Raw genomic sequence first — 113,790 nt, forward strand, 5'->3', positions numbered from 1 at the left:
ATCTAGCCTTCCTGCGGCGCCGGCCGGGCCGATCCTTCGACCCTGCCGGTGATGACCTTGCGCTCCCAGTCGACGTAGCGGCCGCTCTCGCCGAGCAGCGACGCCATCAGCCAGAGGAACACACCGAAGTCGTCAGCGACCCCGATCACGAGGAAGAACTCGGGGATGACGTCGATCGGAGAGATCATGTAGACGACGCCGAGCGCCATCATGCCCAGCTTGCCCTTGCCCATACCCGCGTAGCGGCCGCGCATCACCGCGCCGATCATGCGCGGGATCGCCCGCACCCTGGTCATCAAGCCCGGCGTGCCAGGCTTGGTCACCTCTCGGTACGTGCGCCATGCCGCCGCCGCCCGTGCTGGTTTCGCCATCATGTGATCTCCCCTACCCGGCTATCACGACATAACGTGTTACCCAGGGAGATTGGTTCCTAACGATCACGCATGGCCGCGTGCTCGAACGGCGCGGCCGCCTCGATCTGTGCCGCAACTCGGATCAGCAGGTCCTCCCTTCCTGCCGCGGCCACGAGCTGCACTCCCACCGGCAGCCCGTCGGACGTCATGTGCAGCGGCAGTGAGACGGCCGGCTGGCCGGTGGCGTTGACCGGCGCGGTGTAGGCGACGGCCTGCGCCGTCCTGCCGAAGCCGAGGCTGAGGTCCTCGGGCGGGATCCAGCCCAGCGCGAAGGGCCGCACTCCGGCCGAGGGCATGAGCAGCAGGTCGTTGCCCGCGCTCCACCAGGCCGCCATCCGCCTGCGGAAGCCGTCGATCCACTGCGCGGCCAGGAGGTGGTCGGCGGCGCTGCGCATGCGCGCCGAGTTCACCATGGCGGCGTTGCGCGGCTCCAGCTCCTCCAGCTCGACGAGCCTGCCCCTGGTCGCGCCGAGGCTCTCGACCTGCGCGGCCAGGTTGTCGCTGACGATGGCGCCGAACCGCGCGGGGAAGTCCGGGTCGCCGAGCGCCTCGGGACCGCCGGGGGCCACGTGGTGGCCGAGCGTCTCCAGCAGCGTCGCCACCCTGGTCACGGCCTCGGTCAGCTCGGGGTCCTCGGGCACGTCACCTCGCGGGTGCTCGGTGACGAAGCCGACCCGCAACCGTCCAGGATCCGCGCCCACCTCCTCCGCGAGCGGGCGTGGCAGGGCGGGAGCGTCGTAGGGGTCGCCGAGCACGTAACCGGAGATCAGATCGAGGGCCGCCGCGGTGTCGCGCACGGTCCTGGTGACGAACCCCGGGCACGAGAAGCCGTTCCACCCCTCGCCCTGCGTCGGCGCGAAGCTGCTGCGCCCACGTGTCGGTTTCAGTCCCACCAGGCCGCAGAAGGATGCCGGGATGCGGATCGACCCGCCGCCGTCGCTGGCCGTGGCCAGCGCCACCATCCCGGCCGCGACCGCCGCCGCCGAGCCGCCGCTCGACCCGCCCGCGGAGTGCCCGGGCCGGTACGGGTTGCGGGTGGGTCCGAAGGCGACGGGCTCGGTGGTGATCGTGCTGCCGAACTCAGGGGTGTTGGTCCGGCCGAGGACCACGAACCCGGCCTGCCTGAGCCTGACCACGCCGTGCCCGTCCTCCTCGACCGGCAGGCCGTCGTAGACCCGCGAGCCCGCGTTGTAGGGCTCGCCTGCCTGCCGCCAGCCCAGGTCCTTCAGCAGGATCGGCACGCCACGGAAGGGCGCCTCCGAAGGGATCGCGTCGAGCTCGGCCAGCGCCCGCCCGAACCTGCGGTGCACCACGGCGTTCAGCTCGCCGTCGCACGCCTCGATCCTGGCGATGGCCGCCTCGACGAGCTCGCGCGGGGAGACCTGGCCCTCCCTGACGGTTCGGGCCCGCCCTGTCGCGTCCAGTGCCAGCACGTCGTCCATGCGCCCTCCTCTGGTGTCAGGCCTTCGGAGCCAGGTCACGCACGGCCTGGGTGATCGGCACTTCTCCGCCGGGGATGGGAGCGAGCACCGGCGTGTCGAGGCCGTTGTCGACGTACTCCTGGATCCTGGCCCGGCAGGTCGCCGCGTCGCCGTGCACCACCAGGGCGTCGACCACCTCGTCGGGGATGGCCTTGAGCGCCGCCTTGCGGTCGCCTGCCGCCCACGCCTCGTGCAGGGGCCGCAGGACCTCGGCACGGCCCAGCCAGTCGTGGAAGGCGGCGTAGGCGGGCACGGTGAGGTAGCTCGCCAGCATCCACCTGGCCAGCTCGCGGACCTTGTCCGCGTCCTCGCTCACGCAGACGAACAGCCGGGCGATCAGCTCGGTGTCCGGCCCGACCTCGGCTCGCACCTTGCGCACGTCGTCGGGCGAGAGCCAGTTGGTGATCGCGCCGTCGGCCTCCTCGGCGGCCAGGTGGAGCATGCGCGGCCGGAGCGCGGCCAGCACGATCTTGGGCGGGAGCTTCGGCGCGCGTTCCAGCTTGAAGCCCTTGATCTCGAAGGTCTCGTACTTCTCCGACACCTTCTCGCCCGCCAGCGCCTTCCTCAGGAAGCGGAGCGTGTCCCGGGTGCGCGCGTACGGCTTGACGAACTCGACGGCGTTCCAGCGCTCCACGATCGCCGGGGAGGACGAGCCGATGCCGAGCACGAACCTCTCGGGCGCGAGATCCGCCAGGGTCGCGGCGGACATCGCCAGCAGCCCCGGACCGCGTGTGGACACGGGCACGATGGCACTGCCGAGCCTGACGCCGGGGGCCCACTGCGAGGCCATGGCCAGCGGCACGAACCCGTCCACACCGTTGACCTCGGCTGACCACACGTCTGTGTAGCCGAGCCCGGGCAGCTCGGCGATCAACTCCTGCGATTGGGCGAGCGAACGGTCGTAGAAGGGGATCGTCATACCCCAGTTCTGGGTCATCGCGGCCTCCAGCTCGGTGTGATCCGACCATACCAACCGGTCTGTCGTACGGACTACGCCCTGAGCTCGTGTACCGCCGCGACGAAGTCCTTGGTGATCCCCCGCAGTCCCGGCAGGTGCGACAGGCTCACCAGCCGGTCCACCAGCGGCACCGTGACCTCGATCAGCCGGTACGTGCGCGCGCATCCCGGCGAGGTGTCGTGCACCCAGAACAGCACCATGCCCATGGACAGCAACCAGAGCAGCTCCGGCAGCTCCTCGCGCAACTCGGCGTTCATCCGGTCACGTGCCCCGTCGACCACCTGCCGGTAGATCGCGATGGAGGCCTCGCGGGCCGGCGAGGACTGCTCGCTGAAGGGGCTCAGCGGGTTCGTCGGCTCGGCCGCGTGCTTGTAGAACTTGACCGCGAACTCGTGGTACGGCTCGGAAACCCGTACCCACTCGCGCAGCACGCCACTCAGGCGGGCGGCCAGCGTGAACTCGGTGGCCAGCAACTCCTGGCAGGCCTGCTCGTGCTCGCTCTGAGCACGGTCGTAGTAGGCCTGGATCAACGCCTCCTTGCCCTCGAAGTAGTAGTAGGCGTTACCCACTGACACTCCGGCCTCGGCGGCGATGGCTCGCATCGTCGTCGCCTCGAAGCCGCGCTCCCGGAACAGTCGCAAGGCCGTCTCGACGATGACCTCTCGGGTGCTCTCCGATCCACGGTTTCGGGCTTCGGACACGTTCGTCACTTTACGTCTTAATGCCGGGTTAGGTCATGAAGGCGCACGATGATCGGCGTCACACGGCAAAGATCCTGGTGTGACAGGGGTCATCCGGTGTGAACGGTGGGATTGATGATTTCAGCGGGAGGGCTATTCCGCGAAAAGGCACCGACATGTGGATACGTAGGACAGTGCGGCTCCTCGTGGTCGCGATCTTTGCTCTCCAAATCTCCATAATCGCGCTGGCGTCAGCGGCCTCCGCCGCTACCTTCACGCCGGACGAGGAGCCACGCGAAGCGCCGGCCCCGATCGTCCGCGTCTATCACCTCGGCGCGTCGTACAAGGCTCCCCGCTTGTACGCCGCACTCACAGAGGCCGCGACAAGCCTGAAAGAGGCCTTTGGCGCCGAGACCCGCGAGCGGCCGGTCGAGATCCGCCACGCGCAGCTCCCCGAAGCGCGCGCAGGCGAGGGCGAACGGGCCAAGTCTCGCTGGAAACAGTCGGCGCGGCCACGAGCCGCCAGACAGGCCCGACAGCCGCTGGTGGACCTGCGCCGCGCCCTGCCCAGGCACGCGACAGTGCACCTGTCGCACACCCGTGCCGCCAACTGGATCAAAGGTGCGGGCCTGCGCTGGCAGTCGACAGGCAACTGCACCAACAGGCGGCTGCACAACTGCACGTCGCTGGACTCGGTCCGGACGTCGACCGTCGCCGGACTCGTCGACCTCAAGCACCGCAGCCAGTGCCCGGTCACGGTCACCGGCGGCACCGAAGCGGGCCACGCGCCAGGCCGGTTCAGCCACGGCGCGGGCTACAAGATCGACATCTCACACAACCAGTGCATCGACCGCTATATAACCAAGAACCATGACAGAACCGGGGTACGGAGCGACGGCGCCGCGTTGTACCGCTCCTCGGCAGGCACGGTCTTCGCCGACGAGAGCGACCACTGGGACATCCTGTTCAAGTGACAGGGCCCGCTCCGACCCCGGCTCAGGTCAGAACTCCGAGGCGACCAACTCGGCGATCTCGGCCGCGTTCAGGGCGGCCCCCTTGCGCAGGTTGTCGCCGCACACGAACAGGTCCAGCGTGTTGGGGAAGTCGACCGCCTGGCGCACGCGACCCACATAGGTCGGGTCGGTGCCCACCACGTCGGCAGGAGTCGGGAAGACCCCGTTGGCCGGGTCGTCCATCAGGACCACCGTCGGCGCCGCCTCCAGCACCCGGTGCGCCTCGGCCACCGTGACCTCACGCTCGAACCGCGCGTGCACCGCCAGCGAGTGCGTGGTGATCACCGGCACCCGGACACAGGTCGCCGAGACCTTGAGGTCGGGAATGCCGAGGATCTTACGGGACTCGTTGCGGAGCTTGAGCTCCTCGGAAGCCCAGCCGCCGTCCTTGTAGGAGCCCGCCCACGGCACCACGTTGAACGCGACGGGCGCCGGGAACGGCGACTCGGCCGGCAGCTTGTTGGCCAGCAACTTACGCACGTCGCCCGCCACCTGGCCGATCGAACGGTCGCCGGCCAGCGCCTCGACCTCGTCATACAGCCTGGCCGAGCCCGCCACACCCGCGCCCGACACCGCCTGGTAGGAGGCGACGACGAGCTCGGTGAGCACATACTCGGCGTGCAGCGCGCCCATGGCCGCCATCATCGACAGCGTGGTGCAGTTGGGCGTGGAGATGATGTTGCGGGGACGCTCGCGGGCGTCCAGCGGGTTGACCTCCGGCACCACCAGCGGGACGTCGGGCTCCATCCGGAACGTGCCGGACTTGTCGATCGCGATGGCGCCGCGCTCGGCCGCGATCGGCACCCACACGGCCGACACCTCGTCGGGCACGTCGAAGATGGCGATGTCGATGCCGTCGAAAACCTCCGGCGCCAGTGCCTGCACCACGACGTCCTCGCCGCGGACCTTCAGCACCTTGCCCGCCGAACGCGGCGAGGCGACCAGGCGCACCTCGCCCCAGATGTCCTCACGCGTCGAGACGATGTCCCGCATGACGGTGCCGACGGCACCGGTGGCCCCGATCAGGGCAAGATTCGGCCTGCTCATCGTCCAGAACCTCCATACACAACGGCTTCGACCTGGTCGGCTTCGAGATCGAAGGCGCGGTGAGCGGCGGCCACGGCCGCGTCGACACCGTCCTGCTCGACGATCACGGAGATGCGGATCTCCGACGTGGAGATCATCTCGATGTTGACCCCCACGTCGGCGAGGGCCGCGAAGAACGTCGCCGTGACGCCGGGGTGCGAGCGCATGCCCGCGCCGATCAGCGACACCTTCCCGATCTGGTCGTCGAAGAGCAGCGACTCGTAGGCGATGTCACCCTGGATCTTCTTCAGCGCCGTCAGCGCGGTCGAGCTGTCGGCCGTCGGCAGCGTGAAGGAGATGTCGGTGCGGCCCGTCGCCGCAGCCGAGACGTTCTGCACGATCATGTCGATGTTGACCCCGGCGTCGGCCAGAGTTTTGAAGATCGCGGCAGCCTCACCGACCTTGTCGGGCACGCCGACAACAGTGATCTTGGCCTCGCTCCGGTCGTGCGCGACGCCGGAGATGATCGGCTGCTCCATCTCGGTTCCTTCGGTGTAAGGGTCGGAGACGACCCACGTGCCTTCCCTGTTGCTGAAAGAGCTTCGTACGTGAATCGGCAGGTGGAAGCGGCGAGCATACTCGACGCACCGCAGGTGCAGAATCTTCGCGCCGCAGGCCGCCATCTCCATCATCTCGTCGTAGGAGATCTTGGGGATCTGGCGGGCGGCGGGCACGATGCGCGGGTCCGCGGTGAAGATGCCGTCCACGTCGGTGTAGATCTCGCAGACATCCGCCTCCAGCGCCGCCGCCAGCGCGACCGCGGTGGTGTCGGAGCCGCCACGGCCCAGCGTGGTGATGTCCTTGGTGTCCTGCGAGACGCCCTGGAAGCCGGCCACGATCGCGATGTGGCCCTGGTCGATCGCCTCCTGGATGCGGCTCGGCGTCACGTCGATGATGCGCGCCTTGCCGTGCGTCGAGTCGGTGATCACACCCGCCTGCGAGCCCGTGAACGAACGTGCCTCGTGCCCCAGGTTGGCGATCGCCATGGCCAGCAGCGCCATCGAGATGCGCTCCCCGGAGGTCAGCAGCATGTCGAGCTCGCGGCCCGGAGGCAGCGGCGACACCTGCTCGGCCAGGTCGAGCAGCTCGTCGGTGGTGTCACCCATGGCGGAGACGATGACGACCACGTTGTTGCCGGCTTTTTTCGTCGCGACGATGCGCTGCGCGACCCGCTTGATGCAGGACGCGTCGGCAACGGACGAACCACCGTACTTTTGCACAACGAGGGCCACGAGAGTCTCCCGGTCTGGACTGTGAAGTGCCAGTCTACTTGGGGCGTCTCATGCCACTGATGCCTCAACCACTATGTGGACACGCCTACGCGGTGGTGGCCTCCTCCGCCACGTCAAGACGCGAGTGCGCGGCGAGGGCCTGCAGCGCGCGCATGGCCGCGCCCGCGTGGTTGCCCCAGGTGTTGAAGTACGAGTACTGCCACCACCACAGCGCCTCGTGCGGCCGGCCCGCCTGATAGTGGCGCAGCCCGTGGATGAGGTCGGCGGCCACCGCGGTCAGGTCGTCGGAGAGCCGGTAGGGGGTGACGGAGGTGTCCTTGTACGGGTCGAACACCTCGGCGTAGTCGTCCACCGCCTCCAGCAGCTCTCCCAGCGCCGTGCGCACCCCGTCGATGTCGGGGTCCTCGCTCAGCGGGGGCTCGTAGTTGCCTGAAAGGATCACGTCCTGGTTGGCGCCGAGCTTGGCTCCCGCCAGGCTCACCTGGGCGACCTCGACCAGGAGCAGCGACCAGATGGCGTCGCCGCCCTCGCCGCCGGCGACCCTCGCCAGGCCGTCCACATAGTTCTGCGCGTGTCCGGCGATCTCTTCCGCCAGGGCGCTCCACTCGTCAGACATCCAGGAGCCTCCGTCCTTCGAACGCGCGGCCCAAGGTCACCTCGTCGGCGTACTCGAGATCACCGCCCACAGGCAGACCGCTGGCCAGTCGTGTCACTTTCATGCCCATCGGTTTGACCAGACGGGCAAGGTAGGTAGCCGTCGCCTCCCCCTCCAGGTTGGGGTCCGTGGCGAGGATGAGCTCCGTGATCCGGCCGTCGGCCAGCCTGGTCATGAGCTCACGGATGCGCAGGTCGTCGGGGCCGACGCCGTCGATCGGGCTGATCGCGCCGCCGAGCACGTGATAGGTGCCGCGGAACTCGCGCGTCTTCTCGATCGCGACGACGTCCTTGGGCTCCTCGACCACGCAGATCACGTGTGTGTCGCGGCGCGGGTCGCGGCAGATGCGGCACTCCTCCTCGGAGGCCACGTTTCCGCAGGTGCGGCAGAACCGGACCTTCTCCTTGACCTCCAGCAGCGCGTGCGCCAGCCGCTTGACGTCGGCGGGATCGGCCGCCAGCAGGTGGAACGCGATCCGCTGCGCGCTCTTGGGACCGACGCCGGGCAGCATGCCCAGCTCGTCGATCAGATTCTGGACGACCCCTTCGTACATCGTCTAGAACCCTGGCAACTGACCGAGACCGCCGCCACCCAGGCCCTGGGCCAGCGGGCCGAGCTTCTCCTGCTGCAGGTCGGCCGCCGCCCTGACGGCGTCGCGCACGGCGGCGATCACCAGATCGGCGATCGTGTCGGCCGTGTCCTGCGGGTCGTCGGCGTCGATGACGCTCGGGTTGATCTTCAGTTCGAGCAGCTCGCCTGAGCCGTTGACGACGGCCGTGACCAGGCCGCCGCCGGCCGAGCCCTCGATCTGCGCGTCGTTGAGCTCCTGCTGGGCGCTCACAAGCTGCTGCTGCATGAGCTGTGCCTGCTCCAGCAGCTGCTGCAGGTTGACATCCCCTGGGTTCACCGTCGTGCGCTCCTCGTGGCTCCGCGTTCTTGACTGCCACGAGCCTACGGTGTTTGAGCCTCGTCATGTACTGGGGGCATACAGGTGTTTCGCGTCGGCTCCCCTGTTTGGCCGGGTCCCGGCCCCCCTCCAGTGCCCGAGACCCGGCCATCACGTCGACCGGAGCGGCCGCACCACGCCGACGCGTTGCACAGGAACGCTAGTCCCGCGAACGTTGCACACAGGTTGCGTTCATTCAATCACCCTAAGCAATCCCCCGAACGGGTTGCGCTGGTGGCCCTGCAACACGGATGCTCGCCATAGGCGTTGATTACTTGGAGTGGCCGATGAGTTACGCTCACCTTGACGCATACTCCCGTCGCCTGCGCGCGGCACACGAGACGGTGACGCCCGACAAGCCGGTGTCCGCCGGGCCACGTCGCCTGATCAGCGCATCGTGGCTGCGCTCTCTGAACGCCGGCATCAATCCGGAGGCGACGGCCGCCCCCCTCGCCTACAGCTCCGCCCGTCTCGACCAGGCCCGCGCCTCTCACCCGCTCGCGCCCATGCTCCCGCTCTTCACCCAGACGCTCCAGCAGATGGCGGACGAGAGCGAGCACATCATGATCGTGACGGACGACGAGGGGAGGATCCTGTGGCGCGTCGGCCACTCCACCACCCTGCGCCGTGCGGACACCGTGGGCCTCGCCGACGGGCACCGCTGGGCCGAGGACTCCGTCGGCACCAACGGCATCGGCACCGCCCTCGCCATCCAGCGGCCGGTGCATGTCTACTCCGAGGAGCACCTGATGCGCGTCCTGCACGTCTGGTCGTGCAGCGCCGCCCCGATCACCGACCCCGAGACCGGCCGCATCCTCGGCTGCCTCGACGTCAGCGGCACCTCCCGAAGCCTCCACCCGGCCACGGTCGCTCTGGTGGGCGCCACCGCCAGGCTCGCCGAAACCCAGCTCACCCTGCGCATGCACGAGCGCGACCAGGTCCTCCGGCGTCGCTACGAGTCGCTGCGCTCCCGCTCCGCCGTCCTGCTCTCCGCCACCGGCCGCGTCATCGCGGGCGACCCCGTGGGCGAGCTGGGCGACCGGATCGAGCTCCCCCTCGCCGGCGAGCGCATGATCCTCCGCGACGGCCGCGTGGCGCTCCTGGAGCCTTTCTCGGACGGCTTCCTCCTGCGTGCCGCCCCCACCGCCACACCCCCCACGCTCACCCTCACCCTTCTCGGCGACGGCCCGCCGACCGCCTCCGTCAGCGGTCGCACACTCCCGCTCTCACTCCGCCACGCCGAGATCCTCGCCCTGCTCGCCCTCCACCCGCGCGGCCTGACGGCCGAGCAACTCTCCTTCCACCTGTACGGCGACGCCGGCAACCCGGTCACCATCAGAGCCGAGATCCATCGCCTGCGCGCCCAGCTCGGCGCCACCATCGACGCCAAGCCCTACCACCTGGCCTCCCCCGTCGAGGCGGACTTCCTGGACCTGCGCCGCCTCCTGTCGGCCAACGACCCAGCCTCCCTGGTCCGCGCCTACCCCGGTCCCCTCCTGCCGCGCTCCGAATCTCCCGAGATCCGCCGCGAACGGGACGAGCTCGAGGTCCAGATCCGCACCTGCCTCCTCCAGCGCGGCTCCCCGCAGGACCTCTGGGCCTACGTCCAGACAGCCAACGGCCGCGACGACTTCCAGGTTCTGGAACGCATCATCCGCGCCCTGCCAGCGGCCGACCCCCGAGCCGCCGCCGCCCACGCCCGCCTCCACGCGAGCTGACCCACCCGCTCCCGCCCACCCCACGCAAGCCCTCCCCGAGCCGCCACGACCCACGCCCGCCTCCACGCGAACCGCCCCTCCCGCTCCCGCCCACCCCACGCGAGCCGACACTTTGACGCGCCCGTCCACTCACGCGAGTTCGTCCCACGTCCGCGCAGGCTGACATCTCCGACCGTTCACACCTCGGGGGATATATCCGCTTGCGAGTCCACTCATGGCTTGTGGCCACCGGAGGAACGATCCGTTCGCGGCGGGCAGCGGGCAGTGTGCGTTCCCAGTCAAAGTCGTGTGACTGGATGGGCCCTGTGACCAGGCACGCCATAGAGACCAGCTGGGCACCTAACCAAAGGGGCCGCCTGACCAAGAGGGGTCGCCTAACCGGGGACCGCGTGGCCAGAGGGGCCGCGTGAGCGGAGAGGCCGCGTGAGCGGAGGGACCAGGTGCGCCGGTGGTGGAGGGTGTCAGGTGTGGTCGATTTCGCCGATGACCTGAGCGCCCAGTTCGCGTTGGAGGAGGGCCATGCCCGACAGCGCGTCGACGTCCGCGTCCGCGTCGTTGAGCGGGTCGACGTCGTCCGCGTCCGCGGGCTTGCCACGGCCGGGCACGGCGTCCGGCCAGGCCGGGGAGCCGCCGGCCCTGCGGGTGCCCTGGACTCGGGGGCCGGCCTGGGCTGCCGCCCTGGCGGCCGAACGGGCGGCGGCCAGTCCGGCGCCGGCCATACCTCCGGCAGGCCTGCCCGCACCGGGCGACGCCTGGGTCGGGTCGGGCGGGGGAGGCGAGCCGGGGCCGGGATCGTCGGGTGCGGACGGCCAGGATTCGTCCGTGGTCTGATGGCCGACCGGTGATGAAGGACCGGAGGCCGGATCGCCGGAGTCGCCCGGAGCGGTGCTGCTCCGCGCCGTACCACGTGCGTCTGTTGACGGCGCGTCACCGGTTCGGACGGCGACTGCCTGCGGGGCAGATTGCTGGTGCGTCTGCGGGGCGGCCGCGCCCTCTGGGCCGGAGTCCGGCCCGACTGAAGCACCCGCGTGCTCACCCGTTGGTGAGCCTGTGTCGGGGCCCGTCGGGGCTCCCCCTTGCACGGTCGCGCCCGAATCCGCGCCACCCGACACGCCGGACTGCGCGTCCGGCGGCGTGCCCGCGCCCCGGCCGGCCGAGCCGTCCGGGGATGAACGTACGGGACCTCCGGAATGGGGGCCGGAAGGGCCGCCGGGGTGCGTGCCGGACGGGCCGCCCGGATGCGGGCCCGCGGGCCCGCCTGATTGCGGGCCCGACAGGCCGCCCGAGGGACCGCCCGCATGGGGGCCTGACGGCGTGCCCGGGTGAGGGCCGGGCTGGGGGCCACGTGAGGCCTGCTGCGCGGGAGAGCCGCCGCCCACCACCGCCTCGACGCGCCAGGTGCCGCCGAGCACGTCGCCCAGCGCGCTGGCCACCACGGCGTCCTTGCCGCCGCCCGTGAAGTTCTTCATCGCGCCGACCTGGGTGAAGCCGAGCGTGACCAGATTGCCCTCGACGCCCACCACCTGGGCGTTGGTGCTCACGTTCGCCCAGACCACGATGCTGCGCTGCTTGAGCGCGGCCAGGACCGCGGGCCACTGCTGCTGGATCGTGGCCGTCCCGCCCGCCGCGGGGGCAGGCTGGGCAGGGCCCGCCGCCGGGGTCCGGGGGGCGGGCTGCGCCGGGGCGCCGGGGCGGGCGGCCTCTGGCCAGTCGTCAGCCGACGGGCGCCGTACCTGGGCGTCCGCCTGCCCGTCTCCCGAGGCGGAGTCGAGTGCCTGGCCGCTCGGCGTGCTGACCGTGCCCGGCGGAGATGTGTGGGACACCGGAGGGACCGCACCCGCCTGCGCGGCGGACACATCAGGACCGGCCGGCGCGGAAGGCGCGACGGGAGCGGCGGGGGCGGCAGGCGTACCGGAGGCTGAGCGGGCGGCCATGTGGGCTACGGCGCCGCCGCGTTCGAGGCGCTCCAGGCGGGTGAGCAGCGCGGCTTCGCCCTGCGAGGCCGCCGGGAGCAGGACACGGGCGCACATGAGCTCCAGCAGGAGGCGCGGCGAGGTGGCGCCGCGCATCTCGGTGAGGCCGGCGTTGAAGATCTCGGCGGCGCGGGTGAGCTCGGCGGGCCCCATGGACCCTGCCTGCTGGACCAGGCGCTCCAGCTCGTCGGCCGGGCGGTCGAGCAGGCCGCTGGAGGCCGCCTCCGGGACGTTGGCGAGGATGACCAGGTCGCGGAAGCGCTCCAGGAGGTCGGAGGCGAAGCGGCGCGGGTCGTGTCCGCCTTCGATGACCCGGTTGACGGTGCTGAAGACCTGGGCGCCGTCGCGGGCGGCGAAGGCGGCCACGACCTCGTCGAGCAGGTCGCCGTCGGTGTAGCCGAGCAGCGAGACGGCCTTGGCGTAGGTGATGCCCTCATCGTCGGCTCCGGCGAGGAGCTGGTCGAGGATGGACAGCGAGTCACGCGCGGAGCCGGCGCCGGCCCGGACGACGAGCGGCAGGGCGGGCGGCTCGAACGGGACGCTCTCGGAGGTGAGGATCTCCTCCATCAACGCGCGCAGCGTCGCGGGCGGCATCAGCCGGAACGGGTAGTGGTGGGTCCGCGACTTGATGGTGCCGATGACCTTCTCGGGCTCGGTCGTCGCGAAGATGAACTTCAGGTGCGGCGGGGGCTCCTCGACGAGCTTGAGCAGCGCGTTGAAGCCCTCCCGGGTCACCATGTGCGCCTCGTCGATGATGTAGATCTTGTAGCGCGCGGAGACGGGCGCGAAGAAGGCCCGCTCGCGAAGGTCGCGCGCGTCGTCGACGCCACCGTGGGAGGCGGCGTCGATCTCGATCACGTCGAGGTGGCCGGGCCCGGTCGGGGCGAGCGCCACGCAGGATTCGCACTCGCCGCACGGGTCGGGGGTGGGCCCCTGCTCACAGTTGAGGGAACGGGCCAGGATGCGGGCGCTGGAGGTCTTGCCACAGCCGCGGGGGCCGCTGAAGAGGTAGGCGTGGTTGATGCGGCCGGTGCGCAGTGCCTGCCGCAGCGGGTCTGTGACGTGCTCCTGACCCTTGACCTCCGCGAAGGTCCCGGGTCGGTACTTGCGGTAAAGCGCAAGGCTCATGCGACCATCCCGCCTGCGAGGGGCTCCCAACGAAGAGACCCCTCGCACACCCGCCAGAGCCCGCTTATCCTTGCTGCCTTCCGGCCCTGGGGAGGTTCACAGGATGACGCCGCGCGAGGGGTCCTTGCACAGTCTAGCGGGACGCGGCAGTGCTCGCTCCAGCGAAACCTCGCGGGAATCTTCGCGAAGTTCTCGGGCGAAATGATGGTCTCCGCACCCCCGCGAGTCCGGTAAGCTCGTCGACGGAGGATTCGCCTAGTGGCCGAGGGCGCACGCTTGGAAAGCGTGTAAGGGGCAACCCTTCAGGAGTTCAAATCTCCTATCCTCCGCCAGTTCAGATGGGGTGTGCCGTGATCACGGCACACCCCATCTGGCTTTCCGGTCTCAGTTGGCCTCCTCACCCGGCTCCCAGAGCAGGCCGTCAACCTGCTTGGCGACTGTGTTCCGGATGCTGTCGGTGACGTGCTGGTACCGGCGTGCCATGCCGCACGCGCCGGGGTGAGGGTCAGAGCATGTTCTTGATCGGCTGGGGTGTTTCCGGCACGGCCTGGGCGATGATCTCGGTCGCCTCCCGTGGCGTGAGCAGGCGGGCGTCGCGCAGGAGGCGGACGGAGTCCTCCCACTGTTTCCGTGCTTCGCCGTGCCGTTCGAGGTCGTGCAGCGTGGTGCCGAACCACCAGCGTGACACGGCTTCCTTCAGGCGGTATCCCGACTCGCGGAGCAGCCGCACGGCCGTCGTGTAGCTTTCCATCGCCTCGGGCAGCCGACCGGCATGACGGTAGGCGTCGCCCAGCGAACCGTGTGCGATGCCTGCATCGGCGAGCGGGCCCGCCTTCGGCCCCAGCTCCACCAACTGGCGTGCTTCCGCGATCGCCTCGTCGAAGCGCCCCTGACGGTAGTAGACATGCACCCGGTTGTTGCGGATCGTGGCGGTGGCCCCAGGGCGTTCGGCGTCGTCGTTGAGCTCCAACGCCGACTCCAAGTAGCCGAGTGCCTCGTCGAGACGGCCCACGATCGTGTTGATGACGCCGAGGTTGTTGAGCACCCCGACCTTCCGCCGAGGCAGACCGGCACGGTCCCAGCCGGTGAGAGCTGTCTTCAGTTGCGCGATCGCGGCGTCGTAGCGGCCCTGGTCCCGGTAAACCCAGCCGAGAAAGCTGCGGAGCTGGGCCTTGTCCTCCCATGCCCCGATGCGATCGGCCACCTCGATGGCGTGCGCGTAGATGTCGGCCAGTTGCGTGTGCCAGCCCTGGTAGCAGAAGGGCCAGTGCAGTCCGATGGCCAGGCCGACGGCGGTCGCCGGGTCGGGGCCGTCGAACGCCTGCTGCGCGGTGGCGAGCAGGTTGTCCCGCTCGTCCTGGACCCATCGTTCCGCCTCCGCCAGGTCCTTGAAGGTGATGTCGGGCAACTCGACGGGGCATCGCAGTACGGGATCGCTGTTGAGCATGGTGCTCGCCATCCAGAGGGTGGTCAGGTAGTGGTGGAGCGCGCGCCGTACGGCGGCGGTGCGCTCCTCCTCCGACAGGTCCTGGTGGGCACGTTCGCGGGCATAGAGACCGACCAGGTCGTGGAACTGGTAGCGGTCGGGTCCGGCGGCCTCGAGGAGACGAGCGTCCTGCAGGCGTTCCAGGGCGGCTTCGGCGCGGTGGTGAGGCCAGCCGGTCAGGGCGGCGGTGGCGGCGGGGGTGTGGGTGGGCAGGCCGAGCAGGCCGAGCAGGGGCAGCAGGTCGGCTGCGTCGCGGCCGGCGGGTTCTTCTCGGAGGCGGTGGTGGCTGACCGCGATGCTGGCGCGGATGGCCAGGTCGGCGTACTCCAGCATGTCCAGGCGGCGGGTGGCGTCGGCCAGCCGTACTTCCAGGTCGGACAGGGTCCAGTCGGGGCGGGCGGCCAGGCGGGCGCCGACGATCCGCAGGGCGAGGGGGAAACCGCCGCACAGGTGGACGATCCGCTCAGCCGCCTGCGGTTCGGCGCGTACCCGGTCGGGTCCGGCCAGGCGGGACAGTAGCGCGGCGGCGTCGGCGGCATTCAGGGTGCCCAGGTGGAGGTGGCGGGCGTTGTCCAGGGTGGCCAGCGGGTCCCGGCTGGTGATCAGGACCCGGCAGCCTGGGCCGGCGGGGATGAGCGGGCGGATCTGGCGCGCGTCGCGGGCGTTGTCCAGGATGACCAGCAGGTTGCAGGTCGCGGTCAGGGAGCGGTAGCGGGCGGCGGCCTCGCCCGGGTCGGCGGGGACGGCGGCGCCGTCCAGGCCGAGGGAGCGCAGCAGGTGGCGCAGGGCTTGGGCCGGGGGTAGTGGGTCGAGTCCGGGGGTGGATCCGTGCAGGTTGAGGTAGATGACACCGTCGGTGAATCGGGCGGCCATGGCGTGGGCGGCGTGGACGGTCAGGGCGGATTTGCCGATGCCGCCGGGTCCGTCGATCACGGTGATGGTGGGCCCGTGGGCGGGTCCGTCGGCGGGGCCGAGTGCGGTGCGTAGGCGCTGGATCTCGGTGGCGCGGGCGGTGAAGGCGTGGGTATCGGCGGGCAGTTCGGCCGGGATGTACGGCTCGCTGAGCGTGGCCTGTTGGGCCGGGGTGGTCAAGTCAAGGAGTGGGTCCTTGACCAGGACGGCCTGGTGCAGGCGGCGTAGTTCTGCGCCGGGTTCGATGCCGAGTTCAGAGACCATGATCCGGCGGGTGTCCTGGTAGACGGCGAGCGCTTCGGATGGGCGGCCGGCGCGGTGCAGGGCGAGCATGAGCTGGGCGGCGGGACGTTCGCGTAGTGGGTGGGCCCGCACGTGCACGGCCAGGTCGGCGGCCAGCGAATGGTGGTCGCCGGCGGCGAGGCGGAGATCGGCGTGGTCTTCCAGGACGGTGCGGTGTATTTCTTCCAGGCGGGTGGCTTCGATTCGTGCCCAGGGGGCGGTCAATCCGGCCAGTGGTTCGCCTCGCCACAACTGCAGGGCTTTGCGGAACAGGGCGTCCGCGGCGTCCCTGGCCCCCTGCGCCTGGGCGGTGCGGGCGCGTTTGGCCAGGCGGATGAACAGGTGGGCGTCGATGTGGTCGGGTTCGAGCGCGAGCCGGTAGCCGCCGGGCATGGTCTGGACGATCTCTTCGGTGGTGTGAGGTCCGAGGATTTCGCGGAGTTTGGAGATCACGATGTGAAGTTGTTTGGCCACGGTCGCCGCGGAGCTGTCTCCCCATATGTCGGTGAGGATCCGCTCGGTGGGTACGGCCTGCCCGGCGTCCAGGGCAAGTCTGGCCAGCACGCCGATTCGTCGATGCCCGGCGAACCGGACCGGTTCGTCAGCGGCCAGGACCTGCCACGGGCCGAGGAATCTGATCTCCAGCGCCATGAGGAGCGTACTTCCCTCCTTAACGGGGTCGACATTGTAACGAGATGGCCGACTTATCCGCGGCGATGACGCATGGAACACCGTCTTCATGCGGACTTCCGGCGTCTTGGTTCATGTGCATGTCTAGACGTGCAGGCTTACAGATGCCTTGCAAATGACGCGCCAGGCTACTGATCACCAGAGAGACCACGGCAGGACGTCCCCACGGCGTCCGCACCGGCTGGCCACACGGTGGGATCGGGCCGGCGCTGCGCTGAAGGCGGTCTGCAAGTCGTCAAGCAAGTTGTCCACCCGCAATCCCGCCATCACCGTCGTCGCCCCTGTTTACAGCGACCCAGCGGTGGCGGCGTGGAAGGCGCTTGACGGGGAGACGAAGCTTGTCGGGCGTTCGCCTGAGACCCCCACATTCCTGCCGTACATCGGCTCGTACCCCAGCCTTATATGGAGGATTGTGTCGTGATCTCTGTGGCCAATACCATCGCCCCTGCATCTTCGTATCGCACAGGAGGTCTCGTGACACACATCAGACTGCTCAAGAAGCTCGCCGTTGTGGCCGCAGCCGGGCTTCTCGCGCTCGGCCTTGGCGCTGCGACCGCCTCTTCCGCCTCCGCCGCCGGGCCCCCCGAGAAAATCTACGACGTCACCCCCTCCGGCGAAATCTCCTCCGCCCCCCTTCAGTAGTGATTCCACGGTGCCCCCGGTCGGCACGGTCAACGTCTCTCAACTGGCATGGCGCGACTAGATCTTGCTCCGGAGCAGTCTCAGTTGGCCACCTCGCGCGGCTCCCAGAGCAGGCCGTCAACCTGCTTGGCGACGGTGTCACGGATGCCGTCGGTGACGTGCTGGTATCGGCGCGCCATGCCGCTGCTGGACCACCCCATGATGGCCATCACCGTCCGCTCGGGAACTTCCGGGATCGCTGCAAGGGCTGACGGGGCGGCCGGTCGCTGTGGTGAAGACCCACTCCCCCTATTGCCGGAGTCGTCGCGCCTTGGCGTGCTCCGTCTTCTGTCCCTTGTCACCTGGAAATCCTGAGCGTCACACCGGCGGCCGGGCGAGTTTGGTGGCCACGGCGTCGAGGACAGCGCCGAACTCGCCGAGTCCGTCGCCGCCGCCCCCGGCCCCGGCCCCGGCGATCTGGATGAGGCCGTCCGCGCCTTCGAGGAACAGATGTGGGCACGGGCCGGCAGGTGGGCGAAGATCACGACGGCCGGTCTGGACCGCCTCGTGAGCCCGGACCCCACCGAAGCCCTCGCCCTCTTCGACGAAGTCCAGCCATCCTGACTGCCAGCCGCGAGAGCACCAGCGTGGGCGGGAGCGGGCGGGGAGGATGCGCAGCGCCACCTCGCCAAGCGTCCGGAGAGCTCTGCCGGCGACCCGACGCTGCGTAGCGTGACATGCGAGCGGCACGCCGCAGCAGAAGGGGTGTGCCGTGATCGCGGCACACCCGCATCACGTGGTGATCGAAACCGCGGCCAGGACGACGCCCATCGCCGCTGCGGTCTCCTCGTCCGTGCGCTTCGCGTTCGCGTGGGCGGCTCCGGCCGCCGCATCCGCCAGTGTCGGCCATCGCGATTCGCTCAGCTTGCGATCGGGCGTGAATCCCACGGGCGTGAACCGGTAGCACCCCAGCTCGGCGACGTATCCAGCCGTCGCGACGAGCTTCTTGCCGTTGAGAAGCACCTGGGCGCCCCGCTGGTCGTAGCGGATCGTGTAGGTGTGGGCCGAGCCGGGTGTGCTCGTGACCTTGACGCCCCGCGCCACGCCTTCCGCGTCCCACCAGATCTGCACGGTCTTCGGCATCCCGCCTCCTGATCTTCGTCCCACCATGCTACGTAACAGGACGGCTTGAGTGGAGGTGCTACAGGTCATCACGTTTCGGTCAGGAACCCAGGACCTCGACGTCCCCCGAGTCGCTCGACATGGTGATCGAGCGCGGCGCGGCCGGGTCATGGACGGTGTCGATCTTCTTGTTGCCCGAATCGGTGGTGAGGGCGACCTTGTAGGGGCCCTGCGGCACGCGTACGACGCTGGTGCCGGAGTCCGTCTTCGTCTCGACCTTGCCGGGCTGAGCGGTGAAGGTCAGGGTGATGTCGCCCGAGTCGGTCTTGGTGGCGACCTGCTTGCCCGTCAGCCCTTCGGCTTCGATGGTGCCCGAGTCGCTGTTCGCCTCCACGTCTCCGGAGAGGTCCTGCAGCGTCACCTTCCCCGAGTCGCTCACGGCCTTGACGCGCAGCCCTCTGGGGATCTCCACCTGATAGCCGACGTCGCAGCCCGCGTCGCCCATCCAGCCGCCGGGGCAGGTGAACGCGAGCGTCAGCGTGCCGCCTCGCGTCCCATGGCTGGTGACGGGCTTGTTCTTACGCCAGGTGATCCGCTCGGTCACGTGGATGCCCTGCCGGTCGGACTCGATCACCTCGATGTCGCCCGCGTCGGTCTCGACCTGGAGCGCGGTCACCTTCTCCGTGACGTCGTAGGACGCCGTGTCCTCCTGGAGGGGGCCGGCGATGCCGCACCCCGCCAACAGCGCAGCCAACGCGAGCGAGCCCGCGATCACGCCTGATGTCCTCATGCGCCGAGTCTCCTCCGGAAGGGGTGGGGCGTCGTCCGGGAGGACCCTGAAGCTCCCCCTGACTCCGCCCTGAGGCCGCTAGGCCGTCGTGAGGGCCTTGGAGCGGTCCGTGGCCAGATGGACGGCCATGCCGCCGAGCACGGTCCCCATGAGGTAGCGCTGTGCGCGCACCCACAGCGGGCGACGGGCGAGGAAGGCGGCCAGGCTGCCCGCCGAGATGACGATCAGGCCGTTGACCAGGGTGCCGACGGCGATCTGCGCCGAGCCGAGCGCGAGGCTCTGCAGCAGGACGTGTCCCATGGAGGGGTCGATGAACTGCGGGAGCAGCGACAGGTAGAGAATCGCGATCTTGGGGTTCAGCAGACAGGTGAACAGGCCCATGGCGAAGAGCGTGCGAGCCGGCTCGACGGGGAGATCACGGGTCTCGAACGCCGAGGTGCCGCCCGGCTTGACGGCGTTCCAGGCGAGCCAGAGCAGGTAGGCGGCTCCGGCGAGCTTGAGCGCCGTGTACGCGGCGGGGACGTAGGCGAAGATGGCCGTCAGCCCCAGGCAGGTGGCGGTCAGATACGTGGTGAACCCCAGGAAGACGCCCATGAGGGAGATGAGTCCGGCCCTGCGGCCCTGGGTTATCGACCTGGAGACCAGATAGATCATGTTCGGCCCAGGAGTGAGGACCATGCCCAGGGACACCAGGGCAATCCCTATTATTCCGCCCGTCATATAGGAATATTAGCGGACAAACCCGTGAAAATCTTGGCTCGTTCAGCATCGCACCCGGCTCGCCACAGCTGACGGGCGGCCCCCTGCACATCACACGCCCCTGCACATCACACGGAGGAATTGCGGCACCTCTTTGGGGAAGCTGACATCCGGCAGCCCAGAGAAAGGGACACCGTCCATGGACTTCAGAGACGATGCCAACCTCGACTCCTCGCAGGTCGAGGACGTCGGCGGGCGTGGAGGCGGAGGCCGAGGCGGTGGCGGGCTCCCCGGTGGCATGGTCATCGGCGGCGGAGGCATCGTCAGCCTGATCGCGCTCGTGCTGGTCTTCGTGCTCAACAACGTGGGCGGCGGCGGCGAGCCCGCCCAGAGCCAGCCCCCGTCGAACCTGGCCGCGCAGTGCCAGACGGGCAAGGACGCCGACCAATCGGAGAAGTGCCAGGTCGTGGGCGTGGTCAACAGCATCCAGGACTACTGGAAGACCGAGCTGCCGGAGTATCGCCTGGCCAAGACGGTCCTGTATTCAGGAGGCGTACGCACCGCGTGCGGCGCCGCCGACTCCTCCGTCGGCCCCTTCTACTGCCCGGGCGACCAGCGGGTCTACCTGGACCTGAGCTTCTTCGACCAGTTGCAGAGCCAGTTCGGCGCCAAGGGCGGCCCCTTCGCCCAGGCGTACGTGATCGCCCATGAGTACGGCCACCACGTGCAGAACCTGCTGGGCGCCCTGGAAGGGGGCAGTTCGGTGGCGACCGAGTTGCAGGCCGACTGCTTCGCGGGCGTGTGGGCCAAGAACGCCTACGAGGGCGGCTTCTACGAAAAGCCGTTCACCGACAACGAGATCGCCGAGGCGATCGACGCGGCCGCGGCCGTCGGCGACGACCGGATCCAGCAACGCAGCGGCGGCCGGGTCGATCCTGATTCGTTCACGCACGGCAGCTCGAAACAGCGTGTGGAGGCCTTCCAGCGCGGATACGGCACCGGAAATCCGGCCCAATGTGCGGCCACCGACCTTGTGTGATCACCGCCGAGAACACAAGTAATCGGATTCTCTCCTAAAATCAGGGGGGTGATCTTCAAGTTGGTCGGCGACGGACGCCCTTATCCCGAACACGGTACGACGAACCGCGAGTGGGCTCAGATACCCCCGCGGCAGGTCCGGCTCGACTCATTGATCACCACCAAGGCCATGCTGGACCTGCACTCGCTGCTCGCCGCCGACTCCACCTTCTACGGCGACCTGTTCCCGCACGTGGTGCAGTGGCAAGGCGAGCTCTACCTCGAGGACGGCCTGCACAGGGCGCTGCGCGCGGCCCTGCATCAACGATCGATCCTGCACGCCAGAGTTCTCGATCTACACAGCTAGGAAAGAGCCGCGATTCGCGGCTCTTTTCTTTTGGCCGGTACGTGAACCGCCGCCCAGTCACGCCGCCTCGCAAGAGCAACCTCGGCGTCATCCACCGCCTTCACTGGTCCGGCGCGGCTCGGTGGTGCGCTCACGCTGGTGGGCATCGAGGTGACGCTCGCCAATCGGGGTCAGGTGGTCTACGACGACTCCCCTGACAACGGGGCCAAGCTGATCGACGCCCAGGGCCGGCAGTACAACTCGCGGCTTCACCAGGTGAGCGAGGGGCAGTCGTTCGGCGGCTCGGCGACGATCAGCGTGGGTGACCGGAGGAAGGGCATGATCGTATTCGAGGTGCCGGAGGGCACGGAACTCGCCAAGTTCCAGTTCGCGCTCAACAGCGGGTTCGCCGACCAGAAGGGCGAGTGGCTGCTGCGCTGACGCTGTCAGCGGACGGCCACGACCTCCGATCCGGGAGAGGACACGGTGAAGATCACCATCGGCGCCTGCCTGTCCCTGACGGGCAGGCACGCCCGTTTCGGCAAGCAGGCGCACCTGGGCCTGCAGGTCTGGAGGTCCGCCACCAGCCAGGCGGACCTGGTGATAGAAGACGATCGCAGTGACGCGCAGGTTCTGGACACCTGCATGCGCCGCCTGCGGGATCGATGCGACCTCCTGCTCGGCCCCTACTCGACCCATCTGATGCGGCGGGCGGGCGCCGTCGCCGCCGAGCTCGGCTGCCTGGTCTGGAACCACGGTGGGGCCGGCGACGACGTCGAATCGGAACGGCCAGGCCATGTCGTCTCGGTGCTGACGCCCGCCGGCCGCTACGCCGAGCCCTTCCTGCGGCACCTGGCGGGCACCGGCAAGACGCCCCCTCTCTGGATCGTGCACGGCAGAGGCGGCTTCGGCAGGCAGGTCGCGGCCGGCGCCGAGGCGATCGCGCGATCACTCGGCATCGAGACCATCCGGCTCGGCCCCGGCGACGGCCTGCCGGTGACCGAGGACGGGGCGTGGAGTCTCTTCTGCGCCGGAGCCTTCGAGGAGGACGTCGACACCGTGGCGAGGGCCAGGGCGATGCCGTCACCCCCGGACACGGTGTGCGCGGTGGCCGCGGGGGTCCGCGAGTTCGGCCGGGCGATCGACGATCCCCACGGCGTCTACGGCGTGGGGCAGTGGTTTCCGGGCAGCGGGCGCGCGGCGGAGACGGGCATCTCCGAGACCGGTTTCCTGACCGCCTACCAGGAGCAAGCCGGTGAACTGCCCGACTATCCCGCCGTCCAGGCCGCGGCCACCGCGACCATCGCGACCCACTGCGCGACCCTGGCAGGGAGCACGGCGCGTGCTGCCCTGTGGTCGACGGCCGCCGGCCTGGAGACGACCACTCTGTTCGGCAGCTTCAAGATCGACCCTGCCACCGGCTCCCAGCTCGGCCACCGGGCGACGCTGGTCAGGTGGGGAGCCGACGGCCTGTCCGGACATGCGTCGGGCCCCTGAACTGCGCCAGCAGTTCAGGGGCCCGACGTCACGGCGGTGGTGGTGGGATTTGAACCCACGGATGAGTTGCCCCATCACACGCTTTCGAGGCGTGCGCCCTCGGCCACTAGGCGACACCACCGTCGATGAGCTTACCGGATCCTCCGAGTGGCGAAGAACTTCTTTAGCACCGCCGAGCTCTCCTCGGCCAGCACCCCCATGACGACCTCGGGGCGGTGGTTCAGCCGGCGGTCCCTGACGACGTCCCAGAGCGAGCCGATGGCGCCGCCCTTGTCGTCGACCGCGCCGTACACGATCCTGTCGATCCTCGACAGGACGGCGGCTCCCGCGCACATGGTGCAGGGTTCGAGCGTGACGACCAGCGTGCAGCCGCTCAGTCGCCACTGGCCTCGCTCCCGCGCGGCCTGCCTGAGGGCGAGCACTTCGGCGTGCGCGGTGGGGTCGGCGGTGCTCTCGCGGTCGTTGCCGGCGGCTGCGAGCACCTCGCCGAGCGGGCCGAGCACCACCGCCCCGACCGGCACCTCACCCCTGGCCGCCGCGGCGACCGCCTCCCGCAGAGCCAGGCGCATCGCGTCCGCGTGGTTCACCGCAAGCGGTCGAGCTCGTCGGCGAAGGACAGCCGCTCGGCCAGCACCGAGAGGATGTCGGCCGGGAGCAATCCTTCCTCCATGCTCAGCTCCAGCAACTCCTCGGAGCTCACACCCAGGTCGCTGAGGAGCTCGAAGTCGCCGGCGGGCTGTACGCCGAGCTCGCTCGCCTCCCTGTCGGGCGCCACGCCCGCGAACTCGGCGAACAGCTCGCCCAGGTGATCGGAGAGGATCGCGTGGGCGTCGGAGAGGAACACCCGCGGCTCCTCGTCACCGCGGTAGCGGACGATGGCGAACCACTCGTCCTCCACCTCGACGCAGAGCAGCGCGAGCTCGTCGCCGGCCAGGCCGAGCGCTTCGACCACGGCGTCGCCGAAGTCGTCGACTATCTCAGAGTCACGCAGGTCGACCTCGGCGCCGCTCCAGCCGCCGGAGGTCTTGACGAAGGCCGCGGAGAAGGTGTTCGCCATGTGCGCTCCATGGGGTCAGTCGAAGACCGATTCGATGGCCCGCTCGAACGGCTCGGAGAAGCCGAGCCGCGCGGCGATGCTGGACAGCACCTCGTCGGGCAGCAGGTCGACGTCACCGGAGAGGATGCCCAGCTCCATCTCGTCCAGCCCGAGGTCGGCGAAGATCGACAGGTCGCCGGCGGGCAGCGCGGTGTCCTCGTCCTGGAGGATCTCGTCGAGCTCCTCCTCGTCGGGGACCGGCACGTCGAGGTATTCGAGGACCTGCCCGGCCAGCGGGAAATCCCACGACGCGGCGATGTCGGACAGGAAGACGTCGACCCGATCGCCGAGCACGCGCAGCGCCACGAAGAACTCATCCCCAACGGCGACCAGGCCAATCGTGCCGCTCTCACTCGGCTGCTGACGCATGGCCTTGATCAGCCCGTGGAGATCGGAGGTGAGCGCGACGGGCAGCAGCTCGGCGTCCCAGCAATCGTCCTCGAGATAGACCACGATGGCGAAATCGAGCGCGTCTTCGTCTGTCATCGCGATCCCCCACACCCGACTCTGACAGGCCAGAGCCTCTTCGGTTTCCAATCGTTCCAGAACCGACCGGCCGCCGTGGGCCTGTCCGACCAAATTGTGATCAAAACAGAGGACGCGACGTGCCGGTACGTTCCACACAAGATAGCGTTGTCCCTTATGGAAACCCTCGTCGTCGACCATCCGCTCGTGGCGCACAAGCTCACCACACTGCGTGATGTCCGCACCGACTCGCCCACCTTCCGCCGCCTGGCGGACGAGCTGGTGACGCTGCTGGCGTACGAGGCCACCCGCGATGTACGGGTCGCGGAGGTGACGGTCGAGACCCCGGTGGCCACCGCCAGGGGTGTGCGGATGGCCAAGCCCTACCCGCTGGTGGTCCCGATCCTGCGTGCGGGGCTCGGCATGCTCGACGGCATGACCAGGTTGCTGCCGACGGCGGAGGTCGGCTTCCTCGGCATGATCCGCAACGAGTCGACGCTGCAGGCCGAGACGTACGCCACCCGGCTGCCGGACGATCTGTCGGGACGGCAGTGCTACGTGGTGGACCCGATGCTGGCCACCGGCGGCACGCTGGCGGCGGCCGTGCAGTTCCTGTTCGACCGCGGGGCGGTGGACGTCACGGCCCTGTGCCTGCTCGCCTCCCCTGAGGGCCTGGCGTACATGGACAAGGTGTTCGCCAATTCCGGCAAGCCGATCCGGGTGGTGACGGCCGCGCTCGACGAGCGGCTCAACGAGAACGGCTACATCGTGCCCGGTCTCGGCGACGCCGGAGACCGGCTCTACGGCGTCGTCTGACAAATCCTTTTCCCCTACGCGCAGCACCCACTTCGTTACATACTGTGTTCGTGTGGGTACGAAGAGTGAGGAAGGCAACTTCCGCTGGGGCGTGGGGGAGCACGATGAGCGTTTGTCCGATCACCGAGGTGTTCTCGTGAACGATCGCACCGAGGCCGATCCAAGTCCGTACGCGGAGGTGGAGACGGCGCTGCGCGAGGAGTTCGCGGGCGTCCACTCCGCTGCCACCGTAACGCGCTGCGTCGAGGCCGCGCACTACGGCGCGCTGGAGGTCACCGGCTATGCCCACCCCAGTCTCGTAGAGCGGATCGCCCGCAAGCACCTCCACGTCCTCGCCCTCGTGGCGAGCGATCGTGGGTAAGCAAGATCGGAACTAGCCCGAGAAGTCATCTTTACCCCGGCTACAGGGTGGGTAATGTATACGGCGGGTGGAGTGGGTAAGTGTACGGAGGCGACAGTGCAGGTCAAAAAGGTCCTCACATACGGTGGTGTCGCGTTTGTCGCGTACTACCTGTTCGCACGACCAGCTGATGCCGCGGACGCGGTCAAGGGGGCGTTCGACACGGTGTTCAACGCGGCTGACTCGTTGGCCCAATTTGTGAACCAACTCGCATGAGACTTGTGACCCACGGGGACTCTGCTCCGTCGTCGGTCAACCGTTACCTCCTCCCCCACGAACAACAAGTCATCATGGTGCGGCGTCACCCTGCCGTCCTGCTGCGTCCGGTCGCCGAGGTCTTCGGCGGCCTGATCGTCGCCGGACTGCTCAGCAGGTTCTTCGGCGGCAGCGAAGGGGGCGGCACCGCCCTCGTGGTCGTGTGGTGGCTCTGGCTGCTGCTCCTGATCCGTTTCGTATGGAAAGTCGCCGAGTGGTCGGTTGACTACTTTGTGGTCACCTCGAAACGGATGCTCTTGACCACAGGGCTGATCACGCGCAAGGTCGCGATGATGCCCCTGCAAAAGGTCACCGACATGAGCTTTCAGCGATCTCTGCTTGGGCGCATGCTCGGTTACGGAGAGTTCATCCTGGAGTCGGCCGGTCAGGACCAGGCACTCTCCACCGTGGAGTACATTCCGTATCCCGAGACCTTGTACCTCGAGGTCTGCCAGATGCTTTTTCCTGGCAAGGACGACGGAGACGATTAATCTTCGCGTGGAGAATTCTTCACGCGGGGATACCCGATTCGGCTACTTCATGCAATCATTGCGTGTTGTTGACCCTTCCCCGCCTTGAGAGATGAGATGCCGAGTCAGGGAACCATCGGTGACCGCGTCCGAGGATTGCGGCTTAACAGGCGGATGTCTCAGGCCCAGCTGGCCGGACCCGACCTGTCGGACAGTTACGTCTCGCTCATAGAGTCGGGCAAGCGCACACCGACTCCAGTCGTCGCACGCCTCCTGGCCGAGAGGCTCGGCTGCACCACCGAGTTCCTCCTGCACGGGATCGAGCCTCGGCAGCGCATCGACACCGAACTCGGCCTGCGCCATGCCGAGCTTGAGCTGCAGCACGGCGATCCCGCCGTGGCCGCCGACCGCTACACGGAGATCGTGAAGGCGGCCGACGAGGAGAATGCGATGCTGACCGCGCACGCCCGTTTCGGCCGGGCGCGCGCTCTTGAGGCACAAGGCCGCCTCGGCCAGGCCGTCGAGGCCTTCGAGCGCCTTCGCAGAGAGGCCGCCGCGCACCCGGAGCGCCTGGCCGACCTGCCGCTCACGGTCGCGCTGAGCCGCTGCTACCAGCGGGCCGGCGATCGGCTGCGGGCCCGCGACCTGGCGGGCAGGGCGCTGGAGCAGGCGGAGCGCATGTCCATCACCCAGGGCGAGATCGCCGTCGACCTGGCCGCCGCGCTGGTCGAGGCCCGTGGCGACCGTGAGGCCGTGTCCCCGGAGCTCTCCTATGTCAAGAGGGTGCTCGACGTCGCGGGCGTGCCTGAAGTTGTGGACCGTTCCGGAGAGATTCACGCACTGTGGCAGGCGAGCAGCGCGGCGGCCGCGGGCGAGGACTCCGCGCTGGCCGTGCGGCTGGCCGACGACGCCATCAACGCCGGCCGCCAGGAGCGGCTCGCGCTCCAGCTCGCCAGGACCGCCATGCACTGGGCCAGGCTCGAATCGGCGCCGCTCGGCGAGGCCGAGCGCCTGGCGGAGGCCGCGGCGCGCACGTTCGCTTCGTGCGCCGGCCGGGAGCGGGAGCACGGCGAGAGCCTGATCGTGCACGCCAGGGTCAAGCTGCGTGCCGCTGATCCGGCGCGCGCGGGGGCCCTCGCGGCCGAGGCGCTCGAGTTGCTGCCTGATGCTCCGGGCACGGCTGTGGCCGAGGCGCACCTGGTGTGTGCCACGGTCGCGCTGAGCCTGGGCGGCGACCCTGCCACGCATCTCGGCAAGGCCCGCACGCTGCTCGGCGGACGTGGTCGGCAGGTGTTCGGCTCCGACCGGCAGGCCGCTCGCTGCTGGCGTGAGCTGGGCGACCTGTATGGCCAGGTGGGGGACCGAGCACAGCAGACCGCCGCATATCGTAAGGCCCTGGAAGCCGCCGGGGTCCGCTCCATGATGGCCGGGCTGACAGTCGACGCCACGATCTCGCACTGACCTCCGGGGGCCTCCAGTCTTGGCTTTTCAGGCCTGGAGTAGACTAGGGTTCTCCAGTCATTGACTCATAGGATGATTGGTTTCCCCCGGAGGAGGCGGACTGTGAGTCTGCGTACGGCGCAGCGGGCTTCGCTCGTGGACCAGGTGATCGACCAGCTGAAGGAGCAGATCACCTCAGGGTCGTGGCCGATGAATGGCAAGATCCCGACCGAGACCGTGCTGGCGGAGCAACTCGGCGTGGGACGCAACACCGTTCGCGAGGCCGTGCGCGCGCTCACCCATGCCGGGCTGCTGGAGTGCCGTCAGGGTGACGGCACTTACGTCCGCGCCACCAGCGAGCTCTCGGGGGCCATGCTCAGGCGGCTGCGGCAGGCCGAGCAGCTGGAGATCCTGGAGGTAAGGCGGGCGCTCGAGGTCGAGGCCGCTCGCCTGGCCGCCACCCGGCGCACCGACGAGGACATCGTCCTCATCGAGGCCGCCCTGGCGGAGCGCGACCGGGCCTGGGAGGTCGACGACCCCGACTTCTTCGTCGAGGCGGACCTGGCCTTCCACATGGCCGTCGCGCACGCCACGCACAACCTCGTGCTCATCGACCTCTACGAGGACTTCTCCGCCGCGCTGCGGGCCAGCATCACCGCGGCGGGCACCTCGCTCAACAAGAGCTACATCCCGCACGACGCGATCGCCCGAGCCATCGCCGCCGGAGACGCCACCGCCGCCGAGCGCGCCGGTCACGCGTGCATGGAGCACATCCTCATCGCCCTGACCGACGGCTAGTCACCGGCGGAGCCGCTCGGAGTGGTCGGCGGCGAAGTCCTCGAACGCGCGGGCCGGGCGGCCGAGCACATCCGCGAAGTCCGTCGTGGTGAAGTCGCCCCAGCCGCCCGTGTAGGCCTTGGCGTATTCGACGTTGACCGCCGCCTGCCACTCCGGCAGGCCGGCTCCGAGCATCGCCTCGTAGGCCGCCTCCGGGGTCACCGGCTCGTAGGCGATGGGCGTGCCGTAGATCGGGGCCAGCCGGGAGGCCGCCTCGCGCAGGGAGATGCTCTGCGGGCCGGTGATGGTGTAGGTCCTGCCCTCGTGCGCCGAGGGATCCCGCAGCACCTGGGCGGCGAACTCGGCGATGTCGCGCACGTCTATGAGGCCCATCCTGCCTTCCCCTGTCGGGCCGTAGAGGGTGGAACCGCTCACCGAGCCGAAGAGGTTCTGCATGAAGAAGGCCGGCCGGATGACGGTCCAGCCAAGGCCGGAGGCGGCGAGCTCGGCGTCCGACAGCGCGTGCAGGCGGCCGTTGCGGGTGGGAGCGTCGTGTCCCGCGCCGATCGCCGACATGCGGACCACGTGCCGCACTCCGGCCTGGCGAGCGGCCCACACGGCGTTCATGCTCGCGTGTGGCGCCTGCGGGCCCATGGCGGTCAGCAGCCACAGCACATCCACGCCTTTGAAGGCGGCGTCCAACGTCTGCGGCCTGTCCAGGTCGCCGACCGCCACCTCGACGCCGGTGGGCGCCCTGGCGGGATCGCGGACCAGCACCCGCACGTCGTCCGTGCTGGGCAGGGCGCTCAGCAGGGCGCTGGAGACATTGCCGGTGGCGCCGGTGATCAGAATGGTCATGTCAGTTTCCGCTCTCGGTCGTGGTGCCCTCTTCCGCGGACACCAGTTCGTCGATCAGGGCGAAGAAGGCGCCGATGCCGGCCAGGTTCGCGCCCTTGGCCCGGGAGGCGGCGAAGTCGTCCGGCGAGCGCCACTCCACGATGTCGAGCCACTCGTCGTCCGCCAGACGCACGAGGCGGGCGCCGAGGAAGCCGGCGCGGTCTGCGCGGAAGTCCGCGATCATGCCCGGCCGCGCTGCCAGCAGCTGGTCAGCACGGTCCGGGGACACCCGAAACCGGGTGAGTTCCACCGTTGTCGTCATACCGGTAAGATATGGTAAGGATTTATGACGGTCAAGTTTAGTGACTATTAGGAGGATGTGGCCGTGCGCCGCAGCGAACGCAAGCAAGCTGACCCGGACCTCGGCATCCTGAGCAGCCGCACGCTGTTCAGCCTGCAGCGGGAGCTGTTCACGACACTCGCGGAGCAAGGGCACCCCGAGCTCCGGCCGCGGCACGGGGCGGTGCTGGCCTATCTGAACGAGGAAGGCAGCAGGGCCACCGACCTGGCCGCGCAGTCAGGCCAGCACAAGCAGGTCATCGGGACACTGGTGGACGAGCTGGTCGAGCTCGGCTATGTGGAGCGGCAACCGGATCCGGCCGACCGCCGGGCCAAGCTGGTGGTGCCCACGCCGAAAGGGCTCGACGAGATGGCCCGCTCCGACGCCATCGTGGCCGCCATCGAGGAGCGGCACGCGCGGGCCGTGGGCGAGGAGGCCTACGCGGAGTTCAAGCGGGTCCACAGGCTGATCGCCGGGCGGCAGTCAGCTCAGACGCAGTGACATCACCAGATAGCGGAAGACGGGCTCGGCGTCACCTGGCACGTCCTGGACCAGGGCCGGCCTGGTCGGCGACTCCATGTTGAGGCGAGCCAGCTCGGTGTCGATGCCGGTGAGGCCGTCGAGGAGGAACTGCGACTGGAAGGCGATCTGGATGTCGTCGCCGCGCAGCTCGCACTCGACCACCTCGGCGCCGCGGCCGATGTCGCCGCCACCCGCCTGGATCAGCACCTGGCCCTGGCTGAACGACAGCCTGATGGCGGTGTTGCGCTCGGCCACCAGGGCCACCCGCTTGATGGCGGCGACGAACGGCGCCACCCGCACGTCTGCCCTGATCGACCAGTCGGCGGTCAGCCGGGAGCGGTAGTCGATGAACTGCTCGTCGAGCAGCCTGACAGTGGTGCTGCGGCCGACGCTCTCGAACCCGGCCACTCCGTCGCCGAGCGCCACGGACACCTCGCCGCCGCGCAGCGACTTGGCCACCTCCACCAGCACCCGGGCGGGCACCATGGCCGAGACCGAGGCGTCGGGGCTGACGGGACGCCAGGCGAAGTCACGGGCGGCGATGCGGTAGCGGTCGGTCGCGGCCATCGTGATCGACTCGCCGTCGACGTCCACCCTGATGCCGGTGAGCATGGGAAGCGTGTCGTCACGGCTGGACGCCGGAGCCACCTGACCGACGGCGGAGGCGAACACCCCGCCACCGATCGCGCCGATGCTCGTCGGCATCGTCGGCATGGTCGGGAAGTCCTCCACGGGCATGGTGATCAGCCCGAACTCGGCGCTGCCACAGGTGAGCACCGCTTCGGACCGCTCGGTGACGATCTCGACGTCGTCGGCCGGCAGGCTGCGGCTGATCTCCGCGAGCAGGCGTCCGGGGATCAGCACACTGCCGGTCTCGGCCACGTCGGCGTCGACCATGGCCCGAGCGGACACGTCGTAGTCGAACGCGGACAGGCTCAGCTCCTCGCCGGCCTCCAGCAGCAGCCCGGACAGCACCGGCGTCACAGGGCGGCTGGGCAGGACCCTGGCGGCCCACGCGACCGCGTCGGCCAGGACATCGCGGTTAACCCGGATTTTCACCTGATCCACCCTTTCTTTCTCGCGTGCCTTCTAGAAAATAGCCGAGGCCACCGACAAAGCGTTCCCGTCATCGATGTCCTGACTCCGGCACCGGCGGTGTTACACAACCGCTATTTGATCAACTTTGTCATGGCTCGCTAGGGTTGGGCGCCTTTGTTGGGTCCTGATCAGATCACTCCCGGGGAGTGCCGTGCGTCGCTACCGTTTCGGCAGGATCGCCGCGCTTCTCGCTACCGCCTACGTGCTCGCGGCCGTCGCGTTCGGCGTCATCGCGCTGGCAACCGGTGACCCCGGGCTGCTACGGCGGCTCGCCGTCGGGACCTGGGGATCTGGCTCCGTACCCTTCACCTGGTGGGTGGAGCTCGGCCTGGTCGCGGGCGCCGTCCTGCAGGGCTGGGCCTACTGGCAGGTGCTGCGCGGGCGGCTCGCGGGCGAGCCGGGGAGCCGGGAAAGGCAGGTCCGACTACTGCGGGCGGCCCTGTACCTCGGCATCGCCTGCACGCTGCTGTTCTGGCTCCCGATCCCGTACCAGTGGTGGTTCGGGCTGCTCGACGGCGTGATCCAGCTCGCCGTCGTCTGGCTGTTCTTCGTGGTACTCGCCGGGGTCCTTCCCCGATGGCTACGGCTCATCGGGCTTGTGGCGGGCCTGCTCGACGTCGCCATCAGGCTGGTCTCCACCGTCGCCCTCACTCTCGAGCCGCTGCCCCATCTCCTCGAGTTCCTCTGGCGACTGCCGTTCGGCGCGATCTACCTGCTGTGGCTGGTGCCGATCCTGGTCGGCCAGGCCAGGGACCCTCGCTGGAGCCCGGCCACCGTGCGGATGGGTGTGATCTCGGCGTCGCTCACGTTCGTGACGCCCTCGTCGTACTCGTATGTAACGATCGGCGGCGACGTGGACCACACCGTCGAGGTGCTGTACACACTCCTCGGCGTCCTGGGCGTCTTCGGGACTGTGTGGCAGGCCCGCTCCGCCCACGAACTGGCCGGCCCGCCGCCCCTGCCGTCCCCGGCCCGGGTCATGCCCGCGCGGGCGGCGGCCCGACCGTGGCCGCCGGCCGCGATGGCGGTCGCGTTCCCGCTGATCCCCGCGGCCGTCAACCTCGCGCACGGGATGCCGATGTGGATCGGCCCCAGGGGCGCGGTCGACAATTTCTTCCGCGAGTACACCAGTTACCCGGCCGGCCTGCTGTGGCTCGCTGTAGACGTGCTCGTCGGGGTCGGCGCCCCCGCCGTGCTGGTCCTGGTCGCGGTCGTACGCAGGACCCGGCGGCTGCTGCGCGGCACGATGGCGGCTCTGACCCTCGCCGCCGCGGCGGGCGTCGGCTCCGCCCTCACCCACCGGCCGGACCCGTACTCGGATCTCTACTCCGAGCTGCCCGGCGACCGGCTGGCAGGCCATCAGGACGGCCTGGTCGCCGAGGGCTTCGGCCTCTCACCGCTGTGGTACAGCGCCGCGCTCGCCGCCTCCGCCCTCGTCCTGCTCTTCCTGTACGGCGCTCCCCCCGCCGCCCGGCTGCGGCACCACGTACTCGTCACGGCGCTCGCCACCTCCGTGGCGCTGTGCTTCCTGCCCGTCGCCGACCAGTCACGCGGCCCGGTCACCACGGCCGAGGAGTGCTCGCCGCCGGAGCCCTGGGAGATGCGGGAGGAGGCGGAACCCCGGCCGTTGACGGGTCCGCGTGCCTTCATCTGCGCGGTCCGCGAACACGAGGTGCTGAAGCTCCCCGCCACCACCCCCGACCAGGTGCTGCTCGCCCACGGACGCCGCCTGTGCGGCGCACACACCCGCGACGACCCGCGCGAGCTCACCCGCCTGCAGGCCGTGGAGGGAGTGAGCGTGCGCGGCATGGACTGGGCGCTCGCCGGGATCTGCCCGTCCGCCGACTCGGCGGTCAAGGCCAGAAAGGCCGCACAGGAGCGCGAGTTCGCGGCGTTCGACGCCGAGGAGCAGCGCAAGTGCGACGCCACCCCGCACCACCAGCCCCTCATCAAGCCCGCCAGGTCGATCCGGCTCAAGGAGCCGGAATGGCCCGAGGCAGGGCTGCAGCTGTTCGAGCCGACAGAGGACGGCGACCTCGCCGGCGACGAGTTCGACACGGGCCTGGTCTCCGGCGGTCCCGGCCACCTGGTTGTGGGGACGAGCTCCGACTACCACATCTGCGTCACCCTGGAGACGTACAAGCGCCGCCCGCCGGTGGAGACCAAGGGCTGGCAGCACGTCGTCGAGGTGGGTCACGACAGCCCGACCGGAAAGATCGTCTTCACGGACGGCCTCAGCGGCACCCAGCTGCCGGACCTGTCGCTCAATGGCCGCAAGGGGCACTACCGCATCCGCGTGCATTTCGCCTGGTTCCCCTGGAACGGCGACGAGTACGGCACCCAGCGGCTGCTGATCATGGCGTACCCGGCGCCGGGCGACAAGGCCGTCACGTACCGCAAGCCCGCCGCGCAGCGGTGACTAGCGGCTGTTGAGGTGGGCGAGGACGGCCAGGACCCGTCGGTTGTCGTCGTCGGAGGGGGCCAGACCGAGCTTGGCGAAGATGCTGGCCGTGTGCTTGGCCACGGCGCTCTCGCTGAGGAAGAGCCGCTGCGAGATGGCGGCGTTGGAGCGCCCCTCCGCCATGGCTTCGAGCACCTCCCGCTCGCGCGGCGTGAGTGCGGCCAGCGGTTCGTGCGCGGCGTTGCTCGCCAGCAGCTTCGCGATGACCTCGGGGTCCATCGCGGTGCCGCCGGCGGCGACCCGGCGGACGGCGTCGATGAACTGCTCGGCGTTGAACACCCGGTCCTTGAGCAGATAGCCGATCGCGCCCGACCCGTCGGCGAGCAGCTCGCGGGCGTAGAGCTGCTCGACGTGCTGGGAGAGCACCAGGATCGGCAGGCCGGGCACCTGGCTGCGAGCCGTGAGCGCGGCCTGCAGGCCCTCGTCGGTGAACGTGGGCGGCAGCCGTACGTCCACGATGGAGACGTCGGGGCGCAGCTCCAGCAGGCCCTTGAGCAGCTCGGGGCCGCTCTCCACGGCGGCGACCACGTCGAAGCCGTGCGCCTGCAGCAGATGCACGAGACCGTCTCTGAGCAGGTAGAGATCTTCGGCGACCAGTACGCGATTCATCAAGCGAACCATAGGCGATTCCCCGCCCTGCACGCGTTGCCGTCCTTGTCGTGCATCGTGGGCAGCGCCACTGCCAGCACGTACATGGCCGTGCCGAGCGCGATCATCAACGCGATGACCGGCCACTGCCAGGGGCCCGGCAGGTGCATGGCGAGGAACCAGGACTCCTCGTCGAAGCCGATGAGCTTGAAGATGGCCGGCACGACCCCCTGGGGGAACAGCGGGCACCAGGCCGTCGCATGCAGGGCCACGACCGTGATCGCCTTCCAGCGCGGCATCTTGGGCAGGTTGCCCGCCCAGTATTCGGGCAGCACCCACGGCAGCTCCATGGTGACCGTGGTGGGCCCGCCGGGCGGGCTGTTGATCGCCATCACGCCGTCGAAGGCCGCGAGCCGGCGCTCGATGCCGGTCAGGCCGCTGCCCTTGGCCGGGTCGGCGCCTCCCCAGCCGTCGTCGGTCACCGTGATCCGCAGGTTGGGGCCGTTGCCGCTGATGTCGACCAGCACCGCCCGGGCTGCGCCGTGCCTGGCGGCGTTGGCGAGCAGCTCGCTGATCGCGAAGTAGGCGGCCGCCTCCACCGGCGCCTCCGGCCGGTGCGGCAGATCCGCGTCCACCGTCACCCGCAGCGTGCTGTCCATCGCCAGCGCCCGCACCGCGTCCCCCAGCCCGCGCTCGGCCAGCACCGGAGGGTGGATGCCGCGGATGATCCGGCGCAGCTCCGTCAGCGTCTCCGCGGACGCGTCTCTGGCCTTGGACATCAGCGCCCTGGCCGCGGTCGGGTCGTCGCCGAGCAACTGCTCGGCGGCGCCGATCGTCATGCCGATCGCCACCAGCCTGGCCTGCGTGCCGTCGTGCAGGTCACGTTCGATCCTGCGCATTTCGGCCGCCTGGGTGTCCACGGCGAGGTTGCGTACTTTGCTGAGGTGGCTGACCTGGCTGGCCAGGCGGCTGGCCGTGGTCGCGGCCAGCAGCAGCTCGCACCACAGGCCGTACACGCGCAGCCCGCGGCCGGGAAGCAGCAGGAACAGCGGCACCAGGAGGAGCTTGACCAGGGGATCGAGGACCAGCCACAGCACCTCGCGCCAGGTGGCGGGGTCGGTGAGCATCCACTTCCAGCGGTCGTTCCAGGCCGGCACCCGTGGCGTCTTGTAGAGCGTGCGGTTCGATCGGTAGAAGCCGTCGGCCTGCGGCTGCGGAGCCGGCGGCGGCGGGAGGTAAGGAGCCTCGATCTCCACCCCGGATGATTCGCGCACCAGCCTCCTGGTCATCCGCGTCACCGACCGGATCATCCGGACCTGCGGCGGAAAGAGGAAGACCATGCCCAGTCCGAAGGTGAGCATCACAGCGAGAAGCGACGTGGCGAGCACTAACAGCTCCACCACGATCAGTGCGAACAGCACCAGGACGTGAGCGAACTTCCGCAGCATGTCCCTAGTGTGCGCGACGCGGAGCGATGCGCACATTGCATCTAGGTACACCCTTGCCCGGCATCCAACGCGATTCCCCTGCGAGAGCGCGAAACCTAGCGTCAATGCCATGAACGTCATCGAGGTCAAGAACCTCCACAAGCGCTACCCCAACCATGTGGCGGTGGACGATGTGTCGTTCGAGGTGTCGGCCGGCGAGATCTTCGGCATCCTCGGCCCCAACGGCGCTGGGAAGACCACTACCGTGGAGTGCGTCTCCGGCCTGCGCACCCCCGACAGTGGCGCCATCCGCGTCGCCGGCATCGACCCCTACACCGACAGGGCCGCCCTTCGCCGGGTGCTGGGCGTGCAGCTGCAGAGTGCCGCGCTGCCGGAGAAGATCAAGGTGTGGGAGGCCATGGACCTGTACGCCTCCTTCTACCCCGACCCCGCCGACTGGTCGGCCCTGCTCGATCAGGTGGGGCTGGCCGACAAGCGCGACACCACCTTCGGCAAGCTGTCCGGCGGTCAGCGCCAGCGCCTGTCCGTCGCTCTCGCGCTGGTCGGCAAGCCGCGGATCGCGGTGCTCGACGAGCTCACCACCGGGCTCGACCCGCAGGCCCGCAGGGACACCTGGGAACTGGTCGAGCAGGTGCGCGACTCCGGCGTGACGATCGTGCTCGTCACCCACTTCATGGAGGAGGCCGAGCGGCTCTGCGACCGGGTCGCGCTCATCGACGCCGGCCGCGTCGTCGCCACCGACTCGCCTGCCGGGCTCATCGCGCGGGTGGGCGGCGAGCAGCGGGTGCGCTTCAGGCCGTCGACCCCCGTCACGGACTCCGTACTGCTGGATCTGCCCGAGGTCAGCGACGTCAGCAGGAGCGGCGGGCAGGTGGTGGTGACCGGCACCGGCAACCTGGCGCACGTGGTCACCCTCGCCCTGGCCCAGCAGCAGATCATCCCCGGCGACCTGCGCATCGAGCAGGCCACGCTGGACGACGCGTTCGTCGCGCTCACCGGAAGGAAACTCGCATGAAGAAGATCCTGCTCGTCGAGACCAAGTTGCTCCTGCGTGACTGGCCCTCCAGCGTGTTCAGCATCGCCCTGCCCGTCGGGTTGCTGCTGATCCTGGCGCAGATTCCCGACCTGGCGAAGCCCGATCCCGCGTTCGGCGGCCAGCGGTTCATCGACGCCCAGCTGCCCGCCCAGATGGTCCTCCTCTCGTTGCTGACGATCTCCTTCACCATCCTGCCCGCCGTGCTCACCGCCTACAGGGAGCAGGGCGTGCTGAGGAGAATGGGCACGACGCCGGTGCATCCCGGACGGCTGCTGAGCGCGCAACTGCTGATCAACCTGGGCCTCGGGCTCCTGTCCAGCTTCCTGGTGATCACGCTCGGGCACCTCGTGCTCGGCTCACAGGTGCCCGAGCAGCTCTTCGGATTCGTGCTGGTCTTCCTGCTCGGCACCGCCGCGATGCTGGCCATCGGGCTGGTCATCGCCTCGGTCGCGCCCAACAGCAAGTCCGCGCCCGGCATCGGGTCGATCATCATGTTCCCGCTGCTCTTCCTGGCGGGGATGTGGATCCCGCGCGAGATCATGCCGGACGCGCTGCGCACGGCCAGCGACTATTCGATCGTCGGACCGTTCGTCAACGCCATGCGCGACACCTGGGCAGGCGACTGGCCGCAGCTCCCGCACCTGGCCGTCATGGCCGTCGGGCTGGTGCTGTTCGGCGGGCTGGCCGTGCGTTTCTTCAAGTGGGAGTAGCGCTAGGCCCACACGGGCCGGGCACCCGTGACGTTGAGCATCAGCGAGAAGAGCGAGGACGTGGCAGCGATGAAGAGCCTGTTGCGCTTGGGGCCGCCGAACACCAGGTTGGCCACGTCCTCCGGCAGGTGGAGCCTGCCGATCAGGGTCCCGTCGGGGTCGAAGCAGTGCACCGCCTTGCCCGCAGCGGCCCACACCCGGCCCGTGTCGTCCAGGCGCATCCCGTCGAAGCCGTCGCCCTCGCCGCCCTCGGCGAAGACCTTGCCGCCGGACAACGTGCCGTCGTCGCGCACGTCGAACACCCGCAGGTGCCGCCTGCGGGTGTCGGCCACGTACAGGAGCCGCTCGTCCAGCGAGAAGGCCAGGCCGTTGGGCCGCACGAAGTCGTCGGCCACGACGCGCACCTCGCCCGTCGCCGGATCCACCCGGTAGACGTGGCAGCCGTCGATCTCCGGCTCGGCCTTGACCCCCTCGTAGTCGCTGGTGATGCCGTAGGACGGGTCGGTGAACCAGATGGACCCGTCAGAGCGCACCACCGCGTCGTTGGGGCTGTTGAACCGCCTGCCCTCCCAGCGGTCGGCCACCACGGTGACCGAGCCGTCGTGCTCGGTCCGGGTGACGCGGCGCCCGCCCTGCTCACAGGAGATCAACCGGCCCTCGCGGTCCAGCGTGTTGCCGTTGACGTAACCGGCCGGCTGGCGGAAGGGGCCCACCGCGCCGGTCATCTCGTCCCAGCGCAGCATCCTGTCGTTGGGGATGTCGCTCCAGGCGAGGAAGCGGCCGGCGGGGAAGTAGACCGGACCCTCGGCCCAGCGGGCGCCGTGGTGGAGCCGCTCGATCCAGGAGTCGCCACCGACCGCGGCGAACCGCTCGTCCAGCACCTCGAAGCGCGTGGGAATGGCGTCCATCATGTCCGAAAGCAAACCTTGCCCAGGCTTGCCTGCGCAAGTTGGGCGTAGGGTGCTCCAATGATGGTCTTCGCCCACATCAGCGACATCCACATCGGCGGTTCCGAGGCGAGCGCGGATCGGGCGCGGCTCGTGATGCGCCATCTCTCGACGCTCCGGCTCGACGCCGTGGTGGTCACCGGCGACATCGCCGACCACGCGCTCGCCGAGGAGTACGAGACGGCCGCCGAGATCCTCAGCAGCGACGTGCCGCTGATCGTCTGCCCGGGCAACCACGACTCGGTGCCGGTGTTCGAGAAGCTGATCGGCCCGGCCAACCAGGTGCTCAGGCTCGACGAGGTCACGATCGCACTGGCCGACTCCAGCGTGCCGGGCCAACCGCATGGCTATCTCGCCGACGAGACGCTGGCCTGGCTCGACGAGGTCCTGTCCGAGCGGCCCGGGGTTCCGGCCTTCGTGGGCATGCACCATCCGCCCGTCGACCTCGGCATCCCGTACGTGGACCAGATCAAGCTCGTCGAGCCGGAACGGCTCGAAGCGGTCGTGCGCAGGCATCCGCACGTGGCAGGCGTGCTCGTGGGGCACGCGCACACCGGGGTGTCCACCACGTTCGCCGGCGTGCCGCTCGTCATCGCCCCCGGCGTCATCTCCACCTGCCTGACCACCGTCGAAACGGACGGCTTCCCGCTCGACTACGAGCTGCCGCCCGCCTTCGCCCTGCACTTCTTCGACGGTGAGCGGCTCGTGACGCATTTCCGGCCGGTGATCCTCAAGTAATCTTGAGGATGTGACCAACGTGGCATGGAACTCCAAAGAGCTCACCGTCGGCCAGCTCGCCGAGCGCAGCGGCGTCGCCGTGTCCGCCCTGCACTTCTACGAGGCCAAGGGCCTGATCTCCAGCCGCCGCACCGCCGGAAACCAGCGCCGCTACACCCGCGACACCCTGCGCAGGGTGGCGTTCGTACGGCTGGCGCAGCGCCTCGGCATCCCGCTCAAGACCATCAAGGACGCGCTCGCCGGGCTGCCGGAGAAGCGCACGCCCACCCGCGACGACTGGTCGCGGCTCTCGGCGACCTGGCGCAGGGAGCTGGACGACCGCATCGAGCAGCTCCAGCGGCTGCGTGACGACCTCACCGACTGCATCGGCTGCGGCTGCCTGTCGCTGGACCGATGCGCGCTGGCCAACCCCTACGACCGGCTGGGCACCGAAGGACCGGGGGCCAGGCGCATCGACACCCGCATCTGTCCCCCGGCCTCCGACTGCCGCTAACCCTTGGCCGGCGGCACGATCAGAATCGGCCGGTGGGCGTGGTGCAGCACATGGTTGGAGACGCTGCCCAGGAGCACCGAACGCACCCCGGCCAGCCCGCGCGAGCCCGTCACGACCAGCGAGGCGTCGATCTCGTCCGCCACGTCCACGATCGTCCGCCAGATCGACTCGTAGTCGGCCACCGCCCTGGACGTCACATTCCTGAGCCCCGCCTCGGCGGCCAGCTCGGCCCCCTCCTTGGCGTACTGCTCCGCCTGGGCCTGCGCCTCACCCGTGTCCTCCGCGATCGCGAGGCCCGCCAGCGGATATCTGCGCAGCTGCACCAGCAGCGGCTCCCACACGGTGACGACGACGGCGGCCTCGGCCGTCAGATGCCGGCCCGCGAACTCGACCGCTGCCCGCGCGTCCGCCGAGCCGTCATAGGCGATCAGGATGGTCATGGCGTGCTTCCCTTCACATGGCTTCTCTCTTTGAAGCGCCGCGAAGATCGGACGGGATTCCGGCAGCCCGTGTCGCCTGCGTCACACCTTCGACCGCAGCCGCAGCACCGTCCCCGTCACCATGACCAGGGCGAGCAGGCTCAGCGTCCACGGATCGCTCGCGTTGCCGCCGAGGTTTCTGTCGATGATGTGCGAGACGGCGTGCACGACCGTCCCGACGGCCCCCGCCAGCAGGCCCACGAACAGCGCGTCCTGCCAGAACAGGGCGCCGATCAGCGCCGCCGCGATGCCGAGCTGGAACGCCCCCGCGTCGTGGAAGAGGTGCAGGTTGAACGGCGGGAAGGTGGCCACGATCTCGTAGAAGCTCCGCGGCCAGCCGAACGCCCAGATCCCCCCGGTGAGGAACGCCAGCGCGCCGACGGCCACGATCGCCTTGGTCAATCTCAGTTGGTCATACCAACAGGACTGACGAGCATGGCGTTCTGTGACACTTCCCGGCATCCCCCGGTTCGACGCCGAACCGGCCGCACGCGAACTCGGCCTGGTCTACGACGGCCCCTGCCCCGGCGGCCAGGTCGGCGCCGCCTACGTGCGCGGCCCCGACGGCCGCCGCTCGGTCCTCACGACCGGGCCGGACGTGCGCGAGCTGCTGGAGCCCGCCCGCGCCGCGGGCGTCCCGGTGCCGCGCTACGAGCTGGTACGGCCGCCGCTGATCGTCCAGCAGCTGCTACCCGGCTCCACCCCGCGCGCTCTCTCGCCTGCCACGATCCGCTCGATGGTCGAGACGAACCGGCGCTGCCGAGGCATCCTCGCCACCCGCCACGACCTGCCGGCACTCGCCCTCTACCTGCGCGGGGACGGCCCCGGCTTCTGCCTCCACCAACCGCTGCGCGACTACGACCGCCGCACCCGCAGGCTGCTCGACCAGGTGGAGGAGATCGGCGCCGCGATCCCGGAGACGCTGGACGGCGACGACCTGGTGCACACGGACTTCCATCCGGAGAACGTGCTCGTCGACCATCCGGAGAACGTGCTCGTCGACTCCTCAGGCGCGGTCACCGGGGTCATCGACTGGGACGGCGCCACCCGCGGCGACGGCCGCTTCGACCTGTTCACCCTCCGCTTCGACCTGGCCCACCGGGCGCCGGAGCTGGCAGCGCTCGTGCCGGACTCCGGCGAGGTGACGCCGGCCTGCTGGGCGCACATGAGCCTGCGACTGGTGGACTGGGCCATCCGCCACTTCACCGCCGACGAGGTCACCGCCTGGCTGGAGGTCGCCGAGCGGCTCAGACCCACATGAACGGGTCCGTGATCAAGCGAGCTGCCGGGCTAGCGGGCCGGCTCGGCCTTGTCAGCCACCCCGGCCTGCCCGCCGCAGAACACCTCCTTCAAGAGCTTCTCCAGGGCCTTCGGGAACTCCTGCGCCGGGTCGATTGCGGCGTCCCCGGTGGTCACCGAGGCGGTCAGGGTCCTACTGCCGTCGGGCGAGCTGTACATCAGCGCCCCGTAGCCCCCCGGCGGGCTGCCGTTGTGCTGGAGGACGGTGCCGCCGCAGTTCGGGCCCAGGTCCTGCACGAACAGCCCGAGGCCGTAGCTGAGCTTCCCGTGCGGCTCGCGCATCTCGGCCAGCAGCGGGGCCGGGAGGAGCTTGCCCCCGTTCAGCGCGGAGATGAACGTATGGAGATCCTGGGTCGTCGAGACCATGTCACCGGCGCCGGCCAGCAGGGAGAGGTTCTGGCGGGCGACGTCGACCACCTTCCACTGGCCGGCGTCCTGGTAGCGGTAGTAGCCATGGGCATGCGGCCCGGGGAGCTGCGTCCGGGCGCCCGGCACCACGGTGCCTCGCAGCCCGAGCGGCCGCAGGATCCGCCGCTTCACCTCCTCGGCGTGCGAGCGGCCGGTGACCTTCTCGATCAGCAGTAAGGCCAGCGTGTAGTTGGTGTTGGAGTAGCTCTGGTCCGTCCCCGGCGCGAACCGCGCCGGCTTGGACAACGCCAGCCGGACCAGCTCCTGCGGCCGGTAGGTGCGGAACCGGTTGTCCACCCACTCCTTGCCCACCGCGGGGATCCCCGGCACGAACGTCCCGTCGTCGTAGTACTCGCCGGTGTAGTTGAATACCCCGCTGGTGTGCTGCAGCAGCATCCGCACGGTGATCCGCCGGTCCAGCCCGAGCTCGGGCAGGTAGCCGGCCACCGGGGCGTCCAGCCCGATCCTGCCCTCGGCCACCAGCTGCAGCACCACGGTCGCGGTGAAGGTCTTGGTGACGCTGCCCACCCAGAACCGCCCGTTCGTCGGCGGCTTCGCGGTCTCGCCCAGCTTGCGCACCCCGGCGCTGCCGACCCAGTCGCCCCGCTGATCGTGCACGCGCAGCTGCACCCCGGCGAAGCCGGAATCGACGATCTCCTGGATGGCCTTCTGCAGCTGCGGGCGATCCTGCCCGGCGGCGGCCTTGCCGGCCACGGCGGGTGTGGCCACCCCGGCCAGCAGCGTGGCCGCCAGCGCCGTGACCGCCACTCGCCGGAAGACCCGCGGCATCCGGACTCTGTCGTTCTTGATACTCATGCCATGTCCCAGGTGATCGGGAGGCTCTTGACCCCGTAGATGTCCGCGGTCTCCGGGCGCAGGGCGACCTCTTCGGCAGGTACGGCCAGGCGCAGCGTGGGGAAGCGGTTGAGCAGTGCGGGGAGTGCGACCCGCATCTCGACGCGGGCCAGCTGCTGGCCCAGGCACTGGTGGATGCCGTGGCTGAAGGCCAGGTGCCCGCCGTCCTGCCGGCGCAGGTCGAGCACGTGGGGGTCGGTGAAGCGTTCGGGGTCGCGGTTGGCGGTGTTGAGAGACAGGATGACCGTCGAGCCGGCCTCGACGGTCTGGCCGCCCAGCTCGACGTCCTCCAGCGCGACCCTCACGAACTGCTTGGCGACGCTCAGATACCGCAGCAGCTCCTCCACGGCCTGGTCGGTGAGCGCGGGCTCGGCGCGCAGCGCCGCCAGCTGCTCCGGGTTCTGCAGCAGCGCGAAGGTGCCCAGCGCCAGCATGTTGGCGGTGGTGTCGAACCCGGCCGCCAGCAGGATCAGGCTCATCCCTTTCAGTTCCTCGTCGGTCAGGTCGCTGTCGAGCAGGTCGCTGAGCAGGTCGTCGGTGGGGTTGGCGCGTTTGGCGGCCACCAGCTGGGCGAGGTAGGTCTGGGTCGCGGTGTAGGCCGCGATCAGTTCCTCGTCGCTGACCTCGCCGCCGAGGAACTTGTCGATGTGCTCCTGGAAGGAGCCCCGGTCTTCGTACGGCACGCCCAGCAGCTCACAGATGACGATGGCGGGGATGGGCTTGGCGAAGGCGGTCACCAGGTCCGCCGACGGCCCGGCCTTCTCCATCGCGTCCAGGTGCTCGGCGGTGATCTGTTCGACGCGCTCGGTGAGCAGTCGCATTCGCCGGACGGTGAACTTGCCCACCAGCGGCTTGCGGTAGCGGCTGTGCTGCGGCTCGTCCATGAGGAGGAACTCGCCGGGCGGCGCCGCAGGGACCTCGATGTCGCCGTAGTCGACCAGCGGGTGGTGGCGCATGAGCTCCTTGCGTGAGCTGAACCGCGGGTCGGCCAGGACCGACCGGACCAGGTCGTAGCCGGTGATCAGCCAGCCCTGGTGCCCGTCGGGGAAGGGCAAGCGGCTGATCGGGCTGTGCTCGCGGGCCTCGACCAGCTCCTTGGGCGGGTCGAAGGGACAGCCGGGCTGACGCGCGGTCGGCAGCGTGGTGACGGTGTGTTCCATGGTCATTCCTCTTGTCGGCACGGCTTAGCGGGTGGACTCGCGGTTGAACAGCTTCTTCGACCAGAGGTAGCCGCCGAGCGCGATGGCGACGCACCAGCCGACCGCGATGACGGCGTTGTTCCCGATCGGCGTGCCCATCAGCAGGCCGCGCAGGGTCTCGATGAGCGGCGTGAACGGCTGGTACTCGGCGAACCAGCGCAGCACGGTGGGCATCGAGTCGGTCGGGACGAACCCGCTGCCCAGGAACGGGAGCAGCAGCAGCGGCATACCGACGTTGCTCGACGACTCGACGGTCTTGCTGGCCAGGCCGAACGCGACCGACAGCCAGATGAAGGCGAAGGCCATCATCACCAGGAAACCGATGAGGGCGAGCCAGTCGCCGGGCCCCGCCGACGGCCGGAAGCCGATGAGCAGCGCGACGCCGATGACCGCCGCGATGCTGAGCATCGTCTGGATGAGGCTGCCGATGACGTGTCCGGTCAGGACGGACACACGGGCGATGGCCATCGTCCGGAACCGGTCGACGATGCCCTCGGTCATGTCCGTGGCGATCGAGATGGTGGTGCCCTGGACCGCGGCGGTGATCGTCATCAGGATGATCGCGGGGGTGACGTAGTTGACGTACTCCGCACGTCCGCCGGAGACGCCGCCGAGCCCGGCGCCGAGCGTGCCGCCGAAGACGTAGACGAACAGCAGCAGGAAGACGATCGGCATGCCGATGAGCGTCAGTGTGATGGACGGGTAGCGCACCATGCGCTTGAGGTTGCGGCGAAGCATCGTCGCCGAGTCGGTCAGGGCGTAGGACAGAGTGCTCATCGTGCGGTCACCTTCTCCTTGTTGCCGGTGAGAGCGAGGAAGACGTCGTCGAGGTCGGGGGTGTGCACGCTGAGCGAGTCGACCTCGACCGCGTTCTGGTCAAGCCGGTCGATCAGCGCCTTCAGCGACCTGAGGCTGCCGTCGTGCGGTACGCGCAGGACGAGGGTGTCGCTGTCGCGGGACACCTGGCCCACGGCGCGCGCGGCGGATTCGACGTCGCGCTCGTCGGCGAACCGCAGCAGGACGTGGCCGCCGGGAATGCGCCGCTTGAGCTCGTCCGCGGTGCCCTCGGCGACGATCTTCCCGTGGTCGAGCACCGCGATCCGGTCCGCGAGCTCGTCGGCCTCCTCCAGGTACTGGGTGGTGAGGAAGATGGTGACGCCACCCGCCACGAGTTCCCGCACGATCTGCCACATGGCGCGGCGGCTGCGCGGGTCCAGCCCGGTGGTCGGCTCGTCGAGGAAGATCACCTGCGGTGAGCCGACCAGCGTCATCGCGAGGTCGAGCCGCCGCCGCATCCCGCCGGAGTAGGTCGCCGCCGTCTTCTTGGCCGCATCGACGAGGTCGAACTGTTCGAGCAGCTGAGCGGCCCTGCGCCGGCCCGCCTTCCGGCCGAGGTGGTGCAGATCCGCCATCATGGTCAGGTTCTCCTGACCGGTCAGCAGGTTGTCGACCGCCGAGAACTGGCCGGTGACGCCGATCGCGGCACGCACCGCGTCCGGCTCGGCGGACAGGTCGTGACCCGCGATCCGCGCGCTGCCCCCGTCGGCGCGGATCAGCGTGGACAAGATCTTGACTGTGGTGGTCTTGCCGGCGCCGTTGGCGCCGAGCAACGAGAAAACGGTGCCACGCGGGACGTCCAGGTCGACGCCGTCCAGCACGACGTGGTCGCCGTACGACCGGCGCAGTCCGGTCGCCGTGATCGCAGATTGGGATGGCATGGTCATGAGAACTCCTTCGAGATCTGGTCAGGAACGACGGACGGTGATGTCGCCGAACGACGTGTGCGCGTGCACTTCGACGGTCTGCTCGGACTTCTCCGGTGCTTCGCTGAGATCGTCCAGCGAGTTCTTCACCCGCCCGTACGAGGTGTTCAGGTCGAGCCATGCGGCGGTGCCGGCGGCGACACCGATTTCGAGGTGGCCGGTCGAGGTGCGCAGCGTGATGGTGTCGCGCGTGACCTGGCCGACGCGAATGTTTCCGTTGGAGGCCTTGGCTTCCACCATGGCGTCGGCCCGGTCGACGGAGATGTCGCCGTTGGCCGAGCGCACCCGAAGTTCGCCGGTGACGGTGCCGATGTCGGTGTTGCCGTTGGAGTTCTTGATGGCGGCGGTGCCGCCGATCTCGCCGATGCGCACGCGCCCGGTGCCGGTGGAGACATCGGCGTTGCCCGCGACCGATTCGACGGTGATGTCGCCACCGGAGGTGCCCAGTCGAAGCGGCCCGGTCCGGTCGAGGCGGAAATGCCCGACCGACGTCTTGAGCCGGCACTCCCCCAGCGTGCCGGCGCCGCGCAGGTCCGCTGCCGACAGGTCCGCGTGCACGTGCGAGCCGGTGGGAAGTTCGATCAGCACGTCGACCGACCTGGTCTTCTTGGAGAAGTCGGCAATGCGGGCCTTCGGCCCACGGACCGTCAACGTGCCGTTGGCGTACTCGACGCGCGTCTTCTGCGCGGCGTCCACATCGGACTCGTTGGACTCGTCGCTCGGCCGCACCTCGACGACGGTGTCGGTCCGGTCGCTCGCGATGATCTGCACGTCTCCGACGGAGATCTCGATCGTGGCGGAAATCGGTTCAGGCGTGGCGAAAACAGGCATGGCTATCTCCTTGGCATGGGTCAGAAGAACATCTCCGCTGGTCGGAGATGAACGAAGAAAGTGGTGCTGGGTGCAGCGTGAGCTAGCGAGCCCAGCCGGTGTGACGCTGCGCGATGAGCTTGCCGCGCCGGTCGGAGCCGTGGTCGCGCTCCGGGGCACGCAGCGAGGTCGAGGCGGCCCGCACGAGCCAGGCGTTGAGCGAGCGACCTTCCTTGCCCGCCGCCTCCTCGATCGCGGCCTTGAGCTTTTCCGGGAGGCGGACGTTGATCCGTGCCACTGGGCCGTCCTCGAAGCTCGCCACGGCGTCGTCAGCCGACACCGCGCCCAGATCCGAGGTGTCCTCGAGTGGCTTCTCCGCCTGCTGAACCGTCACGACGAAGTTGGGGTCACGTCCACGCAGGTGCACCTGGACCGAACCGGGAGCCAGGTCTCGGGTGATCTCGTCGGCAGCCGCCGACAACGCCTCGAGCAGGGTGAGCCGGATCGCCGACTCCATCGACACGGTCAGCCGCTCGATCAGCGCACTGGCGTCACCATCGCCGGTCTCGACGGCGGTCAGCAGCTCGCGACCGAGGGAGGCCACATATGGGGTCAGGTCCATGGCACCACTATGGCACACCATGATGCCATCAGCAAGCCATAGTGGCTCAGATTGGCATCACTCCGGCTCAGGCTGGATGTTCAAGCCGATCGCGACACGTGAACTCGCACGTCAGAGGGGGCGCTCCGACGCGGCCTAGTGCTGAGCCATGTCCACGAAGCGGCTGTAGTGGCCCTGGAAAGCCACCGTCACGGTGGCGGTGGGGCCGTTACGGTGCTTGGCCACGATCAGGTCGGCCTCGCCCGCTCGCGGGGACTCGCGCTCATAGGCGTCCTCGCGGTGCAGAAGGATGACCATGTCCGCATCCTGCTCGATGCTGTTGTGGGCCGAGATCCCGTTCGCTACGAAGTTGTGGGTGCCGAGGACGGTGGCGTCGTAGACCGGCTCCTCGCCCAGGCTTTCGATGGAGGCCACCTCGTCCCAGAACACGTCGTTCACCGCCAGCATCTCCAGGTCGGAATCGTGGAGGATCGCGGCCACCCTGCCCAGCCGTTCCCGGCTCGGCGCGTGCTTCCACTGGGTGCTGCCGCAGAACTGGGTACCCAGCTCTGCGGCGAACTGCCGGTGAGTCACGCCCTGTCCTGCCAGGACGTCTCGTACACGACCCCATACCTCACGGGGAATGGTGTCGTTGTTGGTGTTGATCACGCGGTGCTCCAGTTCAGCGACGCACCTCTCGGCCTGCTTGGATCGCTCTCCGTGGACGCCGACATCCCGCAGAAAGCGGAGCTGGTTTTCCGCGCCGTAGATGTACAACTGGAAGCAGGGCCGGTGATTACCCTTGCGGGTCTCCTTCATCTGTGAGGCGATACCGTGCCGTAGGAGAAGTTGCGAAACATCGTCCACGAGGCGGCGGCTTGTCGAGGCGTAGTAGACACGAGCCTGGCCGATCTTCTCGTCCCACCAGACGCATCCATCGGTCGCCCACAGATGCCGTAGGAACAGCGCGGTCTGGTCTTCGGGTAGGGAGAACAGGCCGCCTGGGAGGAACTTCTCGTGACTGCGGAGCCCGAACAGTCCGAGTCCGTCGAGCCATGCGGCAATCGGATTCCGCTTGCCGTGGGTGAGTCGATAGGGAGCCGGCAGTCGCAGAGTGGTGACACGAGCGGCGGGGTAGTCGTCTCGGATCGCCGTGATGCCGAAGTGCTGTGCCGCTTCGGCCACCGCCTTCAGGCACGCCTCGTCCTTGCTCGCGTAGCGGATCGGCTGCCTCTTGACGAATGAGCCATCTCCGATCATGTGCCCGAGGAGAACGATCTCTTCCTCGGGCCACGCCTTCGTATGTTGCGGAGCGGGGATGCGTCGCGGAACGGCCAGGCGCTCGCCTGGGGCGAGCTCCCCCAGCGGGAGCCAGCCTTCGTAGGTCATGAAGGGGTGATTCGCGGTCGCCTTGACCTCCCGGCCAGACTTGAGCTTGAGTCGGAAGACTTCCTTCACCCCGCTGGGGAACACGTGTGTCATGGTCCGCTGGACCAGCCGGAGCCCGTCGTCGAGCGACCACACCGGGATGTCGCGCGCGCCCGCCTCCAGAAGGTCGCCCAGTGACACCTCCGCGCCGGTGTCGGCCCGCAGGATGCGCGTGTCGGCGGTCAGGCACCCCGACTCACGCAGGTCGCTCACCATGGGCCGCTTGTCCGTGCGCTGCTCGGGGCCACGGTTGAGCTGGGAGATCGCGATGACCGGGACCTCCAGCTCCTTGGCCAGCAGCTTGATGGCACGGGAGATCTCGGACACCTCGTTCTGGCGGCTCTCTGTCTTCTTCGGCGAGCTCATCAGCTGGAGGTAGTCGATGATCACGAACCGCAGGTCGTTGCGCTGCTTGAGCCGCCGGCACTTGGCCCGGATCTCCATCATCGACATGTTGGGCGAGTCGTCGATGAACAGCGGCGCCTCGGCGACCTCGCTCATCCGCCGTGCCAGCCGGGTCCAGTCGTCGTCGCCCATCATGCCCGAGCGCATCGCGTGCAGCGCGACCCTGGCCTCGGCGGACAGCAGGCGCATCGTGATCTCGTTGCGGGACATTTCCAGGGAGAAGATGACGGTGGTCATCCCGTTCTTGATCGCAGCGGACCGCGCGAAGTCCAGGCCGAGAGTGCTGTTGTGGGTGGGGATGCAGGCCCGGCCGGCCAGGTACATGTGGTCGGGGTTGTCCACCTGGACGCAGCGCACCGGCCGCGTCGGGATGGGCCGGACGTCCACGATGTGGCGCACCAGCGTCGACGGGTGCGCCTCGTCCACCTGCCTGTCAGCCTTGCGGGGCAGGCGGAAGACCCTGTCCGGCGTGGTGAAGCCGATCATGTAGGAGGACGCCTCGGTGCGCCTGCTCAGCGTCGCCCTGTAGCCGAGGCTCAGGATCAGCTCGTGCACGTCGTGAGCGAGCCGCCGGCTCGTCACGGCGAACTGGATCTGCCCGTCCTCGTTCACGTACCCGTCGGAGTCGAGCAGGCCCGCGAGCAGATCACGTCGCTGTCGCTCCGAGCCGCGCAGGTAGAGCCCCGGAATGTGCTTGTCGTTGAGTACGCCCAGCGTGCGCAGGATGCGGTGGATGCCGCTCGATGCGTCAGCCGGCTCAGGAAGAGAGAGGTCGTAGCCGATCGTCGGCCCGACCCGCTCGACGCGCAGCCCCTCGGCCTGGAGGGTCGCGATGATCTCGGGGTCGAGCGTGGTGACGCGCGCGCCGGCGCCGAGCCAGATCCCCAGTGCGTAAGCGGAGAGCGGGAGATCCTGCTCATCGAGGTGGAATGCTCCTGACACCGCTACGGCATGGTTGGGCCGCCGGTCCGCGGACGAGCATCGCAGCGTGGCGGCGATCTCCTCGGTGGTGACCACGCTCCTGTGCTGAGCCGTCGTGGCGGCATCCGTCGGGTTCGTGTGCCATGCGTGGCTTCGGACCGGACCGCCCACGGCCACCGGCAGCCTGCCCAGAGCCCTCCTGGCGGCTCGCGTGACGGTGCGCCATTGGTGCTGGGCGTCCGCCACGATCACTGTGCCGTCGCTGAACTCCACCTCATAACAGGGCCTGCCGTGCATGACGCCGGTGGCCGCGACGACGCGCGTCGGCCTGCCGTCGGCGTCGATGAGCTGGTCGCCGACCCGGACCTGCCCCATGGTCGTCCAGCCGGTCGGCGTCGGAAGCGGCGTGTCCAGCGCGAGCGCCTTGCCGATGGCCGGTCGGGCGGCCACGACGATCATCTGGCCCGGATGGAGACCGTTGGTGAGCTGGTCGAGGTCCTGGAAGCCGGTGGGGACGCCGACCATCTGGCCGCCCCGGCTGCCGATGGCCTCCAGCTCGTCCAGGGCGCCCGGCATGATGTCGGCCAGTGCGGCGTAGTCCTCGGAGGTGCGGCGCTCGGTGACCTTGTAGATCTCCGCCTGGGCGCGGTCGACGAGGTCGTCGACCTCTTCGTTCTGGCCGCCGTAGCCGAAGGAGACGATGCGGGTGCCGGCCTCGATGAGGCGGCGCAGGATCGCCTGCTCTCTGACGATCTTCGCGTAGTAGCCGGCGTTGGCGGCCGTCGGGACGACGGCGGTCAGGGTGTGGAGGTAGGCGGCGCCGCCCACCCTGGCCATCTCGCCGCGCTTCTGCAGCTCGTCGAAGACCGTGACGGCGTCGGCGGGCTCCCCCCGGCCGTAGAGGTCGGTGACGACGTCGTAGATCATCTGATGGGCGGGCCGGTAGAAGTCGTCGGACCGCAGGATCTCGACCACGTCGGCGATCGCGTCCTTGGACAGCAGCATGCCGCCCAGCACGGACTGCTCCGCGTCGATGTTGTTGGGTGGTGTGCGCTCGAAACCCGGGCCCGCGCCCACCTCTTCGTCAATGCTCACCGCGCCCCCTCAACAGCTTGCAGGCGGTCGCACCACCCCCACTTGTAGTCGACCGGTGTGACAGTTTCGCGGCTCGCCGCGCTGACGGCAACGCGGCCTGTGGACAACACTGTGGACGAGCTGTGCATGAACGGGCTGAACGTGTGAAAGGCCTGTGGACGACCCTGGGGATAACTATGAAAGAGATCCACCGAAAGTGCTCTGACCTGGAAGAACAGTATCCACCGGCTGTGGAGGGAAGAAAGTTGGACCGCCACGCCGGGTAAGGGTCATAATAGACGAATGCCCATTACACGTCAGGACCGGGAGATACTCCGCCTAGCCGTGCCCGCGTTCGGGGCGCTGGTCGCGGAGCCGCTCTTCCTGCTCGCCGACTACGCCATCGTGGGCCACGGGCTGGGCACCACCGCCGTAGGCGCGCTGGGCGTGGCGGGAGCGGTCCTGGCGACGCTGGTGAACCTCTGCGTCTTCCTCGCCTACGGCACGACCGCCTCCGTGGCCCGGCAGACCGGAGCCGGCAACCACGACCGGGCCATGCGCAGCGGTGTGGACGGCATCTGGCTGGCGCTGGCCATCGGCGCGGCGCTGATCGCCGTCTGCTGGCCGCTCGCCCCGGCCATCGTGGACCTGTTCGGAGCGGGCCCAGAGCAGGCCGAGCAGGCTGTGACGTACCTGCGGATCAGCCTGCTCGGCGCGCCCGGGATGCTGGTCGTGCTGGCCGGCACCGGCGTGCTGCGCGGGCTCCAGGACACCGTCACGCCGCTGGCGGTGGCAGTGGGGTCGTTCGTGCTCAACGCGGTGCTGAACGCCTGGTTCGTGCTCGGCCTCGGCTGGGGCATCGCGGGATCGGCATGGGGGACGGTGCTGGCGCAGACGCTGGGCGCCGCCGTGTACGTGATCGTGGTGGTTCGGGCGGCGCGACGGCTGCGTACCTCGCTCAGGCCCGATCCTGCCGGGGTCAAGCAGGCGGGCACGGCCAGCTTCGCCCTGCTCATCCGCACCATCTGCCTGCGGATCGTGCTGCTGGTCGCCACGGTGATCGCCACCAGGATGGGGCAGGCCGAGCTGGCGGCCTACGCCATCGCCACCCAGGTCTGGACGATGCTGGCCTTCGCCCTGGACGCGATCGCCATCGCGGGCCAGGCCATCACCGGGCGCGCGCTCGGCGCCGGGGACGTCGCCGCGACCAGGGCCGCCACCAGGCGGATGGTGGTGTGGGGCGGCTGGTCGGGTGTGGTGCTCGGGCTGGCCGTGCTGGCGGTCCGGCCGCTGCTGCCGGGCCTGTTCGACGCCGACCCGCACGTCGCCGCGCAACTCCTGGCCGTGCTCTGGCCGGTGGCGCTGTTCCAGCCGATCTGCGGCGTGGTGTTCGTGCTGGACGGCGTGCTGATCGGCGCGGGCGACCAGCGCTACCTCGCGTGGGCGGGGGTGTGGACGACGCTGGCATACCTGCCCGCCGCCCTCGTCGCCGCCGGTTTCGGCATCGTTGCACTTTGGTGCGCGCTCGGGGTGTGGATGGTGGCACGTTTGATCACGCTGGGCCGGCGGGCCGTGGGGACGACCTGGCTGGTGACCGGGGCGTAACCGAACCGTGCTTGCTGTTGCTCAAGTGGTGAGGCACTGTGGGCGAGTCCCACGAGCGGGGTGTGTCATTGTCCTCTATCACGCGACGTCTGCCGCCTGCTGAGGCGACCGAGCTACGCACGAGCGCCCGTCACGCGCTGGCCCAGGTCTACCGCACCGCCGACCTTGTGGTGCTCGGACTCGGCGTCATGATCGGCGCCGGCATCTTCAGCATCGCCGGTCAGCAGGCCGCGACCACCGCCGGGCCCGGCGTGATCCTCTCCTTCATGATCGCCGGTATCGCCTGCCTGCTCGCCTGCCTGTGTTACGCCGAGCTGTCGTCCACGATGCCGAGGTCCGGCAGCGCCTACACCTTCGCCTATGTGATCTTCGGTGAGGTGTGGGCGTGGATCATCGGCTGGGCGCTGATCCTGGAGCTGCAGCTCGCCGCCGCCGTGGTGGCCAAGGCCTGGTCGCAGATCACCGTCGGCGCCATCGGCAACTTCGGGGTACGGGTGCCGTACCCCGATGTGGTCGCGAACGTCCTCGTGGTGGTCATCCTGGTGCTGCTGACGGGGGTCGTGGCGGTCGGCGCGCGGATCGGCCTGCGCGCACTGTGGATCATGGTGTCGGCGAAGCTGCTGGCCATCGGCGCCGTCATCGTCGTCGGGGCCGCGCACGTCGACGTGGCCAACTTCGGCGACTTCTACGCCGAGCCGGAGCCGCGCACCGTCGCGAAGGCGACCGTGCTGGACGTCTTCTTCGGGCAGGGCCAGGCTTTCGGCTGGATCGGCGTGTTCGCGGCGGCCCCCGTCATCGCCTTCGCCTACATCGGCTTCGACATCGTCGCCACCGCCGCCGAGGAGACCGTCAACCCGCGCGCGGTGGTGCCGAAGGGCATGATCCGCAGCCTGGTGATCGCCACGGTCATCTACATCGCGGTGGCCGCGGTCATGGTCGGCATGATCCCCTACACCAGCATCTCGCTGGACGCGCCACTGTCCAGCGCCTTCCAGGAGGTCGGCGAGGACTGGATGGTGCACGTCATCGACGCGGGCGCGGTGCTCGGTCTGACGACCGTGATCCTGGTACTGATCGTGGGCCAGACGCGGGTGCTGTTCTCGATGGCCCGTGACGGGCTGCTCCCCCGGCCGCTGGGGGCGATCAGCCGCGCCTACCACACGCCGCAGCGGGCGACGCTGGTGATCGGCGCGATCGCGATCGTGCTGGCCGTGTTCGTGCCGGTGCTCACGATGCAGGAGCTCGTGGTGATGGGGACGCTGTTCGCGTTCCTGTTCGTGGCGGCCGGAGTGATCGTGATGCGGCGCACGATGCCCGACCTGGAGCGCGGCTTCCGGGTGCCGCTCTCGCCGGTGCTGCCCGTCGCCTCGCTCATCGCCACGCTCTGGCTCATGGTGAACCTGCAGACGCTGACCTGGGCCTGGTTCGCCCTGTGGATGGCCTTCGGCCTGCTGGTCTACCTCGTGTACGGCAGGCGGCACAGCCTGCTGGCCGCCGACCAGCGGGCGCCGGTGCCCAACAGCCGGGGGCGGCACCGGCGTTAGAAGCGGCCGGAGTCGAGCACCCTGCGCAGGAAGCTCCTGGTGCGCTCGTGGTCGGGCTCGCTGAAGATCTTCTCCGGCGGCCCCTTCTCCAGCAGGACGCCGCCGTCGAGGAAGCACACGGTGTCGGAGATGTCACGGGAGATGGACATCTCGTGGGTCGTCACGATCATCGTCATGCCCGACTCCTTGAGCTCCCTGATGAGCGCGATCACCTCCGTGACCAGCTCGGGGTCGAGCGCCGAGGTGACCTCGTCCAGCAGCATCAGCCTGGGCCGGGTGGCCAGCGCCCGGATGATGGCCACCCGCTGCTGCTGGCCGCCGGAGAGCTGGTCGGGGTAGGCGCGGGCCTTGTCCGCCAGGCCGAACCTGCCGAGCAGGTCGACCGCCCGTTCCTCGGCCTCTCCTCTGGGGACCTTGTGCACCTGCCTGGGCGCCAAGGTGATGTTGTCCAGCACGCTCATGTGCGGGAACAGGTTGAACGCCTGGAAGACGATGCCGAGCCGCTTGCGCACGCCGTCCACGTCCACCCGGGGGTCAGTGATCTCCTCCCCGTCGAGGTGGATGACGCCGTCGTCGACCGTCTCCAGCAGGTTCACGCAGCGCAGCAGCGTCGACTTGCCCGACCCGGACGCGCCGATCAGGCTCACCACCTCGTGCGGGCGGACTTCCAGGTCGATGCCGCGCAGCACGCTGTGGCCGCCGAAGTCCTTCCACACCCCCTCGATGGTCAGCAGGCTCATGCGCCCCGCCTCCTTCGTGCGCGCTCGGCCAGGTGGTCGGTGAACCGGGCCAGCGGGATCGTCAGCAGGATGAACAGCAACGATGTGACCAGGTAGGGGGTGTAGTTGAAGGTGCTCGACGCGTGGATCTGCGCCTGCCTGAGCGCCTCCAGCGGCCCGATGGTGGCCACCAGCGCGGTGTCCTTCTGCAGCGAGATGAAGTCGTTCAGCAGCGGCGGGACCACCCGCCGGGTGGCCTGCGGCAGCACTACGAAACGCATCGTCCTGCCGTGGCTCAGGCCGAGCGACCGGGCCGCGGCCACCTGGCTGGGATGGATCGACTCGATGCCGGAGCGGAACACCTCGGCCACGTACGCGCCGTACGACAGGGTCAGCGCGATGATGCCCAGGGTGGCCAGGTCGGTGGGAGCGCCCCGCAGGTTGAGCGCCGGCAGGCCGAACCCGATCAGGTAGATGACCAGGATCGTCGGCACGCCGCGGAAGACGTCGGTGTAGAGCGTCGCCAGCGCCCGGATCGGGAAGAAGGCGGGCGTGCGGATGCCGCGGGCGAGCGCGACCAGCAGACCCACCAGCAGGATCAGCGGCTCGGCGATCAGGAACATCTTGATGTTGAGCAGGAAGCCGTCCGCCACGTCGGGCAGCGCTCTGACGAACATCTCCCAGCTGAAGAACGTCTCCTGCACCCGGGGCCAGCCGGGCGCGCTGGTGACGACCCACACGACCAGGACGACGAAGACGAACGTCGAGGCGGTGGCGATCGAGGCCGTGCGGCGGCCCTGGGACCCGCGAACCCGCTCACGCTCCCGCTGCCGCTCGCTCTTGACCCGGGTGGGGCCGGCGGTCACCGCAGTTCCGGCGCGCCCGCCGCCTCACTCAGCCACTGCTGCTCGATCTTGGCCAGCTCGCCCTTGGACTTGAGCGCGTCCACGGCCTTGTCGACGCACGACTTGAGCGCACTGCCCCGCTCCATGACCAGGCCGAACTCCTCGGGAGTCCCGCCCGTCGAGCTGAACTGGCCGACGATCTTGGAGTTCTCGACCTGCGCCGCCGTGACGTAGAACGCCGTCGGCAGGTCCAGGACCAGAGCGTCGATCTGCTTGTTCTTCAGCGCGTTGATGGCGTCGATCTGCTCGTTGTAGACGTTCGGGTCGTCGCTGGGCTTGATCACGTTGCGCACGGCGTCGAGCGAGGTGGTGCCGACCTGCACGCCGATCTTGGCATCCTTGAGCTCGGCCAGCGACTTGGCCGAGACGACCTTGCCACCGTCGACGGCCACGACGGCCTGCTTGGCGGTGTAGTAGCCGTTGCTGAAGTCGACGGCCTTGGCCCGGTCAGGGGTGATGGAGACCTGGTTGATGTCGAAGTCGAACTGCTTGGGCCCGGGGGCGAAGGCCGAGTCGAACTTGACCGTGCTCCACTGCACCTCGCTGCGGTCGAAGCCGAGCTCCCCCGCCACCGCGTACGCCACCGCGCTCTCGAAGCCCTGGCCGTTCGCGGGATCGTCGTCCTTGAACCACGGCTCGAAGGCCGGCTTGTCCGTGCCGATCGTCAGCTTCCCCGCGTTGATGAGCTTGAGCTGCTCCTTGGAGCAGGCGGTGGACGACGTCGGTGATGCCGTGGCCGAGGTGGTCGCCGTGTCGTCGGCGGGCGCACAGGCGACGGCCGCCACCGCGAGCGCGCCGAGCGCGAGCAGCATCGAGGGACGGGCCATGGCTAGCCTCCAGGGGGACGCAAGGGAGAAACGTAGGGATTCTACGCTGCTTGAAGTACGCCTCACCTGCGGTACGGCCTGGTGTAGAGAGAGCCGCGGCCCCCCTCCCGCGATGCGGAAGGAGGGCCGCGGCGAAGCCGGGGATCGTCAGCCTGCGACGACCTCGACGTCCACGGACGCCGAGACCTCGGGGTGCAGCTTGACGGTCACCTTGTGGGAGCCGACGCTCTTGATCGGGTTGACGATCTCGATGCGACGGCGGTCGAGGATCGGGCCACCGGCAGCCTTGACGGCGTCGGCGATGTCACCCGTGGTGATCGAGCCGAACAGGCGGCCGGAGTCGCCCGCGCGGGTGGTCAGCCGGACGCGGAGCGCGCCGATCTGGCCGGCGACCTCCTTGGCCGTGCCCAGGTCGCGGATCTCCCGAGCGTCACGAGCCTTCTTGATGGACTCGATCTGCTTCTCGGCGCCACGCGTCCAGCGCATGGCGTAGCCGCGCGGGATGAGGTAGTTACGGCCGTAGCCGTCCTTGACCTCGACGACGTCGCCAGGGGTGCCGAGGCCGGAGACCTCGTTGGTGAGGATGAGCTTCATATCGACAGACCTCCCTTAGCGCGCGGTGCTCGTGTAGGGCAGCAGAGCCACCTCACGGGCGTTCTTGATCGCGGTCGCCACGTCGCGCTGGTGCTGGGTGCAGTTGCCCGTCACCCGGCGCGCACGGATCTTGCCGCGGTCGGAGATGAACTTCCGCAGCAGCGCCGTGTCCTTGTAGTCGACGTAGGAGATCTTGTCGTGGCAGAACAGGCAAACCTTCTTCTTGGGCTTGCGCAGTGCCGGCTTTGCCATCGTGGTGCTCCTTTCAGAGCCCCGCCGTGCGGCGGGAATGGACTCGGGCTTGGTGGACTGGATTTAGAAAGGCGGTTCGTCGCTGAAGTCGCCGCCGCCCTGCTGGCCGCCGCCGAATCCGCCGCCGGAGGAGCCGCCCTGCTGGCCGCCGCCGCCGCCCTGGAAACCGCCGCCGCCACCGCCGAAACCGCCGCCCTGGGGCGGGGCCGGGGAAGCGGAGGCCCACGGGTCGTCGGCCGGACCGCCGCCGAAGCCGCCGCCACCGCCGCCACCCTGACGGGTGGTGCGGTTGACCTTGGCCGTGGCGTTACGCAGGGACGGGCCGACCTCGTCGACCTCGACCTCGTAGACGGTGCGCTTCTCGCCTTCCTTGGTCTCGTAAGACCTTTGCTTGAGCCGCCCCTGCACGATGACCCGCATGCCGCGCTGGAGGCTCTCGGCGGCGTTCTCAGCCGCCTGCCGCCACACGTTGCAGGTCAGGAAGAGGCTTTCGCCATCCTTCCACTCGTTGGTCTGGCGATCCATGAACCGCGGAGTGGACGCGATGCGGAATCGAGCCACCGCTTGCCCCGTCGGGGTGAAGCGCAGCTCCGGGTCGTCGACAAGGTTGCCGACGATGGTGATTACGGTGTCGCCTGCTGCCATGGCTAGCGCTCGCCTTCCTGCACGCCTTCGCTTTGGGTTACGGCTCAGAGTACGGCCGCCGCCCGACAAAAAGCCGGGCAACGAGCTGCTTAGTGCACGTCGGGACGCAGGACCTTGGTGCGCAGGATGCCCTCGTTGAGGTTCATCTGCCGGTCGAGCTCCTTGACCGTCGCGGGCTCCGCGGACAGGTCGATGACGGCGTAGATGCCTTCGGACTTCTTGTCGATGTCGTAGGCGAGGCGGCGACGGCCCCAGACGTCGACCTTCTCCACGGTGCCGCCGTCATTGCGGACCACGGTGAGGAACTGGTCGAGGGACGGCGCCACAGTGCGCTCATCGAGCGAAGGGTCCAGAATGACCATTACTTCGTAACGACGCATGCGGGACTCCAACCTCCTCTGGACTCTTGCGGTCACGACACTCTGCCGTGACAGGAGGACGCTGCGCGGGTCCCGGGCGCCCCATTTCGGCGCCTCGGGGTGACGGGTCACCCATCACAACGCAGCCTGTTCAGGTTACCAGCCGCGCACAGATGGGAAAGCATGTAGGAAACCCGAGGGGGTGGTTCGCCGTGCCGCACCTGCTCCAGCCCACACAGAACGCGCGGTTCAGGCTCACACTCAACACCGACGGCCGTCCGCACCCTGTCGAGAACATCCTCGCCATCAGCACGCTGGTCTGCGGCATCGTCTCCTTCGTCGGGACGTTCTTCCCCGGCGGCCACGTGATCTCGTCCTGGTTCGGTGTGCTCGGCTTTGGGATGGGCCTTTACTCCCAGTACGTCTCGGTCACCACGCCGCAGCGCTCGCTCAACATCATCGGCCTGGTGGCGTCCTTCGTCGGCGTCGCGCTCGGCATCGCCAGAGGCGGCTTCCTGCCATGACGAACGGCCCCGGTAGTAGTACCGGGGCCGTTCGGCGATATCAGTCAACCGCCGATGTGCAGGTCCACGCCGAGCAGGACCAGGAACCAGAGGAAGACCGCGAGCAGCGCCTCGGCGATGTCCTTGAGGATCGCCGGCGTGATGTAGTCGTACACCCATGCCACGTAGATTCCGATGAACACGTAGACCAGGATGATTAAGGAGCGCCAGCGCCAGCGGCTCATATCGTTCTCCTCGTGTAGGGGGTGTCTGGCGACTGCCCCGGTGCAGGTCCGCCAAACGGATAGGCTCCTGACATGGTGCGCATCGGAGCTCATGTCGGCCAGGACGACCCCGCCGCCCACGCCGCGGCGATCGGCGCCGAGGTGGTGCAGTTCTTCCTCGGCAACCCGCAGGGCTACAAGAAGCCCGAGCTGCCCGGCCGGCCGGTCGAGGGCGTCGACATCTACATCCACGCCCCCTATCTGGTGAACGTGGCCTCGACCAACAACCGCATCAGGATTCCCAGCCGTAAGCTGCTCTCCCAGCATCTGGAGGCGGCCGCGAGCATCGGCGCCAAGGGCCTGATCGTGCACGGCGGCCACCTCAACAAGGACGACGACCCGCAGGCGGGCTTCGACAACTGGCGCAAGGTCTTCGAGCGCCTCGAGTGCCCCGTCCCGGTGCTGATCGAGAACACCGCGGGCGGCGACAACGCGATGGCTCGCAGCCTGGAGCGCATCGCCCGGCTCTGGGACTCCCTCGACGGCTTCGACGTGGGCTTCTGCCTCGACACCTGCCACGCGCACGCGAGCGGCGAGGACCTGTCCGGCATCGTCGACCGGGTCAAGGCCATCACCGGCCGGATCGACCTGGTGCACTGCAACGACTCGCGCGACGACTTCGGCTCGGGCGCCGACCGGCACGCCAACCTGGGCAAGGGCAGGATCGACCCGGAGCTGATCCTGGAGGTGTGCCGGGCGGCGGGGGCGCCGGTCGTGGTGGAGACCCCGGCCGAGGGTCAGGCGGCGGACATCGCGTTCCTGCGGAAGAACCTCTAGGGAAAACACACAGCCTGTGGATAACTTCCCTGGATTACGGATGCCCGTAAGTGGGTAGAGAGATCACCCCGCCCAGGCGCCCGCGAGGAAGCGAGCGGTGTTGAGCACCATGAGCGGCCCCGACACCAGCGCGTAGACCACGATCACCCACTGCCTCCTGGTGGCGAGCCCGGCGATCGCGACCCAGAGCGGAAACCACAGCAGCAGCGAGCGCGGTAACGACAGGTAGTAGGCCGACGTCAGCAACGCTCCCGCCTGCAGCCCCACGTAGACCGCCGAGCTCCACCGGCGCAGGGCGAGAAGCCAGATCAGGGCCGCCACGGCGACCAGCGCCCCGGCGATCTCCATCCGGAAGGGCGCGCCGCTCTCGCCGTCGCTCATGGCCGCCTGCCAGGTGACCGCCCAGGACTCCCATGGCCAGACCAGCTCCCGCCCCCAGCCGGTCTCCTGCGCGTGCTTCCACGCCAGCCAGTCGCCCGAGCGGGTGAAGTGGTAGAAGGAGTACGCCACCAGCGGCAGGAATGGCACCGCCAGCCAGGGCGCCCGGCGCACCGGCTGCCTGCCGGTGACGAACTCCACGATCAGTGCGGCGGCCAGGAACAGCCCGGTGATCCTGACGCACGACGCCCCCGCCGCCAGGACGGCCGCCGCCGGCCACCGCCTCTGGCGGGCTGCCAGCCAGGCGGGGATCGCGAAGGCCAGGAAGAGCGCCTCGCTGTAGCCCGCGGCGAGGAACACGGCCGTCGGGAAGAGCACCAGCGCCAGCACCGCGGCCCAGCCCCGCGCGCCTTCCAGCTCCGCGAGCCTGGCCAGCGCCACCATGGCCACCGCTCCGGCGACCAGCGAGACGATCAGCCCACTTGCCGACCAGTCGGGCACCACGAGGTGGACCACCCGCAGCGCCAGCGGCAGGCCGGGGAAGAAGGCAGGCAGCCCCGCGTCGGGCATGCCGGGCTCCCCGTCGTAGCCATGCTGCGCGATCGTGACGAACAGCCCGGCGTCCCACTGCCGCCACTTGTCCACGTAACCGGCCAGCGCCGTCCCGAGCAGCGTCACCAGCAGCAGCCCGGCACGCGAGCCGAACCAGACCAGCAGCGCGTCCCTGGCCGAGGACCGTGTGAGCATCGCCTACGCGGTGGCCCTCAGCGTGAACCGGTCAGGAACCTCGTCGAACACCCCGCCCGCCGGGTCGTCCCGGCCCGACTGCCGTACCACGTCCTTGTCCGGGCGCAGGATGTCGCGCACCACGAAGGCCATCAGGATGACGATCGTGATGAGACGCCCCCAGACGGCGGTGAAGTAGGTGTCGTCGCCGATGCCGAGGTCGTCCCGGCTGAGCGGCGACTGTGAGAGCAGGTAGAGCCAGATGGCGAAGAAGTACCACACCTCGGCCACCTGCCACAGCGCCAGCGCCTTCCAGTTGGGCCTGGCCAGCACGGCGAGCGGCACCAGCCAGAGCACGAACTGAGGCGACCACACCTTGTTGGTGATCATGAAGGCGGCCAGCGCCAGGAAGCAGATCTGGGCCAGCCGGGGCCTGCGTGGCGCGGTCAGCGTGAGGACCGCGATGGCCAGGCAGAGCAGCGCCAGCGAGGCCATGCCCAGGATGCTGACGTCGGCGGTGCCGAGCACCGGCCAGCCCTTGTGCTGGAAGAACAGCCAGGGCGAGCCCCAGTCCACGCCGCGTTCCTGGGAGAAGACGTAGAAGCGGCGCCAGCCGTCCCAGGCGAACACCATGAACGGCACGTTGACCACCAGCCACGTCCCGGCGGCCGCGACCATGGTGACCAGGAACGGGCGCCAGCGCGCCGTCCGCAGCGTGAGCAGGAACAGGGCGCCCACGAACATCAGCGGGTAGAACTTGGTGGCGATCGCCAGCCCGAGCAGCACCCCGGCCAGCACCTGCCACCGCCTGGCCCAGGCCAGCAACACGCCCATGGACAGCGCGCCGGCGACGAGGTCCCAGTTGATGTAGGCGGCCAGCACGACCGCGGGCGCGAGCGCGTACCACAGGGCGTCCCAGCGCCGGGTGGGCCCGGCCACCGCGGCCATCAGCAGGACGCCGACCACCAGGCAGAGCCCCATGAGGACGACCGTCAGGTCGTAGAACAGGGCGCCCTGCGCGGCGGCGTCCGGCTTCACCAGCCGCGCGATCCACGCGATGACCTGCATGACCTCGCCGAGCACGACCGGATACTCGACGTGCTTGTCGAAGGCGACGTCGGCGAAGTACGGGTTCTCGGTGGCGAGCTGCCGGGCGAAGTAGAGCGGGTAGATGTCGGTGTAGCAGAAGTTCGTGTACGTGGTGACCTGGTCGTTCCAGCCACCGCTGCGGCACGGCAGCCGCACCAGGTAGGCGAGCGTCGCCCCCAGGGCCGCGAACAGCCCCAGGGGAAGGTACGGCACCGTGCGTGCGACGAAGGGCAGGCGCACCTGTGTGGTCGCAGTCACCGCTGCTCGCGCCGGCTCGGCGTCGGTTCGGGGACGGTCGCCCGGCCACCGCCGCCCGGACTGCCCAGGAAGCCGTCGTCGTCGTCCTCGGGCAACGGGTTGTCGTTGGGGTCGACGGAGATGTTGCTGTCGTCGTCGCACGGGCCGACGAACCCACATTCCTCGTCGGGGCCCTCGTCGAACGGGTTGTCCGGGTCGGCCGTCGCCGTCGGCGTCGGGGTGGCCACCGGCTTCGGCACCAGGTCCTCGGAGATACCGGTGTCGGCGCGCGGCGGGAACTGCACGACCTTCTGGCTCTTGGTGGCCTCGGTCATGAAGGTCTTCCAGATGGCCGCCGGATAGGTGGCGCCCTGGAAGCCACTGCCCAGTGTCACCTCGTACGGCTTGCTGTACGGGTTCTGCGGCGTGTAGCGCTTGCTCTTGCCCCTGGCCCACGGGCAGTTGTCGTTCACCGGCTTGACGACCTTGCCGGTCTTCGTCCTGCACTCCTGACGGAACATGCCGACCGCGGTGGACACCTGCGGGGTGAACCCGACGAACCAGGCTTCCTTGTTCTCGTTGTTGGTGCCTGTCTTACCGGCGGTGGGCCGGTCGTAGAGTGCGGCGTTGCGGCCGGTGCCGGACTTGACCACGGCCTGGAGCGCGGTGACGGCGTCGGCGGCGGCCTCGGACGAGATGACCTGCGTGGCGGTCCTGTCCTCGTTCAGGACGACCTTCTTGTTCTTGTCCACGACCTTGATGACGACGTGGTTGTCGAAGTGCTTGCCGCCGTTGGCGAAGATCGAGTAGCCGCCCGCCTGCTCGACGGCCGTCACCTGGCTACTGCCGATGGTGATGAGGAAGTGGTGGCGGGACCGGGCGTCCTCGAGCCTGTCCTTGCTGAGCCCGGCCCTGGAGGCGATGTCGATCACCTTTTCCAGCCCGACCTTCTCCCCCATCTTCGCGTAGGCGGTGTTGACGGAGCTGGCCGTCGCCGAGACGACGTCGACGGCCGAGGCCTTCATGGAGTGGTCGTTGTCGATGGGCGTGGTGCCCGGCAGCTTGACCGGGCCCTTGGTGGGCACGAAGCTGCGCAGGCTGTAGCCGGCGTCCAGCCAGGCCGCGAGCACGTACGGCTTGAACGCCGAGGCCGCTTGCTTCTGCGACAGGAAGGCGTCGTTCCAGGCGTCCTTGGCGTAGTCGTCGCCGCCGTAGAAGGCGAGGATCCGGCCGTTGGTCGGGTTGACGGCAGCCAGGGTGGCGTTGATCTCGGGGTTGAGGCTGCCCGTGTGCTGGTTCACGGCGGCCTTGGCGGCCCGCATGAGCCTCGGGTCCAGCGTCGAGTAGATCTTGTAGCCGCCCTTGTCGACGTCTTCGCGGGTGATGCTGCGCGACTCCAGCTCGTCGAGGACCGCCTGGACCATGTAGCCCTTGAGCCCCAGGAAGTAGTCCTTCGGCTTGTACTTGATCCGCTTGGGCGCCGTGGGTGTCTTGGCGGCCAAGCCGCCGTAGGTCTTCGGGTCGAGCTTGGCCATCTGGCCGATCACGTAGTCGTAGCGGAACTCGGTGGAGCCCAGCTTGCCGGCCTTCTCGGCCAGGTCGAAGGCGTCGGGGTTCTGGATGCGGCCCGCGAGGTAGGCGCCTTCCTCGGGGGTGAGCTGGCCGACCTTCTTGTTGAAGAAGGCGTCCGCCGCCGCGCCGATGCCGTAGGCGCCCCGGCCGAAGTAGATGGTGTTGAGGTACTGGATGAGGATCTGCTCTTTGGGCAGCACCTTGTTCAGCTTGACCGCGACGAAGATCTCCTTGACCTTGCGCTGGAGGGTGCGCTCCTGGGAGAGGCCGTCGTAGTAGCCGCGCGCCATCTGCTGGGTGATGGTGGAGGCGCCCTGCACCTGCTGGCCGGTGGCGGTGCTGTAGAGCGAGCGGACCATGCCGCTGAAGGAGATGCCGGAGTCCTCGCGGAAGGAGTCGTTCTCGGCGGCGATGACGGCATCCTGGACCGCCCGCGGCACCTGCTGGTAGGTGACGGGGATGCGCTTGGTGCCGAGCCTGGCGAGCTCCTTGCCGTGGGCGTCGTAGATGACGCTCTCCTGGTCCAGGACGCCTGCCTGCACCTGGTCCTCTGTCGGCACGGGCGTGTTGGCGTAGCCGACCGCGATCATGCCGAAGATGCCGGCGGAGAGCACCACGAAGCTGGCCATGACGATCTTCCAGCTCGGGATGAACCGCCGCCACTTGGGCCCCTCGCCGCCCTTGGGCGGGCCGGGCGGCTCGGACGGCCCACCGGGGCCGCCGCCGCTCCTGCGCGCGCGCCGGGGGGCGTCGCTGATCATGGTCTCCTGGTTGCTCCGCGACCGGGTGCTCTCCTGATCACCGCTGCCGCGCCTGCGGGAGCCGGGGGCGGCACGCCTGCGGGGCTCGTGCTCCGGCGACTGCTGCGGCGGCTGCTGCGGCTGATGTGCCGGTCCGGGGCCGGGGTACGGCGCGGGGCCGGGAGCCGGGCCGGGCCCGGGCGGGCGTGGGTTACCGCGTGGCGCCGGCTCGTTGTACGGCTGGGCGGCCATCGCGCCCGTCTGCTCGTAGGCGGCCTCGGGACGACGGGAGGGCGGCGCCGCTCCCCAGCCTGCCTCGCCAGTTTGCGGCGCGGACTCCTGGGGCACTGAACGGGATGAGCTGGAGCGACGGCGCCTTCCTGGGCGGGCCGTCCCCTCGTTGCTGCTGTAACTCACACGTCCTCGCATCGTCGTCGGAATAGCACGGCGGTTCTGGGGCGTGACTCCTCGCCGTCCTCGGGTTACTGCTTACGCCTGACCGCTACTGCGGGCTGACGAGTGCTGGCGGCCCGTTACCGAGGACGAACGAGACCGTCAAGTGATTCCAGGAACAACCTTGGCAGACCTCGACCAGGTGCACCCGGAACTCGTCGTAATCATGTGCCATGTCGGCCGACTCTGACATGAGCTTTGCCTGGTCGGCATGGCTGCCCGGGGGGTCACCGTGGACATGGGTCACGTTGGTGACGTTCTTCCCCTGGCATACCGGGCAGTGGCGGTCGGTCTGCTCGCCGACGTGGCGGGCAGCCCGGAGGAGGTAGGGCTGTGGGTCACAGACTCCCCCGGGCGAGGTACGCCCGGAACGCCCGGAGTGGACCGCCGCCCGCTTCGCGGGGCCGCAATCCACCACCCTTCGCTGTGACCACATGAGCGCCAGACTACGGCTTTTTACCCATTCATCCCAACGTCTTGGTGAAGTCGTTGATTGCGGCATATAGCGGCTGGACGTATCCTTCAGATGTATCGGCTCGATACATCGACGCGAGAGGGGGCGGTTCCATTGGCCAGCGGACAGGGCAGGGTTCTGGAACTGGCCGTGCTCGGGTCGCTGCACGAGACGCCACTACATGGCTATGAGCTGCGCAAACGGCTCAACGCCCTGCTGGGGATGTTCCGTGCGTTCTCCTACGGTTCGCTGTACCCCTGCCTGCGGTCGCTGCTGGAGCAAGGGCTCATCGCGGAGGAGCAGCCGGCTCCGACCACGATCGTGGGTGGCCGGTCGAAGATCGTCTACAAGCTGACCGCGGAGGGCAAGGAGCGCCTCCAGGACATGCTCACCCAGGCCGGCCCGTCCGCCTGGGAGGACGAGAGCTTCGGCGTCCACTTCGCCTTCTTCCGGCACACCGAGGCAGAAGTACGCCTGCGCATCCTCGAAGGTCGTCGAAGCCGTCTGGAAGAGCGGCTCGACAGCGTCCGCACCGCCCTGGCCCGCACCAGGGAGCGTCTTGACAGCTACACGCTCGAGCTGCAACGCCACGGGCTCGAGTCCGTCGAGCGCGAGGTCCGGTGGCTGAACGAGCTGATCGCAACGGAGAGACGGGCCTCGCAGGGGCCTGAGAGAGATACCACCTCAAGTGATGAGTAAGGGAGCGAGTGCGATGGGTTCGGTTCGCGTGGCCATTGTCGGTGTCGGCAACTGCGCGGCGTCGCTGGTCCAGGGCGTTCACTATTACAAGGACGCCGACCCGGACGCCCGGGTGCCGGGCCTGATGCACGTGAAGTTCGGCGACTACCACGTGGGCGACGTCGAGTTCGTCGCCGCCTTCGACGTGGACGCCAAGAAGGTCGGCCGCGACCTGTCCGAGGCGATCGTCGCCAGCGAGAACAACACCATCAAGATCACAGATGTGCCGCCGACGGGAGTGACCGTCCAGCGCGGCCACACCCTCGACGGCCTGGGCGAGTTCTACAGCGAGATCATCGAAGAGTCCGACGAGAAGCCGGTCGACGTGGTCCAGGTGCTGCGCGACGCCCAGGTGGACGTGCTCGTCTCCTACCTGCCCGTCGGCTCGGAGGACGCCGACCGCTTCTACGCGCAGTGCGCGATCGAGGCCAAGGTGGCCTTCGTGAACGCCCTGCCGGTCTTCATCGCCTCCGACCCCGAGTGGGCCGAGAAGTTCACCGAGGCGGGCGTGCCGATCGTCGGCGACGACATCAAGTCGCAGGTCGGCGCCACCATCACGCACCGCGTCATGGCGAAGCTGTTCGAGGACCGCGGAGTGGAGCTGCTGCGCACCTACCAGCTCAACTTCGGCGGCAACATGGACTTCATGAACATGCTGGAGCGCAAGCGCCTCCAGTCGAAGAAGATCTCCAAGACGCAGTCGGTCACCTCGCAGATCCCGCACGAGATGGCCAAGGCCGACGTGCACATCGGCCCGTCGGACCACGTGCCGTGGCTCGACGACCGCAAGTGGGCCTATGTCCGCCTCGAAGGCCGCTCCTTCGGCGACACCCCGCTCAACCTGGAGTACAAGCTGGAGGTCTGGGACTCGCCCAACTCGGCCGGCATCATCATCGACGCCGTCCGCGCCGCCAAGATCGCCCTCGACCGCGGCATCGGCGGCCCGATCCTGAGCGCTTCGTCGTACTTCATGAAGTCGCCGCCGAAGCAGTTCTCGGACGACGAGGCCCGCGACTACGTCGAGAAGTTCATCCGCGGCGAGGTCGACCGCTGAGTCCCGGCGGCGCCGCACGGTCGTGCGGCGCCGCGGGTGTGGTCAGTCCAGCCGTACGCGGGCCGCGGGTGGCAGGTCGTCGTCCGAGGCCGTCGGCCAGCGCAGCGGGTCGGGCCCGAGCGCGACCAGCAGCGGCACCTGCTCCCTGCACCACGGCGAGATGGCCAGCAGGCCGTTGAGGACGCCCGCGGTGAAGTCCGGCCACGGCATCCAGTGCGTGTCGTCCACCTCGTCGGGGTTGGGCGCCTTCGCGAGGTCGGCCGTGACGCGGTAAACAGGGCAGAGCTCGTGCTCGACGATCCCGTTGCCCATGACCGCCCGGTAGGAGAACCGCGGCAGCACCAGGTCGGCACGCTGCGCGCCGAGCCCGAGCTCGAAGGAGAGCCTGCGGATGACCGCGTGGTCCAGCGGCTCGCCGGGCATCGGATGGCCGCAGCAGCTGTTGGTCCACACTCCCGGCCAGGTGAGCTTGTGGGCGGCCCGTCTGGTGAGCAGCACCCGGCCCGCCCGGTCGAAGACGTAGCTCGAGAACGCCAGGTGAAGAGGTGTCTCGCGGCCGTGCACCGACAGCTTGGGTGCGGTGCCCAGCGAATTGCCGGCGCCGTCGACGAGCACCACGTGTTCAACAGTCGTCACGCTATGAAGCGTACGTGATCATGAGTGTCCTCAGAACCCGATTGCCCACCTGCTGCGCCAACCTCTCCGGCATCCGATCAGCGTTCCCTCGGGACTAGGCTGACTGCGTGTCTTTCGTTGCCGATCTACGTGTGGTTCTCAAAGGGCGGGATTTCAGACGGTTGTTCGGCACCCGACTGGTTTCCCAGTTTTCTGATGGGATCTTCCAGTTCGGCGTCGCCGGCTTCGCCTTCTTCAGCCCTGAGAACCAGACCACCGCCCTGGGTGTCGCCACCGGGCTGGCCGTGCTGCTGCTGCCTTACAGCATCCTGGGGCCCTTCGTCGGGGTGTTCATCGACCGCTGGTCACGACGGCAGATCCTGGTGGTCGCCCCGATGGTGCGCGGCGTGCTGCTGCTGGTGGCCGCGGGACTGGTCGCGGCCGACGTGCCCGACCCGTTCTTCTACGCCGCCGCTCTGGGCGTGCTGGGCGTCAACAGGTTCTTCCTGGCGGCCCTCGGCGCCTCGCTGCCGCACGTGGTACCGCGGGACAGGCTGATGGCGGCCAACGCGGTCACGCCGACCTCCGGCACCGTGGTCACGTTCGTCGGCGTCGGGCTGGGATTCCTGCTGCGGGAGCTGCTCGGCAGCTCGGACTCCGACGTGGCGCTGCTGCTGGTCATCTCCGGCCTGGTGTTCGGGCTCAGCGCGCTGATCGCCCGCACCATGGAGCGCTCGCTGCTCGGCCCCTCCTACGACCCCAACAGGCCGCAGGCGCGCGAGGCCCTGCGCAACGTGGTGGCCGGCCTGGCCGACGGCGCCCGGCACCTCGTCCATCACCGGATCGCCGCGGCCACCATGGGCGCGATGGCCGCACACCGCTTCTTCTACGGCATGGCGACGGCGCTCGGCATCATCCTCTACCGCTACTACTTCACCGACGGCGACCCGGACGAGGCGCTGCGCGGCATCGGCCTGGTGGTGGCCACCTCAGGCGTCGGCTACTTCCTGGCCGTGATCGTCACGCCGTACGCCACCGAGCGGTTCACGATCGTGCGCTGGGTGCCGATGGCGCTGTCCGCGGCGGGCGTGCTCTCCGCGGTGCTGGTCCTGCCGTTCCAGACGTGGGGGCTGCCGATCGCCGGCTTCGTGCTCGGCATCGCCGGTCAGAGCGTCAAGATCTGCGCCGACACCACCGTGCAGCGCGACGTCCAGGACGCCTACCTCGGCCGCGCCTTCTCCATCTACGACATGCTGTTCAACGGCATGTACGTGCTGGCTGCGGCGCTCTCGGCGGCCATCCTGCCGGCTAACGGCAAGTCGTTCCTCGCCGTCGCGATCATCGCGGTCGGCTACGTGGCGAGCGCGCTGATCTACCGGGCGATCGCCACGCCGCGGGTGGCGGTCAAGTCGTGATCACGCCGCCGGCCCGGCCCCACTCCCTGAGCGCCTCGGTGGCGGCCTCCTTGCCGATCATGCCCTTGTCCAGCCGCAGCTCCAGCAGGAACCTGTAGGCCTTGCCCACCACCGGGCCGGGCCCGACGCCGAGCACCCGCTGGATCTCGTTGCCGTCGAGCTCGGGGCGGATCTTGGCCAGCTCCTCCTCCTCGGCGAGGCGGGCGATGCGCTCTTCGAGCTGGTCGTAGGTGCGTGACAGGGCCGCGGCCTTGCGCTTGTTGCGCGTGGTGCAGTCGGCCCTGGTCAGCTTGTGCAGCCGGGTCAGCAGGTGCTCGCTGTCGCGGACGTAGCGGCGCACCGCGCTGTCGGTCCACTCGCCCGAGCCGTAGCCGTGGAAGCGCAGGTGGAGCTCCACGAGGCGGGAGACGTCGGCCACCACGTCCTTGGGGAACCTGAGCTCGGACATCCGCTTCTTGGTCATCTGAGCGCCCACCACCTCGTGGTGGTGGAAGGAGACCCGCCCGCCGGGCTCGTGCCGCCTCGTCTTGGGCTTGCCGATGTCGTGCATGAGCGCCGCCCAGCGCAGCACCCGGTCCGGTTTGCCGTCCTCCTCCTGGGCGATGGCCTGGTCGAGCACGGTCAGCGTGTGGTCGTAGACGTCCTTGTGCCTGTGGTGCTCGTCGATCTCCAGGCGGAGCTTGGGCAGCTCGGGCAGGACGTGCGCCGCCAGCCCGGTCTCGACCAGCAGCCGCAGGCCCTCACGCGGGTAGGCGCCGCAGACCAGCTTGTCGAGCTCCTCGCGGATCCGCTCGGCGGAGACGATCTCGATGCGCTCGGCCATCGCGGTCATCGCCGCCAGGGCCGCCTCGTCCACGCTGAAGCCGAGCTGGGAGGCGAACCTGGCGGCCCGCAGCATGCGCAGGGGGTCGTCGTCGAAGGACCGCTCGGGGGTGCCGGGGGTGCGCAGCAGCTTGGCCGCCAGGTCCGCCAGGCCGCCGTAGGGGTCGACGAACTCGTGGGAGGGCAGCCGCACGGCCATCGCGTTGACCGCGAAGTCGCGGCGTTCCAGGTCGGTCTCCAGCGTGTCGCCGTACATGACCTCGGGCTTGCGCGACTTGGGGTCGTAGGACTCGCTGCGGTAGGTGGTGATCTCGATCAACCATCCGCCCTTGCGCAGCCCGACGGTGCCGAAGTCGATGCCGATCGTCCATACCGAATCGGCCCAGTCGCGCACGATCTCCAGCACGCGCTCGGGGTGGGCGTCGGTGGTGAGGTCGAGGTCGTTGCCGACCCGGCCGAGCAGGAGGTCACGGACGGGGCCGCCGACGAGCGCGAGCTCGTGGCCCTGCGCGGCGAACAGGCGGCCGAGCTCGTCAGCCACGGGGGCGACCTTGCGGAACAGGTCGTTCATGGCCCGCTGCTGGGTTTCGGTCAGATTTGAGTCGGACAAGCTGGGTAGGTCCTTCGATTCCGGAACATATCCCCCGAGCCACACCGGGTCCGGGTTACCTTCGGTCAGGGGACCGACGGCGCCATGGAACGAGGCAAGGAGGTCTTATGAAGGACGCCCTCGCGATCCACCGCTGGCTCCTCGCACACCAGATCCACCATGAGATCGTACGCCTTCCGCGCCCCATGACTGGCGCGGACGAGCTACCTGAGACGGTCTCCGCGGCGCCCGACAGGTGCGTCGCGGTCACGGTGTTCGAGGTCGCCCCCAGGGTGGGACGCGAGCTTGTCGTGGCCGTCGTCTCCACACTCGACACTCCCCCGAGGCCCGGCGCCGTAGGCGGCCTGCTCGGCGTCCGCAAGGTGCGCCCCGCGCCGGCCCACGTGGTCAATGCGGCCACCGACTACGCCGCCGGCCTGGTCAGCCCGCTGCTGCTGCCCGAAGAGCTGCCGGTGCTGATCGACGACCGGCTGCAGCCCGACGGCGAACCGATGTTCACGGCGACCGGCGACCGCCACACCGCCCTCACTCTGCGCGCCTTCGACCTGCTGTCACTCGTGTCGGGCAAGACCGTGGAACTAGGGGTTCCCCGGCTCGAAGGAGCCCTCGAGGCGGTCGCGCCGCGGCACTGAACCCGTACCATTGCGGGCGTGCGTCGTACTCCAGCTCGGGCAGACGCGTGATCCGTAAGGCCACGCTGCTCGCCGTGCTCTCAGCCGCGCTGCTCGCCCCATCGGTGGCGACGGCGCCCAGCGCGGCTGCCGCGATCACGACCAGACAGGGGGTCGGCCTGACCCTGTCCGCCATCACTCCCGACTACGCCACCGACCGGTCGACCGAGATCAAGGTCACCGGCACGGTGCACAACGCGGGCACCGCGGCGCTGCCCGGCCTGCGGGTCAGGATCCGCTACTCCGCGCAGCGCTTCGCCGACCGGGCGAGCATGGGCACCTTCCAGACCGACCAGACCACGGCCACCCAGCCGCCGAACGTCTCGACGCAGTCCAGCATGGTCATCCCCGAGCTCGGCGCCAACGCCTCGGTGCCGTTCGAGCTCACCATGACGCCGGCCCAGTTCGGCCTCACCGCCTTCGGCGCCTACCCGCTGGCCGTCGAGGTGGTGCAGTGGGAATCGGTGCAGCTCGCCGCGCAACGGACCTTCCTCACCTACGCCCCCACGACGCCGCAGCCGCCCGTCCGCAACCGGCTGGCCATCGTCCTGCCCGTCATCGACCAGCCACGCCGCGCCGACGAAGGCACGTTCGTCGACGACAAGCTCAGCGCCGCCATGACAGGCAGGGGCCGCCTGGCCGACCTGGCGCGCATCGCCGAGACCGCGCCCTCCAGCGTCACCTGGGTCGTCGACCCCGCGCTGTTCGACGACGCGCAGGCGATGACCAAGGGGTTCACGGTCAGCAAGAACAGCACCAGGCCCGCCGACGACGCCGCCGCCGAATGGCTCACGTCGATGCGCGCCGCGCTCGCCGACAACCCCGTCGTCACCACGCCGTACGCCGACCCCGACGTCGCCGCGCTCACCCACCAGGGCCTCGACGACCAGCCGGGCCTGGCCATGGAGCTGGGCGGCCAGAAGGCCAAGCAGCTCGTCAAGCCCGACGTGCAGACCTCCACCTACTGGCCGGCGAACGGCCGGATCGACGCCGACGCGCTGGACCTGCTCGCCGTCGGCAAGCCGAACGTCGCCAGGATCAACAGGGTCCTGCTGGACCCCGCGAGCCTGCCGCCGCAGCCGCCCGTCACGCACACGCCCGACGCCGCCACCACACTCGACACCGTCATGGGGCCGGTCACCGCTCTGGTCGCCGACGCCGAGCTGAGCCACACGCTGGAGCCGCCGTCGGGCACCGCGGGCTCGACGCTGCTCAGCAAGCAGCGGTTCATCGCGGAGACCGCCATGATCTCCGTCGAGCCCGGCCAGACGCTGCCCAGATCCCTGGTCATTGCTCCCTCGCGCCGCTGGGACCCGAGCCCGACCCTGGTCTCGACCCTGCTCAAGACGGCGGGCAAGCTGCCCTGGCTGACGCTGACCCGGCTGGAGTCGATCAAGCCGGGCGCGACCCAGGTGCCGCGGGCCGGGCTCACCTACACCGACCAGGACCGCAAGCAGGAGCTCGGCGCCAAATACCTCAAGCCCGTCAAGGAGGCCGCGGCGAAGGCCCGCCTCACCGGGCTGGTCACGGGCCAGGCCCAGCCGCAGTTCGACGCCGCGGTGCTCAGGCTCAGCTCCTCCGCCTGGCGCGGCGGCACGCGTGCCGGGCGGGGCGTCACCAAGCTGGTGGACAGCGCGATCACGGCCAGGATCGACGACGTCTCGATCACGGGCGTCGAAGAGGACCGTCCCCGCACCCTTGCCGGGCGCGACGGCGTGGTGCCCATCAGCGTGAAGAACTCGCTGCCTGACGCGATCGCCCTGTACATCGACGTGAAATCCAACAATCGCGAGCTGCTGCAGGTCACCTACGAGCAGAACGAGCCGCTGCCCATCGGCGCCGGCCAGAGCGGCACGGTCCAGGTGCCCATGACCGCCACCCCCAGCAGCGGCGACGCCACGGTGACCGTCCAGCTCATGACCGCGGACCGCACCCCCTACGGCGACCCTGTCAAACTGACCGTGCGCACCACCGGCTACACCGGGATCGCGCTGGTCATCGTAGGTGCGGCGCTGGCGGTCATGCTCGCCGCGGTGGTGACCCGGGTGCTCAGGCGCCGATCAGAGCGGCGTACGGCGCGGGCCGCCAAGACACGCGAAAGTGAGAACCTATGAGCCGCTTGCTGCGTGCCAGCGCCATCATGGCGGCGGGCACGATGGTGTCCCGGATCACCGGGTTCGTGCGGACCATGGTGCTCGCCACCGCGATCGGCACGGCGGCCATGGGCGACGCCTACAACGCGGCGTACGCCATCCCCTACAGCATCCTGGACCTGCTGCTGCTCGGCGTGCTGAGCAGCGTCGTGGTGCCGATGATCGTCCGCGCGCAGCAGCAGGACCCCGACGGCGGCCGCGCCTACGAGCAGCGGCTGCTGACCCTGGCCACGGCGGCGCTGATCGTCGTCGCCGCGCTGGCCGTGCTCGCCGCCCCGGTGCTGATCGACCTCTACACCGACTGGGACCGGGGCACCAGGCAGTTCGAGGTGGCGGTGCGACTGGCGCAGTTCATCCTGCCGCAGCTCGCCTTCTTCGGGGTGGGCGCGGTGGCCGGCGCCATCCTCAACACCCGCGACCGCTACGGGGCCCCCATGTGGGCGCCGGTGGCCAACAACCTGGTGGTCATCTGCGTCCTGGTCGCCTACTTCCTGCTCGTCACCGACGGCGACGACATCGCCGGCGTCACCAACGGGGAGCTCGCCCTGCTGGGCCTGGGCACCACGGCCGGCATCATCGTCCAGGCGACCGTGCTGGTGCTGGCCCTCAAGCGAGCCGGATTCCGCTTCGTCGCCCGGTTCGACCTGCGCAACGCCCGGCTGGGCGAGATGGCCAAGGCAGGCGTCTGGACGATTGGCTACGTGGTCGTCACGCAGCTCGGGTTCATGCTGACCACCAACCTGTCGAGCTCGGCGGGCAACGAGGTGCCCGGTCACGGCATCACCCCCTACACGCTGGCGTTCCAGCTCTTCCAGCTCCCGTACGGCGTCATCGGCGTCTCAGTGATCACCGCGATGCTGCCCAGGATGAGCCGGGCGGTGGGCGAGGGCCGATTCGAGGACGTCAGGTCCGAGTTCAGGTCGAGCGTGCGGCTCATCAGCTCGGTGATGGTGCCGGTGTCGCTGCTGCTCATGGTGCTCGGCCCGGCGATCACCGTGCCGATCTACGCTCACGGCGCAACCTCGATCGCCGACGCCGTCTACATCGGCAACGTGCTGCAGGTCTACGGGCTGGCGCTGGTGCCGTTCGCGATCTTCCAGCTCCTGCTGCGGGTCTTCTACAGCTTCGGCGACACCCGCACCCCGGTGTTCGTCGGCGCGGCCGCCACCGCCGCCAACGCGCTGCTGATGGTGCTGTTCTACACTCTGCTGCCCGCCCGTTACGCGGTGATGGGGCTGGCCTTCGCCTACGCCGTCGCCTACACGCTGGGGGCGGCCGGGGCCTGGATGCTCGCCAGCCGGCGCGTCAAGGGCCTGGGAGGCTGGCAGGTCGGCATGGCGCTGACCAGGATGTATCTGGCGGCCCTGCCCTCCGCCGTGCTGGCACTGGCCGCGGTCTGGGGGGTGCAGGAGATCTTCGGTGGGCTCGGATTCCTCAACTCACTGATCACCTTGTCCGTGGGCGGCGGCCTGGGCATGCTGCTGTATCTGTGGGTGGGCAACAAGGTGCGCATCCCCGAAGTCAACTCCATCGTTGGGATGGTCGCTGGACGGGTACGCCGGTAAAGAGCACGGGCCGAATTGGCGCGGGCACTAGCATGGTGACCGACACGCGCGAATGGAAGCAGGAGGGGCGTGGGCGGATCCACCCGACATAGCGGGCCTTCGTGGGACACCACGCGGGCGGGTCGAGTCATGAGCACGATCGATCAGCCGAGCGGAGCGAGCCTGTGAGCACATCGGCGGTCGAACCCGGCACCCGCCTAGCCGATCGGTTCCGCCTGGAGGACCGGGTCAGCGAGGCCGACGGCGCCACTCACTGGAAGGCGATCGACGAGATCCTCGCCCGCCCTGTCGGCGTCCTCACCTTCGCCCCCGACTTCCCGCGCGTCCAGGAGGTCGTCACCGCCGCCCGCGCCGCGAGCCGGCTCACCGATCCGCGCCTGACCCAGGTGTTCGACGCCGCCCAGGACGACGGGCGCTCCTACGTGGTCAGCGAGTGGGTCACCGGTGACACGCTCGTCGACCTGCTCGCCGCCGGCCCGCTGGAACCGGAGCGGGCGGCCGGGCTGGTCGCCGAGGCCGCCGAGGCGCTCGCCCATGCCCACGAGGCCGGCCTCTACCACCTGTGCCTGCGCCCCGACCACCTGGTGTGGACCACCGGCAACACGGTCAAGGTGCTGGGCGTGGCGGTCGACGCCGCCCTGTCCGGACTGACCACCGACCAGCCCGCGCTCGACGACGCCGAGGGGCTCGGCCGCCTGCTGTACGCGGGCCTGACCGGTCACTGGCCCGGCGACGAGCAGGAGGGCGGGCTGCCCGCCGCCCCCATGATCGACGGGCACTTCTGCTCGCCGCGCCAGGTCACCGCGGGCGTCCCCAGCTACCTCGACACCGTCACGATCCGGGCGTGCCTGCCGGAGACGCGCAAGGGGCACGGCGCGCTGACCAGCCCGGCCGAGGTCGCCGAGTCGCTGTCTGGCGTGGCCAGGCCCATGCCGATCCCGATGCCCTACTCTCCGGCGCCGTCGGTGACGGCGGCCTCTCCCTCCGAGGGCCTCGACACGGGCCGGCGCCCCGCCACCACGCCGCAGGTCGTCCACCGTCCCATGCCCGCGGGCGGCGGAAACGGCGGCGGTGGCAGTGTGCTCAACCGGGTGCTGATGACCGTCGTGGTGCTGCTCGTGATCGCGGCGGTCGGCGTCGGCGCGTGGACGATCGGCCGCAGCCTCGGCAGCCCCGGCACCCGCGAGGCCGAGCCCACGCCCGGCGCCACCACCTCGGCGCCGACACAGGCCCAGGCCGTCAAGCCGGACAAGGCGAGCGGGTTCGACCCGCTCGGCGACAAGGAGGAGAAGGCCGAGCTCGCGGCGCTGACCATCGACGGCAAGCCCAGCACTCTCTGGAAGACCGACAACTACAACAGCGCCGAACTCGGCAACCTCAAGGACGGTGTGGGCCTGCTGCTGGACATGGGCAAGTCCATGCAGATCAGCGACGTGGTGGCTACGCTGGCCGATGCCCCCGGCGCCGACGTCGAGCTCAAGGTCGGCGACAAGGCCGACCTGTCGTCCTTGAAGACCGTCGCCCGGGAGAAGGACGCGTCGGGCAAGGTCACGTTCAAGCCTGATCAAACGGCAAGCGGCCAGTACGTTTTGATCTGGTTTACACGCCTTCCGGCAGATGCGGGCAAGTTTCATGGCACCATCTATGAAGTAGTGGTGCACTCTCCAGGATCGGCGTAATCAGGAATCCCTCTTGTGAACTCCCCACCCGACACACCCTCAGCGGAACGCCCGGCGGTCAGCGACGCCGAGCTGCTGACCGCGCACATCGACGGGGATCCACACGCCTTCAGTGAGATCGTCAAGCGGCACCGCGACCGGATGTGGGCCGTCGCCCTGCGTACCCTGGGCGATCCCGACGAGGCGGCCGACGCCGTGCAGGACGCCTTCGTCTCCGCCTACCGCAAGGCCGGCACGTTCCGCGGCGAAGCCGCCGTCACCACCTGGCTGCACCGCATCGTCGTCAACGCCTGCCTCGACAGGATGCGCCGCAAGTCCGTGCGCCCGGTGGCCGACGACGAGCTCATCGAGGCCGCCGAGCGGGAGTCTCCGCTGCCGGACCAGACCGTCGAGCGCGAGACGTCGATGGAGGTTTCGGCCGCGCTCAAACTGCTGCCCACCGACCAGCGGGCCGCGCTCGTTCTCGTCGACATGATGGGGTATTCCGTCGAAGACGCAGCTCAGGTGCTTGATGTGCCCAGCGGCACGGTGAAGAGCCGGTGTGCACGAGGACGCGCGAAACTTGCCCCAATTCTTTCCCATCTGCGGAACCGATCGGACCTGGGTCGCGTCTCATCCGCGAAGGGAGCAGAACTTCGTGACGGGTGATACGCACTACGATCTGGACATCCTGGCCGAGTTGGCCGAGGGTCTCCTAGACGCCGGCAAGGCCCGCCAGGTCCGCGAGCATCTCGCGGTCTGCACCCCATGTGGGGAGCTACTGGCAGACCTGGCGGCGGTTCGAGAGGTGCTCGCGGCGACCCCCACACCGGCCATGCCGATGGGTGTCGCACTGCGCATCGACAAGGCGCTGGCCGCCGAGGCGGAGTCTCGGCGTGGAGGAGTGGGTCTCGCTGAGGCACCTGACTGGGATGAGCTCATGCGTGACTCCCCCTGGGAGCCGCAGCGGCCACCGGTCGAGGCGCCCGAGCCGGTCCGGCTGGGCGTGGTCGCCGGTGACGGCACCATCGTTCCGGCCAGGCGAAGGACCGCGCGGCGCCCACGATGGGCGGTGCCCGCCGTGGCAGCCGCCGCGGCAGCCGCAGTGGTCGGCACGGCGGTGGTCTCCACCGGCATGCTCGCCTCGGGCGGCGGGAGCACGGTCAGCCCGCCTGTGGCCGCCACGAGCCAGGCCCCCAGAGAGGAGCTCAAGGCCAGGGCCTACGCGCTGACCGACAGCGGCCACAACTACAGCGACCAGGAGCTGGGCAGGCCGCTGGGAGACTTCCTCGGCCCCGCCCCGATCTGGGGTGGCGGCCCCGCCGAGGGCAACCAGGTGGCCAAGTGCGTGACCAAGGTCTCCAGCCGCACCAAGCTCGACGTCTTCGCCGTCGACCAGGGCATGTACAACGGCCAGGAGGCCATCGTCCTGGCGTCCTGGAAGAACAAGGCGGCCAAGAGGCTGCGGATCGACGTCGTCGATCCGTTCAACTGCAGAAACCTGCGCAAGCCCGCCCTGGGCCGCTGGTAGCCGCACACGTTTCAGAGCCCGCTTCGGCGGGCTCTTTCGTGTTGCGGGCAGGGGTGGGAATCACGGCGGCCTAGGATCTGTTGACGCCACTGGCAACAGCAGACGAGGAGGCGTGGGAGCGTTGAACGACGTTCGTAACGTGATCATTATCGGGTCCGGACCCGCCGGCTACACCGCGGCCGTTTACTCCGCACGCGCCGAGCTCCAGCCTCTGGTCTTCGAGGGCTCCGTGACCGCGGGCGGCGCGCTCATGAACACCACCGACGTGGAGAACTTCCCAGGGTTCCCCGACGGCATCATGGGCCCCGACCTGATGGACAGTCTGCGCAAGCAGGCCGAGCGGTTCGGCGCCGAGCTCGTCGCCGACGACGTCGTCGAGGTCGACCTGCGTGCCAACCCCAAGGTCATCAAGACCCACGACAAGACCTACTACGCCAAGTCGGTCATCCTGGCCATGGGCTCCGGTTACCGGGAGCTCGGCCTGCCGAGCGAGAAGCGGCTGTCCGGCCGCGGCGTCTCCTGGTGTGCCACCTGTGACGGCTTCTTCTTCCGCAACAAGGACATCGTGGTCGTGGGCGGTGGCGACACCGCCATGGAAGAGGCCACTTTCCTGACCCGGTTCGGCCGCATGGTGACCGTCGTGCACCGCCGCGACGAGCTGCGCGCCAGCAAGATCATGCAGGAGCGGGCGTTCGGCAACGAGAAGATCCGCTTCATGTGGGACAACGAGGTCGTCGACGTCCTGGGCGAGAGCCGCGTGGAGGCCGTCAAGGTGCGCAACGTCAAGACCGGCGAGGAGTGCGAGCTGGCCACCGACGCGCTGTTCCTGGCGATCGGCCACGATCCCCGCACCGAACTGGTCAAGGGCCAGATCGACCTCGACGACGACGGCTACATCAAGGTGACCTCCCCCACGACCGCGACCAACATCGACGGCGTGTTCGCCGCCGGCGACGTCGTCGACCACACCTACCGTCAGGCGATCACCGCCGCCGGCACCGGTTGCGCGGCGTCACTCGACTCAGAGCGCTGGCTGGCCAGCAACGAGAAGTAAGGGAGCACAACCGTGAAGGCAGTAACCGACGCCACGTTCGAGGCTGAGGTCCTCAAGAGCGACAAGCCCGTGCTGGTGGACTTCTGGGCCGAGTGGTGCGGCCCGTGCCGTCAGGTGTCGCCCATCCTGGAGGAGATCGCCAACGAGCACGGCGACAAGCTGGAGATCGTCAAGCTCAACATCGACGAGAACCCGAACGTTCCGCGCGACGCCGGTGTGCTCCAGATCCCGACGATGAACGTCTACAAGGGTGGCGAGCTCGTCAAGCAGATCATCGGCGCCAAGCCGAAGGCCATGCTGCTGCGCGAGCTCGAGGGCATCATCTAGGACGCCCCCGCGACGCTCGCCGTCGCGGCAAACGCGGAGCCCCCTGCGAAACGCAGGGGGCTCTCGCGTATGGCGGGCACTGGGCCTTCGTGCGGGGCCCGTCCGGGCTTTGTAGGGCTTGGTACGGGCTTCGTATGGCTTAGACGGGTCTCAGGGCGCGCTCGGGGCTCATGGACCCCAGGAGGCGCTCCAGGGCCACTTCGACGTCCTCCCGCCACGAGACGGCGGTCTTGAGCTCCAGCCGGAGCCGGGGAAACCGCAAATGTGGACGTACAGTCTTAAAGCCCACAGAGAGTAGATATTCAGCAGGAACCACGCAGCTGGGCTCTTCCCACTTGAGGTCTCCGAAGGCCTCGATGGCCTTGACGCCGCGGCGCGTGAGGTCCTTCGCCACGCCCTGGATGAGCATCCGGCCCAGGCCGCCGCCGGAGAACTCCGGGATGATGTGCGCGGTCATCAGCAGGACCGCGTCCGCGCTGACCGGCGAGGTGGGGAAGGCGACCGAGCGCGGAGTGTAGAGCGGCGGGCTGTAGAGCACGAAGCCGGCGGGCACGCCGTCAACATAGACGATCTTGCCGCAGCTCCCCCATTCGAGCAGCGTGCCGGAGATCCAGGCCTCCTTCTCCAGGCCCGGATCCCCCGCCTCCACCGACCGCTCTCCGCTGACGGGATCGAGCTCCCAGAAAACGCACTGCCTGCAGCGGCGAGGAAGATCTTCTACATTGTCCAGGGTTATGTTGACCAGCCGACGCGACAACTACGGCCCCAATCGTTGACCCGGAAAAGCTCGCGAAAAACGCGTCCCCAGCTGGCATCGTAGCCCAGGGATGGTGCCATCAGCCGGTACCACGGCGGTCGAGGCCCGTCACGGGCGACATGTCCGGCTGGCGTAATCTGGTATCTCGGATCGATATACACCTAGGAGGTGGGCCGTGGCAGCAGAGCAGGATCACGGTCAGACGCCCGCGACCCAGGGGTCGCGCATTGACGCCTACGTCGACCGGTACGCCGCGCGAGCTACCGGGATGGTTGCCTCCGAGATTCGAGCTCTTTTCGCCGTCGCTTCGAGGCCCGAGGTGGTCTCGCTCGCGGGCGGCATGCCGTACGTCACCGCCCTTCCCCTCGACATGGTCGGCGAGCTCGTCTCCGACCTGGTGACCAGGCGCGGCCCTGTCGCGCTGCAGTACGGCTCCGGCCAGGGCGACCCGCACCTGCGCGAGCAGATCTGCGACGTCATGCGGCTGGAGGGAATTCACGCCGGGGCGAACGACGTGGTCGTCACCGTGGGCTCACAGCAGGCACTCGACCTGATCACCCGGATCTTCATCGACCCGGGTGACGTGGTTCTGGCAGAGGGCCCCTCGTACGTGGGTGCCCTCGGCACTTTCGCTGCGTACCAGGCCAAAGTGGTGCACATCGCCATGGACGATCAGGGCATCGTGCCCGAATCCCTGGCGCAGACCATCTATGCCCTGGAGACCGCAGGGGCTCCCATCAAGTTCCTGTACACGATTCCCACCTTCCACAACCCCGGCGGCGTCACCCTCAACGTGGCCCGGCGGCAGCAGGTGCTCGACATCTGCCAGCGCGCCGGTGTCCTCATCGTCGAGGACAACCCGTACGGCCTGCTCGGCTTCGATGCCGAGCCCATGCGCGCCCTGCGCGCCGACAACGCCGACGGCGTCGTCTACCTGGGCTCGTTCTCCAAGACGCTGGCCCCCGGCTTCCGGGTCGGCTGGGCCCTCGCGCCCCACGCCATCCGCGACAAGCTGGTCCTCGCCATGGAATCAGCCGTGCTGTCGCACTCGTCCTTCACCCAGCTCGCCGTCGGCCAGTATCTGGCCTCGCAGCCCTGGCGAGAGCAGATCAAGACCTTCAAGGAGCTCTACCGCGAACGCCGCGACGCCATGCTCGGCGCGCTCGAATCGCTGATGCCACCCGAGGTCACCTGGACCCGGCCTGGCGGCGGATTCTTCGTGTGGGCGACGCTGCCCGAAGGACTCGACTCCAAGGCGATCCTGCCCAGGGCTGTCGCGGAGCGGGTCGCGTTCGTCCCCGGCACCGGGTTCTTCGCGGACGGGAGCGGGGCGCGGCACATGCGGCTGTCGTTCTGCTACCCGGAGCCGGACCGCATCCGCGAAGGCGTCCGGCGGCTCGCCGGCGTCATCGAGCAGGAGATCCAGCTCCGCGACACGTTCGGCACCGGCTCCACGCGCGGGCACGCCGGCGTGGACACCCCGGGACCGGACCTGGCCTGAAGTCCGTGGCCGCCACGTCAGGGTGATGACGTCGAAGGCCACAGTCGGCGTGAGATCGTCAGGCAGACGGACTGCCGTGTGAGACCGTACGCCCCGGGCGAGGTCGTACGGCCAGTGTGCGGTCGTACGGGTGTGCGGTCGTACGGGCGGTGTGAGGTCATACAGGGGGCGTGAGGTCGTACGACCGGCGTGACATCACGGCGGTGGAGGCTCGGTCGGCGCGATGTTGTAGCGCGCCGACCGCGCTTCGTTGGAGGGCAGGCCGGTATTCTCCCGCCTCCTGGCGTGAGGCGTGTTGTGCCGCTGCCAGGGCATTCACAGGCGCGAAAAGCACCGGCCGTGCACCATTCGCCCCCGGCGCCGGTACGGTTGGACAGCGTGCGATCAGCGGAGGAGATGTGATGGGCGAGCTTGGCCATGTGCTCGTGCTGGCAGGAGGACTCTCCTACGAGCGGGAAGTGTCGCTGCGCTCCGGTCGCCGGGTGAGCGAGGTGCTGCGGGCCGCGGGCGTGGACGTTGAGGCCCGCGACACCGACGCGTCCCTCGTGCCGTCCATCCTGGCCGACCCGCCGGACGCGGTGTTCGTGACGCTGCACGGCGGCGCGGGTGAGGACGGCGCGATCCGCTCGGTCCTGGAACTCCTCAACGTCGCGTACGTGGGCGCGGACCCCGACGCGTGTCGCGTCGCCTTCGACAAGCCCACCGCCAAGGCCGTCGTCCGCTCCGTCGGCCTGCGCACCCCCGAGTCCGTCACGCTTCCCAAGGAAACCTTCCACGACCTCGGCGCCACCGCCGTCCTCGGCCGCATCGTGGCGCAGCTCGGCCTCCCCCTGTTCGTCAAGCCCGCCCGGGGCGGCTCCGCCCTGGGTGCCTCGATGGTCCGCACGGCGGAGGAGCTTCCGGCCGCCATGGTCGGCTGCTTCGCCTACGGCGACACGGCCCTCATCGAGCGCTACATCGAAGGCATCGAGGTGGCCGTCTCCGTGGTCGATCTCGGCGACGGCCCCGTGGCCCTGCCTGCCGTGGAAATCGTCCCCGACGAGGGCGTCTACGACTACGCGGCTCGCTACACGGCCGGGCACACCGAGTTCTTCGCCCCCGCCCGCCTGTCGCCGGAGGCGGCGGCCGCCTGCGCCGAAACCGCCGTAACCGCCCACACGGCCCTCGGCCTGCGGGACATCTCCCGCACAGACCTCATCGTCGACGCCTCGGGCAGTCCACACTTCCTTGAGGTGAACGTGGCCCCCGGCATGACCGAGACCTCGCTCCTCCCGATGTCGGCGGAAGCGGCGGGCCAGGACCTCGGCGACCTCTGCCGCGTCCTTCTCCAGAACGCCGCCGCTCGCCCTCGCTCCTGACGCCCCTCCTCTCGCCGCCCGCCGGCCCATCAGGCGAGTGGATGCTCGACACGTCTCTGGCCACGCCCCGGCAGGGGGCGTCCTCCTCGATGCGCATACCTCAAGCCGACAGCGACGCACTCACGGGTTTCACCAGGACGCCCCACGTGTCCTCGGGCTCGCGCCGACAAGCCGAGCCATCTTCGTGTCATTGCCTCAAGCCCACAGCCACGCACGGCCCGCGGGTTCCACCAGGACGCCCCACACGCTTTCGAGCCCGAGCCCCGACAAGCCGAGACCGTTCTCGACGCGCCTACGTCACGCCGACAGCGGCGCACGAATCACGCGTTTCACCAACACCTCTCACACGCCTTGGGGCCCGAACCGGCAAGCCGAGATCGTCCTCGACGCATCTACGGCACGCCGACAGCGACACACGCATTCGGGCCGAGCCTGCAAGCCGAGACCGTCCTCGATGCTCTTTGACGCCAATGCGCGAACCCCCGAGGCGGATCGCGGCTGAATGCCCGTTCTACCAACCCATACGAGACGCCGACGATCTGCCGGCGCGCAGTTGGGCGAGGCTGATGACCCCACGCCCCGGCGTACAGCGAGGAGGCGAGTTGCCAGGGCGCACGGCAGCGAACGTAGCCTAGCCGTGTGATGATCGACCCGACCTTCCCGAAGAGTTTCGCCAGCGACAATCACGCAGGCGTGCACCCGGCAATCTTCGAAGCCATGGCCGCGGCCAACCACGGCGACGCTCCCGCCTACGGCGGCGACACCTGGACCTCGACCTTCGAGCGCCAGACCAAGGAGGTGTTCGGCGCCCAGGCCGAAGGATTCGCCGTACTCAACGGCGCAGGCGCCAACATGGTGGGTTTGGCCCTCATGCTCGGTCGCTACGACGCCATCATCTGCGCCGACACCGCGCACATCGCCACCCACGAGACGGGCGCGACGGAGCGACTCCTCGGCGTGAAGCTCATCACGGTGCCCACGCCGGACGGCAAGCTCCGTCCGACGGACATCACCGACCAGGTGGCGCGCCTGGGCAGCCACCACGAACCCCAGCCCCGAGCAGTCTCCATTTCACAGGTCACCGAGCTGGGCACCTGCTACTCCCCCGCCGAAATCACCGAACTGGCCGAAGCCGCCCACACGGCCGGCATGCGCCTGCACATGGACGGCGCCAGACTGGCCAACGCGGCCGCCCACCTGGACTGCTCCCTTGACGCCATCACCACGGCAGCCGGCGTGGACGTTTTCAGCTTCGGCGGCACCAAGAACGGCGCCCTGGCAGCCGAAGCCGTAGTCGTCCTCGACCCTTCCCTCACCCAGGCCGTCCCCTTCCTCCGCCGCCAGTCTCTCCAACTGGCCTCCAAGATGCGCTTCGTCTCTGCCCAGCTCTCAGCGCTCCTGACGGACGACCTGTGGCACCGGAACGCGTCCCACGCCAACGCGATGGCCACCCGCCTGGCAGATGGCATAGCGGATGCCCCCGGCATCAGCCTCGCTTACCCGGTCCAGTCCAACGCCGTCTTCGCCGTCGTTCCCGCCGCCATCGCAGCGACCCTCCAGAGCCGCTACCTCTTCCACCACTGGGACGAAGCCGCCGGCATAGTCCGCTGGATGACCGCCTTCGACACCACTCCCGCACATGTTGACGACTTCCTCGACGCCATCCACAAGGCCGCCACCTCCTAGCGACAGCTCCCTGGACGACGTTTCACGTGAAACCCTCTCCCTCGTTGGCCAGCGCACCCCGACGTTCCCCCACCGACGCGCGCCATTCCGTAGCTGCACCACGCCACGACAAACGCGCCATTCCTCGGCGCGAAGCCGTATGACCGTCAACACGGCGCCCGGCCGAGATGCGCCACCCGAACAGCGACCACCGACGCAAGGCTCACCCTCTCCCCCAAGCGCATCGCACGAAGCGCAACGGCCCACCGAACGGCGTCGTCGAACCTAAGGGACGCATACGCCGGCCTGTGCGAGGCCAAGAATTCGCGGGACCGGCACCGGATCCGGTGGAATCCCGGAGTCGCCCCGGATCCGCTGCCATAGCGAAGCGCAACAACCGTCTCCACGGTGCCGCGAAGCGCGGCGAGCATCTCGCCTGGCGTGGATTGCATAGGGAGCCGTGAAGCTCAGCGAGCCTCTCCCTGGAGACCGAACCGCGCTGCGGGCAGCGCCTCCTGAACGAGCAACACGCATACCCGCCCCGGACTAGCGCTGTGGATCGCTCAAGCTGGAAGCCAGCCGGAGAGCGAACGTGAACTGGCACCGCAGTGCAGGCGCTACGCGGCAAACCCAAGCGACACAGGGGTGCCGCTGCAGGCCCTCGATACTCACCGCCCAACGGGACGTCCTCGCGTCGGAACGACGAGCCTCTGCTCGAAACGCGCGCCTTCCACCGACCGTGCGCCTCTGCACGGAGCACTGTCCTCCACCAACTGTGCGCCTCTGCACGGAACGCCGCCTCCACCGACTGTGCGCCTCTGCATGGAACGTGAACCGTCACTCTGGACCGCTTGCGGGAACGCCACGGCGCTGCGACCCCAAGCGGTCCAAGAACGCGGACCCAAATGTCATCCCGAACCAGGCGACACCGCGAAGCGAAGGGACACGGAGGTGCCTCCCTCCTAAGAGCTCGACCCTCACCGCACAAAGCGTGTTTCGCTGCGGAAGGCCGGCCGCACCACAGAGGGCCCGACGAACCCTTCACAAATCGCGAACGCCCGGCCGCCGCCCCCACCCAAGGCCACAATCCCCATAGCGCGTCGTACACCAGACCTCAGATACTCCCGCTCGGACCCTGTCTGCATTACGGCCCCCAAGCGTGTCCACGCCAGGCCAGACGACGCCCCACGCACGCCACGCCAGACCACGCTCACGCCATGCGAGACACCAGGGATTGACTCATCAGCCCCAGTTTCACGTGAAACATCGCCGCCTGCCGTATGCGCCATCTCGGCCACATCAGGCTGCCAGCCCTTCTCTGTCGTACACGAAGCGGCGGAACGAGTGCTCTGTCGGCACCACGTCCACCGGCGCCCCGGAGCACCTGCGGCATGTTTCACGTGAAACCGCGTACGAGAGCGACCCCGTTGAGTGCGTAGCGGCACGCGGGAATGCGGGCTACCGAGGCGGTTCGTGTGACCAGAGTGCCCGCGCGGGTTCGGGTCGCGGCTCTGGATAGCTGGAGCCCACCATCGTGTCCGGCTCGCCGGAGGTCGGCATTTCGTCAAGCAACGCTCAGTCGAGCTGTTCGTGCACCTCGGCCTCTTCAAATCCATTGAGGCCACAGACATCCCAGCCAACGGGAACCGCTGACGCTGTTTCACGTGAAACTTCTCGGGTCTGAGAGGCGCTACGGAGATGAGGCTGCGCATACCGAGGGCCGAAGCACCTCCCCCTATTGGAGGATCTCTCCCACGCTGGCCCGGCCCTCACCGAGGGCCTACCGCCCCCGTTCTACGAAAGATCCCGCCTATTATGCAAAAGACCCCGCCAGCGCCGGCTCCGTCACAGCCACCGGTATGTGCGCCACCAGGCTGGCGATCCTGTCGGCGCTGACGTCCCGTCGCACCCTCCGCCTGCTGGCGCTGTTACCCCGGAACGGCAGATGCAGCCTTAGCGGTATGGGCAGCTCCCGAGGACGGCTCAGCTGGACAGATCACGTGGGCCGCTCACGTGATGGGTGGCGACGCGGACACGGCACCAGGACGACACACATAGATGGGCCCGCAGGGATCACTCATTGGGGCGGCTCACCGGGCGGGGCATCGGGAGCCGACAATGGCGGCTCACGTGGGTGGCTCATGGACACGCCCATGGACTGCTTACGTGGCGTGCCGAGGTGCAGAGCACGTGGGCGGCTCACGTAGACGGCTCACGCGGATCGGCTCGCGCGGATCGGCTCGCGCGCAGGTTCCTCCCGACCATGCGGCTGCGCATTGGTCAGGCCGCTCTGGCGCGCCTCTGCTTACTCATGCTGGCCTTCGCCCCATGAACCCGAGAGGCCTGTCAGAAGGAGCCGCCACCCGCTTGGCTTTCGAAGCGGGGGCGCTGGGCGGGAGGTGTGGACGCGATGGCGTACGTCCGGAGGGTGATGTTTCACGTGAAACAGGGGCCAGGGATCACTCCGCGGCGTCTCGCATCACGCGGGCGGCTTCGGGGGCCATAGTGCCGATGATGCGCTCCAGGTCGTCGATGGTCGCGAACTCGACCACGATCCGCCCCTTGCGGCGGCCGAGGTCTACTTTGACCTTGGTTTCGAAGTGATCAGAAAGACGGTCGGCGAGGTGGGTGAGGCCGGGGGCTGTGGGCTTGGCGGGCTGGCGCTCTCGGGTGGCCTTCTGGGGGGCGGCTGCCGCGCTGCCCAGGGCGACGATCTCCTCGACTGCCCGAACGGAGAGCAGCTCCGCGACGATGCGTGAAGCGAGGTGGATCTGCTCTTGAGGGCTCAAGCTGAGGAGAGCGCGGGCGTGGCCGGCGGTGATGGTGTTCGCGGCGACCTTCAGCTGCACCTCGGGCGGGAGGTTGAGCAGGCGCAGAGTGTTGGTGATGTGCGAGCGGGAGCGGCCGACCCTCTCAGCGAGCTGTTCGTGGGTGGCCTGGAAGTCGTCGAGGAGCTGCTGGTAAGCGGCGGCCTCTTCCAGGGGATTGAGCTGCTCACGCTGGAGGTTCTCGATCAGTGCGTCACGGAGGAGATCGTTGTCCTGGGTGTTTCGGACGATCGCCGGGATAGGGTCGAGGCCTGCGCGCTTGCACGCGCGCCACCTGCGCTCCCCCATGATGAGCTCGTACTGGCCACCACCGACCGAGCGCACAACGATCGGCTGCAAGAGTCCGACCTCACGGATGGAGGCCGCAAGCTCGTCCAGGCGTTCGTCGACGAAGACCTCGCGCGGCTGGCGCGGGTTCGGCACGATCGCGGCAAGGGCTACCTCCCTGAAGTACGCTCCGGCAATCGGCTGCGGGCCGGTCTCGTTCGTCGAACCGTTCGGGGCAACTGTCCCCGTTCCGTCAACGATGGGACCGGTCGGGATGAGCGCCCCGAGCCCCTTGCCCAATCCCCGCCGCTGCTGACTCACTACGTCTCCTCATCCGCCCGGGCCGATTCCGGTCACTCCAGGAGAGGTTACCGTTGCCGACCCAGCACGGCGCCTCCTCGCCACACACCGTCCTACCGGATTTACACCACCGTGCCCTAAACACCCGCCATTGCCTACGCTCAGGGCGAAGGTGAAGGGGGGCCCCTGCGCCAACAGTGACCGTGCAGAGGCAGGGCCCCGCGCCCGGTAACCGGCCAGATCGGGATCCTCCCCTCGCTGTGGAGGACTCCTTCTCCGTGAGGCATCTTGTGCGACGCACTGCCTAGGACTGACGGCGGCCGTGGAGTTTCGGCCACAGCTCTGACCGAGATCGCCGGCCCCCGAACTGCGGGAGTGGGGCCCGGCAGCCTGACGGCAATGGGCCTGCTCACAGGTCCCGACCCATCGAACGGCAGAGTGCGCGCCAATGTCCTATGAGGAGCCCTCACGGGAGATGAGTCTTTGGGGACCAGCGTCGGTGGGTCGGCCGTTCAGCAGGCCGCGATCGTTGAGGCGGCAGTCAGGTACGGCCGACGGTCCGTTCGATCGGCATTCTCGCAAAGCGCAGACAGCCAACAGCTCAGGTCGTACGAGCACCGTACGACTCCAGAGCGGTGCGGACGGACCTGTGGCGGTGCGCCGGGACAGAACCGAAGCAACGGCGCAAGACGCCCGGAACCAAGCCCGCGCAGAGCGGTCCGGTGCGTGGGGCGGCCGGATCCGTGGTCAGGTGGAGCGGCGCCCCGCGGGCGACGGGGCGAAACGGGTCAGACCAGCGCGCGGTGGGCGATCTCGCGGGCTGCGTCCATGTAGGCCATGGCGCCGCTGGAACCTGGGTCGTAGGTCATGACGGACTGGCCGTAGCTAGGGGCCTCGGAGAGGCGGACGCTACGGGGGATCACCGTGCTGAGGACCGTGTCGCCGAAGTGCGCCCGGACCTCGTCCGCCACCTGCGAGGCGAGCCGGGTGCGGCCGTCGTACATGGTGAGGACGATCGTGGAGAGGCGGAGCGTGGGGTTGAGGTGGGCCTTGATGAGGTCGACGTTGCGGAGGAGCTGACCGAGGCCCTCCAGCGCGTAGTACTCGCACTGGATGGGGATCATGACCTCGTCGGCGGCGACCAGGGCGTTGACCGTGAGGAGGCCCAGCGACGGCGGGCAGTCGATGATGATGTAGTCGAAGTCGATGCCCTCGTAGGCGGCCAGAGCGCGACGGAGGCGTGCCTCGCGGGCGACCAGAGAGACGAGCTCGATCTCCGCGCCGGCCAGGTCGATGGTGGCGGGGGCGCAGTAGAGGTTCGGCATCTCGGGGACCTGCTTGATGATGTCCGTCAAGGGCAGGTCGTCGACGAGCACCTGATAGACGTCCGGGATGTCGCCGCGGTGCTCGGTGGCCAGCGCTGTGGAGGCGTTGCCCTGAGGGTCGAGGTCGACGACGAGAACGCGTTCGCCGTTCATCGACAGCGCGGCGGCGATGTTGACGGAGGTCGTGGTCTTGCCGACACCGCCCTTCTGGTTCGCCACCGCGATGACCCGGCACTTAGAGGGTTTGGGCCACGATCCGTCGCCTCTCTCAGGGGCGTCACCCGCCTGGACAGGCAGTTGCGCAGCGGGTGTTTCACGTGAAACCACTGAGTTGAGCGCCTCTCGTACCAACGGCGAATCACCTGGGTTCAGGGGGGTCTGGGTCACGTTGGCCATCCTTTCAACCCGAGGCATTTCGGTGCCGGGAATTTGCTGTCGCGACACGCCCTTTTCGGGCCAGCCAACCCCAGTGGGACTTTCGGACAGACGGCTGTCCGGCCAGCCAAGACCGCAATGAGCGACCGGCACGACCGTCACCTCCTTCGTCGCCGCCTACCTTGCTCAGGCGCACGACCCGATATCACCCGAACCAATGTTGCAGGCGGCTCGACCTTACCGTGCCCGACGGTCACAAGCTCGGCGGTCCTGGCCCCGCTGGCCCTCAATTGGGGCTCGGCCTCGGCGAGTTCCTCGGCGGCCCGCTCCCCCTTCATGGCGATCAGCTCGCCGCCTTCGCGAAGCAGCGGCATAGCCCACTTCAGGAGCCGTTCGAGCGGGGCGACCGCGCGAGCGCTGGCGACGTCGAACACCCGCTTACCCGCGAGCTCCTCGGCTCGTCCGCGCAGCACCTCGACGTTCTCGAGCTTGAGCGCCTCGACGCACTCCTCCAGGAAGACGGTGCGGCGGAGCAGCGGCTCCAGCAGGGTGACCGAGATGTCCTGCCGGACGATCGCCAGCACCAGGCCCGGAAGGCCGGCCCCCGAGCCGATGTCCACCAGGTGCGCGTCCTGAGGCACGACCTCGGCGACGACGGCGCAGTTGAGCAGGTGGCGATCCCAGATCCGCGACACCTCGCGAGGGCCGAGCAGCCCGCGCACCACCCCTGGACCGGCCAGCAGCTGGGCGAACGCCTCAGCCCGGTCCCAGGCTTCGCCGGCGAAGACGTCTCGCGCGATGTCCGGCGGGGGCGGTAGCTCGTCGCTCACTGCTTGGTGACCCTTTCTGAGGGGTGAATGTGTACAGATCCAGGATGGCGGTGTCACCCCAGGCTAGGTGGGCGATCACGGTTGAAGACTAGCGGGCCGCCCTGAATACAGCCTTCGAGCGCGCCGCCACGCCATACGCCCGCTTTCCGCTACGTGGAAACAAGGCGGATTTCGGCTGCGCCGCACGACCCGCCGAGGATCCGGCCCGCTCGCTGGTGACGCGAGCAGTCCACGCTGTACGGCTCCGCGCCGTACAGCGATGCAGGGAGGCGTACGTGGAGCCGCCCGGACAACCGACGAGCGCCGCGGCCGGCAACGGCGACGCCTGCCACAAACATGCGAACGGCCGCCAGCCGCGCGCAGGGCGGGCTGACGGCCGATCATGAGCAGGGTGCCGGTCAGGCGGGCAGGACCACCACGTAGCGGTGGGGCTCCTCGCCCTCGGACTCGCTGCGGAGCCCGGCGGCGGCCACCGCGTCGTGGACGATCTTGCGTTCGAAAGGGGTCATCGGCTGGAGAGACTTGGGCTCGCTCCGGTCCCTGACCTGGTTGGCGATCTCGGTGCCGAGCTTGGTGAGCTCCGCGCGCCGGCGCTCGCGGTAGCCGGCGACGTCGAGCATCAGACGGGACCGCTCCCCCGTCTGCCTGTGGACGGCCAGCCGGGTCAGCTCCTGGAGCGCCTCCAGGACCTCGCCTGCCGACCCCACCAGCTCGTTGCCCTTGACCCCGACCACGGAGACCAGCGCGCGGTCGCCTTCGACGTCCATGTCGATGTCACCGTCGATGTCGGCGATGTCGAGCAGGCCTTCGACGTAGTCCGCCGCGATCTCGCCCTCCTGCTCGAGCACGCTGACATCAGGAGCCTTCTCCTGCTCGGCCTCGGTCATGGCCGGCCTCTCCTTCGTATTCACGACTTCTTGCTGCCGGTGCGCTTGCTACGGGACTGGCGGCTCGGCTGGTTTCTGATGATCTTAGGCTCAGGAGGCGGAGGAGGAGCCTCCTCTTCCGGAGTCGACTTACGCAACTTCGCCACCAGGCCCGGCTTCGGCTTGGCGGGGACCACGTTGCCCTTGGCGTCGAACTCCGGCATCGGGTTGCGACTGTAGAACCAGTGCTGCTGGCCGAGCGTCCACACGTTGGTGGTCACCCAGTACATGATGAGGCCGAGCGGGAAGTTGAGGCTGAAGAACGCGAACAGCGGGGAGATCCACATCAGGATCTTCTGCTGCTGCGCCATCGGGTTGTCCGGCATCTGGGCCATGGACCGGGTGACGCTCTGCCGGACGGTGAGGAAGGTGGTCAGCGAGCTGATCGCGACGAAGATCGCGAGGATGATCTTCGTCTGCACCACCCCTGCGTTCAGCGCCAGGATGTCCGTATCGGACATGAAGAAGTTGGCGGGCAGCGGTGCACCGAAGATGTGTGCCGCTCGGGCGCTCCGGACGAGTTCCTCCGTCATGCCGTAGACGGCGCGGCCGTTGGCCATCGCCTGCAGCACGGTGAACATCGAGATGAAGATGGGGAACTGCGCCACGACGGGGAGGCAGCCACCGAGCGGGTTGGCGCCCGCTCCTTGGTACAGCGCCATGACCTCTTGGTTCATGCGCTGTTTGTCGTTCTTGTAGCGCTTGCGTAGCTCGGCCACCTTGGGGGCGAGCTCCTGCATCTTCTTCGACGACTTCATCTGCTTGAGGAAGAGGGGGAAGATGAGGATGCGCATGAGCACGGTCAGCGTGATGATGGTCAACATCCACGCCAGGCCGCTGTCCGGGTTCAGGAACGTGCTGTAACCCCGATGGATCCAGGTGATGACGAAGGCCACGGCTTCATAAAGCCAGCTCAGCCAGGACAGCTCCACCGAGCTATCTCCCTTGCATTTCGTGAGACCGAACCGGGCGTGGGGGCACCGGGTCTATACCTCCGGGATGGAATGGGTGGCACCGCCCGATACGCCGGACAGTCAACCATGTGCCGCGCAATGCTCCGTGTACGGCGATCGCCTCGAGTCCATATGCACTGCATGACGGGTAGAAACGGCAGCGCGGACCGAGCATCGGGCCGATGAACGCCCGGTAGAACCGGATAGGGACGATCAGCACCCGAGCGGCGAGGCTCGGAGTCCCTTGCGGCTGCTCCGTCATCTCTGTCCATCCATTGAGGACTCGCGCCGCCTGAGCAAACGATCCAGTGCGAGGTCGAGCTCGGCGGCAAGCTGCTCGCAACGCGCGGTCGCGGCCGGTGGGTTGGCGCGTACCACAAGCAGGCTACCTCTCGGGAGCCGGTCGAGACGGTCCCGCATCAGGTGTCGGAGCCGCCGCTTGACCTTGTTGCGGACCGCCGCGCCCCCGACGGCCCGGCTCACCACGAAACCCACCAGCGGTGTCCCTTCCCCCGAAATGGTGAGATGTACCACCAGGGTGGGGCGACCTGCGCGTTTTCCGCCCTTGATCGCCGCCTTGAATTCCTCCCCGCGCCGCATGCGGGATTGCCGGGATAGCACCGAATACGCCTATCGCCCGCCGGTGGAGTGCACCGGCGGGCGGACTATCGGACGACGCAGGACGATCAGGCCGACAGCTTCTCGCGGCCCTTACGGCGGCGAGCGGCGAGGATGGCGCGACCGGCCCGGGTGCGCATCCGCAGCCGGAAGCCGTGGGTCTTCGCGCGGCGACGGTTGTTCGGCTGGAAAGTACGCTTGCTCACGGGTGGGCTCCAGGCTTGAAGGTGCGCACGAGGCGCTGAACACACATGGCTGGCCTGTCTGGACTGCGAGGGCACGCGAAATAGCCGTCGCGTGACAAGCCGACCGTCGTACGTTACGGGGCTGGAGCGTCCCAGGTCAAACCGAACCGGTTATCCACGTATCCACAGGCACGTTGTCCACCGCCTCGCACACGTCCACAGTTTGTGCACCCACGTACCACTAGGCTGTGGACAACGTCTTGAACACAGCTGTGCACATAGATACTGTCGGCCCTTCCAGACCCGCTCATAGGCTGTGCACAACTTGTGGATCTCCTGTGGAGACGCTGGGCATACGACCCGGGCGCGACGCTGTGGACGACGGGGGCCGATCATTACGCGGGCGGCCCCCTCATGTGGATAACGATCGCGGGGGGCCGCGAGAGGAAGGAGGGGGAGCCGCACCATGAACGGTGTCGACCTCGGCACGGTATGGAAGAGGGCCCTGGGCAACTTCCTCAACGAGAACGTGCCCGCTCAGCAGCGCACCTGGCTCTCCATGGTCCGTCCGATCGCCCTGGCGGACGACACGATCGTGCTGGGCGTCCCGAACGACTTCGTGAAGGACCTCATCGAGGGCAACAAACTGCGCCCGCTCGTGGCCCACGCGCTCTCACAGGAGCTCGGCCGGGCCATGCGGGTGGCCGTGATGATCGACACGACGGCGCCCGAGCAGCCCATGCAGCCCATGCAGCCTTTGCAGGAGCTTCATCCCCAGCCTGTGGCTCAAAGTTATCCCCAGGGCCCGGACCAGCAGCCGCGTTATGCACAGGCCCCGCCATCCCAGCACTACCAGGCTTCCGAGCCGCCGCAGTTCTATTCTCCACAGCCGGAGCAGGCTCAGTCATCCACCGAATATCCACAGCCGACGTTCTCTTTTGAACAGGCCCAGCCGTACACACCGCCTGTGGAAAAGGCGCCGGAACCGGCGCCGAACAGGTGGGAGGCCAAGAGCAACAAGCCCAGCGAGCCGGCGCGACTCAATCAGAAGTACACCTTCGAGACCTTCGTCATCGGAGCCAGCAACCGTTTCGCGCACGCCGCGGCCGTGGCCGTGGCCGAATCCCCCGCAAAGGCGTACAACCCGCTCTTCATCTACGGCGACTCGGGCCTGGGCAAGACCCATCTCCTGCACGCCATCGGGCATTACGCGCAGAGTCTCTACGACGGCGCCCGGGTGAGGTACGTCAGCTCCGAGGAATTCACCAACGACTTCATCAACAGCATCCGCGACCACAAGGCCGACGGTTTCCGCGGGCGCTATCGGGCGATCGACATCCTGCTTGTGGATGACATCCAGTTCCTGGAGGGCAAGGAGCAGACGCAGGAGGAGTTCTTCCACACCTTCAACACGCTCCACAACGCGAACAAGCAGATCGTGATCTCCAGTGACCGGGCGCCCAAGCAGCTCATCACGCTGGAGGACCGGTTGCGCAACCGGTTCGAGTGGGGGCTGATCACCGACGTGCAGCCGCCTGAGCTGGAGACGCGGATCGCCATCCTCAGGAAGAAGGCCATACAGGAGGGCCTGGCCGCGCCGCCCGAGGTGCTGGAGTACATCGCCAGCCGGATCTCCACCAACATCCGCGAACTCGAAGGCGCGCTGATCAGGGTCACCGCGTTCGCCAGCCTCAACCGGCAGGGTGTGGATCTCCAGCTGGCCGAGGTGGTGCTGAAGGATCTGATCACCTCGGACTCCGGGCCGGAGATCACGATCGCCACGATCATGGCCAAAACGGCCGAATACTTCGGCATCAGCATCGACGACCTCTGCGGCAGCTCGCGCAGCAGGGCTCTGGTGAACGCCAGGCAGATCGCGATGTACCTGGCGCGCGAGCTGACGGAGCTGTCGCTGCCGAAGATCGGCCAGCAATTCGGCGGCCGCGATCACACCACCGTCATGCACGCCGAGCGCAAGATCCGCTCGCTCATCGCTGAGCGGCGGTCGATGTACAACCAGGTCAACGAGCTAACAATGCGCATCAAGCAGACATCGCGCGGGTCCTAGCCGTCATGCACACCCTGTGGAAAACACTGTGGATCAGGGGAAACGCGCAAAGAGGCCGTCCGTACGCCCCGCAATGCCCGAAAAAGTTCCGCACAGCGCCTGGGGATAACCATGGGGACATCCTGAGGACAACCTGGGGACTACTCGTGGACGACTTGGGGACGGCCTGTGCACAGCGTTTTGGGAGCTCCAGGAGGGGGCGTTTTGTCCGTGGAAAACCGGTGGACAGCCGGTGGATGACCGGTGGATGAACACCCCATGATCTGGGGACGGCCTGTGTGCAACGCGGCGTCATCCCCAGCCGCCGGAGTTACCCCCAGGCGTCACCCACAAACCCGGTGGACAAAAACAGGGCCCCTGACCAGGGCAGACGCGGGTTGTCCACACTATCCACCGCCCCTACTGTGATGACTTCACTTATCTCTTAAGAAGAAACTCAAGACCCATAGAGGGGTTCTCCCGGAACGAGACTGCGGGAGACGCGACACTTGAATCAACGACGAACCAGGAGGCTGATGACCGTGATGTTCCGAATCGAGCGAGACGTCCTCGCTGAGGCGGTGGCATGGACGGCACGCAGCCTGCCCGCACGTCCGTCGGTGCCCGTCCTCGCCGGCATGCGCCTGGAAGTCACCGAGGACCAGCGGCTGAAGCTGTCCGGTTTCGACTACGAGGTCTCCGCCGAGGTGACGCTGGAGCTCCACACCGGTGAGCCGGGCGTCGTCCTGGTCTCCGGCAAGCTGCTCGCCGAGATCACCCGCGCGCTTCCCGCACAGCCTGTGGACTTCGTCGTGGAAGGCGCCAAGGCGGTCGTCACGTGCGGCAGCGCCCGCTTCACCCTCCTCACCATGCCCGCCGAGGACTACCCCTCGCTCCCGGTCATGCCGCCGGCCGCCGGGCGGGTCGGCAGCGACACCTTCGCCTCCGCCGTCGGCCAGGTGGCCGTCGCCGCCGGGCGGGACGACACGCTGCCCATGCTCACCGGCGTGCGGATGGAGATCGAGGGCGACACCGTCACGCTGGCCGCCACCGACCGCTACCGCCTGGCCGTGCGCGAGCTCAAGTGGCAGCCCGGCCAGTCCGACATCTCAGCCATCGCGATGATCCCGGGCAAGACCCTCGCCGACTCGGCCAAGGCGCTCGGCGCGACCGGCGCGGAGGTGGAGATAGCGCTCAGCTCCGCCGGCGGCACCGGCGAGGGCATGATCGGCTTCTCCAGCGCCGGCCGCCGCACCACCACCCGCCTGCTGGACCCCGAGTTCCCCAAGTACCGCTCACTCCTGCCGACCGAGTTCTCCGCACGTGCCGAGTTGTCCACAGCGTCCTTCGTGGAGGCGGTCAAGCGCGTGGCCCTGGTCGCCGAACGCAACACGCCGGTGCGGCTGGCGTTCAGGAGCGGTGAGGTCGTGCTGGAGGCGGGCAGCGGCGACGAGGCCCAGGCCGTCGAGGCGCTGCCTGTGGACTACGAGGGCGAGGAGATGAACATCGCCTTCAACCACCAGTTTCTGCTGGAAGGGCTCGGGGCCATCGACTCCGACGTCGCCCGCCTGCAGATGACCACGTCGACCAAGCCCGCCATCCTCACCGGCGGCAAGCCTGTGGACGACACCGGCGCTCCCGACTACCGTTACCTGATCATGCCCATCCGCCTGTCTGGCTGAAACCGTCGTCGGGGATGATGGAGGCCTGACAAGGGGGGTTGGACAACATGCAGATCGGCATGGTCGGACTTGGGAAGATGGGCGGCAACATGGCCGAGCGGCTGCGCCGCGGCGGTCATGAGGTCGTCGGCTACGACCACCATTCCGAGGTCAGCGACGTGGGCAGCCTGAAGGAGCTGGTCGAGCGGCTCCAGGCGCCCCGGGCGATCTGGATCATGGTGCCCGCGGGCAAGCCCACCCAGCAGACCGTCGACCAACTGGGCGAGATGCTGTCCGAGGGCGATGTGGTCGTCGACGGCGGCAACTCCCACTATGTGGATGACCAGCGGCACGCGGCGGAGCTGAGCGCGAAGGGCATCAGGTTCGTCGACTGCGGGGTGAGCGGCGGCGTCTGGGGTCTCCAGAACGGTTACGCGCTCATGTGCGGCGGCGATCAGGCCGACGTCCAGCACCTCATGCCGATCTTTGAGACGCTCAAGCCCGAGGGCGAGGACGGCTTCGTCCACGCCGGAGACGTCGGTGCCGGCCACTTCGCCAAGATGGTCCACAACGGCATCGAGTACGGCATGATGCAGGCCTTCGCCGAAGGGTGGGAGCTGCTCGAGGCCTCCGACGTCGTCAAGGACGTCAAGGGATCCTTCAGCAGCTGGCGCACCGGCACCGTGATCCGCTCGTGGCTGCTCGACCTGCTGGTGCGGGCGCTGGACGATGACGAGAAGCTGGAGCAGCTGCGAGGTTATGCACAGGACTCCGGCGAAGGCCGGTGGACGGTCCAGGCGGCTGTGGATCACGCGGTCCCTCTGCCAGTGATCACCGCCGCCCTCTACGCCAGGTTCGCCTCCAGGCAGGACGACTCGCCCGCGATGAAGGTGGTGGCCGCGCTGCGCAACCAGTTCGGCGGCCATGCGACCACGTCGGCCGAGGGATCCGTGGGCAAGGGCGCCGACGCGCCGGGGGCCGATGTCACGCCGCCGCGCGAAGCCGAATGAGGCGGTTTTCCACAGGGTGTGAGCCGGTGACCCCAGTGGCGCTCGTGGCGCACTAACCTTCGTGGGGTGCATGTCGCCCACCTCTCGCTGACCGACTTCCGGTCCTACGCGTCCGTGGAGCTCGGCCTGGAGCCGGGCGTCACGGCCTTCGTGGGGCCCAACGGCCAGGGCAAGACCAACCTGGTCGAGGCCCTCGGCTACGTGGCGACGCACTCCAGCCACCGGGTCGCCAACGACGCGCCGCTGGTGCGTCAGGGGGCGGCCCGGGCGATCGTGCGCTGCGCCGTCCACAGGGACGACCGGCGCGCGCTGGTGGAGCTGGAGATCAATCCGGGCCGCGCCAACCGCGCGCGGCTCAACCGCTCGCCCGTGTCCAGGCCGCGTGACGTCATCGGCCTGCTGCGCACGGTGCTGTTCGCCCCCGAGGACCTGGCGCTGGTCAAGGGCGATCCGTCGGAGCGGCGGCGCTTCCTCGACGAGCTGCTGGTGGCCAGGGCGCCCCGGTTCGCGGGCGTGCGCGCCGACTACGACCGGGTGCTCAAGCAGCGTGGCGCGCTGCTGCGAGCCGCCTCCCAGGCCCGCAGAGGCGCCAGGAGCGGCCGGCGGGCCGAGAGTGACACCGCGTTCGCGGCGGCCGGCGCCGGAGACGTCCTGAGCACGCTGGAGGTCTGGGACGCCCATCTCGCCAGGCACGGCTCCGAGCTGTTGCGCGCCCGGCTCGATCTCATCGACGAGTTGCGTCCGCTGGTCGCCGGCGCCTATGCCTCGCTCGCCCCCACGAGCGCCCCCGCGACCCTGGCCTATCGCAGCACGTTGTCCACAGGTGAGGACGGCGCGGACGACGAAGTCCCCGGTGAGCGGGGATCTTCCGATGCGCAGACGTTATCCACAGACTTGGGGAAAACCCTTGAAGAGCGGCTGCGAGAGCGGCTACTGGAGGTGCGCTCGGCGGAGATCGAGCGAGGCGTGACGCTCATCGGCCCGCACCGCGACGACCTGGTTCTCGGCCTCGGCGACCTGCCCGCCCGCGGTTACGCCAGCCACGGCGAGTCCTGGTCGTTCGCGCTCGCGCTGCGGCTGGCCGCCTACGACCTGCTGCGCGCCGACGGCGGCGACCCCGTGCTGATCCTCGACGACGTCTTCGCCGAGCTCGACACGCAGCGCAGACGTCGGCTGGCCGAGATCGTCGCCCCTGCCGAGCAGGTGCTCATCACCGCGGCCGTGGCCGACGACGTGCCGGCCGAGCTGGCCGGCGCCCGATTCGACGTAGCGGAGGGGAGCGTGACGCGTGTCCGTTGACGACGATCCCACGGCCAGAGGCGCCGCCATGGCCAGGGAGAAGCTGGCCCAGGCCAAGGCCGACGCCGCCAAACGAGGGCAGCTCCCCCGCCGCGAGCCCAGGCGTAAGGCCGCAGGCCCGCGCAGGGACGCCGGGGACCCCCAGCTCTTCGGCCGGGCGATCAGGGAGCTGCTGGCCGCTCGCGGCTGGGAGCAGTCTGCGGCCGTCGGCGCCGTGTTCGGCCGCTGGATCGACATCGTCGGCCCTGACCTGGCCGCACACACCAAGCCGGAGTCGTTCGACGACGGTGAGGTGCTCGTCGTCGCCGATTCGACGGCATGGGCGACCCAGGTGCGCCTGCTCGCCCGCACCCTCGTGCGCAGGCTCAACGAGGAGCTCGGCGACGGGACTGTCACGAAGGTCAAGGTCAGGGGCCCGCAGAACGCTCCACGGCCTACCGGAGGATTGCGGGTGACCGGAAGTCGTGGGCCCGGTGACACCTACGGTTAGGCACGCCAGGCGATCAGACAGCCGCAGACGCGCTGACCCCCCAACCCAGAGGGGGGATGCTTGACAGGGGGCAAAACGAGCTAGAGAGCATCACAGGCGCGTTCATTGCCACCTTCGGGCTCCAGAGCCGGTAGAATGAAACCGGATTCCGGACACGTCCGTTTGCGTGTCACCCCGGCAGGCAAGCCGACTCCCCCGGGTGACCGCGCATCGGGGCATTCACGACGGTGACGGGCACGGCAGGGGCAGCCTTGAAAGCAATCGCCTCCCCCGCCGCGTGTCCGCGGCAGGAGGATTTCGCAGTTGTCCTACGACGCTAGCTCAATCACCGTACTCGAGGGGCTTGAAGCCGTTCGCAAGCGCCCGGGTATGTATATCGGGTCGACCGGTGAGCGCGGCCTGCACCACCTCGTCTACGAGATCGTGGACAACGCGGTCGACGAGGCCCTCGCCGGTCATGCCGACCGCATCGAGGTCACGCTGCTCGCCGACAACGGCGTGCGCGTGATCGACAACGGCCGTGGCATCCCGACGGGCATTCACCCGGTCGAGAAGCGCTCGGCCGTCGAGGTCGTGCTGACCACGCTGCACGCGGGCGGCAAGTTCGACAGCCAGTCCTACGCGGTCTCCGGCGGCCTGCACGGCGTCGGCTCGGCCGTCGTCAACGCGCTGTCCACAGCCATGGACGTCGAGGTCAAGCAGGAAGGCCACTACTGGCGCGTCTTCTTCGACCACTCCAAGCCGAGGGCCCCGCTGGCCAAGGGCGAGGAGACCGACGAGACCGGCACGACCATCACGTTCTGGCCCGACCCCGACATCTTCGAGACCACGAACTGGAACTTCGAGACGCTCTCCCGGCGCTTCCAGGAGATGGCCTTCCTCAACAAGGGCCTGACGATCACGCTCACCGACGAGCGGCCCGACCACATCAACGGCGAGCCGCACCGGGTCGAGTACTGCTACCAGGGCGGTCTGGCCGACTTCGTCAAGCACCTCAACGCCAAGAAGGAGCCGGCGCACGCGTCGATCATCTCCTTCGAGGAAGAGGGCGACGGCGCCGCGGTCGAGATCGCGATGCAGTGGAACAACTCCTACTCCGAGTCCGTCTACACCTTCGCCAACACCATCAACACGGCCGAGGGCGGCACCCACGAGGAAGGCTTCCGCGCCGCGCTGACGACCATCGTCAACCGCTACGCGCGCGAGCAGAAGTTCCTCAAGGAGGGCAAGGACGACAACCTCTCCGGCGAGGACGTCCGCGAGGGCCTGACGGCGATCATCTCGATCAAGCTGTCCGACCCGCAGTTCGAGGGCCAGACCAAGACCAAGCTGGGCAACACCGAGGCCAAGTCGTTCGTGCAGAAGGCCTGCAACGACCATCTGCGCGACTGGTTCGAGCGCAACCCCGGCGAGGCCAAGGACATCATCAACAAGTCGCTGCAGGCCTCGCGCGCCCGGCTCGCGGCTCGCCAGGCCCGCGACCTGACCAGGCGCAAGTCGCTGCTGGAGTCAGGCAGCGGGCTGCCCGGCAAGCTGGCCGACTGCCAGTGGAACGACCCGGAGAAGTGCGAGCTGTTCATCGTCGAGGGCGACTCGGCGGGCGGCTCGGCCAAGGGCGGCCGCGACTCCCGCTTCCAGGCGATCCTCCCGATCCGCGGCAAGATCCTCAACGTGGAGAAGGCGCGGATCGACAAGGTCCTCAAGAACAACGAGGTCCAGGCGCTGATCACCGCGCTGGGCACCGGTGTGCACGACGAGTTCGACATCGCCAAGCTGCGCTACCACAAGGTCATCCTGATGGCGGACGCCGACGTCGACGGCCAGCACATCAACACGCTGCTGCTGACGCTGCTGTTCAGGTTCATGCGGCCGCTGATCGAAGCCGGGCACGTCTACCTGTCCTGCCCGCCCCTCTACAAGATCAAGTGGGACCGCAAGGGCGAAGACGCCTCCTATGCCTACTCCGACTCCGAGCGCGACGCCGTCATCCAGGCAGGCATCGAGTCGGGCAAGCCGGACCCCAGGCCCCGCGACAACGTCCAGCGCTTCAAGGGCCTGGGCGAGATGAACGCGGGCCAGCTCTGGGAGACCACCATGAACCCGGAGACGCGGCTGCTGCGCCTGGTCACCCTCGACGACGCCGCGCAGGCCGACGACCTGTTCAGCGTGCTCATGGGAGAGGACGTGGAGGCCAGGCGCGACTTCATCATCCGCAACGCGCGCGACGTCCGCTTCCTCGACGTCTAGCGGCTAGCCGAATCACGAAGAAGGACCACATCCTGTGACGGAAGTGAACACCACTCCCCCGGCTGAACGCATCGAGCCGGTGGACATCCAGTCCGAGATGCAGCGCAGCTACATGGACTACGCGATGTCCGTCATCGTGTCCAGGGCGCTGCCCGACGTCCGCGACGGTCTCAAGCCGGTGCACCGCCGGGTGCTGTATGCGATGTACGACGGTGGCTACCGTCCCGACCGCGGCTACTTCAAGTGCGCGCGCGTCGTCGGTGACGTGATGGGCACCTACCACCCGCATGGCGACACCTCGATCTACGACGCGCTGGTACGGCTGGCCCAGAACTGGTCGCTGCGTTACCCGCTGGTCGACGGGCAGGGCAACTTCGGCTCGCCGGGCAACGACCCGGCGGCGGCGATGCGCTACACCGAGTGCAAGCTCGCGCCCATCGCCATGGAGATGCTGCGCGACATCGACAAGGACACCGTCGACTTCCGGCCCAACTACGACGGCAAGTCGCACGAGCCGGACGTGCTGCCCGCGCGCTTCCCGCAGTTGCTGGTCAACGGGTCCGGCGGCATCGCGGTCGGCATGGCCACCAACATCCCGCCGCACAACCTGCGCGAAGTGGCCGGCGCCGTCAAATGGTGCCTGGAAAACCCGGAGGCCGACGACGAGGACCTGCTCGAGGCGGCGATCCGGCTGGTCAAGGGGCCCGACTTCCCCACCAAGGCGCTGATCGTCGGGCGCCGGGGGATCGAGGACGCCTACCGCACCGGCCGCGGCTCGATCACCATGCGTGCCGTCGTCGAGGTCGAGGAGGACGGCAAGGGCCGGCAGGCACTGGTCGTCACCGAGCTGCCCTACCAGGTCAACCCGGACAACCTCGCCCTCAAGATCGCCGAGCTGGTCCGCGAGGGCAAGCTCTCCGGCATCGCCGACGTGCGCGACGAGAGCTCCTCCCGGGTCGGCCAGCGCCTGGTGATCGTGCTCAAGCGCGACGCGGTCGCCAAGGTCGTGCTGAACAACCTCTACAAGCACACCCAGCTCCAGGACACCTTCGGCGCCAACATGCTGGCGCTGGTCGACGGCGTGCCGCGGACGCTCAGGCTCGACCAGTTCATCCGGCACTACGTGGCCCACCAGATCGAGGTCATCGTCCGCCGGACGCGCTACCTGCTGCGCAAGGCCGAGGAGCGCGCCCACATCCTGCGCGCGCTGCTCAAGGCACTCGACCGGCTCGACGAGGTCATCGCGCTGATCCGGGCCTCCGAGTCGGCCTCGGCAGCCCAGCAGGGCCTGATGTCGCTGCTGGACATCGACGAGATCCAGGCGCAGGCCATCCTCGACATGCAGCTGCGCAAGCTCGCAGCCCTGGAGCGCCAGGCGATCCAGGACGAGTTCGAGCACCTGATGACCCAGATCGCCGAGTACAACGCGATCCTGGCCAGCGAGGCCCGCCAGCGCGAGATCGTCAACGAGGAGCTGGGCGAGATCGTCGCCAAGTTCGGCGACGAGCGGCGTACCGAGATCATCGCGCACGACGGCGACATGTCGATCGAGGACCTCATCGCCGAGGAAGAGGTCGTCGTCACCATCACCCGCGGTGGCTACGCCAAGCGCACCAAGACCGACCTCTACCGGGCGCAGAAGCGCGGCGGTAAGGGCGTGCGGGGCGCGCAGCTGCGCCAGGACGACATCGTCGACCACTTCTTCGTCACCACGACCCACCACTGGCTGCTGTTCTTCACCAACAAGGGCCGCGTCTACCGGGTCAAGGCCTACGAGCTGCCGGACGCCGGGCGTGACGCGCGGGGCATGCACCTGGCCAACCTGCTCGCCATGCAGCCCGACGAGACGGTCATGGAGGTCCTCGACCTGCGTGACTACCTCGTCGCCCCCTATCTCGTGCTGGCCACCCGCAGCGGTCTGGTCAAGAAGACCCGCCTGTCGGAGTACGACTCCCCCAGGACCGGTGGTCTGATCGCGATCAACCTGCGGGATGACGACGAGGTCATCGGCGCCAGGCTCGTGTCCGAAGAGGACGACCTGCTGCTGGTGTCCAGAGGCGCGCAGTCCATCCGGTTCACCGCCTCGGACGAGGCGCTGCGCCCCATGGGCCGGGCGACCAGCGGCGTCATCGGCATGCGATTCCTCGACGGGGACGAACTACTCGCCATGAATCGCATGGCCGACGGTCAAGACGTGCTTATCGCCACGAAGGCTGGGTACGCAAAACGGACACCCGTGGAGCAGTATCCGGTGCAAGGACGTGGCGGCAAGGGCGTGCTGACTGCAAAGATCGTGAGTGCCCGTGGCAAGCTGGTTGGAGCCGTCATGGTCAACCCGGAGGATGAGGTCTTCGCGATCACATCCGCAGGCGGGGTGATCCGGACGAGTGCGGGTGAGATCAAGCAGTCCGGCCGCCAGACCATGGGAGTGCGATTGATGAACCTCGCCGAAGGCGACAGCGTGGTGGCCCTCGCCCGGAACGCCGAGTCCATGGAGACTTCGGTGGAGAGTGAGGAAGACGGGGGAGGAGAGTAGTTCATGAGCGCCCAAGGTGGTGGCCCCGCCAGGACCAAGGCGGTTCGGGAGAACGGCCAGCAACAGCAGCCGAAGAAGCCCTCGGATACCGAGGTTTTCAAGCCAGTGGACGAGGAGGAAGCCGCGGCTCCGAAGCCGGCGGGACCGCCTGACGGACAGCCCGTACGTCAGCAGCCCGACGGACAGCCGATGCGCCAGCAGCCTGACGGACAGCCGGTGCGTCCGCAGCCGGCGAGGCCGCCGGAGCAGCAGCAGGAGGGCAACGACACGGTACGTCTCCGTGCCTCGTCGCTCACCACGGAGGCTCCTCCGCCCCCTATCGAGCTGCGCAAGAAGAAGTCATCCAATTCCGCGGGGGCCCGGCTCCCGCGTAAGGCCCATTTGGTCCTGCGTCGCATCGAGCCGTGGTCGGCCATGAAGTTCAGCTTCGTGGTCTCCCTGGTCTGCTTCGTGGTGCTCTTCGTGGCTGTCGCGGTCCTGTATGGCGTGCTGTCGGCCTTGGGCGTGTTCGACTCCCTCGTGGACCTGGTGAACCAGCTCGGCCAGGGTGAGCAGGGGCAGAGCTCGATCCCCATCGACATCGCGTCGTGGTTCGAGCCGGTCCGCATCCTCGGCTACACGGCCCTCATCGGCGCCGTGAACGTCGTACTGATCACCGCCCTGGCCACACTCGGGGCTGTCATCTACAACGTCGCCTCCGACCTTGTGGGCGGCGTCGAGGTGACCTTCAGCGAGGCCGAGTAGTACGCGGGTCGCGCCGCACCCGGTCGCCCGGGTGCGGCGCGAGTAGCTCGCCGGAGGCGGTAAGCTTTTCTCGTCCGAACAACCGGTTCGCGTCCGCTCTGTGGATGCGATACCGTTCCGGTGTGCGCGGGGCTATAGCTCAGACGGTTAGAGCGCTTCCCTGATAAGGAAGAGGTCCCAGGTTCAAGTCCTGGTAGCCCCACCCAGAATTACCTGCAATAACAGGGTCGTTCTCCATTCAGGAGGCGGCCCTTTTCGTGCGCTGGTAGAAATGTGGGAGATGACCTTGGCCGCTCTCCCCTCGCGCCATTTCGCGAGCTCGTGGTCCGACAGCGGGATGGCCGAGTACGGGTAGATCTTGAAGCGTTCGGCCACCGCCGGTGAAGCCGGCGCCCGGGTTCAGAAAGGCACCGTGGTGTCAGATGTTCCCCGCCTGGTGCGCTGAGCGGGCCGGCATCCCTGAGAGTCGGCTCCTGCGCCTGGCCTACGCGCCGTACGCTGTGGCGTGGTTCAAGGACCGCGGCCGCTGGGCACCAAGCCCAAGGTCGGAGCGCTGATCTACTTCAGCTTCCCCGAGCGTCGCTGTCGCCCATCAGAATGCCGTACGTGTCTCGCTTCGGGGATCTCCTAGCACCCTTCGATCGTCATAGAGCCCGGCGCGTGCCAGGCGGCGCCACGGGCGGGCGAGACGCACGGATACGTCGATGTCCGCGTCCGTCGCCGCTAGATCGAGATCTGCCACAGCCAGTGCCGGCCGGCCGTCCCTTGCGCAGGACGCGAGCCAGCGACCGCCAGGTGCGACGATGCCTGAGGGCACGGTCGCGCTGAACTGCGCCGGGACGGAATACCCGAGCCAGTAGCCGTACAGTCTCCCGTACGCCTGCGCGACCAGCGCTCGAGCCGCGTCGTCGACCATCACCGACAGCAGCACGCAGTCCACGTTCAGGCGCTCGTACTCGGCGAACACTTCAGGGAACTCGGCCTCGATGCACAACGCGCACCCGAACCGGATGCCGTCGATCTCGAAGACGACCGGTGACGAGCCAGGAGAGTACATGAAAGAGACCTCGGTGTTCGACAAGTACCTCTTGTCGTACCGCGTCACCAAGCGGCCCCGATCGCTGACCACGTACAGGCTGTTGTGCGGCCGGTTCGGCGATGTCAACGGGTGAATGGAGCCGAAGGCCACCCAGAGCCCCAGTTCCCCGGCCAGGTCGGCGATCGACGCGGCCTCCTCCCGCAGAACGTCCCAGGGGACCCGGCTCCAGTCGGAGGCGGACAGCGTTCCAGGCGGCCCTGAAGACATCACATGCTTGCTCGGATACGTGATGGCGCCCTCGGGAAACTGCACCAGCCGCGCCCTGGCCGCAGCCGCCTCCCGCATCAGGCCGCGGACTTCCGCGCCACTCGCCCTGAGGGCTTCGGCATCGGTCGGATCCTCAGGCACCGTGCTCTGCGCAACCGCCAACCGCAATGTCCGCGCCATCCGGGGACGATATGGCATGTGCCGCGCGACTACCAGGCCAGTGCATCATGCTGCGGGCTGCGGCCGGGGACTGATCGCGCACGAGGACGGCAGCCAGGATGCGCCCCGCCCGGGGTCCCGTCATGCCGGGATTTCTGTGGGAGCCCGAGGCTGCGATGCCTCGGGGGACCCGACTGACCGAACTTCGCCGGTGAACGTGGGGGCCACCCTGGGGGTTGACCTTGACCTTGGGTCAGGCCGCACGCTGAACGGGTGACCAACCTGAACTCCACCTGGACCGGGATGGTGCCGGTCGACGACACCGCGCTGGCCGTTACCGACACCGGTGGGCCCGGCCGTTCCGTGGTCTACCTCAATGGCCAGTTCGCCACCCAGTCGTACTGGCGGCGCGTCATCGCCGAACTCGGCAGCGACTACCGGCACATCACCTACGACATGCGGGCTCGCGGCCGATCGAGGCGTTCGGCGGACTATTCGTTCGAGGCGAACGTCCGGGACGTCGACGCCGTCCTCGCGGCGAGGGGCGTGGACCGGCCGCTTCTGGTCGGTTGGTCCTACGGCGCGCCGGTCGCGCTGCACTGGGCCGGCCGGAATCCGGACCGCGTCCTGGGGGTGGTGTCCGTGGACGGCGCGTACCCGTACGACTTCGCCTACGCCGAGGAGCGGATCCGGCGGCTGTGGCGCCGGTCGGGCTGGCTGCTGCCGATGCTCTCCACGCTGGGCATGGCCGCGAGGATGTCCGCCGAGCAGCATGCCCAGAGCAACATCGAGCTCATCGAGATCTGCGCCGCCCTCGGCCCGGTCCTGGACGGTGTGACCTTCCCGGTCGGGTACGTGGTCGCCACGGGCGGCAACCTCGGAGGCGGTCGTGATGAAATGGAGAGCATGCGCGCCAGCCTCGATCCGGTGCTCGCCCGCAACCCGAACATCAAGGTGAGCGCGAAGGTTTCGAGCAACCATGGCACGATCCTGCGCAAGGACTTCCGCGCCGTCGCGGACGCGGTTCGCGAGCTCGCCGGCATCCCACGATCACGAGGTCGGCAGAGCAGATGACGGACCGCGTCACGATCGGCCAGGCGGCGGCGTTCGCCGGTGTCACGGTGAAGACCGTGCGGCACTACCACAAGCACGGGCTGATCGACGAACCACGACGCGACAAATCCGGCTACCGACGCTACGGATCAGCCGACCTGCTGCGGCTGGTCCAGATCCGGACGCTGGCCGCCGCCGGCGTACCGCTGGCCGAGATCGGGGCGATACTCGACGCCGATCCCGACCGGTTCGCCGCCGCGCTCGTCGACGTCGAACGGCGTCTCAATGATCGGATCGACGATCTGATCGCGCGGCGTGACATGCTGCATCGGCTCGCCACCGGCGACCGGGCCCTGCTACCCGACCGCGTTCTTGCGAAGCTGGACAGGGTGGCCGCCGATCTCGGCTTCACCCCTGACGACGTGACGATGGCCAGGGAGGGCCTGGTGCTGATCAGGGCCCTGGTGCCGGAGGGCTTCGACGACTACATCTCCCAGGTCGAGCGCGGCCTCGACGACCCTCGGTACGTCTCCTTGATCAGGCGCATGTGGCGTGCCGCCGAGTGGGAGCCGGACGACCCCCGGGTCGACGAACTCGCCACAGCCATGGCCGACCACTATCTCGCCCATCCCGCACTGCTGCCCATCCCGGCCGGACTCCAGGCCCGCGCCGACGGCGCGATCCGGCACAGGCTGCTCATCCACCACGGAGAAGAGCAGAAGCCGGCCTGGATCCGATTGAGGGCGTTGATCGAGGCAAGAATGCGCTCGGCCGGCATCGACATCGCGTCGACTCCCGTCGCAGGCGGCGGCGATCTATAGAAGAGCGTTCCTGGCCAGTGGCCTGACCATGTTCGGCCTTGCCGTGTGTGCGATCCGCGGTCTCTATCGGCATGATGATTGGGGCCGTGGCGTGCGCTCTCGGCGAGCGAGGAAAGAACAACGGCGGGCTGAGGGCGTCGCCCCCTCGGCGGCCAGCCCGGAAGTCGGGGCGAAAGCCACGAAGTCAGTGAACGATTGACAACTGTGATGACTTCTTGCCAAGATCGACATCTCGTGCGGGCTGGGGCCCGCCTACCCACAGAAGAGGGTCGATGAAGAAACTCGCGGTTGCCGGAATCGCGCTGGTCGCGTCGTTCTCCGTGCTCACCGTCAGCCCGGCCGAAGCGCGGTTGGCCGACAGAAACCTCATCACGTTCTGGGAGCACGACGACTATCAGGGCACACGCAAGGACTTCACCTGTGTCAGCCAGCAGCGGGAAGACCTGGGCGCTCTCGAGAACAAGGCGAGCTCGATGGCGAACGCGTCCTACTCGGGCGTCGACCTCTACAGCGGTGACAACCTGACCGGCGTCAGGTATTACGCGGCGCCGCGCAGCAACGACAGCGACTTCACCAACAACGGATTCGACAACACCGTGGAATCCCTCCGGTTCAGGACTGTTCCCTGCGACTGAGCGTGATCGCCGGGCGGTGGGCGCGGGGCTGCCTGATGCTGGCGCTGATGTCCGGCGCCGCATGCGCGGCTCCCGCCCCCTCGGCCGTCTCGAACGCGAACGAGCCGCCCGTCATCGATCCGTCCGCCGAAGGGCGGGCGCTTCGTCTGCCGTTCGACGCCTACAAGCGGACCGAGGCGGACATCGAGCTCGCGGAGCGGGCGGTGGACGTCCTCGCCGGTCAGTGCCTGCGACAGAAGGGGTACAGCCAACCGGCCCTGCCCGCCGTCACCGTGGTGGAAGCACCCAACCGCCGCCGCTACGGCGTCATCGAGCCCCTCGTCGCCGAGCAGGCGGGCTATCACGCCCCGCTCACGTCCGCCGAGAAGGAACGGGAACGGGCGGACAGGGCACGCGGTGGCCCCCGCGATGCGGCGGAGAGATCGGCGGCACACGACTGCCTCCAGGGGAGCACCGGCCGCGTCTACGTCGACGCCGCCGATTCGCCCCTTCTGGCGCGCCTGGAGCGCGAGATCTTCGAGGAGACCCGGACGAAGGACGTCCATGTCCGGTCAGCGTTCGATGCGTGGCGATCGTGCATGCGCGTCCGCGGCCAGGAAGAGTACGCCGACCCGTTGGCCGCCGCCGCCGACGACCGGTGGCAGGACCTGAAGTCGGCGCAGGCCGAGACCGCCGCCGCGGTAGCCGACGTCGCATGCAAGAAGGAGACGGACCTCGTCGAGGTCTGGCGTCGCGCGGAGGAAGAGCTCCAGGCCGCCGCCGTGAAACGGCACCCCGCGGAGTTCGGCGAGGTCCGGCAGGCGCTCGAGAAGGAACGCGCCGAGGCCGCCCGCATCGTCCAGAGCACCAGGTGATCGTTGCGGGCGTGGAGTCAACGCCGGCGTGCCCGCCAGAGCGTGATCAGCCCGGTGTCGACGACGGCGTGGTGGAGTCGCATTCCGGGTAGTGCCGCCACACGCGCCGTTCGGTGGCCGCGCCGGTGGCGCAGGGGAGCATGACCCCCGATCTCCTGGTACGTTCACTCCTCCTTGACCTTCATATCGGTGTGAACGTTGATGATTCTGCCGTGACCAACAACGCACCTCCGGAGGGGAGCACACGATGCAGAACGGCGATGCCGTGACGGTCATGGGCCTGGGGCCGATACCGCAGGCGGACCACGCGCGGCGGATCGACGACGGCACGTACCCAGTGCCTGATTCCACCGTCGACACCCACCTGGCCGCGGCGATGATCGGGCGGTTCCGCGAGCCGTCGGGGGCTCGGACGTGACCGCCACGCCGTTCGACCCGCGCACGCTGCTCGTCGGCAGCCGGCTCGGTGTTCTCGCGACGATCAAGGCGGACGGCCGTCCCCAGCTTTCCCCCGTCATGCCCTTCTACGACCAGGAGGCCGACGTCATCTACGTTTCGATGACCGAGGGGCGAGCCAAGACGGCGAACCTGCGCCGGGACCCGCGAGCCACGCTGGAGGTCACCAGTCCCGACGGGTGGGCGTGGGCCACCGCCGAAGGCATGGCGACACTCACCGGACCGGGCACCGACGCTCACGGTCCCGAGGTCGAGGCGCTGGTGGACTACTATCGCGTCGCCGCGGGGGAGCACCCGGACTGGGACGAGTACCGGTCGGTGATGGTGTCCGACCGCAGGGTGCTCATGACGATGCGGGTCGACCACGTGTACGGCGCCAGAATTCGCTGACAGATACGAAATTGAAACGCCACGCATTCGCGTACGGGAAAAGGCGCCCTCGATGACTCGGGTGGTCCGCAGGTCCTCCGCGTGGCAGGCCCTGCGGCACTCCGATGGATTGAGCGAAGCCCATGATTTCCGGGGCCGTACAAGGCCGGAGCACACGAGCTTCGTCTCGTTACTTGGCAGACAGCCGGCGGCCCTTGTACTGCGGGTGCTTGGTCTCCCAGTATCGCCAGCCTTCGACCCTGGAGGGCACGTTGGCGATTCCGGTGGTGACCTTGATGTGGCGGCACGTGCCCAGCGTCGACCAGGCCGACCAGCCGATGCGGTAACCGAAGACCCGGTACCACATGTTGCCGTACATTCCCGGCCGGATCTCCCGCGTGTATTCGTGCCCGCTGAAGACCATGTGCCTTTCTTCGAGGTGGGGGAGTCCCATCCTGCGCAGGCTGCGCACCAGGTCGCCGGCGGTTCGCTCGCGCGTCCTCTCGCTCTCGGTCTCGAGGAATGCGAGCACTTCGTGCTCTCGCGTGACCGACACGGTCATCGAGCCGCCGGGGCCGTCGATGTACCGCGTGCGGGGCAGGAAGAAGTTCCTCGGCGAGAGCTGGTCGATCTTGTAGAAGGTGCGCGGCTTGCACTGCCTGTGGCCGTCGTCGTCGAAATTGTCCGCGCCGGCCGGCGGGGACAGGGTGGCGAGCATTGCCAACGAAAGGGAGCCGGCCATGGCCAACATCGTCATTCTCTTGGTCGAGTGATGCGCCTTCGGCCCGGCGGGCGTGGCTGTGGCTTTTGTTCGGGCAATGGGCGTGAACATGTACCGTTCCTTTCGGAATGCGACCCCCTGGTCGCGACTGACCGCAGGCCGGAATGCGGCCCGTGCCTGCCCGCTGAGCGAGCCAACGGGACGGTCCGATGGTTACAGGTGCCGCGAGTCGCACCACAACGCCACGCCGGTACTTAATTTCCCGCACAGGGAAAGAGCTGGTTAAAAATCGTCGGTTCGGTCCTTGTCGAAAGCGTCTCTGGGCTAATAAGTCGAGGGATGCTTTCTTTTGGCGAATTGTTTGGCGTGTCATAGGCGGCTCGCCGTACCGGACGCCGTCGTCGGCGAACCGCCTCTGCTATGAGCGCATCCGGTCCCCACGTGGTGCTGAGGTCGCGCCGGCACCCGGAACGAGGGCACGGCTCCGACCTGCGGCCTGGTCGCGAGGGCCTCGACGAGGTCCACGAAACCCCCGAAACCGGGCCAAGGGGGATCCAGGTTGTTCTGGTCGGAAATAAGTGAATATGCTCATCCGCATGCGCACCGTCTCCACGCTGGCCGTACTGACCACCGCCGTCCTCGCCCTCACGGCGTGCGGCGAAAGCCAGCCCGCCGCCGCCCCGGGCAAGTCCGTCATCCTGATCACCCCCAACCCCGTGGGGACGAACAGCTTCCTCCAGCTCAGCGTCAAGGGCGCGGAAGCCGCGGCGAAGGAGATCGGCGCCTCGTTCAAGCTCTACGAGAGCAAGGACCCCACGAGCATCGCGCAGAACCTCGACGCCGCCGTCAGAGCCAAGCCGACGGTGATCGTGGGAGTCAGCTTCTCCTTCGACGACCTGTTCGCCACCGTGCCCAAGCAGCATCCCGGCCAGCAGTTCCTGCAGGTGGACTCGTGCGCCAAGGGGCAGCAGGCCAACCTCACCTGCGTGTCGTTCAAGGAGCACGAGGCGGCCTACCTGGCCGGGGTCGAGGCGGGGCTGCTGTCCAAGAGCGCCAAGCTCGGCGTGGTGGCCGCGCTCGACTCCCCGTTCGTGCACCGGTGGATCGACCCGTTCTTCGCCGGCGCCAAGTCCGTCAACCCGTCGGCCGCCGGCACGCCGCTGTACGTCGGCGGCAACAACCCGTTCAGCGACCCGGCGCGGGCCAAGTCGCAGGCCCAGTCGCTCACCGGCCAGGGGGTCGACATCGTGGCCGCCGCCGCGTCGGCCGGCAACCAGGGCGTCTTCGAGGCCGCCGCCGCGGAGGGCGCCAAGTCCTTCGGCGTCGACGTGAACCAGTGCGCCCAGAGCCCCGGCACCATCATCGACAACGTGCTCAAGCACGTCGACGTGGCCGAGAGCGCCGCCATCAAGGACATCGCGGCGGGCAAGGGCGGCGGCGTGAAGGTGTACGGCCTCAAGGAGGGCGGCGTCGGCGTGAACGCGCTCGACGACGACGTGGCCGCCTCCAAGTGCACGATCGCCGACAGCCCCGACGTGGTGGCCAAGGTCAAGCAGGTGCGTGACGACATCGTGGCCGGCAAGGTCACGGTCGCCGACCCGCTGGCGGGCTAGGGATGCCGGCTGTCGAACTGGTCGGCATCACCAAGCGTTTCGGCACCGTGCTCGCCAACGACGGGATCGACCTGACCGTGG

Annotated in this window: 112 protein-coding genes, 3 tRNA genes and 1 other RNA gene (1 of these 116 only partly in view); 55 read left to right on the forward strand and 61 right to left on the reverse strand. The window is 68.7% G+C overall.

All coding sequences use genetic code 11. The features are described 5' to 3' along the window. Positions 1-2 precede the first annotated feature (2 nt). From V5E28_RS23620 to V5E28_RS23635, 4 genes are read right to left on the reverse strand one after another with little or no spacing between them, the layout of a single operon-like run. Entirely contained in the window at positions 3-374 is a 372-nt protein-coding gene (locus tag V5E28_RS23620; RefSeq protein WP_336209216.1) for a YkvA family protein, read from the reverse strand. A gap of 56 nt (positions 375-430) precedes the next feature. Next, positions 431-1,855, reverse strand: a complete 1,425-nt coding sequence (locus V5E28_RS23625) for an amidase (RefSeq protein ID WP_336209217.1) — start codon at positions 1,853-1,855, stop codon at positions 431-433. A gap of 16 nt (positions 1,856-1,871) precedes the next feature. Next, on the reverse strand, positions 1,872-2,831 hold the full coding sequence (locus tag V5E28_RS23630; protein ID WP_336209218.1) for an LLM class F420-dependent oxidoreductase: 960 nt from the start codon (positions 2,829-2,831) through the stop codon (positions 1,872-1,874). 53 nt (positions 2,832-2,884) lie between these two features. Further along, positions 2,885-3,553: a TetR/AcrR family transcriptional regulator gene (locus tag V5E28_RS23635; protein WP_336209219.1), complete on the reverse strand. Its 669-nt coding sequence runs from the start codon at positions 3,551-3,553 to the stop codon at positions 2,885-2,887. A 173-nt stretch (positions 3,554-3,726) separates the two neighbouring features. Here V5E28_RS23635 and V5E28_RS23640 point away from each other — a divergent pair, with 173 nt between their 5' ends. After that, on the forward strand, positions 3,727-4,506 hold the full coding sequence (locus tag V5E28_RS23640; RefSeq protein WP_336209220.1) for a hypothetical protein: 780 nt from the start codon (positions 3,727-3,729) through the stop codon (positions 4,504-4,506). 27 nt (positions 4,507-4,533) lie between these two features. Here V5E28_RS23640 and V5E28_RS23645 read toward each other — a convergent pair whose 3' ends face one another. The 5 genes from V5E28_RS23645 to V5E28_RS23665 all read right to left on the reverse strand — a co-directional run bounded on the left by V5E28_RS23645 (position 4,534) and on the right by V5E28_RS23665 (position 8,425). After that, positions 4,534-5,592, reverse strand: a complete 1,059-nt coding sequence (locus V5E28_RS23645) for an aspartate-semialdehyde dehydrogenase (RefSeq protein ID WP_336209221.1) — start codon at positions 5,590-5,592, stop codon at positions 4,534-4,536. Beyond that, positions 5,589-6,863, reverse strand: coding sequence for an aspartate kinase (locus V5E28_RS23650; RefSeq protein ID WP_336209222.1), 1,275 nt, complete (start codon positions 6,861-6,863; stop codon positions 5,589-5,591). The genes V5E28_RS23645 and V5E28_RS23650 overlap by 4 nt, the downstream gene beginning before the upstream one ends. An 85-nt stretch (positions 6,864-6,948) precedes the next feature. After that, positions 6,949-7,479, reverse strand: coding sequence for a DUF5063 domain-containing protein (locus tag V5E28_RS23655; protein ID WP_336209223.1), 531 nt, complete (start codon positions 7,477-7,479; stop codon positions 6,949-6,951). Continuing rightward, positions 7,472-8,071: a recombination mediator RecR gene (gene recR / locus V5E28_RS23660; protein WP_336209224.1), complete on the reverse strand. Its 600-nt coding sequence runs from the start codon at positions 8,069-8,071 to the stop codon at positions 7,472-7,474. Before recR ends, V5E28_RS23655 begins: the two co-directional genes overlap by 8 nt. A 3-nt stretch (positions 8,072-8,074) precedes the next feature. Further along, complete coding sequence (locus V5E28_RS23665) at positions 8,075-8,425, reverse strand: YbaB/EbfC family nucleoid-associated protein (RefSeq protein WP_336209225.1); 351 nt, start codon at positions 8,423-8,425, stop codon at positions 8,075-8,077. Between the two features lie 326 nt (positions 8,426-8,751). On the opposite strand from V5E28_RS23665, the gene V5E28_RS23670 reads away from it, so the two are divergent. Then, positions 8,752-10,182, forward strand: coding sequence for a helix-turn-helix domain-containing protein (locus V5E28_RS23670; RefSeq protein WP_336209226.1), 1,431 nt, complete (start codon positions 8,752-8,754; stop codon positions 10,180-10,182). 461 nt (positions 10,183-10,643) lie between these two features. Here V5E28_RS23670 and V5E28_RS23675 read toward each other — a convergent pair whose 3' ends face one another. Together V5E28_RS23675 and ffs are read right to left on the reverse strand one after the other, a co-directional pair. Beyond that, a complete protein-coding gene (locus V5E28_RS23675) occupies positions 10,644-13,283 on the reverse strand; it encodes a DNA polymerase III subunit gamma and tau (RefSeq protein ID WP_336209227.1) in 2,640 nt (879 codons plus the stop codon). 30 nt (positions 13,284-13,313) lie between these two features. Continuing rightward, positions 13,314-13,409, reverse strand: an RNA gene (gene ffs, locus V5E28_RS23680) — signal recognition particle sRNA small type. Positions 13,410-13,527: 118 nt separating this feature from the next. On the opposite strand from ffs, the gene V5E28_RS23685 reads away from it, so the two are divergent. After that, a tRNA-Ser gene (locus tag V5E28_RS23685) sits at positions 13,528-13,615 on the forward strand. A 173-nt stretch (positions 13,616-13,788) separates the two neighbouring features. On the opposite strand, the gene V5E28_RS23690 is transcribed toward V5E28_RS23685, so the two are convergent. Continuing rightward, the gene (locus V5E28_RS23690) at positions 13,789-16,614 is read right to left on the reverse strand and encodes an AfsR/SARP family transcriptional regulator (protein ID WP_336209228.1); all 2,826 of its coding nucleotides are present in this window, start codon (positions 16,612-16,614) and stop codon (positions 13,789-13,791) included. A 513-nt stretch (positions 16,615-17,127) separates the two neighbouring features. Here V5E28_RS23690 and V5E28_RS23695 point away from each other — a divergent pair. Then, on the forward strand, positions 17,128-17,295 hold the full coding sequence (locus tag V5E28_RS23695; RefSeq protein ID WP_336209229.1) for a hypothetical protein: 168 nt from the start codon (positions 17,128-17,130) through the stop codon (positions 17,293-17,295). An 80-nt stretch (positions 17,296-17,375) separates the two neighbouring features. Here V5E28_RS23695 and V5E28_RS23700 read toward each other — a convergent pair whose 3' ends face one another. The 5 genes from V5E28_RS23700 to V5E28_RS23720 all read right to left on the reverse strand — a co-directional run bounded on the left by V5E28_RS23700 (position 17,376) and on the right by V5E28_RS23720 (position 19,876). Continuing rightward, complete coding sequence (locus V5E28_RS23700; RefSeq protein WP_336209230.1) at positions 17,376-17,504, reverse strand: hypothetical protein; 129 nt, start codon at positions 17,502-17,504, stop codon at positions 17,376-17,378. Positions 17,505-17,652: 148 nt separating this feature from the next. Beyond that, a complete protein-coding gene (locus V5E28_RS23705) occupies positions 17,653-17,958 on the reverse strand; it encodes a hypothetical protein (protein WP_336209231.1) in 306 nt (101 codons plus the stop codon). A gap of 108 nt (positions 17,959-18,066) precedes the next feature. Next, entirely contained in the window at positions 18,067-18,417 is a 351-nt protein-coding gene (locus V5E28_RS23710; protein WP_336209232.1) for a hypothetical protein, read from the reverse strand. 79 nt (positions 18,418-18,496) lie between these two features. Next, entirely contained in the window at positions 18,497-19,186 is a 690-nt protein-coding gene (locus tag V5E28_RS23715) for a DUF4097 family beta strand repeat-containing protein (protein WP_336209233.1), read from the reverse strand. Between the two features lie 78 nt (positions 19,187-19,264). Next, positions 19,265-19,876, reverse strand: coding sequence for a LysE family translocator (locus V5E28_RS23720; RefSeq protein ID WP_336209234.1), 612 nt, complete (start codon positions 19,874-19,876; stop codon positions 19,265-19,267). Positions 19,877-20,084: 208 nt separating this feature from the next. Here V5E28_RS23720 and ypfJ point away from each other — a divergent pair, with 208 nt between their 5' ends. From ypfJ to V5E28_RS23740, 4 genes are all read left to right on the forward strand, one after another. Then, positions 20,085-20,924 carry a KPN_02809 family neutral zinc metallopeptidase gene (gene ypfJ / locus V5E28_RS23725; protein WP_336209235.1) on the forward strand — a complete coding sequence of 280 codons (840 nt, stop codon included), beginning with the start codon at positions 20,085-20,087 and terminating at the stop codon, positions 20,922-20,924. Positions 20,925-20,972: 48 nt separating this feature from the next. Continuing rightward, positions 20,973-21,269, forward strand: coding sequence for a type II toxin-antitoxin system VapB family antitoxin (locus V5E28_RS23730; RefSeq protein WP_336209236.1), 297 nt, complete (start codon positions 20,973-20,975; stop codon positions 21,267-21,269). A 138-nt stretch (positions 21,270-21,407) separates the two neighbouring features. Beyond that, positions 21,408-21,689, forward strand: coding sequence for a DUF4352 domain-containing protein (locus tag V5E28_RS23735; protein WP_336209237.1), 282 nt, complete (start codon positions 21,408-21,410; stop codon positions 21,687-21,689). Between the two features lie 45 nt (positions 21,690-21,734). Beyond that, positions 21,735-22,745 carry an ABC transporter substrate-binding protein gene (locus V5E28_RS23740; protein WP_336209238.1) on the forward strand — a complete coding sequence of 337 codons (1,011 nt, stop codon included), beginning with the start codon at positions 21,735-21,737 and terminating at the stop codon, positions 22,743-22,745. 34 nt (positions 22,746-22,779) lie between these two features. On the opposite strand, the gene V5E28_RS23745 is transcribed toward V5E28_RS23740, so the two are convergent. The 4 genes from V5E28_RS23745 to V5E28_RS23760 form a co-directional block, all read right to left on the reverse strand. After that, a tRNA-Ser gene (locus tag V5E28_RS23745) sits at positions 22,780-22,866 on the reverse strand. Between the two features lie 10 nt (positions 22,867-22,876). After that, positions 22,877-23,332, reverse strand: coding sequence for a tRNA adenosine(34) deaminase TadA (gene tadA, locus V5E28_RS23750; RefSeq protein WP_336209239.1), 456 nt, complete (start codon positions 23,330-23,332; stop codon positions 22,877-22,879). Then, positions 23,329-23,802, reverse strand: coding sequence for a tRNA adenosine deaminase-associated protein (locus V5E28_RS23755; protein ID WP_336209240.1), 474 nt, complete (start codon positions 23,800-23,802; stop codon positions 23,329-23,331). Before V5E28_RS23755 ends, tadA begins: the two co-directional genes overlap by 4 nt. Before the next feature lie 15 nt (positions 23,803-23,817). Then, positions 23,818-24,327, reverse strand: a complete 510-nt coding sequence (locus V5E28_RS23760) for a tRNA adenosine deaminase-associated protein (protein ID WP_336209241.1) — start codon at positions 24,325-24,327, stop codon at positions 23,818-23,820. Between the two features lie 156 nt (positions 24,328-24,483). Between V5E28_RS23760 and upp the strand changes: the two genes are divergently transcribed. The 5 genes from upp to V5E28_RS23785 all read left to right on the forward strand — a co-directional run bounded on the left by upp (position 24,484) and on the right by V5E28_RS23785 (position 28,485). Continuing rightward, on the forward strand, positions 24,484-25,122 hold the full coding sequence (gene upp, locus V5E28_RS23765) for a uracil phosphoribosyltransferase (protein WP_336209242.1): 639 nt from the start codon (positions 24,484-24,486) through the stop codon (positions 25,120-25,122). A 136-nt stretch (positions 25,123-25,258) separates the two neighbouring features. Then, a complete protein-coding gene (locus V5E28_RS23770) occupies positions 25,259-25,483 on the forward strand; it encodes a hypothetical protein (protein WP_336209243.1) in 225 nt (74 codons plus the stop codon). 251 nt (positions 25,484-25,734) lie between these two features. Continuing rightward, positions 25,735-26,268 carry a PH domain-containing protein gene (locus V5E28_RS23775; RefSeq protein WP_336209244.1) on the forward strand — a complete coding sequence of 178 codons (534 nt, stop codon included), beginning with the start codon at positions 25,735-25,737 and terminating at the stop codon, positions 26,266-26,268. 96 nt (positions 26,269-26,364) lie between these two features. Beyond that, the gene (locus tag V5E28_RS23780) at positions 26,365-27,708 is read left to right on the forward strand and encodes a helix-turn-helix transcriptional regulator (RefSeq protein WP_336209245.1); all 1,344 of its coding nucleotides are present in this window, start codon (positions 26,365-26,367) and stop codon (positions 27,706-27,708) included. Between the two features lie 102 nt (positions 27,709-27,810). Further along, positions 27,811-28,485: a FadR/GntR family transcriptional regulator gene (locus V5E28_RS23785; protein ID WP_336209246.1), complete on the forward strand. Its 675-nt coding sequence runs from the start codon at positions 27,811-27,813 to the stop codon at positions 28,483-28,485. On the opposite strand, the gene V5E28_RS23790 is transcribed toward V5E28_RS23785, so the two are convergent. Both V5E28_RS23790 and V5E28_RS23795 read right to left on the reverse strand, forming a co-directional pair. After that, entirely contained in the window at positions 28,486-29,322 is an 837-nt protein-coding gene (locus tag V5E28_RS23790) for an SDR family oxidoreductase (protein WP_336209247.1), read from the reverse strand. A 1-nt stretch (position 29,323) separates the two neighbouring features. Next, a complete protein-coding gene (locus V5E28_RS23795; protein WP_336209248.1) occupies positions 29,324-29,623 on the reverse strand; it encodes an antibiotic biosynthesis monooxygenase family protein in 300 nt (99 codons plus the stop codon). Between the two features lie 63 nt (positions 29,624-29,686). Here V5E28_RS23795 and V5E28_RS23800 point away from each other — a divergent pair, with 63 nt between their 5' ends. Next, the gene (locus V5E28_RS23800) at positions 29,687-30,142 is read left to right on the forward strand and encodes a MarR family winged helix-turn-helix transcriptional regulator (protein WP_336209249.1); all 456 of its coding nucleotides are present in this window, start codon (positions 29,687-29,689) and stop codon (positions 30,140-30,142) included. Here V5E28_RS23800 and dnaN (V5E28_RS23805) read toward each other — a convergent pair. Continuing rightward, positions 30,125-31,222: a DNA polymerase III subunit beta gene (gene dnaN, locus V5E28_RS23805; protein WP_336209250.1), complete on the reverse strand. Its 1,098-nt coding sequence runs from the start codon at positions 31,220-31,222 to the stop codon at positions 30,125-30,127. The two genes, V5E28_RS23800 and dnaN (V5E28_RS23805), sit on opposite strands and share 18 nt — an antisense overlap. A 190-nt stretch (positions 31,223-31,412) precedes the next feature. Here dnaN (V5E28_RS23805) and V5E28_RS23810 point away from each other — a divergent pair, with 190 nt between their 5' ends. Beyond that, on the forward strand, positions 31,413-33,680 hold the full coding sequence (locus V5E28_RS23810) for a hypothetical protein (RefSeq protein ID WP_336209251.1): 2,268 nt from the start codon (positions 31,413-31,415) through the stop codon (positions 33,678-33,680). On the opposite strand, the gene V5E28_RS23815 is transcribed toward V5E28_RS23810, so the two are convergent. Further along, positions 33,681-34,331: a response regulator transcription factor gene (locus V5E28_RS23815; RefSeq protein WP_336209252.1), complete on the reverse strand. Its 651-nt coding sequence runs from the start codon at positions 34,329-34,331 to the stop codon at positions 33,681-33,683. Then, entirely contained in the window at positions 34,331-35,758 is a 1,428-nt protein-coding gene (locus V5E28_RS23820) for a sensor histidine kinase (protein ID WP_336209253.1), read from the reverse strand. Before V5E28_RS23820 ends, V5E28_RS23815 begins: the two co-directional genes overlap by 1 nt. A 109-nt stretch (positions 35,759-35,867) precedes the next feature. Here V5E28_RS23820 and V5E28_RS23825 point away from each other — a divergent pair, with 109 nt between their 5' ends. Both V5E28_RS23825 and V5E28_RS23830 read left to right on the forward strand, forming a co-directional pair. Beyond that, positions 35,868-36,773 carry an ABC transporter ATP-binding protein gene (locus V5E28_RS23825; RefSeq protein WP_336209254.1) on the forward strand — a complete coding sequence of 302 codons (906 nt, stop codon included), beginning with the start codon at positions 35,868-35,870 and terminating at the stop codon, positions 36,771-36,773. Beyond that, the gene (locus tag V5E28_RS23830; RefSeq protein ID WP_336209255.1) at positions 36,770-37,504 is read left to right on the forward strand and encodes an ABC transporter permease; all 735 of its coding nucleotides are present in this window, start codon (positions 36,770-36,772) and stop codon (positions 37,502-37,504) included. The genes V5E28_RS23825 and V5E28_RS23830 overlap by 4 nt, the downstream gene beginning before the upstream one ends. A 2-nt stretch (positions 37,505-37,506) precedes the next feature. Here V5E28_RS23830 and V5E28_RS23835 read toward each other — a convergent pair whose 3' ends face one another. Continuing rightward, positions 37,507-38,415 (reverse strand): SMP-30/gluconolactonase/LRE family protein, encoded by a 909-nt coding sequence (locus V5E28_RS23835; protein WP_336209256.1) that lies wholly within the window; start codon positions 38,413-38,415, stop codon positions 37,507-37,509. A 57-nt stretch (positions 38,416-38,472) separates the two neighbouring features. Between V5E28_RS23835 and V5E28_RS23840 the strand changes: the two genes are divergently transcribed. Further along, positions 38,473-39,189: a metallophosphoesterase gene (locus tag V5E28_RS23840; RefSeq protein WP_336209257.1), complete on the forward strand. Its 717-nt coding sequence runs from the start codon at positions 38,473-38,475 to the stop codon at positions 39,187-39,189. A 10-nt stretch (positions 39,190-39,199) separates the two neighbouring features. Continuing rightward, complete coding sequence (gene soxR, locus V5E28_RS23845; RefSeq protein WP_336209258.1) at positions 39,200-39,682, forward strand: redox-sensitive transcriptional activator SoxR; 483 nt, start codon at positions 39,200-39,202, stop codon at positions 39,680-39,682. On the opposite strand, the gene V5E28_RS23850 is transcribed toward soxR, so the two are convergent. Further along, positions 39,679-40,122, reverse strand: coding sequence for a universal stress protein (locus V5E28_RS23850; RefSeq protein ID WP_336209259.1), 444 nt, complete (start codon positions 40,120-40,122; stop codon positions 39,679-39,681). The two genes, soxR and V5E28_RS23850, sit on opposite strands and share 4 nt — an antisense overlap. 81 nt (positions 40,123-40,203) lie before the next feature. Continuing rightward, positions 40,204-40,563, reverse strand: a complete 360-nt coding sequence (locus tag V5E28_RS23855) for a hypothetical protein (RefSeq protein ID WP_336209260.1) — start codon at positions 40,561-40,563, stop codon at positions 40,204-40,206. 43 nt (positions 40,564-40,606) lie between these two features. On the opposite strand from V5E28_RS23855, the gene V5E28_RS23860 reads away from it, so the two are divergent. Continuing rightward, positions 40,607-41,422: a phosphotransferase family protein gene (locus tag V5E28_RS23860; RefSeq protein WP_336209261.1), complete on the forward strand. Its 816-nt coding sequence runs from the start codon at positions 40,607-40,609 to the stop codon at positions 41,420-41,422. A 29-nt stretch (positions 41,423-41,451) separates the two neighbouring features. Here the strand turns inward: V5E28_RS23860 and V5E28_RS23865 are convergent, their stop codons facing one another. The 7 genes from V5E28_RS23865 to V5E28_RS23895 all read right to left on the reverse strand — a co-directional run bounded on the left by V5E28_RS23865 (position 41,452) and on the right by V5E28_RS23895 (position 50,945). Next, the gene (locus tag V5E28_RS23865; protein ID WP_336209262.1) at positions 41,452-42,684 is read right to left on the reverse strand and encodes a serine hydrolase domain-containing protein; all 1,233 of its coding nucleotides are present in this window, start codon (positions 42,682-42,684) and stop codon (positions 41,452-41,454) included. Continuing rightward, entirely contained in the window at positions 42,681-43,883 is a 1,203-nt protein-coding gene (locus V5E28_RS23870; RefSeq protein WP_442945857.1) for a cytochrome P450, read from the reverse strand. The genes V5E28_RS23865 and V5E28_RS23870 overlap by 4 nt, the downstream gene beginning before the upstream one ends. A 24-nt stretch (positions 43,884-43,907) precedes the next feature. Beyond that, positions 43,908-44,699 carry an ABC transporter permease gene (locus V5E28_RS23875; protein ID WP_336209264.1) on the reverse strand — a complete coding sequence of 264 codons (792 nt, stop codon included), beginning with the start codon at positions 44,697-44,699 and terminating at the stop codon, positions 43,908-43,910. Then, a complete protein-coding gene (locus V5E28_RS23880) occupies positions 44,696-45,646 on the reverse strand; it encodes an ATP-binding cassette domain-containing protein (RefSeq protein WP_336209265.1) in 951 nt (316 codons plus the stop codon). Before V5E28_RS23880 ends, V5E28_RS23875 begins: the two co-directional genes overlap by 4 nt. 21 nt (positions 45,647-45,667) lie before the next feature. Then, the gene (locus V5E28_RS23885; RefSeq protein WP_336209266.1) at positions 45,668-46,675 is read right to left on the reverse strand and encodes a DUF4097 family beta strand repeat-containing protein; all 1,008 of its coding nucleotides are present in this window, start codon (positions 46,673-46,675) and stop codon (positions 45,668-45,670) included. Further along, positions 46,599-47,117 carry a toxin-antitoxin system HicB family antitoxin gene (locus V5E28_RS23890; protein WP_336209267.1) on the reverse strand — a complete coding sequence of 173 codons (519 nt, stop codon included), beginning with the start codon at positions 47,115-47,117 and terminating at the stop codon, positions 46,599-46,601. The genes V5E28_RS23885 and V5E28_RS23890 overlap by 77 nt, the downstream gene beginning before the upstream one ends. 135 nt (positions 47,118-47,252) lie before the next feature. Continuing rightward, a complete protein-coding gene (locus V5E28_RS23895; RefSeq protein WP_336209268.1) occupies positions 47,253-50,945 on the reverse strand; it encodes a replicative DNA helicase in 3,693 nt (1,230 codons plus the stop codon). Between the two features lie 282 nt (positions 50,946-51,227). Between V5E28_RS23895 and V5E28_RS23900 the strand changes: the two genes are divergently transcribed. Together V5E28_RS23900 and V5E28_RS23905 are read left to right on the forward strand one after the other, a co-directional pair. Further along, positions 51,228-52,529: an MATE family efflux transporter gene (locus tag V5E28_RS23900; RefSeq protein WP_336209269.1), complete on the forward strand. Its 1,302-nt coding sequence runs from the start codon at positions 51,228-51,230 to the stop codon at positions 52,527-52,529. 62 nt (positions 52,530-52,591) lie between these two features. Beyond that, on the forward strand, positions 52,592-54,073 hold the full coding sequence (locus tag V5E28_RS23905) for an APC family permease (RefSeq protein WP_336209270.1): 1,482 nt from the start codon (positions 52,592-52,594) through the stop codon (positions 54,071-54,073). Here the strand turns inward: V5E28_RS23905 and V5E28_RS23910 are convergent. From V5E28_RS23910 to rpsF, 7 genes are all read right to left on the reverse strand, one after another. After that, a complete protein-coding gene (locus tag V5E28_RS23910; protein ID WP_336209271.1) occupies positions 54,070-54,813 on the reverse strand; it encodes an amino acid ABC transporter ATP-binding protein in 744 nt (247 codons plus the stop codon). The genes V5E28_RS23905 and V5E28_RS23910 overlap by 4 nt on opposite strands. Beyond that, the gene (locus V5E28_RS23915; protein ID WP_336209273.1) at positions 54,810-55,658 is read right to left on the reverse strand and encodes an amino acid ABC transporter permease; all 849 of its coding nucleotides are present in this window, start codon (positions 55,656-55,658) and stop codon (positions 54,810-54,812) included. Before V5E28_RS23915 ends, V5E28_RS23910 begins: the two co-directional genes overlap by 4 nt. After that, the gene (locus V5E28_RS23920; protein WP_336209274.1) at positions 55,655-56,524 is read right to left on the reverse strand and encodes an ABC transporter substrate-binding protein; all 870 of its coding nucleotides are present in this window, start codon (positions 56,522-56,524) and stop codon (positions 55,655-55,657) included. The genes V5E28_RS23915 and V5E28_RS23920 overlap by 4 nt, the downstream gene beginning before the upstream one ends. A 147-nt stretch (positions 56,525-56,671) precedes the next feature. Next, entirely contained in the window at positions 56,672-57,118 is a 447-nt protein-coding gene (gene rplI, locus V5E28_RS23925; RefSeq protein ID WP_336209276.1) for a 50S ribosomal protein L9, read from the reverse strand. A 15-nt stretch (positions 57,119-57,133) separates the two neighbouring features. Further along, the gene (gene rpsR / locus V5E28_RS23930; protein WP_020543048.1) at positions 57,134-57,370 is read right to left on the reverse strand and encodes a 30S ribosomal protein S18; all 237 of its coding nucleotides are present in this window, start codon (positions 57,368-57,370) and stop codon (positions 57,134-57,136) included. Positions 57,371-57,433: 63 nt separating this feature from the next. Next, positions 57,434-58,015, reverse strand: coding sequence for a single-stranded DNA-binding protein (locus tag V5E28_RS23935; RefSeq protein WP_336209285.1), 582 nt, complete (start codon positions 58,013-58,015; stop codon positions 57,434-57,436). 89 nt (positions 58,016-58,104) lie between these two features. Continuing rightward, complete coding sequence (gene rpsF, locus V5E28_RS23940; protein ID WP_026214314.1) at positions 58,105-58,395, reverse strand: 30S ribosomal protein S6; 291 nt, start codon at positions 58,393-58,395, stop codon at positions 58,105-58,107. Positions 58,396-58,586: 191 nt separating this feature from the next. Here rpsF and V5E28_RS23945 point away from each other — a divergent pair, with 191 nt between their 5' ends. Then, entirely contained in the window at positions 58,587-58,898 is a 312-nt protein-coding gene (locus V5E28_RS23945) for a hypothetical protein (protein WP_336209286.1), read from the forward strand. Between the two features lie 44 nt (positions 58,899-58,942). Here V5E28_RS23945 and V5E28_RS23950 read toward each other — a convergent pair whose 3' ends face one another. Then, on the reverse strand, positions 58,943-59,080 hold the full coding sequence (locus V5E28_RS23950) for a hypothetical protein (RefSeq protein WP_336209288.1): 138 nt from the start codon (positions 59,078-59,080) through the stop codon (positions 58,943-58,945). A gap of 114 nt (positions 59,081-59,194) precedes the next feature. Here V5E28_RS23950 and V5E28_RS23955 point away from each other — a divergent pair, with 114 nt between their 5' ends. Further along, complete coding sequence (locus V5E28_RS23955) at positions 59,195-59,938, forward strand: deoxyribonuclease IV (protein WP_336209290.1); 744 nt, start codon at positions 59,195-59,197, stop codon at positions 59,936-59,938. A 63-nt stretch (positions 59,939-60,001) separates the two neighbouring features. Here V5E28_RS23955 and V5E28_RS23960 read toward each other — a convergent pair whose 3' ends face one another. From V5E28_RS23960 to V5E28_RS23975, 4 genes are all read right to left on the reverse strand, one after another. Beyond that, positions 60,002-61,063 carry a mannosyltransferase family protein gene (locus tag V5E28_RS23960; RefSeq protein ID WP_336209292.1) on the reverse strand — a complete coding sequence of 354 codons (1,062 nt, stop codon included), beginning with the start codon at positions 61,061-61,063 and terminating at the stop codon, positions 60,002-60,004. A gap of 3 nt (positions 61,064-61,066) precedes the next feature. After that, complete coding sequence (locus V5E28_RS23965) at positions 61,067-62,389, reverse strand: glycosyltransferase family 87 protein (protein ID WP_336209294.1); 1,323 nt, start codon at positions 62,387-62,389, stop codon at positions 61,067-61,069. Further along, positions 62,386-65,028 carry a transglycosylase domain-containing protein gene (locus tag V5E28_RS23970; protein WP_336209296.1) on the reverse strand — a complete coding sequence of 881 codons (2,643 nt, stop codon included), beginning with the start codon at positions 65,026-65,028 and terminating at the stop codon, positions 62,386-62,388. Before V5E28_RS23970 ends, V5E28_RS23965 begins: the two co-directional genes overlap by 4 nt. Before the next feature lie 154 nt (positions 65,029-65,182). Further along, positions 65,183-65,635 (reverse strand): DUF5318 family protein, encoded by a 453-nt coding sequence (locus V5E28_RS23975; RefSeq protein WP_336209297.1) that lies wholly within the window; start codon positions 65,633-65,635, stop codon positions 65,183-65,185. A gap of 66 nt (positions 65,636-65,701) precedes the next feature. Between V5E28_RS23975 and V5E28_RS23980 the strand changes: the two genes are divergently transcribed. Further along, complete coding sequence (locus V5E28_RS23980; protein ID WP_336209299.1) at positions 65,702-66,286, forward strand: PadR family transcriptional regulator; 585 nt, start codon at positions 65,702-65,704, stop codon at positions 66,284-66,286. Between the two features lie 13 nt (positions 66,287-66,299). Next, positions 66,300-67,379 (forward strand): inositol-3-phosphate synthase, encoded by a 1,080-nt coding sequence (locus V5E28_RS23985; RefSeq protein WP_336209302.1) that lies wholly within the window; start codon positions 66,300-66,302, stop codon positions 67,377-67,379. A gap of 42 nt (positions 67,380-67,421) precedes the next feature. On the opposite strand, the gene idi is transcribed toward V5E28_RS23985, so the two are convergent. Next, a complete protein-coding gene (gene idi, locus V5E28_RS23990; RefSeq protein ID WP_336209304.1) occupies positions 67,422-68,015 on the reverse strand; it encodes an isopentenyl-diphosphate Delta-isomerase in 594 nt (197 codons plus the stop codon). A gap of 161 nt (positions 68,016-68,176) precedes the next feature. Between idi and V5E28_RS23995 the strand changes: the two genes are divergently transcribed. Beyond that, positions 68,177-69,409: an MFS transporter gene (locus V5E28_RS23995; protein WP_336209306.1), complete on the forward strand. Its 1,233-nt coding sequence runs from the start codon at positions 68,177-68,179 to the stop codon at positions 69,407-69,409. Here the strand turns inward: V5E28_RS23995 and V5E28_RS24000 are convergent. Continuing rightward, positions 69,399-70,802 (reverse strand): CCA tRNA nucleotidyltransferase, encoded by a 1,404-nt coding sequence (locus V5E28_RS24000; protein WP_336209513.1) that lies wholly within the window; start codon positions 70,800-70,802, stop codon positions 69,399-69,401. The two genes, V5E28_RS23995 and V5E28_RS24000, sit on opposite strands and share 11 nt — an antisense overlap. A 146-nt stretch (positions 70,803-70,948) precedes the next feature. Here V5E28_RS24000 and V5E28_RS24005 point away from each other — a divergent pair, with 146 nt between their 5' ends. The 8 genes from V5E28_RS24005 to trxA all read left to right on the forward strand — a co-directional run bounded on the left by V5E28_RS24005 (position 70,949) and on the right by trxA (position 79,800). Further along, entirely contained in the window at positions 70,949-71,473 is a 525-nt protein-coding gene (locus V5E28_RS24005; RefSeq protein WP_336209308.1) for an aminoacyl-tRNA deacylase, read from the forward strand. Between the two features lie 47 nt (positions 71,474-71,520). Beyond that, a complete protein-coding gene (locus V5E28_RS24010) occupies positions 71,521-73,626 on the forward strand; it encodes a DUF6049 family protein (RefSeq protein WP_336209310.1) in 2,106 nt (701 codons plus the stop codon). After that, the gene (gene murJ, locus V5E28_RS24015) at positions 73,623-75,230 is read left to right on the forward strand and encodes a murein biosynthesis integral membrane protein MurJ (RefSeq protein WP_336209312.1); all 1,608 of its coding nucleotides are present in this window, start codon (positions 73,623-73,625) and stop codon (positions 75,228-75,230) included. Before V5E28_RS24010 ends, murJ begins: the two co-directional genes overlap by 4 nt. Positions 75,231-75,394: 164 nt before the next feature. Then, positions 75,395-76,909: a protein kinase family protein gene (locus tag V5E28_RS24020; RefSeq protein ID WP_336209314.1), complete on the forward strand. Its 1,515-nt coding sequence runs from the start codon at positions 75,395-75,397 to the stop codon at positions 76,907-76,909. A 15-nt stretch (positions 76,910-76,924) separates the two neighbouring features. Beyond that, a complete protein-coding gene (gene sigM / locus V5E28_RS24025; RefSeq protein ID WP_336209315.1) occupies positions 76,925-77,557 on the forward strand; it encodes an RNA polymerase sigma factor SigM in 633 nt (210 codons plus the stop codon). After that, positions 77,547-78,419 (forward strand): anti-sigma factor family protein, encoded by an 873-nt coding sequence (locus V5E28_RS24030; RefSeq protein ID WP_336209316.1) that lies wholly within the window; start codon positions 77,547-77,549, stop codon positions 78,417-78,419. The genes sigM and V5E28_RS24030 overlap by 11 nt, the downstream gene beginning before the upstream one ends. Positions 78,420-78,540: 121 nt before the next feature. Then, positions 78,541-79,473, forward strand: a complete 933-nt coding sequence (trxB, locus tag V5E28_RS24035; RefSeq protein WP_336209318.1) for a thioredoxin-disulfide reductase — start codon at positions 78,541-78,543, stop codon at positions 79,471-79,473. Positions 79,474-79,485: 12 nt separating this feature from the next. Beyond that, complete coding sequence (trxA, locus tag V5E28_RS24040; RefSeq protein WP_336209319.1) at positions 79,486-79,800, forward strand: thioredoxin; 315 nt, start codon at positions 79,486-79,488, stop codon at positions 79,798-79,800. A gap of 139 nt (positions 79,801-79,939) precedes the next feature. Here trxA and V5E28_RS24045 read toward each other — a convergent pair whose 3' ends face one another. Continuing rightward, positions 79,940-80,449, reverse strand: a complete 510-nt coding sequence (locus tag V5E28_RS24045) for a GNAT family N-acetyltransferase (RefSeq protein ID WP_442945858.1) — start codon at positions 80,447-80,449, stop codon at positions 79,940-79,942. Between the two features lie 376 nt (positions 80,450-80,825). On the opposite strand from V5E28_RS24045, the gene V5E28_RS24050 reads away from it, so the two are divergent. From V5E28_RS24050 to V5E28_RS24060, 3 genes are all read left to right on the forward strand, one after another. After that, positions 80,826-82,058, forward strand: coding sequence for an aminotransferase-like domain-containing protein (locus V5E28_RS24050; protein WP_336209515.1), 1,233 nt, complete (start codon positions 80,826-80,828; stop codon positions 82,056-82,058). 401 nt (positions 82,059-82,459) lie between these two features. Further along, positions 82,460-83,416 carry a D-alanine--D-alanine ligase family protein gene (locus V5E28_RS24055; protein ID WP_336209323.1) on the forward strand — a complete coding sequence of 319 codons (957 nt, stop codon included), beginning with the start codon at positions 82,460-82,462 and terminating at the stop codon, positions 83,414-83,416. Between the two features lie 642 nt (positions 83,417-84,058). Beyond that, complete coding sequence (locus V5E28_RS24060; RefSeq protein WP_336209516.1) at positions 84,059-85,102, forward strand: threonine aldolase family protein; 1,044 nt, start codon at positions 84,059-84,061, stop codon at positions 85,100-85,102. 2,438 nt (positions 85,103-87,540) lie between these two features. Here V5E28_RS24060 and V5E28_RS24065 read toward each other — a convergent pair. From V5E28_RS24065 to rpmH, 8 genes are all read right to left on the reverse strand, one after another. Continuing rightward, positions 87,541-88,497: a ParB/RepB/Spo0J family partition protein gene (locus tag V5E28_RS24065; RefSeq protein ID WP_336209324.1), complete on the reverse strand. Its 957-nt coding sequence runs from the start codon at positions 88,495-88,497 to the stop codon at positions 87,541-87,543. A gap of 767 nt (positions 88,498-89,264) precedes the next feature. Beyond that, positions 89,265-90,197: a ParA family protein gene (locus tag V5E28_RS24070; protein ID WP_336209326.1), complete on the reverse strand. Its 933-nt coding sequence runs from the start codon at positions 90,195-90,197 to the stop codon at positions 89,265-89,267. Between the two features lie 137 nt (positions 90,198-90,334). Next, a complete protein-coding gene (rsmG, locus tag V5E28_RS24075) occupies positions 90,335-91,006 on the reverse strand; it encodes a 16S rRNA (guanine(527)-N(7))-methyltransferase RsmG (protein WP_336209328.1) in 672 nt (223 codons plus the stop codon). A 398-nt stretch (positions 91,007-91,404) separates the two neighbouring features. Then, a complete protein-coding gene (locus V5E28_RS24080) occupies positions 91,405-91,893 on the reverse strand; it encodes a Jag family protein (RefSeq protein ID WP_336209329.1) in 489 nt (162 codons plus the stop codon). Between the two features lie 20 nt (positions 91,894-91,913). Beyond that, entirely contained in the window at positions 91,914-92,864 is a 951-nt protein-coding gene (yidC, locus tag V5E28_RS24085; RefSeq protein WP_336209331.1) for a membrane protein insertase YidC, read from the reverse strand. 4 nt (positions 92,865-92,868) lie between these two features. Next, complete coding sequence (gene yidD, locus V5E28_RS24090; RefSeq protein WP_336209332.1) at positions 92,869-93,147, reverse strand: membrane protein insertion efficiency factor YidD; 279 nt, start codon at positions 93,145-93,147, stop codon at positions 92,869-92,871. Beyond that, complete coding sequence (rnpA, locus tag V5E28_RS24095) at positions 93,144-93,485, reverse strand: ribonuclease P protein component (protein ID WP_442945859.1); 342 nt, start codon at positions 93,483-93,485, stop codon at positions 93,144-93,146. The genes yidD and rnpA overlap by 4 nt, the downstream gene beginning before the upstream one ends. Positions 93,486-93,571: 86 nt before the next feature. Continuing rightward, positions 93,572-93,709 (reverse strand): 50S ribosomal protein L34, encoded by a 138-nt coding sequence (gene rpmH / locus V5E28_RS24100; RefSeq protein WP_043614899.1) that lies wholly within the window; start codon positions 93,707-93,709, stop codon positions 93,572-93,574. A gap of 445 nt (positions 93,710-94,154) precedes the next feature. Here rpmH and dnaA point away from each other — a divergent pair, with 445 nt between their 5' ends. The 9 genes from dnaA (at position 94,155) to V5E28_RS24145 (ending at position 105,924) form a co-directional block, all read left to right on the forward strand. Next, the gene (gene dnaA, locus V5E28_RS24105) at positions 94,155-95,756 is read left to right on the forward strand and encodes a chromosomal replication initiator protein DnaA (RefSeq protein WP_336209338.1); all 1,602 of its coding nucleotides are present in this window, start codon (positions 94,155-94,157) and stop codon (positions 95,754-95,756) included. A 521-nt stretch (positions 95,757-96,277) separates the two neighbouring features. Beyond that, positions 96,278-97,417, forward strand: coding sequence for a DNA polymerase III subunit beta (gene dnaN / locus V5E28_RS24110; protein ID WP_336209518.1), 1,140 nt, complete (start codon positions 96,278-96,280; stop codon positions 97,415-97,417). Positions 97,418-97,464: 47 nt separating this feature from the next. Next, complete coding sequence (gnd, locus tag V5E28_RS24115) at positions 97,465-98,406, forward strand: phosphogluconate dehydrogenase (NAD(+)-dependent, decarboxylating) (protein WP_336209340.1); 942 nt, start codon at positions 97,465-97,467, stop codon at positions 98,404-98,406. Between the two features lie 66 nt (positions 98,407-98,472). Then, positions 98,473-99,705: a DNA replication/repair protein RecF gene (recF, locus tag V5E28_RS24120; RefSeq protein ID WP_336209342.1), complete on the forward strand. Its 1,233-nt coding sequence runs from the start codon at positions 98,473-98,475 to the stop codon at positions 99,703-99,705. Then, positions 99,695-100,195 (forward strand): DUF721 domain-containing protein, encoded by a 501-nt coding sequence (locus V5E28_RS24125; protein ID WP_336209345.1) that lies wholly within the window; start codon positions 99,695-99,697, stop codon positions 100,193-100,195. The genes recF and V5E28_RS24125 overlap by 11 nt, the downstream gene beginning before the upstream one ends. A gap of 324 nt (positions 100,196-100,519) precedes the next feature. Continuing rightward, positions 100,520-102,442 (forward strand): DNA topoisomerase (ATP-hydrolyzing) subunit B, encoded by a 1,923-nt coding sequence (gene gyrB / locus V5E28_RS24130; RefSeq protein ID WP_442945861.1) that lies wholly within the window; start codon positions 100,520-100,522, stop codon positions 102,440-102,442. A 34-nt stretch (positions 102,443-102,476) separates the two neighbouring features. Beyond that, positions 102,477-104,978 carry a DNA gyrase subunit A gene (gene gyrA / locus V5E28_RS24135; RefSeq protein ID WP_336209347.1) on the forward strand — a complete coding sequence of 834 codons (2,502 nt, stop codon included), beginning with the start codon at positions 102,477-102,479 and terminating at the stop codon, positions 104,976-104,978. Positions 104,979-104,981: 3 nt separating this feature from the next. Continuing rightward, positions 104,982-105,722 carry a DUF3566 domain-containing protein gene (locus V5E28_RS24140; protein ID WP_336209348.1) on the forward strand — a complete coding sequence of 247 codons (741 nt, stop codon included), beginning with the start codon at positions 104,982-104,984 and terminating at the stop codon, positions 105,720-105,722. Between the two features lie 128 nt (positions 105,723-105,850). Further along, positions 105,851-105,924: transfer RNA gene (locus tag V5E28_RS24145), tRNA-Ile, on the forward strand. Positions 105,925-106,314: 390 nt separating this feature from the next. Here V5E28_RS24145 and V5E28_RS24150 read toward each other — a convergent pair. After that, positions 106,315-107,208 carry a carbon-nitrogen hydrolase family protein gene (locus V5E28_RS24150; RefSeq protein ID WP_336209350.1) on the reverse strand — a complete coding sequence of 298 codons (894 nt, stop codon included), beginning with the start codon at positions 107,206-107,208 and terminating at the stop codon, positions 106,315-106,317. A 252-nt stretch (positions 107,209-107,460) separates the two neighbouring features. Here V5E28_RS24150 and V5E28_RS24155 point away from each other — a divergent pair, with 252 nt between their 5' ends. The 6 genes from V5E28_RS24155 to V5E28_RS24180 all read left to right on the forward strand — a co-directional run bounded on the left by V5E28_RS24155 (position 107,461) and on the right by V5E28_RS24180 (position 111,396). After that, the gene (locus V5E28_RS24155; protein WP_336209352.1) at positions 107,461-108,261 is read left to right on the forward strand and encodes an alpha/beta fold hydrolase; all 801 of its coding nucleotides are present in this window, start codon (positions 107,461-107,463) and stop codon (positions 108,259-108,261) included. Next, entirely contained in the window at positions 108,258-109,061 is an 804-nt protein-coding gene (locus V5E28_RS24160; RefSeq protein ID WP_336209354.1) for a MerR family transcriptional regulator, read from the forward strand. The genes V5E28_RS24155 and V5E28_RS24160 overlap by 4 nt, the downstream gene beginning before the upstream one ends. A 272-nt stretch (positions 109,062-109,333) precedes the next feature. Next, complete coding sequence (locus V5E28_RS24165) at positions 109,334-109,696, forward strand: peptidase inhibitor family I36 protein (RefSeq protein ID WP_336209355.1); 363 nt, start codon at positions 109,334-109,336, stop codon at positions 109,694-109,696. Positions 109,697-109,698: 2 nt separating this feature from the next. Further along, the gene (locus V5E28_RS24170; RefSeq protein ID WP_336209357.1) at positions 109,699-110,550 is read left to right on the forward strand and encodes a hypothetical protein; all 852 of its coding nucleotides are present in this window, start codon (positions 109,699-109,701) and stop codon (positions 110,548-110,550) included. A gap of 247 nt (positions 110,551-110,797) precedes the next feature. Next, complete coding sequence (locus V5E28_RS24175) at positions 110,798-110,968, forward strand: hypothetical protein (protein ID WP_336209359.1); 171 nt, start codon at positions 110,798-110,800, stop codon at positions 110,966-110,968. After that, on the forward strand, positions 110,965-111,396 hold the full coding sequence (locus tag V5E28_RS24180) for a PPOX class F420-dependent oxidoreductase (protein WP_336209360.1): 432 nt from the start codon (positions 110,965-110,967) through the stop codon (positions 111,394-111,396). Before V5E28_RS24175 ends, V5E28_RS24180 begins: the two co-directional genes overlap by 4 nt. A gap of 169 nt (positions 111,397-111,565) precedes the next feature. Here V5E28_RS24180 and V5E28_RS24185 read toward each other — a convergent pair whose 3' ends face one another. Continuing rightward, the gene (locus V5E28_RS24185) at positions 111,566-112,117 is read right to left on the reverse strand and encodes a hypothetical protein (RefSeq protein WP_336209361.1); all 552 of its coding nucleotides are present in this window, start codon (positions 112,115-112,117) and stop codon (positions 111,566-111,568) included. 575 nt (positions 112,118-112,692) lie between these two features. Between V5E28_RS24185 and V5E28_RS24190 the strand changes: the two genes are divergently transcribed. Together V5E28_RS24190 and V5E28_RS24195 are read left to right on the forward strand one after the other, a co-directional pair. Further along, positions 112,693-113,709 carry a BMP family ABC transporter substrate-binding protein gene (locus tag V5E28_RS24190; RefSeq protein ID WP_336209363.1) on the forward strand — a complete coding sequence of 339 codons (1,017 nt, stop codon included), beginning with the start codon at positions 112,693-112,695 and terminating at the stop codon, positions 113,707-113,709. A 2-nt stretch (positions 113,710-113,711) separates the two neighbouring features. Then, positions 113,712-113,790, forward strand: the 5' portion of a protein-coding gene (locus V5E28_RS24195; RefSeq protein ID WP_336209364.1) for an ABC transporter ATP-binding protein. It continues 1,400 nt past the right edge of the window; 79 of the gene's 1,479 nt are visible here — the first part of the coding sequence; its start codon is at positions 113,712-113,714; the stop codon falls past the right edge of the window.

Origin of the sequence: Nonomuraea sp. LPB2021202275-12-8 (assembly GCF_037044575.1) — a bacterium.
Lineage (GTDB): Bacteria > Actinomycetota > Actinomycetes > Streptosporangiales > Streptosporangiaceae > Nonomuraea.

Coding starts and splice junctions, on each gene's coding strand:
- V5E28_RS23620 (WP_336209216.1), bottom strand. CDS start 374: ATGATGGCGAAACCAGCACGGGCGGCGGCGGCATGGCGCACGTACCGA.
- V5E28_RS23625 (WP_336209217.1), bottom strand. CDS start 1,855: ATGGACGACGTGCTGGCACTGGACGCGACAGGGCGGGCCCGAACCGTC.
- V5E28_RS23630 (WP_336209218.1), bottom strand. CDS start 2,831: ATGACCCAGAACTGGGGTATGACGATCCCCTTCTACGACCGTTCGCTC.
- V5E28_RS23645 (WP_336209221.1), bottom strand. CDS start 5,592: ATGAGCAGGCCGAATCTTGCCCTGATCGGGGCCACCGGTGCCGTCGGC.
- V5E28_RS23655 (WP_336209223.1), bottom strand. CDS start 7,479: ATGTCTGACGAGTGGAGCGCCCTGGCGGAAGAGATCGCCGGACACGCG.
- recR (WP_336209224.1), bottom strand. CDS start 8,071: ATGTACGAAGGGGTCGTCCAGAATCTGATCGACGAGCTGGGCATGCTG.
- V5E28_RS23670 (WP_336209226.1), top strand. CDS start 8,752: ATGAGTTACGCTCACCTTGACGCATACTCCCGTCGCCTGCGCGCGGCA.
- V5E28_RS23675 (WP_336209227.1), bottom strand. CDS start 13,283: ATGAGCCTTGCGCTTTACCGCAAGTACCGACCCGGGACCTTCGCGGAG.
- V5E28_RS23690 (WP_336209228.1), bottom strand. CDS start 16,614: ATGGCGCTGGAGATCAGATTCCTCGGCCCGTGGCAGGTCCTGGCCGCT.
- V5E28_RS23700 (WP_336209230.1), bottom strand. CDS start 17,504: ATGGCCATCATGGGGTGGTCCAGCAGCGGCATGGCGCGCCGATACCAG.
- V5E28_RS23710 (WP_336209232.1), bottom strand. CDS start 18,417: ATGCCGAAGACCGTGCAGATCTGGTGGGACGCGGAAGGCGTGGCGCGG.
- V5E28_RS23715 (WP_336209233.1), bottom strand. CDS start 19,186: ATGAGGACATCAGGCGTGATCGCGGGCTCGCTCGCGTTGGCTGCGCTG.
- ypfJ (WP_336209235.1), top strand. CDS start 20,085: ATGGACTTCAGAGACGATGCCAACCTCGACTCCTCGCAGGTCGAGGAC.
- V5E28_RS23755 (WP_336209240.1), bottom strand. CDS start 23,802: ATGGCGAACACCTTCTCCGCGGCCTTCGTCAAGACCTCCGGCGGCTGG.
- V5E28_RS23760 (WP_336209241.1), bottom strand. CDS start 24,327: ATGACAGACGAAGACGCGCTCGATTTCGCCATCGTGGTCTATCTCGAG.
- upp (WP_336209242.1), top strand. CDS start 24,484: ATGGAAACCCTCGTCGTCGACCATCCGCTCGTGGCGCACAAGCTCACC.
- V5E28_RS23775 (WP_336209244.1), top strand. CDS start 25,735: ATGAGACTTGTGACCCACGGGGACTCTGCTCCGTCGTCGGTCAACCGT.
- V5E28_RS23780 (WP_336209245.1), top strand. CDS start 26,365: ATGCCGAGTCAGGGAACCATCGGTGACCGCGTCCGAGGATTGCGGCTT.
- V5E28_RS23790 (WP_336209247.1), bottom strand. CDS start 29,322: ATGACCATTCTGATCACCGGCGCCACCGGCAATGTCTCCAGCGCCCTG.
- V5E28_RS23795 (WP_336209248.1), bottom strand. CDS start 29,623: ATGACGACAACGGTGGAACTCACCCGGTTTCGGGTGTCCCCGGACCGT.
- V5E28_RS23815 (WP_336209252.1), bottom strand. CDS start 34,331: ATGAATCGCGTACTGGTCGCCGAAGATCTCTACCTGCTCAGAGACGGT.
- V5E28_RS23820 (WP_336209253.1), bottom strand. CDS start 35,758: ATGCTGCGGAAGTTCGCTCACGTCCTGGTGCTGTTCGCACTGATCGTG.
- V5E28_RS23825 (WP_336209254.1), top strand. CDS start 35,868: ATGAACGTCATCGAGGTCAAGAACCTCCACAAGCGCTACCCCAACCAT.
- V5E28_RS23830 (WP_336209255.1), top strand. CDS start 36,770: ATGAAGAAGATCCTGCTCGTCGAGACCAAGTTGCTCCTGCGTGACTGG.
- V5E28_RS23835 (WP_336209256.1), bottom strand. CDS start 38,415: ATGATGGACGCCATTCCCACGCGCTTCGAGGTGCTGGACGAGCGGTTC.
- V5E28_RS23840 (WP_336209257.1), top strand. CDS start 38,473: ATGATGGTCTTCGCCCACATCAGCGACATCCACATCGGCGGTTCCGAG.
- V5E28_RS23850 (WP_336209259.1), bottom strand. CDS start 40,122: ATGACCATCCTGATCGCCTATGACGGCTCGGCGGACGCGCGGGCAGCG.
- V5E28_RS23865 (WP_336209262.1), bottom strand. CDS start 42,684: ATGAGTATCAAGAACGACAGAGTCCGGATGCCGCGGGTCTTCCGGCGA.
- V5E28_RS23870 (WP_442945857.1), bottom strand. CDS start 43,883: ATGGAACACACCGTCACCACGCTGCCGACCGCGCGTCAGCCCGGCTGT.
- V5E28_RS23875 (WP_336209264.1), bottom strand. CDS start 44,699: ATGAGCACTCTGTCCTACGCCCTGACCGACTCGGCGACGATGCTTCGC.
- V5E28_RS23880 (WP_336209265.1), bottom strand. CDS start 45,646: ATGACCATGCCATCCCAATCTGCGATCACGGCGACCGGACTGCGCCGG.
- V5E28_RS23890 (WP_336209267.1), bottom strand. CDS start 47,117: ATGGACCTGACCCCATATGTGGCCTCCCTCGGTCGCGAGCTGCTGACC.
- V5E28_RS23900 (WP_336209269.1), top strand. CDS start 51,228: ATGCCCATTACACGTCAGGACCGGGAGATACTCCGCCTAGCCGTGCCC.
- V5E28_RS23910 (WP_336209271.1), bottom strand. CDS start 54,813: ATGAGCCTGCTGACCATCGAGGGGGTGTGGAAGGACTTCGGCGGCCAC.
- V5E28_RS23920 (WP_336209274.1), bottom strand. CDS start 56,524: ATGGCCCGTCCCTCGATGCTGCTCGCGCTCGGCGCGCTCGCGGTGGCG.
- rplI (WP_336209276.1), bottom strand. CDS start 57,118: ATGAAGCTCATCCTCACCAACGAGGTCTCCGGCCTCGGCACCCCTGGC.
- rpsR (WP_020543048.1), bottom strand. CDS start 57,370: ATGGCAAAGCCGGCACTGCGCAAGCCCAAGAAGAAGGTTTGCCTGTTC.
- V5E28_RS23935 (WP_336209285.1), bottom strand. CDS start 58,015: ATGGCAGCAGGCGACACCGTAATCACCATCGTCGGCAACCTTGTCGAC.
- rpsF (WP_026214314.1), bottom strand. CDS start 58,395: ATGCGTCGTTACGAAGTAATGGTCATTCTGGACCCTTCGCTCGATGAG.
- V5E28_RS23955 (WP_336209290.1), top strand. CDS start 59,195: ATGGTGCGCATCGGAGCTCATGTCGGCCAGGACGACCCCGCCGCCCAC.
- V5E28_RS23960 (WP_336209292.1), bottom strand. CDS start 61,063: ATGCTCACACGGTCCTCGGCCAGGGACGCGCTGCTGGTCTGGTTCGGC.
- V5E28_RS23975 (WP_336209297.1), bottom strand. CDS start 65,635: ATGCCGCAATCAACGACTTCACCAAGACGTTGGGATGAATGGGTAAAA.
- V5E28_RS23985 (WP_336209302.1), top strand. CDS start 66,300: ATGGGTTCGGTTCGCGTGGCCATTGTCGGTGTCGGCAACTGCGCGGCG.
- V5E28_RS24000 (WP_336209513.1), bottom strand. CDS start 70,802: ATGAACGACCTGTTCCGCAAGGTCGCCCCCGTGGCTGACGAGCTCGGC.
- V5E28_RS24005 (WP_336209308.1), top strand. CDS start 70,949: ATGAAGGACGCCCTCGCGATCCACCGCTGGCTCCTCGCACACCAGATC.
- murJ (WP_336209312.1), top strand. CDS start 73,623: ATGAGCCGCTTGCTGCGTGCCAGCGCCATCATGGCGGCGGGCACGATG.
- V5E28_RS24050 (WP_336209515.1), top strand. CDS start 80,826: ATGGTTGCCTCCGAGATTCGAGCTCTTTTCGCCGTCGCTTCGAGGCCC.
- V5E28_RS24055 (WP_336209323.1), top strand. CDS start 82,460: ATGGGCGAGCTTGGCCATGTGCTCGTGCTGGCAGGAGGACTCTCCTAC.
- V5E28_RS24060 (WP_336209516.1), top strand. CDS start 84,059: ATGATCGACCCGACCTTCCCGAAGAGTTTCGCCAGCGACAATCACGCA.
- V5E28_RS24070 (WP_336209326.1), bottom strand. CDS start 90,197: ATGGCCAACGTGACCCAGACCCCCCTGAACCCAGGTGATTCGCCGTTG.
- V5E28_RS24080 (WP_336209329.1), bottom strand. CDS start 91,893: ATGACCGAGGCCGAGCAGGAGAAGGCTCCTGATGTCAGCGTGCTCGAG.
- yidD (WP_336209332.1), bottom strand. CDS start 93,147: ATGACGGAGCAGCCGCAAGGGACTCCGAGCCTCGCCGCTCGGGTGCTG.
- rnpA (WP_442945859.1), bottom strand. CDS start 93,485: ATGCGGCGCGGGGAGGAATTCAAGGCGGCGATCAAGGGCGGAAAACGC.
- dnaA (WP_336209338.1), top strand. CDS start 94,155: ATGAACGGTGTCGACCTCGGCACGGTATGGAAGAGGGCCCTGGGCAAC.
- gnd (WP_336209340.1), top strand. CDS start 97,465: ATGCAGATCGGCATGGTCGGACTTGGGAAGATGGGCGGCAACATGGCC.
- V5E28_RS24140 (WP_336209348.1), top strand. CDS start 104,982: ATGAGCGCCCAAGGTGGTGGCCCCGCCAGGACCAAGGCGGTTCGGGAG.
- V5E28_RS24150 (WP_336209350.1), bottom strand. CDS start 107,208: ATGGCGCGGACATTGCGGTTGGCGGTTGCGCAGAGCACGGTGCCTGAG.
- V5E28_RS24160 (WP_336209354.1), top strand. CDS start 108,258: ATGACGGACCGCGTCACGATCGGCCAGGCGGCGGCGTTCGCCGGTGTC.
- V5E28_RS24165 (WP_336209355.1), top strand. CDS start 109,334: ATGAAGAAACTCGCGGTTGCCGGAATCGCGCTGGTCGCGTCGTTCTCC.
- V5E28_RS24175 (WP_336209359.1), top strand. CDS start 110,798: ATGCAGAACGGCGATGCCGTGACGGTCATGGGCCTGGGGCCGATACCG.
- V5E28_RS24185 (WP_336209361.1), bottom strand. CDS start 112,117: ATGGCCGGCTCCCTTTCGTTGGCAATGCTCGCCACCCTGTCCCCGCCG.
- V5E28_RS24190 (WP_336209363.1), top strand. CDS start 112,693: ATGCGCACCGTCTCCACGCTGGCCGTACTGACCACCGCCGTCCTCGCC.